The following is a 107,288-nucleotide window of genomic DNA, read 5'->3' on the forward strand; positions in this document are numbered from 1 at the left end:
CGCGATGGAGTTCTCGAGCAGTCGGAGTCCGGGGTCGGTGCTCAGCCGCTCGGCGGCGATGCCGGAGCCGACGATGACAGCGACGAGAGCGCCGGTGCCGAGGAACTCGGCCGTCGCGCGCTGAAGCGGATGCGTGTGCGTCATGTCGTGGACATCTTGACTCATCCAATCGCCTCAGTCAATATTGAGGCAATGGACACTGAGGAAAATGCTGAGCTGGTGGCACGGGCAAGACGCCACGCCGCGCTCGCCGAGCCGGTGCGCCTGCGCATCATGGACTTCCTCATGCAGGAGGACCTGTCGCCCACCGAGCTCGGCCGACGGCTGGGGCTGACGTCCAACCTTCTCGCACACCACCTGAACGTGCTGGAGGCCGAAGGGCTGATCAGGCGCGACCGCTCTGAAGGCGATCGTCGTCGCAGTTATGTGCGACTCGACGGGCGCCCGCCGCTCGAGCCGGGACCGGATCGGGCACGGACGGCGTCCCGTGTCGTCTTCGTCTGCACCGCCAACTCGGCGCGTTCCCCGCTGGCGCAGGCGCTGTGGGGAGCCGCGAGCTCGGTCCCCGCACTGAGTGCGGGCACTCACCCTGCCGACCGGGTCGCGTCGGCGGCCGTCGACGTGGCCGCTCGTCATGGGCTGGATCTCACCGGGGCAGTGCCGCGCCTCGTCGACGACCGGATCACGGCATCCGACCTGATCATCACGGTCTGCGACCGCGCGCACGAGGAGTACCCCGTGACCGCGCTGCACTGGTCGGTACCCGACCCTGTACGGGTCGGGACGGCGGCGGCGTTCGACGCGGCGTTCGACGAGCTCGAGAAGCGCGTCTCACGGCTCGCCCCGTTGGTCCGCCTCGCCGCCTGACCGTCGGGGCAGCCGTCAGCCGGCGAAGAACGCGCGCGCGACCCGGGACAGGTCGTGCAAGTCGCTGACGCCGGCGAGTTCGCGCGCGGAGTGCATCGACAGGATCGGGATGCCGACGTCGACCGTGCGGATGCCGAGGCGCGTCGCCGTGATCGGGCCGATCGTCGAACCGCAGGGCACCGCGTTGTTCGAGACGAACTCCTGGGAGCTGACGCCCGCCTGCTCGCACCAGTCCGACCAGGCTGCGGCGCCGACGGCGTCGGTCGCATACCGCTGATTGGCGTTGATCTTGAGGATCGGCCCCGAGCCCAGGATCGGCTGCACGACCGGGTCGTGCTTGTGCGCGAAGTTGGGGTGCACCGAGTGACCGACATCGCTGGAGACGTGCCACGATGCGGCGAGGGCACGACGCTGCTCGGTGGCGTCGGCGCCGAGGGAGGAATACAGGCGCACCAGCACGTCCTCGAGGAACGGGCCCGCTGCTCCGGAGCGTGAGGCGGAACCGAGCTCCTCGTGGTCGAAGGCCGCGAGCATCGGGATCACCCCCGAGGACGTCGAGGCGTCCGCGGCCTCGATCAGCGCGACGACCCCGGCGTGAACCGATGCGAGATCGTCGAGCCGAGCCGAGGCGAAGAAGGCGTCGTCCTTGCCGAAGACCGCGCCGCGCGCGGCGTCCGCCACGACCGCATCGTAGCCGCGGATCTCGGACACCTCGACGTCGGCGGCTGCGGCGAGCTCGGCGAGGATGTCGGCGGATGCCGCCTCGCCGAGCCCCCATACCGGCTGCGTTCCGGTCTGCTTGTCGAGCGCGAGGCCGTCGTTGACCCCGCGGTCCAGGTGGATCGCCAGCTGCGGCAGTCGGAGGAGCGCGCCCGTCGCCGCGAGCACCACCCGCCCGTCGGCGAGGGCGAGGCGCCCCGCCAGACGCAGTTCGCGGTCGAGCCAGGAATTCAACAGCGGGCCGCCGTAGACCTCGACAGCGGCCTGCAACCAGCCGTGCGAACCGGTGCTCGGCCGTGGCTTCAGCTTGAAGCCGGGGGAGTCGGTGTGGGCGCCCAGCACGTGCACGGGCGTGGTGGCAGCGGCCTCCGCGGGAACCACCCAGCCGATCACGGCGCCATCGCGCACGACCACGAAGCGTCCGCCGGCCTGCGTCGGCCACGCGTCGATCTCATCGAGCCGGACGAATCCGGCAGCCTGGAGCCGGCGAGCGACCTCCTCCGCCGCGTGGTAGCTCGACGGCGAGGCGGCGACGAAGTCCGCGAGATCGGAGGCGTGAGCGAGGGCGGCAGGGCTGACAGACATGTTTCCGATGGTAGTCGGGCACCTGCACCCGGCCGATCCGTCGTCAGTGGAAGTCGATGAGCCCTGCGTGAGCGGCGGTCACGAGGATCTGCACGCGATCGCGCACGTGCCATTTCGACATGATGCGCCCGAGGTGGGCCTTCACGGTTCCCTCGGAAACGATCAGGGACTGCGCGATCTCGAGGTTGGACATGCCTCTGGCGAGGCGATCGAGAACCTCGGTCTCGCGTTCCGTGAGGGGTTCCAGAGCAGCTGCCGCCCCGCTCGCCGCCTCGGTGCTGCGCACGTGCTCGACGAGCATCGACGCGATGCGCGGCGAGAGCGAGCTCGCCCCGCTGTGCACCTCGCGCACGCCTTCCAGGATGCTCTCAGCGCTGGAATCCTTCAGCAGGTATCCGGACGCTCCCGCGCTCAGCATGGGAAGCACCGTGTCACTGCCCTCGAGCGTGGTCACGGCGAGGATGCGGACCTGCGGCCAGCGCGCGGTGATGGCGGCGGTCGCCTCGATGCCGTTCATCTCGGGCATCTGCACGTCCATCATCACGACATCCGCCGTGTGGTGCTCGAGGAACGCGATCGCCTCCAGGCCGTTCTCGGCCTGCCCGACCACCTCGATCTCAGGCCCGCGGGAGACGAAATGAGACAGCGCGGACCGCACGAGGGGGTCGTCATCGACGAGGAGAACGCGGATTTCCGACATGAGGGAAAGCCTAACCGCGGCGGAGGTCGGACCTCCGCGCTATGTACTTTCGTCCAGTGAAGTCTGGTCGTAGGTCAGATGTGGTGCGTGGTGATAACCGAGAGGATCAATTAGTACTTAGACATATGACCAACGATTGGTGGTGAGCACTATGTCCTTCTGGGAGCAGATGGCACGACTCTTTGGCGCTATTCGCTGATTCTATCCGGCCGATAGGAGATACTGAAGTATGCCGTTCGGTCTTTCGACCCGGGACGACCCCGGTATTCTCCGCTTCAACCGAGGTGAGCGGCTCAACACCCTCGAGCGCATTGTTGTACTCGTCTTCTTGGCAGGGGTGGCAGCCCTCGACATCGTCGGCTTGATCTTCGGTTCCGGTATCGATGCGACCGGATCACTGATCAGCCTGGCCTCAACCGCAGTCTTCGCCCTGTATATCTGGCGGCCCTCCGTCGCCACTGTCCTACTCGGCATCGTGTTCGTCGGTTCGTTCATCGCGGGCAAGGACTCCTCGGTCCTGTTCGTCGCTGCTATCGCAGCGGGGATGGTCATGCGTCTGGGATCGACAGCGCTGGTGCTGTCGTACGCTTGCGGCTTCCTGGTAGCCGCCGCAGTCGTGGCGTACGGCGACAGCGCGGTTCCCGTGAATGTCGGCATCTACCTGGTCGTCGCCGCCGTAGCCGGAGCCATCGGCTTCGCTCTGCGCATGGCGTCCGACCGCGGGCACCGGCTCGAGAAGCAGCTCGCCGAGAGCGCCGAGCAGGAACGACAGGCGGTTCTCGCCGAGCGACGATGGATTGCCGGCGAACTGCACGACAGCATCGCTCATCATCTGACCGTCGTCGCGCTGCATGTGCAGATGCTCGACGACCCCGCGGTCGTCACCGAATCGCAGGAGGCGATCCGCGTCGCCGCGCGCAAGGCGATGGCAGACCTCCGCTTCGTCATCGAGCTCGCCGACGACGGCCCGCGCGCCGGCGGTATGCAGTCGGGTGACCTCCGCGAGGCCATCGAGGAGGCCCGCTCGGAGATCGCATCGGCCGGACATCTCGTCGACGTCGTCGGCGACCTGGACGATGAGCGGATACCGCGCGTGGCGGAGATCGCGTTCGCGCGGATCGTCCGTGAATCGGCGACCAACATCCTCAAGCATGCCGGGCCCGGCACCGTCGGCATCCGCCTGCAGGTCGAGGATGAGTTCGTGGAGCTGACCATCCGAAGTCCGCTGCCGACCACCCCCCGGCGAGATCTGCCCTCCAGCGGCACCGGGCTGAATCGCATGGCAGAGCGTGTGCTCGGCGCCAGCGGCGAGTTCAGCGCCGGGGTCGTCGACGGCGACTGGCAGGTCCTCGCCCGCCTGCCGCTGTCGTGATACGACGGAAGACTAGACGAAAGTCCATATGAGTCTCGCCATTCGGATCTATAGCGCCCGGCCGCTCCAGACATAGCCTGGAGCTCCCCAGATAAAGCGTCCCCAGCGCTGCGATCGCGGGCGCGGTATATCGGCTTTCTAGATCCGATGCGCCTGCGATCGCGTTTCTGTGTCTGGGCCAGTCTGTTTCTCTGGCAACCCGGATTCGCCGCCGGTCATGTCGGCAGCGGGTATCGACGGCGCAGCAGCGCTCGTTGCCCGAGCGTCCAGGTCACCGTGACCACCAGGTACAGTGCGGCGGCCAGCGGCACGACTGCCGCGAACGCGGCTGTCAGGTAGTGCAGGCCGTTCAGGAGGCGCCGCATCCCCGGAGCGGCAAGGGGGCCGTCCTCCGGCACCTGCGGACGGAACACCCGCCGCGTGATGTCTGCGATCACCACGATCACGATCAGCACCACAGCCCAGACGACACCGGTCGCCGGCCCGAGGCCGCCGTTGCCGAGCAGGTGCAGCAGCGAGGTGTCCAGTGGCGCACCGAACAGATCGTGCGTGAGCAGCGCGTTGGAATGTCCGGCTATCTGCGGGCGAAGGAACAGCGTGTAGAGCGTACCGACCACGGCCGCCTGCACCAGCAGCGGAAGGCATCCGGCCAGAGGAGAGGTCTGCTCGTCGCGGTACAGGGCCATCGTCTCCCGCTGCAGGCGCTCGCGGTCCTTGCCATGGCGGTTCTGCAGATCGCGCATCTTGGGGGCGAGACGCGCCCGCATCTGCTCCGCCCTGGCCTGCGAGATGCCGACGGGAATGAGCGCGGTGCGCACGAGAAGGGTCACCAGCACCACGGCGAGAGCCGAGGCGGACGCGCCCGCGAGCGGTTCGAGCACGGTGGAGAGCGAGAGCAGCGCGTTGTAAGCGCCGTCGAGAAGAAGGGTCAGTGGAGGGAAGGCGAAGATGTCCATGGGCGAATCCGTTCGCAGTGGCGGGAAGGGTCGGCGAGAAGCCGCGTTCCCGTCCTCGGCGTCGGTCGCGAGGACATCCGGGTCACGCGGCTGGCGCGACTCCCGGTGCCCTGGGGCGCGGATGACCCGCTGCATCAGGATCGCTCTGCGTGAGCCGTGCGGACGCATCGATCGCGCGCCGCGGATGCGGCGCTGAGCGGACGCCGGACAGCGGCGCCACCAGCGCAGCGGCCAGGGCGATCACAGCGACGGCGACCAGCAGGACGGCGATACCCAGCATTCCGCCGGCATCCAGGCCCGCGGGGAGAGGCACGACACCGAACGCTGTCAGCATGAGCTGCAGCAGTGTGGCGATCCACTCCGTCATCCGCTCGTCCCTTCCACGGACGAGGCTAGCATCCGGACGCCGCCGTCGGCCGTGCCCTGCGACCGCGCGCTCCGCGACGGGTGCGACCGGATGTCAACCCCCTCCGTGCTCGGGTCCGCCGGTGCGACCATCACCCCAGCCGCACGACCGAGGAGCTGACATGACGGACCCGGAGATCCACACCTGGTGGCCTGGACTGACCGCAGAGGCGAAGAACATCCTCGACGCCATGGACGGCGAGATCATCCCCGACCTGGTGCGTCGGGAGGTCGAGCTGATCACCGGAAGCCGGATGCCACGCGACGAGCGTCTCAGCATCGCAGACCGCGACTTCATCCGCACCCAGCGCGAAGCCGTCGACTGACGGCATCCGTCACCCGTCCTTGACCTCCGCGTTCTGGACGGTGTCCTCTCCTGAGTTCTCCGCAGGGTAGTCGGGGCGTTCGGGCTGCGGCGGCTGATCCGACAACTCGCCGCCCTCGCGACCGCCGAAAGGGCGTCCGTGATCGGCGTACTCCGCGCGTCCGAAGACGAGCGTCCATTCGCCGGCGGTGAAACGGGCGCCGGTGCGCAGCACCTCGGAACGCGTGCCGTCGTGGTCGGGGTCAGTGCTCGCGTTCATCTCGCCCGTGCCGTGCAGGGTGAGCACGTACTCGTCACGATCATCGTGGGTGATGGTCGCGTGCACGGCATCCGTGCCCTCCAGGACGAGGCTGCTGCCCGGTGCTGACCCGATGCTGACCTCGTCTTCGGTCAGGTCGAACACCGAGCGGTCTTCGCCGCCTCGGGACACCAGCAGGTGCGGAGAACCCGAACCCCACTCGGCGTGCGTGGTCATCGCGTTGTCGTCATCGGTCCGATCGGTCATGGAAGCTCCTCGCGTGAAATGTGTTCGACGGTGTCCCCGGTGGTGTCGCGATCGAGTCGACGCGCGATATCCGCCTGGCTGACGATGCCCACCAGGCGGTGCTCCTCGATCACCGGCACTCGGCGCACCTGATGAGCGCGCATGAGCGTCAGCACGCTTTCGATGTCGTCGTCGGCCTCCGCCGTCAGCGGGGCGCCGACGGCGAAGCGGCCCGCGTTCGTCGTATCGGGGTCATAGCCGGAAGCGATGCCCTTCACGACGATGTCCCTGTCGGTCAGCATCCCCTTCAACTCGCCGTCCTCGCCGCAGATGGGCAGCGCGCCCACATCGAGGTCGCGCATCAGCTCGGCGGCGATCGTGAGCGCATCGTTCTCGCCCACGCATTGAGCGCCCGCGGTCATGATGTCCCGTGCCTGGGTCATGGCCGTGCTCCTCTCGTCTCGTCCATATCGTCTGGTCACGACCGTAACGAGAGCGGAGCGGTCGCCTAATGGGGTTGACAGCGCGCTCCCTACACGTCAAGGCCCTTCCGGTGCGCACGGAAGAGGATCAGCATCGGCCCGATGACCCAGTCGCGTGGATTTCACGAACCGCCGGTGCGAGGAGAGGATCGCAGATGAAGCAGAATCCCCGTGGTGCCCTGGTGATGTTCTGGATCTGGATGGCTGCCGTGATCGGCGGCTTCGCAGTGATGGCCGCCGTCCTGCTGAGCGGTCGGTGAGCGATGCTGCGGCGATTCCTGCGCGACAACGCGCTCAGTCTGTTCTTCTTCACCCTCTTCGTGCTCGCCCTCCTGGGGCAGTCCGTCGCGGGCTTCCTGCGCACCAACGAGGACCTGGCGCAGCACGGCATGCCGCAGCAGGGATACCTCGCCTTCGTGTTCTCCAGCGACTTCGTCGTGGACGTGGCCGAGAACTGGCAGTCGGAGTTCCTGCAGTTCCTGCTGTTCATCGCCGCCACGGTCTGGTTCGTGCAGCGAGGATCCCCGGAATCGAAGCAGCCAGGCGACGAGGGCGTCAGCACCGATGAGGACCAGAAGGTCGGCGCGTATGCGCCCGAGAATGCCCCCGCGGCGGCGAAGGCGTCGGGGTTGCGTCGCGTCGTCTACGAGAACTCACTGGTGATCGTGATGGGCGCGATATTCCTGCTCTCCTGGCTGATGCAGTCGCTCAGCGGGACCGTCGTGATCAATCAGGAGAACGCCGAGCACGGTGCGGCGCCGCTGACCTGGCTGCAGTACGTGGCATCGCCGGAATTCTGGGATCGCACTCTGCAGAACTGGCAGAGCGAGTTCCTCGCGGTCGGCACCATGGTCGCCTTCTCGATCTTCCTGCGTCAGCGCTCGTCGGCGGAGTCGAAGCCGGTCGGTGCGCCGCACGTCGTGTCGGCGGAGTCTTCTGAGTGAGGACCTTCGCCGCTCCGGGTCACTCGGGGTCGAGGTGCTCCTCGAGCAGCATGATGCCGCCGCTGGAGTTCGCCGAATGGGCCATCGCGGTGATCCATTCCGAACTGAGTGTCGGGTTCTCCGGCTCCGCGAAGACGAAACGGAGGGGGATCGAGGGGTGCAGCCAGATCGTCGTCCGGCCGGGGGGCGCATCGACCGGGTGCTTCCACGAGAGCGTGAAGCTCTCATTGCGGCGCAGCTTGGTGGCGATCACCACTTTGAGGTGAGCGAGCGCCCGATCCTCGATGACGATCGGCTCGGGATTGTTTCCGTAGAAGAGCTGGCCCATGGCACTAAACTAATGCCTCCGCGCGGTATGTTGAGGACATCCGGGGGGCTCGACCGCATGTCGACGACATCCGCCGGGGCACGACAACAGAAAGCGCAGTCGCGACCATGGGCAAGTTCATTTACGACAGCTCGATCAAGACCGAGATCGAGGACCGGGCGCTCACTCATGTGCAGCTCGTCATCACCGCGAAGCTGCGTCGGGGGGAGCCCTTTCCGTTCAGCTGGCGCGAGGATCCGAGCGTCGGCGGCGGACGCACCACCGTCTGGCTGCACTCGGGCAGTTCCCTCGTCTTCAAGTACTTCGGCAGTCGGCAGCCGGCGATCAACAGGGCGTGGGTCGAGGCGCTCGCATTCACGGCGAACACTCCGAGCGGCCTGCACCTCGTCCCCGAGCCGCCGGAGGATCAGCTCCCGCCGGACGCCGACACGCAGCGCTCCTGACCGTCTCATCGTCTAAAGAGGCGACGGGGTGTCCCGCCGTCTGGGCACCCCGGAACTCCCCTTCCCGCGGGACGGCCGGGCCACGCTCGGCGAAGCCGAGCCGCGTCGGCGCGCGTCGCCGTCGTCGTCGTCGTCGCCGCCGCCGTCGTCAGGAGCCCGATCACCCGACGTCTCCGACGCATCCTGACTCTCGGCGTCAGCCGCCGTGTCGTCGTTGGGAGGAGCCTGTGGATTCACGTGCTCGGGCATCATTCCCTGGTCCCCGATGCCGCTCATAGTGCGCCCCCGCGCTGATCGTCGTCCGATCGCTCCTCGACAGGGCCGGAGGGGGCGTCTGTTCTCAGATCGTCCGGCGCGTCCCCGGAGTGAAGGCCTTCCGCATCGAGATCGCCCTGGCCGTCCTCTCCGAGCTCGGCCGTGAGCGGGACGTCGTCCTGGGTGTCGGGCTGCAGATCGGGTCGTCCGACGATGGCGGCATCCGGCTGGGGGACGTCCTCGGCGGAATTCGATGTATCGGTCATGATGCTCCTCTCTGGAAGACGACAGGGGTTCGTGAGTCGACTCTGCGCGCCCGCGGGACGACGCGCAGGGGCGTTGACAGCCCACGGAACGCGGGGTAGTCGGCGGAGGTCTGTCCGCTCTCGCCCCTGCCCTGGCCGGGTCATGCTGTCAACCCCCTGGTCGGCCCCGGAGGGGTGACGGATGCTATGAGCACCGGTTCCTGACATGTGAAGAGAGGCGCGATGATGACCGACGAGAACTCCGATCCCCGTCACGAACACCACGACGACGAGTTCCCTGCGCAGCAGCAGAATCAGCCTGGCGACACCGCCCGGACCAGTCCGACGCCCGATCACGGCGAGGACACGTACACCGGCCATGATCGCCTTCGCGGACGCAAGGCGCTCATCACCGGCGGGGACTCCGGGATCGGTCGGGCGGTGGCGATCGCCTTCGCCCGTGAGGGCGCCGACGTCGCGATCGTCCACATGCCGGAGGAGCAGGATGACGCCGACGACACCGTGCGGGTCATCACGGAGGCGGGCGCGACGGGGATCAGCATCCGGGGCGATCTGCGCGAGGAGTCCTTCGCGACCGACGCCGTCCGGCGGGCGCGCGAGGAGATGGGCGGTCTGGACGTCCTGGTGCTCAATGCCGGGTACCAGCACGACGTGGACGGCTTCGGGTCCCTCGCGACGGAGGACATGCGGCGAGTGTTCGACACGAACCTGTGCGGCACGATCTTCACCGCGCGAGCCGCCTACCCCGACTTGGAACCCGGCGCGAGCATCATCGTCACGGCATCGATCCAGGCGTACAACCCGTCGCCGGGACTCATCGACTACGCGATGACGAAGGCCGCGCAGGTGGCGTTCGTCAAGGCGCTCGCCGAGGAGGGCGGGGAGCGCGGCATCCGGGTGAACGCGGTCGCACCCGGCCCGATCTGGACGCCGCTGATCCCGGCCACAGGGTGGGACGACGAGCGGGTCAAGACGTTCGGCTCGGACACGCCTCTGGGTCGGGCGGGGCAGCCCGCGGAACTCGCGGGAGCGTACGTCTACCTCGCATCCACCGAATCGTCATACACGTCGGGCAGCGTCCTCGCTGTGACGGGAGGAAAGCCGCTGTGAGCACCGTACTCTCCGAACCTCCGAACGCGTCCACCCCGCATGGGGCGTGGGAGCTCAACCCCATCGGTCGCGACAGCTGGCGGATCTGCGACGTCGCCCGACGGCACGCGGATGCCGATTGCCTGATCGCGTACGTCGAGCGCAACAGCACCGGCTCGCTGGACGCGCTGTGGTTGCGCAGGCCGTGCCCCCGCACCACTCGGTTCCGCGACTTCGGGGAACTGCTCGCTGCGCTGGACGCGGCCGTCGCAGCGGCCGCGGACCGCTCCGCGCCTCCCTCTCCGATCCGCCACTTCCCACCTCGCTGACCGGCTCAAACGACACTCCCATCGCGCCCGCGCCGCATCCCCGCTCCCCTCTGCGGCGCCGGGCGCGACGGGGGCGCGGGCCGCCGGGCGTAGCGTGGAGGCATGACAGACCTGCGCGCGCTGCTCGGCATTCGGCATCCGATCGTGCTCGCGCCCTTCGGAGGGTTGTCGTCCGTGGCGCTCACCGCAGCGGTGAGCGCAGCCGGAGGGCTGGGGTCGTACGGACTGTACGGCTACGACGCCGATCGGATCCGCACGACATCGGCGGCGCTGCGGGAGGCGACCGATGCGCCGTTCTCGCTGAACATCTGGCTGCCGACCGGTGACGAGGTCGGCCCGGGGCCTGCGCACGACGACCACGCGGCCGCGCTCCTCCCGTTCTTCACGGAAATGGGCCTCGAGCCGCCGGCGCGTCCCGAGCGGTACCTGCCGCCGCTGGACGAGCAGCTCGACGCGATCTGGGAGGCGGCGCCTGCTGTGCTGAGCGTGGTCTTCGGCGCGCCCTCAGCCGTGATCGTCGACGAGGCGCATCGCCGGGGAATGCGCGTCTTGGGCACGGCGACGACGGTCGCCGAGGCTGTCGCCCTGGAAGCCGGCGGCGTCGATGCGGTCGTCGCCACGGGCGCCGAGGCGGCGGGCCATCGGGTGTCCTTCCTGAAGCCGGCGGAGGAATCGCTGGTCGGTCTGGTATCACTCGTTCCCCAGGTGGCAGATGCCGTGCGCATCCCCGTCATCGCCGCCGGCGGCATCGCCGACCGACGCGGTGTCGCGGCGGCGTTCGCGCTCGGAGCGGATGGCGTGCAGGTGGGCACGTCCTTCCTCGCGACGAAGGAGTCCGCCGCGAACGAGGCCCACCGCAGGGCGATCCGATCGACGGCGGCGGATGCCGGCGTCCTCACCCGCGCGATGAGTGGCCGCCTCGCCCGCGGAGCGCGCAATCGCGCCGTCGCCGCGATCGAGGCATCCGGAGCGATCGCGCCGTTCCCCGTGCAGAACTGGCTGACCGGGCGGTTCCGCGCGGCGGCGGCGCAGCGCGGTGTCGGGGATCTGCAGTCGCTCTGGCTGGGACAGTCCGCGCCGCTCGCGCAGTGGGATGCGGCCGCCGACGCGTTCGCCGAACTGCTGGCCGGGGTGCCCGCGGTCGACTGACCGCTAGAGGATGACGGTGGAGCGTCCGTGCACGATCACGCGGTCCTCGGTGTGCCACTTCACGGCACGCGCCAGCACGAACCGCTCGACGTCGGCGCCGCGGCGCTGCAGCTCGGCGGCGGACTCCGCGTGGGTCACGCGCGTGACGTCCTGCTCGATGATCGGGCCCTCATCGAGGTCGGCCGTCGCGTAGTGCGCGGTGGCCCCGATCAGTTTCACGCCGCGGTCCTTCGCCCGCGCGTACGGGTTGGCTCCGATGAACGCCGGGAGGAAGGAGTGATGGATATTGATCACCGGCGCTCCGATGCGCTCGATGAAGTCATCGGTGAGAATCTGCATGTAGCGGGCGAGCACCACCAGGTCGACGTTGCCCTGCAGCAGTTCCAGCTGGCGGGCCTCCATCTCGGCCTTGGCATCGGGGCCCTCCCCGCGCGGCACGTGCACGAACGGCACTCCGAAGGAGCGCACGGCGGCTGCGAGGTCGGGATGGTTGGAGACGACCATGGTCACGTCGATGTCGAGCTCGCCGCGCTGCATGCGCCACAGCAGCTCCATCAGGCAGTGGTCGTACTTCGACACGAAGATCGCCACGCGTTTGCGAGCGGCGGTGTCATGCAGCGACCACTCCATCGCGAAGCGCTCCGCGACCTCCGCCAAAGAGGCCTCCAGAGCCGGCCGCTTTGCGGCGAGCCCGTCCAAGTGGAGCACCGTGCGCTGGAAGAAGCGACCGCCGACCTCGTCGGTGGAGTGCTGGTCGAGGGAGATGATGTTCGCGCCGTGCCACGCCAGGACCCCCGCGACGGCCGCGACGATGCCGGGCTGGTCATCGCAGGCGATGAGAAGACGTGCGGTGTCGGTCTGCGGCATGGATGCTCCTGGGTTGGGCGTTCCCTCGATTCTGCCCGCATCCGCCCGGGGAGACGAATCGTTACCCTGGAGACATGGTCACGACCGTCTCGCTGCTGGCCGATGCGCGCCGTCGACTGGCCGGCGTTCCGCCAGAGGCGCTGGGACTGCTGCGCTCGTCGCGCTGGCGGGCGGATCGGATCGTGCCCGCCGGAGTGGCCTGGCATCTGGGAGTGCTCCTGCTCACGGACGATGCGGTGCTGGAGACCGGCGAGATCCTGCGGGCCGCCGAGGAGGTGCGCCGCGGGTACCCGGCGGATTCCGCACGAGCCCGCGCCGAGCGGCGTGCTCAGGCCCGGCGCGGCGGGTTCGCGGAGGGCGAGCTCGTGCACGTCGGCTGGCGGCAGCTCGACGCCGACGCAGTCGATGCGGGAGTGGCATCGGGCGCGCTCGCGCTGATCGACGGCGAGCCGGGCGTGCGCTGGTCGCCGAGCGGCGGCATCATCCCCCTGCGTGGATACCTCGACGAGAAGATCGCCCTGCTGCGGGACTGATGCGCTGCGCTGACGGGAACAGGCGACGAAGCCGGACTCAGGACAGCAGGCCGGGGAACCTGCCGAGCAGATCCGCGCCGTCGACGGATGCGGAGAGAACCATCTCCTCGGTGGCGGCGTACTCGCCCGCGTCGAAGTAGCCGGACGCCCGATAGACCGCCATGCGGTCGGCGAAGTCCTGCGGTGATGCCTCCGGGTGGAACTGCGTGGCGTACAGCCGCTCGCCCGCACGGTACGCCTGAACCGGGCATGCCTCGTTCGTGGCCAGCAGCACGGCACCGGGCGGTGTCGACGCGGCGGACTCCTTGTGAGCGGTGAACACCGACATCTCCGCTCCGTTCGGCCCGAACAGAGCATCGGTCATCCCCGCCGCGGTGAGCCGGATGCGCGCCGCCTGCACGCGCTCGGGGTGCTCCATCGTCACCTGCCCACCCAGCATCCGTGTCACCACGCCGATGCCGTAGCAGGTGAACAGGGCTGCCGCCCGGCCCTCCATCGCGCGAGCGGCTATCCGCTCGAGGTCGTGCTCGACGGCGCGCTGCTCCTCGGACTTGTCGGGATCCGTGACGTTGAACGGCGAACCGCCGATCGCGAAGCCCTCGTACTGCTCCCATTCGACCGTCTCCAGCGACGCGTGCAGCAGGTCGAGTCGATCCAGGTGCCGGATGCCGAGATCGCGGGCGAACGAGCGGTGCTCGGCGTCCGCCGCACTGCGCTCCGGCCGCACGCAGACGTAGAGCACCGAGGACATGCGACGAGTCTATTCGGCCGGTTTGACGAGCACAGGGAATACCCGTCATCATGTGACGTTGAAGTTGATAGAAGTGCACTCAAGTCTGAGAGGAAGCGAAATGCCCAACGACTTCAACCAGGTGGGTCCGGGCTCGTTCGACGAGTTCCTGGCCCGCTATCTCGCGGGTGAGCAGGCGCGGCAGGGTCGGTCGATCGATCTCAGCCGGTTCCTCACCGCGCGCACCCAGCAGATCCTGCAGAGCGCGGGCCGCTTCGCGCTCGAGCGCGGTCAGACGGAGCTCGACGCGCTGCACATCCTGCGGACGATCGTCGAGGACGACAACGTCTCCGCCGCCATCGAACGCATCGGCGCCGCCCCGGACGCGATCGTCGCGGCCGTCGAGGCCCGGCTGCCGCAGAACCGCGGCGTCGCCGACGTGAATGCTGCCACATTGACTCCCAGCGCATCGCGCGCGCTGTTCCACGCCTACCAGGTCGCCCGGTCGTCGGGCTCGACCTATATCGACCCCGACCACCTGTTCTTCGCGCTCGTGCTGGGTCAGGACGTGCCGGCCGGACAGATCCTCGCGCGCGCCGGCGTCACCGCCGAAGCGCTCACGCAGGGCCTGCGCGAACCGGTCCCGGCGGGCGCCGCCGCGCAGGAGGCCGCGCCCACCGCATCCGAGACCCCCCTGCTCGACCAGTACGGCCTCGACCTCACCGCCCGCGCCCGCGCCCGCGAGCTCGACCCGGTGATCGGCCGGTCCGACGAGATCGAGCAGACGATCGAGATCCTCAGCCGCCGCACCAAGAACAACCCGGTGCTGATCGGTGAGGCCGGTGTCGGCAAGACGGCGATCGTGGAGGGGCTGGCCCGCGCGATCGTCGACGACACCGTGCCGGCTCAGTTGAAGGACCGGCGCGTGATCGCACTCGACCTGCCCGCCATGCTCTCCGGTGCGCGCTACCGGGGCGACTTCGAGGAGCGCCTGACCAAGACCATGGACGAGATCGCCGCCCACAAGGGCGAGATCATCGTCTTCATCGACGAGGTGCACACGGTGGTCGGTGCCGGTGGTTCGGGCGACAGCGGCGGCATGGACGCCGGCAATATCCTCAAGCCGCGTCTGGCTCGCGGCGAACTGCACCTGGTCGGCGCGACGACGCTGAACGAGTACCGCCGCATCGAGAAGGACCCGGCGCTCGAGCGCCGCTTCCAGCCGGTCAAGGTCGGTGAGCCGTCCATCGAGGACGCCGTGCGCATTCTCGGTGGCCTGAAGCCCGCATACGAGGAGCACCACGCGATCACCTACACCGACGCGGCGATCCGCAGCGCGGTGGAGCTGAGCGCGCGCTACCTTCCGGACCGGGTGCTGCCAGACAAGGCGATCGACCTGATCGATCAGGCCGGTGCCCGGCTGCGCCTGCGGCTGGGGCTCGTCACCGACATCGAGGCGCTGGCTGAGCAGCTCGCCGACCTGGAGATGCAGAAGGACGCCGCCGTCAGTGCCGAGCACTACGAGGAGGCCTCGCGCATCCGTGATGAGATCACGCGGGTTCAGGCTCGGATCGATGAGGTGGACGTGCCGTCATCGACGAGCGCGGCCGCCGTGGTCGACGAGCCCCAGATCGCCGCGGTGATCTCCCGCGCCACCGGCATCCCGGTCAGCCGTCTCACTGAGAGCGAGCGCGAGCGGCTCGGTGAGCTGGAGGCCGACCTCCACGCTCGCGTGATCGGGCAGGACGACGCCGTGGCCGCCGTGGCACGCTCCGTGCGCCGCAGCCGCACCGGCATGGGTGACGCGAACCGTCCCGTGGGCTCGTTCCTGTTCCTCGGACCCACCGGCGTGGGGAAGACCGAACTCGCCAAGGCGCTCGCCGACCGCCTGTTCGACGATGAGACCGCCGTGATCCGCTTCGACATGAGTGAGTTCGGCGAGCGGCACACCGTGTCACGTCTGGTCGGTGCCCCTCCCGGATACGTCGGCTACGACGAGGCCGGCCAGCTCACCGAGCGCGTGCGTCGCAACCCGTATTCGATCGTGCTGTTCGACGAGATCGAGAAGGCGCACCCCGACGTGTTCAACCTGCTGCTGCAGGTGCTCGACGACGGACGCCTGACCGACGGTCAGGGGCGCACGGTCGACTTCCGCAACACGGTGATCGTGATGACCTCGAACATCGGTTCGGAGTTCCTCGCGTCGCGGTCCGGTGCGCTCGGCTTCGTGTCCTCGCAGGACGCCTCGGGCTTCGCCTCGCAGGAGGACCTGCGGGCCCGCGTGATGGGCAAGCTGCGCGAGGCCATGCGGCCGGAGTTCCTGAACCGGATCGATGAGATCGTCATCTTCCAGAAGCTCAGTCAGGCGGAGCTCGGCCAGATCGTGCGCCTCATGCTGCAGGCGACGACGAAGCGGCTGGCGGGTCGTGAGATCGGCTTCGAGGTGACAGAGGCCGCGGTCGCCTGGCTCGGCGAGCACGGCTACGAGCCGGAATACGGTGCCCGTCCGCTGCGTCGGCTCATCCAGCGTGAGGTGGACGACCGCATCGCGGACCTGCTCGTCTCGGGTGCGCTGACCGACGGCGGTGCGGTACGAGTGGACGTGGTGGACGACGGCATCCGTGTCGACGCCCGCGTCCAGCTGGCATCCGCCGCCTGACCCCACAGCCCGTCCACATGGCGTCATGTGCCTGACGGCACGCGTGCGAGCAGCACGGTGCGCCATGTGGACGGGCGTTCAGCGCGACGAGTTGGCGGTTCGGCCGCGCACGATGCCCACGAACATTTCCACGTCGGAGGTGGTCGCCTCGATCGGCCACGCCAATGCGACCGTGGAGGTGCGCCCGCCCAGCAGCGGCCGGAAGTCGGCATCCTTGCGGTGGTGCAGACGGGCCAGCGACATCGGAACGACCAGGATTCCCGCTCCCGACGCGGCGGTCTGCACGGCGTCCTCGGTGGTGGGGATCGTCGGAAAGCTCGGCGCGAGCGTGGGCAGATCCAACGGACCCAGCACATCGTCACCGGGGGTGATCAGCACCTGACCGACCAGATCGTCGACGGTGAGGCCGTCGGTCGCCATCAGGAACGAGTCAGCCGGTGCCACCACCACGGGCACCTCGTCGTAGAGCGGGATCACATGCAGATCCTTCGCGCGATCGATCGGCAGGCGGACGAGGGCAAGATCGAGGTCGTCGATTCGCTCGCGCTGGTCGGCGAACGAGATCGGGACGAGTTCCAGCTCGACATGCGGCATCCGCTGCTTCCAGGCATCGATCCATCTGCCCGGAGTCGTGCCGGGGACCAGACCGAGACGCAGCGTGCGGGCCTCCTCCGGAGCAGTGGAGGCCGCCGGCGTCGACGCGAGCGCCGGTTTCTTCTGCGCCGCTTTGCGGGGCGCGGCCCTCTTCTGCGCCTTCTGCGCGGCTGCACCGGGTCGCGGTTGTGCGGGGCGTCGCCGGTCATTCCTCATCGCCTCAGCGTAATGGCGACCGGGTCTCGGGACGTCCCTTCTCCTCCTGTCGGGGGTCGGGGGGCGCGGTCAGCCTGCCGAGCGGATGGCCACGCAGCACTGACCGGCGTGCGGTTCGCCGTAGGCGCGCAGATCGGTGCAGTCCATTCCCTCGAGGATTCCGCCGACGAGGGCGAGATTCGCCGAGCAGACCAGCGCCGTGTGCTCACGGGCGAGAGAGTCGAACGGACAGTTCGCCAGGATCAGCGCGTCGTCCTCGGCGCGCGGCTCGAAGCCCTGTGCGGCGAGAACGTCGGCCACGCGGTCCAGATCGTCTGCCTCCGCGTGGGGATCGGGGACGGATTCTGCGATCGCCCGCCCCTCCTCATGAGCGACCTCGGTGACCGCCGTGTCGAGAGCGGTGCCGTCTGATGCCCGCTCGATGGCGCCGGCCAGCAGATGCCCGACGAGGTCGTAGCGGCGCTCGGGCAGCGACACGGAGACGGTCCCGCTCACCCGCCGATAGAGCTTCGAGGGACGTCCTGCACCGGGTCCGGAACGGCCGGTCAGTCGGCGGAACTCCGTCTCCAGCAGTCCGGCGTCGACGAGCTTGTCCAGATGGAACCTGGCCATGTGCGGCGCGATCCCGACGGCGGCGGCTGCCGCGTCTCTGCTGACCGGCTCGGACTGCGCCGCGATGTGCTCGTACAGCGCTCGCCGGGTGTCGTCGGCGAGGCTGCCGATGCTCGATACTCGTGCGGTGATGTCCATGACGACCTTCTAAAAGAAGAATGGCTTGCATTTAGAATGCGGTGCTTCTATCTTCGATAGTAACTTCTTTTAGAAAGGACGCCCGAAGATGGGTGGTCAGAGTCAGGAGCGATCTGCGTCGATGCAGAGCGGAGATCGTCTCGCATTCCTACTGCTGCGCACGGTTTTCACCGTCGCGCCGATCCTGTTCGGACTGGACAAGTTCGTCAGGATCCTCACGTCCGACTGGGAGCGCTATCTCGCGCCCTGGATGAACGACCTCATCCCGGGAGAAGCTCGCACGGCGATGGCCATCGTGGGGGTCGTCGAGATCATCGCCGGCATCCTTGTGGCCTTCCTGCCGAGGCTGGGCGGACTCGTCGTCGCGGTCTGGCTGCTCGGGATCATCGTGAGCCTGGTCGGTGTCGGCGGCTACCTCGACGTCGCCCTGCGTGATCTCGGGCTGCTCGTCGCAGCGCTGGCATTGTCGTTCCTCGCTGCAGGGCGGGGGTACGGGTGGTTGCGGAGCCGAAGCTGAACGCAGACACCCGCGCTGGACGCGGAGTGCGAAGGCGGTGGTCCAGATGCTCTGACCTCCGCCTTCTCGTGCACTCAGCGTGCGGCTGAACCGCGTCTCTGCCCGCGGCGGATCAGGCCGACCGCGCCGGTGATCAGCACCAGCACGCCGATGAGCAGCAGAAGGAACGCAGTGATCGTGCCGGGGGTGAGCGCGGCAAGCCAATCGGCGACGTCCTCCTGACGACCCCGGCTGCTCAGCATCGCGATCCCCAACCACGCGATCGCGACGAAGCAGACGCCCCACACGATCGCCGCCCAGCGGGTACGCGGCGGGGGAGCGGATGCCGTGGGAACGGCGTCCGCGGGCGGGATGGTGACGCCGCCCGCGGACGGCTCGGATGTGCTCGGCAGCGGAGTGCTCGGCTCGGTGCTCATTGTTCGGTCTCCTTGTCGGCGGGAGCGGAATAGACGACCCTGATCCACCCGGTTTCCTGATCGATGGTCACGGGGACGACGGTCAGGGTCTGCGTCGCGCCGGGCGTGCCGGGATTCCACGGTGAGGACACCGTCTCCCGGTACACGGTGCGTTCGCCGGTCCGGTGCTGCCCGGTGAACACGTCAGTGGTGCTGCCGACGGAGTTTCCCTCGGTGTCGGTGTCCATCCGGCTCCAATCCACGCGCACGTCCCCCACGGTCGCGCTGAGCCGGAGTTCCACGCCTTCGCTGACGTAGATCTCCGTGTATCCGGTGCCCTTGTGAAGGTCGATCGGGTGAGACGAACGGTCCTGCAGGTTCTGCAGAACGATCCCTGTGTTCCCGAACGGCTGCCGCACAGTGCCGCCCCCGAGGTTGGAGATGCTGGCCTCCCCGAACCTCACGTTCCCGAGCGACGCGACCCCGCCCGTGAGCAGACCCGCCGCCAGCGTCGCCGCAGTGAGGAAGGCCAGGAATCCGCTGCGCCTACGGGCGACCCCGGCGACGATCATGCCGAAAGCCAGCACGAGCGCGGCCGTGAACAGCGCCATGCCCGCGGTCGCGGCATCCGGATCCTGCGACCAGAGCCAGACCGCTGTCGCGGCCACGAGGGCCACTCCGATCACGGTCGCGATGTAGGCCACGCTCGCGCGCGGGTTCGAGACACGACTGATGCGCCGTCGCTCGGCCGCCTCTGCTGCGAAGGCGGCGGCGGTCGCCTGCCGCTCGGCGCGTGCCTGGTCGCGCGCCGCTTTCTCGGCATCCTGCTGCTGATGCCGCCAGGCCTGATCCTGCTGCTGCCAGGCCGCGTGCTGCGCACGCCAGGCCTCCAGCGCTTCGGCATCCGCCGGCGCAGGCTCGGGCACGAGGGAGGATGCCGGCGGCGCACCCCCCGAGCCGGCATCCCCCGTTCGGCTCTCCGCATCGACGGCGGCTCCCGAAGAGCCGACCGGAGCGGAGAGACGGGGAGTCTGAGCCTCGGAAGCCGTTGGAGGCGCGTCACCCCCCGCAGTGCGGCGCGCAGCCCGCACGATCAGGACGAGCAGGATGCCGACCAGCGCCAGCCCGACGATGAACAGGAAGACGCCGAAGCCGCTGACCGCATACTCGTACGTGTAAGGGCTGAAGAGACGTTCGAAGAGGAATGCGCCGGAGAGCGGTGCGACCGTCAGCATCCCGACCAGGAGGCCGGCGAGGATACCCAGCTGCGCCGGTTCGAACCGACCGCGCAGCAGCTCGCGCAGGTGGATGCGTCCTTCAGGATCCGGCAGCAGGGCCCACGCCACCGCGTAGAGGAAGATCATCGGCAGGCCGAACAGCGTCGCGACCACCAGCACACCCCGCACGATCAGCGGGTCGATGCGCAGTCGAGCGGCGATACCGGCGGCGACGCCGCCGATCCAGCCATCGGAACGGGCGATGCCGAGTCCGGCGACCCACGCGAAGAAGCGATCAGAAGGTCGGGTTGGTGCGGGGTGTTCTGTCTCGAACGGTGGCGGGGCACTCGGAAAGCTCATGTTCCGATCCTGACGGCCGAGGGGAGGACGCCGCCATGGGGTGATCCCCTGATTCGACCCTGATCCTGCTCTCCAGACCCGCCGACTCGCGCGGGCGGGTGATTGGATGGCGTCATGTCCTCTTCCGTCCTGCATTCTCCGCCGCGTCCGAGTCCGGACCCCCCTCGGCCGGAGCTGACGCGGGTACGGGAGTGCCTGATCTCCGGCACAGCGGCGGGCTTGGCCCGGCACCTCGGCGCGCGGGTCTGGCTGGTCCGGGCGATGTTCCTCGCGCTCACCGTGCTGGGCGGAGCCGGCATCCTGCTCTATCTCTGGTGCTGGACGTTCACGCCGTGGGAACAGGGCGAGAGCGCGCCGTCGAGGCGCGCGCCCGTGGCCTGGATCCTGCTGGTCGCGGGAGGGGTGCTGGAGCTGATCGTGCTGGTCTTCGACTTCGGACTCCTGGTCATGCTGGTGCCTCTGCTGGTCGGTGCCGCACTCTGGGCAGACCTCGTCGACCGCGACGACACTTCACGAGGGCCTCGGCACGCGATCGTCGTGCGCGCCCTGGCCGTCGTGCTGATCCTGATCCTGCTCATCGCGGTGCTGGTGAGGCCGCTGAATTCGGTCCTGCTGCTGGTGCCGTTCGCGGGCCTGCTGGCCATGTTCGCCTCGTCGCTCATCCACCGCTGGCGAGAACTCGCCGGGGAGCGCATCCGCCGCATCCGCGAGGAGCAGCGCAGCGAGATGGCTGCGCACCTGCATGACTCGGTGCTGCAGACTCTCGCACTGATCCAGAACCGCGCCGGTGCCTCCAGCGAAGCCGCTCGCCTGGCCCGCGCGCAGGAACGCGAGCTGCGGGCCTGGCTGTACGACGGCGACGCACCCGCTGACAGCGACCTGGCCACCGACCTGCGCGATTACGCGGGTGCGCTCGAGCTGGACTACCCCGTGCGCATCGACGTGGTCTCCGCCGGGCTGTCGACCGAGCGAGCCAGCGGGGAGCTGGCGGCCGCCGCCCGGGAGGCGATGCTCAACGCCGCACGACACGCCGGGGGCGAGATCTCGGTGTACATCGAGGGAGCCGCGACCGGTGTGGACGTGTTCATCCGCGACCGGGGAGCGGGCTTCACCCTCGACGATGTGCCCGACGACCGCCTGGGCGTGCGGCAGTCGATCATCGGACGGATGCGGCGCGTCGGCGGGTCGGCGCGGCTGCGCAGCGATCACGGCGGGACCGAGGTGCACCTGCAGATCGCGGGCACGCACACCAGGGCGACGGAGGACGCATGAGCGATGGCATCCGTGTGGTGATCGTCGACGATCACTCGATCTTCCGCTCCGGGCTGCGCGCCGATCTCGACGACACCGTCGACGTGGTCGGCGAGGCCGCGGACGTCGCCTCCGCGATCGCGACCGTCCGCGAGACCGCGCCGGACGTCGTGCTCCTGGACGTGCATCTGCCCGGTGGCCCCGGCGGGGATGAGACCGGCGGCGAGTCCGTCATCCGCGGCAGCGCCCCCACCACGGCGCGTTTCCTCGCGCTGAGCGTGTCGGATGCCGCGGAGGATGTCGTCCGCGTGATCCGTGCGGGCGCCCGCGGGTACATCACCAAGGGATCCTCGGGCATCGAGGTCTCGCAGGCCGTGCACGCGGTGGCAGGCGGTGATGCGGTCTTCTCTCCCCGCCTCGCGGGGTTCGTGCTCGACGCGTTCGGTGCCGTGGCGGGGGAGACCGCAGCGGTGGACGACGAACTCGACCGGCTGTCGGCCCGGGAGCAGGAGGTCATGCGCCTCATCGCCCGCGGCTACGCCTACAAGGAGGTCGCGACCGAGCTGTTCATCTCGATAAAGACCGTCGAGACGCACGTGTCCGCTGTGCTGCGCAAGCTGCAGCTCTCCTCGCGCCACGAGCTCACGGCGTGGGCATCGGAGCGCCGCCTGCTCTGAGCAGGCGGCGCTCCGTTCGGACTGCGAGCGGCGTTCAGGCGGCCAGCCAGAGCCCCTTGGGGTCGGTGGCGATACGGAGTCCGGCGGCGACGGTCTCATCATCGCCGATCCGCGCCCCGCGGGCGATGCGCGCTCCAGCGCCGATATCGGTGCGGACACCGACGTGTGCGCCGGCTCCGATCACGGCGCCTTGTCCGATGTGCGCGTGTGCGTCGATGTAGGCGTTCTCGCCGACCACGGCATCCGAGTCGACCCAGGCGCCGCGCACGATCCGCGCGCCGGCTCCGATCTTGGCCCCGGGTTCGACATAGGCCCCGGCTTCGATGAGCGCCTTCGGGTTGACCTTCGCGCCGTGCGCGACGAGACCGCGACCGTTGACGTGCTTGCGATATCGCAGCGTCTCGCCTCGGTCGTCCTCGATGTCGATGTAGTTCTTACCCACTTTTCCTCCCGTGTCCGGAGACTTCCGGATATAGGTGCAACCACGAGTCACGCGAATTCATTCCCCAGACGGGATGACCCCGCCGCGGACCGGTCCGTGCAGGCGCAGCCGCCTCGCGAGCGCAGGTGCTGGCGCAACCGACTCGCGGTCAGCGCTGACAGTTCGGGCACCAGAAGGTGATGCGCTTGCGGGTCGGATCAGCGCCCAGTTCGCCCCGGCGGATCAGGGTTCCGCACCGGCGGCAGGGGCGGTTCGCCCGTCCGTACACCCAGTCCGTGAAGCCGCGGCGGGCGTCGCCGGTGAAGGTCCGGTCGACGCGGTCGCGGTTGGCGCGGATCGTGCGCACCCCGAGGGTGATGAGGGCCTCCAGATCGACGTCCGCGGCGGGAGTCTCGGGCAGGACTCCGCGCAGGAACAGCAGTTCTGCGGCGTACTCGTTGCCGAACCCGGCCACGTTGCGCTGATCGAGGAGGGCGACATGGACACTGCGGGTGTCGGCGCTGAGCCGGCGGAGGGCTTCCGTGGCGTCCCAATCGTCGGAGAGCGGATCCGGGCCGAGATGCCCGACCAGCTCCTCCTCATCGCGGGTGGCGACGACCTTCACCTCGGCGAGGTCGATGCCGACGGCCTCCCTCATCGCCGTGCCGACGATCGCGCGCACCCTGAACGCCGGGTGCCGCCATTTCTCGCCCGGACGGTAGAGGCGCCACGCGCCATCCATGCGCAGATGAGAATGCAGAGTCCGATCGCCGATGCGCATGAGGATGTGCTTGCCGCGCGGAACGACCCCGTGCACGGGTCGGCCCGTGAGGTCGACGGTGGCTGCGCGGGGGACGCGCAGGTCGAACCGGGTGACGATCTGGCCCCGCAGCGCCTGGTCGAGCCGCCGAGTCGTCTGGAAGACGGTGTCCCCCTCAGGCATGGGTGACGCCGCCAGGTGCCGGCTGATCGAGCAGGTCGCGTGCGAGCAGCGTCGCACCGGCGACCGCCGTGGGCATGATGAACACGGCGCCCAGCGGCACCATGAAGCACAGCTGCGTCGCAATGCCGAAGCCCAGCAGACGCGAGCGCCGTGCGGCGAACATCCGCGAGCGGATGTCACTGGGCACGTCCCGGGCGTTGAACGCCCGGCCGGTGAGCTCACGCGCCAGCAGACGTCCGGTGAGCAGGACGCCGACCACTGTGGCGAGCACGGCCCCGACGACCGGGATGATCCCGATCAGCAGGGCGAGGATCGCGACGAGCACACCGAGCGCGACCAGACGCACGCTCTCACCGAGTGCCACCCGCAGTCCGCCGTCGCCCTCGGGGATCTGCCCGCCGAGGTCCCTCTCGACGGCACGCCAGATGCGCTGGTAGAACGGGTCGCCGATCAGCAGGGTGAGTGCTGTGAACACCACGCTCGCCAGCACCAGGGCACCGATCGCGATGACGAGCCCCATCGCGGATCGCAGTGCGGTGGCCCAGAACGGATCCCAGCCGTCGGCGAACGGCGTCATCCATGTGGTGAGAGCGCCGAGGGAGAGGAGCAGGGGCAGGAGCGCCGCGATCAGCAGCGCCAGTGCGATGAGGCCCGGGATGAGTCCGAGGACCATCAGCCCCGGGCGCGTGCGCCAGTATCCGAAGCCGCGTCCGAGGAACCGGACGCCGGTGAAGAACTCGCTGATCACCGTCAGCCTCCTCAGGTCGCTTTCCGCAACGCGTAGCCGCGCGGGGTGGGGACGAAGCCGGCCTCCTGCAGGGCGAGCGCGAACGGCGTGCCATAGACGCCCGCGCCGTTGATCTTCTCGACGGTGAGCGTCTCCAGTCGGCGTGCCCGCGATGTGGCGGCGAGGTCGGATGCCGCAGCGCGCAGCGTGTCCGGATCGTCGTCGAAGGCGAGCACGGTGCGGCCCCCGCGTTCCAGGTACAGGACGAGCGCCCCGTCGACGAGCACCACCAGCCCGCCGGCCTTGCGGCCCGGCCGGTGTGAGACCTCATCCAGTCGCGGCCAGGCCAGCGCGGCACCGTACGGGTTCGCCGGGTCGGTCGCGGCGAGCGTGATCGCCTGCCGCGGCGGGGGGTCGGCGAGTCCGGAGAAGGTGCGCAGCCGGTCGACCGTGGTGGAGGCCGCGAACTGGGCGGCCCCGAGTCTCTCGATCACGTAGCCGCGCCGCGCATGCCCGGCATCCTCGAACCCGGCGAGGACGCGGTAGGTCTGGGCGAAGCCTCCTGGAACACCTTCGGCCTGCACGGAGCCCCTGGTCACGACCCCATAGCGGTCGAGCAGCAGACCCGCCGTCACCGTCGCGCGACGCGCGACATCCGGGTCCGTGTCGGGCAGCACCGCCCAGCGCCCGCCGAGTCCTGTCGCCGACGGACGCGCCGCGGGCCGCGCCAGGGAGATCCCTCGGTACGTGCGGGTGCGGGGTGCGCGCCGAGTGGTCTTGTGCGCCTGCGATCCGCCCGCCAGCAGCGCCCGCACCGGTGAGAACGTGTCGTTGGTGATGTGCCCCTGCCAGGTCAGCGTCCACAGGGCGTCGAGCACGGACTGCTCGTTCTCGGCGGAGGTCAGTGCCTTCAGCGCACCGGCGAACGACGCGCCGCTGAGCCGCAGCGTGTCGAGGACCCTCTCTTCGAGAGAACCGGGCGCAGGGGACTCCTCAGGAATCGGGAGCGTGAAGGGCGCGAGATCGGACGGATGCAGTGACACCCAGCCGTCCCTGCCCGGCAGCGCGCCGTGACCCGCCCAGACGACCTCGCCGGCCGCCGTCAGCTCGTCCAGAAGTGCGGGCGCGTAGTCGCGGACGCGTCCGGGCAGCACCAGCGACTCCCACGCGCTTGCCGGGATCGGGACCCCCGCGAACTGCTCGATGACGCTCAGCACCCCGTCGACCCCCTCGAGCGGCCGGGTCAGGTGCTGCCAGTCCGGCAGGAAGCGTGCGAACGCCTGCGGACCGACCGGCTCCACGCTGCCGCGGATCGCCGCGAGGGACCGCATCCGCAGGCGGCGCAGCACCTCGGCGTCGCACCACTCCTTGGCCCCGGTGGGGTCGGCGTCCGACGCCGGCAGGAAGTACCCGCTGGTCAGGCGTCCTGCGGACTCGAGTCGCTGCAGCGTGTGCCTGGCGACCGCCGTGCCGATCCCGAAGCGGGCGGCGACGGCATCCGTCGTGAAGGGGCCGTGCGTGCGGGCATGGCGTGAGACGAGGTCGCCGAGCGGGTCGGCGACGGGTTCCAGGAACGCGACGGGGACGCCGGTGGGCAGCGCCGCGCCGAGTGCATCCCGCAGCCGCCCCGCATCCTCGATCACGGCGACCCGGGCGTGACCGGCGATCGTGACCGGGATGGCCCGGCGCGCGGTGACGAGGTCGGCGAGCAGCGCCGCCGCGTGCGGTGCCTCCGCATCCTCCAGCCGCTCGGCGATCTCGCCCGCGTCCATCGGGCCGAGCATGCGCAGCAGGTCGGCGACGCCCTCGAGCCCCCGCGCACGCCGCTGCGGGTCCAGACGCTGCACCTCGCGCTCGAACTGCACGATGACATCCGGGTCGAGCAGCTCGCGCATCTCGACCGTCCCGAGCAGCTCACCGAGCAGCGAGGGATCGACAGAGAGCGCCGCTGCGCGCCGTTCGGCGAGGGGCGAGTCGCCCTCGTACATGAACGCCCCGACGTAGCCGAACAGCAGATCGCGGGCGTACGGGGAGGGCTGGGCGGGTTCGGTCTCGACCAGGCGGATGCGCCGCTCGGAGACGTCCGTGATGAGCCGCCGCAGCGACGGCAGGTCGTAGACGTCCTGCAGCACCTCGCGCAGGGTCTCCAGGATGACGGGGAACGTCGGATGACGCCTGGCGACCTCCAGCAGCTGGGCTGACCGCTGTCGCTGCTGCCACAGCGGTGTGCGCTTGTTCGGGTTCATCCGCGGCATCAGCAGGGCGCGTGCCGCGCACTCCCGAAAGCGGGAGGCGAACAGTGCCGACCCGCCGACCTCGGCCGTGACGATCTGCTCCAGCTCGTCGGCGTCGAACACGAACAGATCAGCGCCGGGCGGTTCGGCGTCCGCGTCCGGGATGCGCACGATGATGCCGTCGTCGCTGGCGACGGCGGATCCCTCGACGCCCAGGCGCTCGCGGATCCGCGCGTTGATCGCCAGCGCCCAGGGCGCATGCACCTTCATGCCGTACGGCGAATGCAGGATGACGCGCCAGTCGCCGACCTCGTCGTGACCGCGCTCGACGGTCAGCGTCCGATCGGTCGGCAGCGTGCCCGTCGCCTCGCGCTGTTCGGTCAGGTACCCCATCAGGTTGTCGCGCGCCCGCTCGTCGAGACCCGCCTCGATCAGCCGCTGCTGCGCCTTGGCAGCGCCGGCCGTGGACACTTCACGCGAGAAGCGCCCGAGCGCCTCGCCGAGCTCGAAGGGGCGGCCGATGCCGTCGCCGTGCCAGAACGGCACCTTTCCCGGCTGGCCGTACGCGGGGATCACGTTCACGCGGTCGTGGGTGATCTCCGCGATCCGCCAGCTCGTCGTGCCGAGCGTGAACACGTCGCCCACCCGCGACTCGTAGACCATCTCCTCGTCCAGCTCGCCGACCCTTGCGCCGGTGGACTCCCCGGCGACGAAGACGCCGAACAGGCCGCGATCCGGGATGGTCCCACCGCTGGTGACGGCGATGCGCTGTGCGCCCGGACGGCCGGTGAGCGTTCCGGCATCCCGATCCCACACCACCCGAGGACGCAACTCGGCGAACTCGTCCGACGGGTACTTGCCCGCCAGGAGGTCGAGGGTCGCCTCGTACGCGGAGCGCGGCAGAGTCTGGAAGGGGGCACTGCGCCGCACCGTCTCGTACCACTCCTCGACCGAGATCGCTTCGAGCGCACAGGCGGCGACGGTCTGCTGCGCGAGGATGTCGAGCGGGTTCCGCGGCACGCTGATCGCCTCGATCTGACCCTTCAGCATCCGCTCGGTGACGATCGCGGTGTGCAGCACATCGCCGCGGTGCTTCGGGAACAGCGACGCCCTGCTGATCTCGCCGACCTGGTGACCGGCACGGCCGACGCGCTGCAGGCCGGAGGCCGCCGAGGGCGGCGCCTCCACCTGGATGACGAGGTCGACGGCGCCCATGTCGATGCCGAGCTCCAGGCTGCTGGTGGCCACCACACAGCGCAGCACCCCGGACTTCAGCTCCTCCTCGACGATCGCGCGCTGTTCCTTGGAGACCGAACCGTGGTGCGCCTTCGCGAGCACCGGGTCGGCTCCCGCGGTCGCACCGGCCTGCGCCGCCCCGACCGACCCTCCAGCCGGCGCACTCGTGCCTCCCGAAGCCTCTGCTGCGGGGGCCCGTGCGGCCGGCAGCGCCGCGGAATCGGGCAGCGTGACCCCGATCCGCTCGGCGTAGATCTCGTTCAGTCGGCCGGTGAGCCGCTCAGCCAGCCGGCGGGAATTCGCGAACACGATCGTCGAGCGGTTCTCGAGGACCTTGTCGACGATCGCCTCCTCGACATGCGGCCACACGGAGCCGGTGACCTCCGTGTACTCCGCAGGCTCTCCGGGATCGACTGCCGAAGCGCCCGGCGGCGGGGGAGGGTTCCGCATGTCATCGATGGGCACGACGACGCCCAGCTCGAACGTCTTCACCGCGCGCGGCGCCACGATGTCGACCGGCGCCGAACCGCCCAGGAAGCGGGCGACCTCATCGATCGGGCGCACGGTCGCCGACAGACCGATGCGCTGGGCCGGCCGCTCGGCCCCGCGCGCCGTGCGCAAGGCGTCCAGCCGCTCGAGGCTCACGGCGAGGTGCGCACCGCGCTTGGTCGCGGCGACCGCGTGGACCTCGTCGATGATCACCGTGTGCACGCCGCGCAGCGTCTCACCGGCACGGCTGGTGAGCATCAGATAGAGCGACTCGGGCGTGGTGATGAGGATGTCGGGAGGCTCGCTCACGAGCTTGCGCCTGTCGCTCGCCGTGGTGTCGCCCGAGCGCACCCCGACGGTCACCGGGGGCACCGGCAGTCCCAAGCGGTGAGCGGATTGCCCGATGCCGATCAGGGGCGAGCGCAGGTTGCGCTCGACGTCGACGCCGAGCGCCTTCAGCGGTGAGATGTAGAGGACGCGGGTGCCCGGTTCGTCCGCGCCGGTGATCTTCTCCCGGAAAGTGCTGTCGATCGCCCACAGGAACGCGGACAGTGTCTTGCCCGACCCGGTCGGTGCGACGACGAGGGCGTTGCGATCGTCGGAGATCGCCTCCCAGGCTCCGACCTGCGCGGGGGTGGGCGCATCGAACGCCCCGCGGAACCAGTCCTGGGTCGCGGGAGTGAAGCGCTCGAGCACATCCGGCACCCCTCCATCATGCGGCAGGCCGCCGACATCCGGTTCGCCGGTTCCCGCTCGGCGCATCGGGCCCGCGCGATAGCGTGACGGGATGGACGATGCCGAGTTCCCCCGCCTCTACGGAGAATGGACGCCGCGCACCCCGCACGACGTCCGTGACTTCTTCGACGGTTACCCCGGCATCTGGTGGATCGCCGGTGGGTGGGCCTTGCAGGCGTTCACGGGCGTCGAACGTCATCATGAGGACATCGATCCCGGCATCCTGCGCGCCCAGCTCCCGCTGATCCGCGCGCACGCGCGAGGACGACTGGACCTCTGGGCGGCTTTCAGCGGTGCGCTGAAGCCGGTGGCATCCGACGACCCCGCCGACCTGCCGGACGGATGCGGCCAGCTCTGGTCCCGGCGCAGCGCCGCCGATGCGTGGGAGTACGACATCCTGCTCGGCCCCGGCGACCCGGACGAGTGGCAGTACAAGCGGGACACCGGCATCCGGATGCCGATGGTCGAGGCGCTCTGGGAACGCGACGGCATCCGCTATCTGCAGCCCGAGATCCAGCTGCTCTACAAGGCGAAGGGCCTGCGCGCGAAGGATCAGGCCGACTTCGACGCCACTCTGCCGTTCCTCGACGACCACCGTCGGTCCTGGCTCGCCGACGCGCTCGAGCGGACGATCCCGGCCCACCCGTGGCTCGGCCGGCTCACGTGATGCCGGCCGTCAATACTCGTTCGGGACGATGATCCAGAGCAGGATGTAGGCCCAGATCGACAGCCCGGCGAAGAGGACTGCGAGCACCGTGACGACGCGCACGGTCGTGGGGCTGATGTCGAAGCGTCGTGCGACGGCGGCGCAGACGCCGGCGATCACACGGTCCTGGCGGGGCCGAACGAGAGGATTCATCCCTCCATCCTGCCCCGCCGGATCGTGCGACACGACCCTCAGACGATCTCGGCGAGCTGCCCCTGCGCCGTCAGCTCGAGGGTGCGGTCGAGATCGAGACGGTGCAGGAACACATCGTCGTGACTCACCACGAGCACCGCGCCCCGGTATGCGCGCAGTGCCTCGACGAGCTGATCGACGGTGTCCAGGTCGAGGTTGTTGGTCGGCTCGTCGAGCACCACGAGGTGCGGTGCGGGATCGGCGAGCAGCAGCTTCGCCAGGGCCACCCGGAACCGCTCCCCACCGGAGAGGTCGCCGACGGGACGGTCCATCGTGGCACCGCGGATCAGGAACCGGGCGAGCCGATTGCGCAGCTCCTTGTCCGGCACATGCGGCGCAGCGGCAGCGATGTTGGCGACGACGGATGCCGACTCGTCCAGCCCGTCCACGCGCTGCGACAGATACCCGATCCGGTCGGTGTGCGGTTCAGAATTCCGGAGAATCGGCTGCAGATGGTCCAGGTCGCCGCGACCCGGCACGGACTCGCCCGGATCTCCGGAGTTGTGAACGACCTCGGCCATCAACCGGCGCAGCAGCGTCGTCTTGCCGACCCCGTTGCGTCCGATGAGCGCGACCCGCTCCGGTCCCTGGACGATCCAGGAGCGGGTGGCATCGCCGATCGTCAGGATCCGGCGCGAAGTCGACACTCCCGGGTCGGGCAGCTCGATCTTCATCGAATCGTCGTCCCGCACGCGATGCCCCGCGGCATCCAGCGCCCGCCGTGCGGCGTCCTCCTTCTCCGCCACCTCCGTGCGCAGCCTTCCGGCCGACACCTGCGCAGCCATCTTGCGTCCGTTCGCGATGATCTTCGGCACCCGTTTCTCCTCGAACGCCTTGCGCCCCACCTGCGCACGGTGCGCAAGCTTGGTCTCGGCCTCGATACGCTGCCGCTTCTCCTTCTTCAGCGCCTGAGCGGCATCGCGCTCGGCCTGTCTGGCGGCGTCCTGCTCGCCGTCCAACCACTCCCGCCACTGCGAGTACGGCCCGCCGAACACGCTCAGCGCGCTGCTGTACAGCTCCGCGGTGTCGTCCATCAGCTCGAGCAGTGCGATGTCGTGGCTGACCACGATGAGTGCGCCCTTCCACGCGCGCACCATCTCCGACAGCCGGGCCCGAGCGTCACGGTCGAGATTGTTCGTCGGCTCGTCGAGCAGGGTGACGGGCGCTCGCCGCAGGCGGATGCCGGCGATCGCGACGAGCACGGCCTCACCACCGGACAACTCGCCGACCGTGCGGTCCAGGAACGTCGGATCCAGACCCGCCTCGGCGAGCGACGCCTCGGCCCTGGCCTCGATGTCCCAGTCGTCGCCGACGGCATCGAAGTGCGCCGGATCGACGTCGCCGTCCGCGATCGCGCGCACTGCGTCGAGCGGACCCGCGATGCCGAGCAGCTCGGAGACGCGTCTGTCGGTGTCGAGGGTGAGGCGCTGCGGCAGGTACGCCACGTCTCCCGACGCCGTGATGCCGCCCGAAATGGGCGCGAGTTCGCCCGCGATCAGGCGCAGCAGGGTGGACTTGCCGGCGCCGTTGCGGCCGACCAGTCCCGTGCGGCCCGAGCCGAACGCGCCCGAGACCGCATCGAGCGCGACCGAGCCGTCGGGCCAGGTGAAGGTGAGGCGGTCGAGAATGACGGCGGGTGAAAGAGAAGGTGTCGACATGAGCGACTCCCGAAGTGTGCGGGTGCGCGGATGCCGACGGTCACGTCACGTCGCGAAAGACATGGAAAGACAGATGCCGGAGCGGAAGGATCGTCGGATCAGCGCGTGGATGATGACGCGGAGAGCGGACGATTCAGATCAAAGGACTTCCAGACACGGCGGACAGGACTCTGAGACTGTAGCCGGTGCCGTCCGGCGCGCGCAACCCGGGCGTGTCGCCCTGCCGGCCCGCACGATCCGCTGAGGCTGTCCCGATCCGCCGACGAATTCGGCGGTGACGTCCGCGGATCGGGCAAGGGTCCGCGGATCGGGGCGGTGGCAGGTGGGCCCGGCCGCTCAGCCGATCGAGTCCTTCCACTGCGTCAGGAAGATGCGCACGTCGGCGAGCTCCTGCTCGGAGATGGAGTGGGTGAGACCGGCGTAGACCCGGCCGGACAGCTCGGAATGCGCGGGCAGCCACTGCGCGGTGTGGTCGACCAGGTTCGGCGGGATGACGTCGTCGCGGCTGCCGCGGCCCCAGAACACCGGGGGCTTCTGCTCCTGGAGCACCGCGTCGTTCGGCAGGTCACCGGGGGCGGCGTAACCGCTCAGCGCGACGACCGCACCGATCCGCTCGGGGGCGAGGCGCAGGGCCTGCAGTGACACCGCAGCACCCTGCGAGAAGCCCAGCAGGGCGACCGACGGTGCAGCCTCGCTGGCCGTGGCGAGCCAGCGCAGCAGCGCTTCGGCGGCGCCGGTGACGCCCGCCGCATCGCGCGTGGTCAGCGAGTCGATCGCGTACCAGGAACGCCCCGGCATGGGCCACGGCGGTGCCAGCGGTGCGGCCACGGATGCCACGGCCAGCCCGTCCGGGAGGTACGGGACGAGCCCGAACAGGTCGTTCTCGTCGGCGCCGTAGCCGTGCAGAAGCACGAGCAGGGGCATCCCATCGCGCTCCTGAGGAGACCAGAGCGTCAGACCGTCATCGAGCGTCAGCACAGCATCCATGTCCCCATCCTGCCTGCTCGCGCCGAGCTTCGAGCGGTGGGATGCACCATCGACTGGTAGAACAGACACATGGCGGTGCGCACACCTGATCCCGACCCCGACGACGACTTCGGGTTCGACGAGGTGCCCGCGGCCGACGACAACCCGGGCTGGCTGTCCGACGTCGAACTGGAAGAGGCCCGTCGGCGTCTGCCGATGCTGTACGTCGAGGCGATTCCCGTCGTCACGGACGGAGCGGGCCAGGTCACCTCGATCGGGGTGCTGCTGCGCTCGACGCCGCTGGGCGAGATGACCCGCACCATCGTGTCGGGGCGGGTGCGCTACGGCGAGACGGTGCGCGACGCGCTGTTCCGCCACATCGAGAACGACCTCGGGCCGATGGCCTTCCCCCTGCTGCCGGTGTCGCCCACGCCGTTCACGGTCGCGGAGTACTTCCCGATCCCCGGCGTCAGCGCGTTCGATGACGACCGGCAGCATGCGGTCTCCCTGGTGTTCGTCGTACCCGTCACCGGCACCTGCGAACCCCGCCAGGACGCGCTCGAAGTCACGTGGTTCTCTCCCGAGGAGGCGGCGTCCGATGCGCTGGCCGCCGAGCTGGAGGGTGGGCGCGGCACGCTGATCCGCATGGCCCTGGCGCACCTCGGCCTGCTGCGCTGACAGCCGCCGCGGGACGCGCCGAAACGGCGCGTAGGCTCATCGGGTGACCGACAGCATCGTCTTCCCCTCAGCCTCCGGCGATTGGCTCGCCTTCGTCGCCGCCCGCGTCTCGGATCGGCTCGACGTCGTCCGCTCGCTGGCAGAGCAGCTCAAGGACGGCGCGTCGCGCACGACGCTCGAGACGCTCTCCCTGTGGAACGATCTGCAGATCGCCCTGCGCCGGGCGCGCAATGAGTCCGATCTGCTCTGCGAGGTGCATCCCGATCCCGAGGTGCGCGCCGCCGCGGAGAAGGGCGTCGCCGCCGCGCAGGCCGTCGACGCCGCATTGATGGCGGACGCCGCGCTCGCGGCCGTGTTCGCCGGGACCGATCCTCAGGGTCTGGACGCGGACGCCGCACGAGTGCGGGAGCATCTGCTGCGGAACTTCCGCCGGGGTGGTGCAGACCGCGACGAGGCCACGCGCACCCGCGCGCAGGAGCTCGCCGCCCGCGACAGCGATCTCAGTCTCGCCTTCGCGCGGAACATCCGCGAGGGTCGGCGCGAGATCCGGGTGGCGCCGGAGGCGCTGGCCGGTCTGCCCGAGGATTACATCCAGCAGCATCCCGTGGGCGACGACGGCCTGGTCGGGCTGAGCACGGATGCCCTCGATGTGACGGCCGTGATGAGCTACGCCCACGACCGCGACACCCGCATCGCACTGCGGGTCGCCCGCGCCGACCTCGCCTGGCCGGCGAACGACCCCGTGCTCGCCGAGCTGCTCGAGGTGCGCCAGCAGCGGGCGGATCTGCTCGGGTATGCGACCTGGTCCGACTACGAGACGGAGAACCGCATGGCCGGCTCCGCGGCGCGTGTCGCCGCGTTCCTGGACGAGGTGGACGAAGCCTCCCGCGCGGCGTCCGACGCCGAGTACGGGCTGCTGCTCGAGCGGCTCCGCCAGGACATCCCCGAGGCCGAGGCCGTCACCTCGGCCGATCAGGCCTACCTCCTCACCCGGCTGCACGAGGAGCGCTTCGCCGTCGACGCGCAGGAGGTGCGCCGGCATCTCGATTTCGAGCGCGTGCTCGCCGGTCTGCTCGACACCACCGGGCGGCTGTTCGACATCGAGTACGTGGTCGCCGCCGAGCCCTCCTGGCACGAGGACGTGCGCTCGTACGACCTGATCCGCGCAGGAGCGCGAGTCGGTCGCATCCATCTCGACCTGCATCCCCGCGACGGCAAGTTCAATCACGCCGCCTGCTTCCCGCTGGCGCCGGGAGTGCGCGGGCGGGTGCTGCCCGAGGCGGCGCTGGTGTGCAACTTCTCCCGCGGGCTGATGGAGCATCGGCAGGTGCAGACGTTCTTCCACGAGTTCGGCCACCTGGTGCACGAGATCCTCGGCGGCGACCAGGAGTGGGTCGCGTTCGCGGGCGTCGCCACCGAGTGGGACTTCGTCGAAGCGCCCAGCCAGATGCTGGAGGAATGGGTCTGGGATGCCGATGTGCTGGCCTCCTTCGCGACCGATGACTCGGGGGCGGCCATCCCGCCCGAGCTGGTGGAGCGGATGCGGAGGGCGGACGCCTTCGGACGGGCGCTGCTCGTGCGCACCCAACTCGGCCACGCACGCGTCTCGTACCACCTGCACAAGGACCGTCCCGCCGATCTGGCCGCCGCGACCGACCACTGGTACGCCGTGTCGACGCCCGTCGAGCAGCTCGCGGGCACGCACTCCTATGCGGCGTTCGGCCACCTGACCGAGTACGGGTCCTGCTACTACACGTACCAATGGAGCCTCGTGATCGCCCGTGACCTGCTCACGGGCTTCCAGGGTCTGATGGATCCGTCATCCGCCTCCCGCTACCGGCGCGAGATCCTCGAACGCGGCGGACGTCGGGATGCTGCCGACCTGGTGGAGGCGTTCCTCGGACGCCCCTTCGCTGTCGACGCGTACCGGGAGTTCCTGGGGGCGCACAGCTCTTGACGAGTGCGGGTGCGCATCGATCCAATTTCCTATAGGATAAGCGGACCAGGTAACACCACAAGGCGCCCCGAGCGCACGGAGGAGACCGCGATGACGCGCTTGTACAACGACCCGGGCGACTTCGCCAAGGAAGCTGCGGAGGGCCTGGCGCTGGCCTCCGCCCGATGGGTGCGCCCCGTCTTCGGCGGAGTGGTGCGTTCGACCCGAGGGCCGGAGCCGACCGTCGCCGTCGTGATCGGCGGCGGAAGCGGCCACTATCCGGCTTTCGCCGGCCTGGTCGGACCCGGACTCGCCCACGGCGCGGCGATGGGGAACCTCTTCGCCTCGCCGTCGGCGCACCAGGTCCACTCGGTCGCCACTGCGGCGCACGAAGGCCGGGGGGTGCTGCTCAGCTACGGGAACTACGCCGGCGACGTGCTGCACTTCACTCAGGCACAGGAGCGCATGCGAGCCGCCGGCGTCGACTGCCGCACCGTCACGGTCACCGATGACATCTCCAGCGCTCCCGCGCACGAGATCGAGAAGCGTCGCGGCATCGCGGGCGATCTCGTGGTGTTCAAGGTCGCCGGAGCGGCCGCCGAGGCCGGCGCGGATCTCGACGAGGTGGAGCGCCTCGCGATCCTCGCCAATGCGCGCACACGGACGCTGGGCGTCGCCTTCGCCGGCTGCACGCTGCCCGGAGCCTCGGAGCCGCTGTTCACCGTCCCGGAGGGGCGGATGGCGGTGGGCCTCGGCATCCACGGCGAGCCCGGCATCGACGAGGTCGACGTCCCCTCGGCGCAGGGTCTCGCCGAGCTCTTCGTCTCCTCGCTCTTGGAGGAGATCCCCGATGGCGTCTCCCGCGAGGGCGCCCGCGTCGTGCCCATCCTCAACGGTCTCGGCAACGTCAAGTACGAGGAGCTGTACGTCGTCTACGCCAGCGTGCACCGATTGCTCCAGGAGGCCGGTCTCACCGTCGTCTCTCCGGAGGTCGGGGAGTTCTGCACGAGCTTCGACATGGCGGGCGCCTCGTTGACGCTGCTGTGGCTCGACGACGAGCTCGAGCGGCTCTGGCTCGCCCCGTGCGACACTCCCGCGTTCCGGCGGGGAGCCGTCGAGGGGCGCGTCGAGGTCGAGCGGACCGAGGTCGCCGAGGAGCAGCGGGTCGTCGGCGAGGCGAGTGCCGAGTCGCGCGACGCCGGAGTCGCCCTCGCGCGCGCCTTCCAGGCCGTCGCGGGGATGCTGGATGCCGAAGCCGACGAGCTCGGTCGCATCGACCGCATCGCCGGCGACGGGGATCACGGCATCGGGATGCAGCGGGGCAGCCGGGCGGCTGCGGCGGCAGCACAGGAGGCGGCTGAACTCGGTGGCGGTGCGCGCGGCGTGCTGCAATGGGCGGCCGATGCGTGGGCGGACGAGGGCGGCGGCACCTCGGGCGCGATCTGGGGTGAGATGCTGGCGGCCCTGGGCGCGTCCTTCGGCGATTCCGCGCCGATCGACGCCGAGCAGGTGCGTATCGGTGTGCTGCGCATGAGGGACGCCGTGATGTCCTTCGGCAAGGCCAAGCCCGGCGACAAGACGATGATCGACGCGATCGTGCCGTTCGCCGATCATCTCGACGAGCAGGTGCGCGGCGGAGCAGACCTCGTGCAGGCGTGGACGGATGCCGTCGCCGTCGCCGCGGAGGCCGCCGAGGCGACGGCCTCCCTCACCGCCAAGCTCGGCCGTGCCCGCTCGCACGGCGACAAGAGCCTCGGCACCCCAGACCCGGGCGCGGTGTCCTTCGCGCTCATCACCCGCACTGTTCTCGACATCCTGAAAGGGGATGACTGACATGGGACTTCGACTCGTGATCGGCTCCGACGACGCCGGCTTCGACTACAAGGAGCGCATCAAGGCCGACCTGCTGGAGAATCCGCTGGTGTCCGACGTCGTCGACGTCGGCGTCGACGCGGACGGCCACACCAACTATCCGACCGTGGCGACCACCGCGGCGGAGAAGGTCGCGGCCGGTGACGCCGACCGCGCCGTCCTCATCTGCGGCACCGGACTGGGTGTCGCGATCGCCGCGAACAAGGTCGCCGGCATCCGTGCGGTCACCGCCCACGACTCGTACAGCGTGGAGCGCTCCGTGCTCTCCAATGACGCGCAGGTGCTGTGCATGGGGCAGCGGGTCGTCGGCATCGAGCTGGCGCGGCGCCTGGCCGCCGAGTGGCTGACCTACACGTTCGACCCGCAGAGCGCATCCGCGGAGAAGGTCCGCGAGATCTGCGCCTACGAGGGCGTCTGACGACGCGATCATGGCGAAGCGGATGCTGATCGGCGCGAGCCTGAAGATGTACTTCTCGCACGCGCGGACGATCACGTGGACCACCGAGGTCGCCGACCTGCTCGCGCGGCACCCCGCGCGCGAGCAGGTGGAGATGTTCGTGGTCCCGCAGTATCCGTCGATCCCCGGCTGCCTCGATGTGGCGGGGGGCCTCGCCGTCGGGGCGCAGGACGTCTCCGAGCACGATTCGGGTGCGTTCACGGGCGAGGTCTCGGCGGGGGTCCTGGCGGAGCTCGGATGCCGATACGTCGAGGTCGGGCACGCGGAGCGGCGCCGGATGTTCGGCGACACCGACGAGGTCGTCGCGGCGAAGACCGCGGCGGCGATGCGCGCGGGGCTGGTACCGATCCTGTGCGTCGGTGAGGCGGAGTACGTCGACGACGAAACCGCGGCACGGGTCTGCAGCTCCCAGGTGGAGTCGGCGCTGGCTGTCGCGGAAGCGTCGGCAGAAGTGAGCGAGATCATCATCGCCTACGAGCCGCTCTGGGCGATCGGCGCCCCCACTCCCGCGCCCGCAGCGCATATCCGGGGGGTCTGCGATCGGCTTCGCGCTCACGCGGATCTCCGCGGTCTGAGGGCCCGTGTGATCTACGGTGGTAGTGCAGGACCGGGAACCATTGCGGAGGTCGCGGACAGCGTCGACGGCCTCTTCCTGGGCCGCTTCGCCCACGACCCGCGGGCGGTGCGGTCGATCCTGGATGAGGTCGCCGCGCTGTGACGGGCGACGAAGGACCGAGACGACGACGGAGAGCAGATGGCAGGTGAGGGCACAGGGCCCGGGTGGGATTCGACGATCGAGCGTCGGGGTCTTCGCGACCGCGTCTACGAGCGCATCCTGCAGCTGCTGCTGAGCGGTGAGGTCGCGCCCGGTGCGCGCCTCTCGATCGACACCCTCGCCCGCCAGCTGGATGTGTCGCCCACCCCCGTCCGCGAGGCCATGGTGCACCTGGAGCGCACCGGGCTGGTCACCCGAGAAGCGCTCAAGGGCTACCGCGTCGCGCCTCCGCTGGGTGCGGGACAGCTGCGTGAGCTGTTCGATGCGCGCATCATGCTCGAGGTCGAGGCGGCCAGGATGGCGACGCCCGCCGGGAGCGGGATGCTCGAGGAGCTGCGCGAGGCGGAGGACCAGCATCGACTCAGCGGCGAGCGGGTGATCGAGGCGATCCACGCCGGCATCAACGATGTCGAGCTCACCACCGCCTACTTCGCGGCAGACGCCGCGTTCCACGAGGTGGTCTTCCGTCACTGCGGCAACCGGTATCTGCGGCAGATGTCGGAGTCGCTCGGGGCGCAGCTGCACCGGATGCGGCAGAGCATGGTGCACGGCGTGACGGACGTCAGCGAGGCCATCGCCGAGCACGAAGCGATCCGCGACGCTTTCCTCGGGGACGACGCCGAGGAACCGGCCCGGATGATGCGTCTGCACATCGAAGGGGTGCGGGCGCGCTCCCTCGATCTCGAGAAGGGCTGACCGCACTTCTCGAGCCGGACGAGCGCCGCGTGCACGACCCCTCGGGGGATGCCGTCGCCCGGCGCCGAGAGGGTCGGGATGACGGCTCCGGGACCTTCGTTTCGGAATCTCCTCTTGCGTCTTTCGCTATTTCCTATAGGATCTAGGAAGATTCGAGATTCAGACGAATCCTTCCCGTCGATGGAGCCGCAATGACCGCAACGCCCGAACTCACCGCCGACACGTGGCCGATCGCCACCTGCATGCACGGCTTCGCATCGGTCGCCGCAGACGGCACTCGTCTGCACGACGCGCCGCCGGAGCGGTGGGACGAGGTGTTCCGTCAGGTGGCGCGTCTCGGGTTCGACGCGATCGAGATCGCCGACAGTCACATCCGTCCCTCCGACCTGACGCCCACGCGACGCGCCGAGCTGAAGTCGATCGCCGACAGTCACGGAGTGCGGCTGCTGTCGGTGCACGTGCAGCGTCAGAGCGTCATCGAGCCCGGCAGAGGCGAGCAGAACCTCGCATACGCCCACCAGGCCATCGATGCGGCGGCCGAGCTCGGCATGCAGGTCTTCTCGACAGGTCTGCACCAGCCCTTCAACGAGGCCCAGCGCAAGGCGCTGTGGTTCTGGACCGTGCAGGGTCCGGTCGACCCCGACGACGCGGAGACCCGCGCCCTCGCCGTCCGTCGGCTGCGCGAGCTCGGAGAGCATGCGGCATCCGTCGGTCTGCCGATGGCGCTGGAGATGTACGAGGACACCTACCTCGGCACAGCGGACAGCGCGGTACAGCTGGTCGAGGAGATCGGTCTGGACAATGTCGGGCTCAACCCCGACATCGCCAACCTCATCCGGCTGCACCGTCCGATCGAGGACTGGCGCGAGATGCACGCGAAGACCCTGCCCTACGCCAACTACTGGCACGTGAAGAACTACACCCGCGACGAGGCCGGCGACGGCAGCTGGGCGACCTCGGTGCCGACCAGCATGCAGCTCGGTCTGATCGACTACCGCGCCATGGTCGCGGAGGCGGTGCGAGTCGGATTCCGCGGGCCGTTCCTCATGGAGCAGTACGGCGGCGACAGCCTGGGCGTCTGCGCGACCAACCGCGACTACCTGCGCACGCTGCTTCCCGAAGAGCCCGTGTCGGCAGAAGGCAACCGCACCCCGCGGGCCGCCGCCGCGTCCGAGACCGTCAGCGCCTGAGCGCTCAGAACAGGAGACAGAAATGACTCAGCAGGAACGCCCCGTCTACGCCGTCGTGGGCAGCGGATACATGGGTGGCGGCATCGCCCAGTCCCTCGCCCTGTCCGGTGCGGACGTGCGCATCGCCGACGTCGACATCGACATCGCCCGCAGCAACCTCGAGCGGATCATCGCCGAGGCGGAGCAGTTCACCGCCGACGGCCTCTTCCCGGAGGGCGCGTCCGCGACGATCGCCGAACGCGTGACGGCGGCGACCATCGAGGACGCCGTGGCCGGCGCCGCATTCATCGAGGAGGCGGTGCCCGAGAAGATCGAGATCAAGCACGCCACGCTGCGTCGCATCTCGGAGGCCGCGGCACCCGATGCGGTCATCGGCAGCAACACCTCCACCATCCTCATCGAGAAGCTCGCCGAGGCGGTCACCAACCCCGGCCGGTTCCTCGGGGTGCACTTCTCGAACCCTGCGCCGTTCATTCCGGGCGTCGAGCTGATCCCGCACGCCGGGACCGACGAGGCGGTCCTTCCGGTCGTCGAGAAGATCGTCGCGGCGACTGGCAAGGAGACCGCGCGCGTCAAGGACGCCACGGGCTTCGTGCTCAACCGTCTGCAGTACGCGCTGTTCCACGAGGCGACGCAGTTGGTCGAGGCCGGAGTCGCGACGGCGGAGGACATCGACACGATCGTGCGGACGACGTTCGGCTTCCGCCTGCCCTTCTTCGGACCGTTCGCGATCGCCGACATGGCAGGGCTCGACGTGTACGCGTTCTGCTACGCGTCGCTGCAGACCGAGTTCCCCGAGCGCTTCGCGACACCGAAGGCGCTCTCCGATCTCGTCGATGCGGGCAAGCTCGGCACCAAGACCGGGGCCGGCTTCCTCGACGTCCCCGCCGAGCGCACTCCCGAGCTCATCGCCTACCGCAACAAGGCGTACGTGGCGATGAAGAAACTCATCGACGAGCTCGGTCCCGCCCCCATCCACCCGGCAGCGGGCTGAAGGACATCGCTGTGGCGACTCCGTTCCCGGCCGGGCGGACGGTCATCCTGACCGGTGCCGCGAGCCCTCGCGGCATCGGTCGAGGCACCGCCTTCCACCTCGCTGAGCGCGGGTGGAACGTCGGCATCATCGACGTCGATGCGGACGCTGCGGCCCGCACCGCCGCAGAGGTCGCCGACGCCCACGGCGTGCAGGCTCTGGGGGTCGGCGCGAACGTCGCCGATCGCGACCAGGCCGTCGCCGCCGTCGACGCACTCGAGGCCGCCCTCCCGCAGATCGTGGCCCTGGTCACCTTCGCCGGCGTCTCGTCGCCGGTGCCCTACCTCGAGGTCACCCCCGAGGAATGGCACCGTGTCGAGTCCATCAACCTCGACGGCGTGCACTGGGTAACCCAGCGTGTCGCGAGGACGCTCGCCGGGAACGGCGTCGGGCGACTGGTCGGCATCTCCTCGGTGTCGGCTCAACGCGGCGGCGGCACGTACTCCAAGACGCCCTACTCGGCGTCGAAGGCCGCCGTCATCGGTCTCATGCGCTCGATCGCCCGGGAACTGGGTCCGCTCGGCGTCACGGCCAATGTGATCTCGCCCGGCCCGATCGACACGGACATCATGGGCGGCACGCTGTCCGAGGAGCGCAAGGCCGCGATGGCGGCGGACGGTGTGGTTCCCCGGATCGGCACGCCGATCGACATCGCTGCCGCCGTCGCCTACCTGATCAGCGAGGACGCCGGATTCGTGACGGGCCAGACCCTGAACGTCGACGGCGGACTCTACATGCACTGACGAGGAGACCCACATGTCCCGTTCCTGGTCCAAGAGCCGCCTGATCTTCTTGGGCATCGGGGTGGTCTGCGTGGCCGTCGGCCTGGCGCTGATCATCCCGGCGCTGGGCGGCTGAGATCCCGCTCCGGCCCGCCGTTCCCCCTGTCCACCTTCGACCCCGCTCCACCCGCGTCTCCTGATTCGCACCATCCCTGCCCATCCCGATTCGCATCGGCCCCCTGCCCTTCCCGATTCGCACACTCTGCCCTTCCCGATTCGCACCGGCCTTGTTCCATCACCTCCACCCCTGCTCAAAGGAGAGTCATGTCACAACCGAAGTTCGGCGCGACAACACGTGCAAACATCACAGCGGCCCAGGGGCTGCTGACCGATCCGCACCTCACCAGCGGTATCCGCAAGGCCACATTCCGGCTGATGCCGATGCTGATCATCCTGTACTTCATCGCCTTCCTCGACCGCACGAACGTGGGCTTCGCCGAGGCCGCGATGGAGGTGGACCGCGGCATCACCGCCGGCGCCTACGCGCTCGGCGCAGGCATCTTCTTCATCGGGTACGCCCTGTTCGAGATTCCCTCCAACCTCCTGTTGGACAAGTTCGGCGCCCGCTTCTGGCTGGCCCGCATCGCCATCACCTGGGGGATCGTGGCGGCGGCGTTCTCGTTCGTCAACGGCGAGACGATGTTCATCGCCCTGCGCTTCCTGCTCGGCGTGACCGAGGCCGGACTGTTCCCGGGCGTGATCATGTTCCTCGCGCAGTGGTTCCCCAACAAGCGACGCGTGCAGATGTTCGCTCTGTTCTACCTGGCCCAGCCGTTCTCGCAGATGCTCGGCGCGCCGCTGTCCGGCGGTCTGGTCAGCTTCGGCGACCAGGTCACCCCCTGGGGCGGCTGGCAGGTGATGTTCTTCGTGGAGGGCATGCTGGCCGTCCTCGCCGGCATCGCCGCACTGTTCTTCCTCGTCGACTCGCCTCAGAAGGCCAAGTTCCTCACGAAAGAGGAGAAGGCCGCGATGAAGAAGGTCATGGACCACGAGGACTCCATCAAGAAGTCCGACGGTCCCACCGGCATCGGCGCCGCACTGGTGAGCTGGAAGGTGTGGTACTTCACCATCATCTACTTCTGCCTGCAGATCGCCGTCTACGGCACCACCTTCTATCTGCCGCAGCAGGTCTCGGCGCTCATCGGCGAGGAGGTCGGCTGGCAGGTCGGTCTGGTCTCCGCGATCCCGTGGGCCGTCGGGCTGTTCGCCTGCTATTACGTGGGCAAGCACGCCACCACCATCCGCCGCCGCCGCATCTGGGGTGCGCTGTTCTTCATCGTCACGGGGCTCGCGATCTTCGTCTCCGCCTGGGCAGGGGCGAACACGCAAGGGCTTCTGGGCATCGTCGCGATCACGGTCGCCGTGGCCGCATTCCTGTCGGTCGGACCGATCACCTGGTCGTTCCCGACCTCGTTCCTCACCGGCGCGGCGGCCGCGACCGGCATCGGTCTGATCAACTCCCTGGGCAACCTCGGCGGGTTCGTCGCGCCGATCATGCGCAACGGGTTCAACGAGGCCGTCCCGACCGAGAGCGGCGCCTGGGGCGTCGTCTCGCTGGGGGTGTTCGCCTTCCTCGCCGCGATCATGATGTGGGCCACGCGGTTCTTCAGCGCCAAGGCCGACGCCCTGCTGGTGGACGACGAGGCGGTTCTCGCTCACTGACGTCTCAGGAGAAGGGGCGCGTGCGACCGCACGCCCCCCTTCTCCCACGTCGCCCCGTGCTCTCCACGGGAATGGGGTGAGAGGGAGGGCCGGGACAGGGTCAGGTGGTCGTCAGGCGGGCCAGCTCGGCGACGAAGGCGTCCACATCGGACTCCTCGGTGTCGAAGCTGCACATCCAGCGGACCTCATTGCGCGATGCATCCCAGTCGTAGAAGCGGAAGCTCTCGCGCAACCGGTCGGCGACACCGTCGGGAAGCGTCGCGAAGACTCCGTTGGACTGGGTGGGCTGCGTGAACCCGACCCCGCGGATGCTGCCGTCGGCGAGACCCGTCTCGACCGCGCTGCGCAGCCGCTGGGCCATCGCATTCGAGTGGCGCGCGTTGCGCAGCCACAGATCGCCTTCGAGCAGCGCGATCAGCTGAGCCGAGACGAACCGCATCTTCGACGACAGCTGCATGTTGTACTTGCGGCTGTAGATCAGCCCGTCCGAGGCTTCCGGGTTCAGCACGACGATCGCCTCGCCGAGCATGGCGCCGTTCTTCGTACCGCCGAAGCTGAGCACGTCCACGCCCGCGTCGCGGGTGAAGGCGCGCAGCGGCGCATCGAGCGCGGCGGCGGCGTTGGAGATGCGCGCTCCGTCCATGTGCAGCTTCATGCCGCGCTCGTGCGCGTGGTCGGCGAGAGCTCTGATCTCCTCGACCGTGTAGAGGGTGCCGAGCTCGGTGGACTGCGTGATCGAGACGACAAGCGGCTGGGCGCGGTGCTCGTCACCCCAGCCCCACGCCTCGCGGTCGACCAGCTCGGGGGTCAACTTGCCGTCGCGGGTGTCGACGGTCAGCAGCTTGAACCCGCCGATGCGCTCGGGCGCGCCGCCCTCGTCGACGTTGATGTGCGCAGTGGATGCCGAGATCACCGCACCCCAGCGCGGCAGCATCGACTGCAGGGCGGTGACGTTCGCGCCGGTGCCGTTGAACACGGGGAACGCCCGCACCGCCTCGCCGAAGTGCCGGGTGAAGACCTCCTGCAGCCGCTGGGTGTACAGATCCTCGCCGTACGCCACCTGGTGGCCCTCGTTCGCGGCCGAGATGGCCGCAAGCACCTCGGGGTGGATGCCGGAGTAGTTGTCGGATGCGAAGCCGCGCACGGCGGTGTCATGCAGAGTGCTCACTTCACAACTCTACGGGGGAGCATCCGTCGTGAAATCCTGGCAGCTCTGTCGGATGTCGGCGGCGCCGCCTACCCTCTCCTCATGCGCACGTTCCTGCAGGTGCTCGCGAACACGATGGTGGCCAATGTCACCACCAGTTTCCTGTGGTTCGCGCTGACGTTCTGGGTCTATCTCGAGACGAAGAACGTGATGGCCACCGGCATCATCGGCGGCGCGTACATGCTGCTCATCGCGATCTTCTCGATCCTGTTCGGCACCCTTGTCGACCGCCATCGCAAGCGGGCCGTGTTCGTGTTCTCCAGCGCCGTCACGGCGGTGGCGTTCCTGGCTTCCTGGCTGCTCTTCCTGTCGCAGCCGGTGCGCGCGCTGCTGGACTTGGGAGGACCGTGGTTCTGGCTGTTCGCGGGAATCATCCTGCTCGGCGCGGTGGTCGAGCAGATGCGCAACATCGCACTCTCCACCACGGTCACCCTGCTGGTGCCGGTCGAACGGCATGCCAACGCCAATGGCATGGTGGGCACCGTGCAGGGCCTGGCGTTCCTCGTCACGAGTGTGTTCAGCGGGCTGTCGGTGGGATTCTTGGGGATGGGTGGCACGCTGATGATCGCGGTGGCGCTCACGCTGGTCTCGCTGGTGCACATCCTGTTCGTCCGCATCCCCGAGGAGCGCCCCCAGCGGGATCCTCATGCGCCCTCCGCCATGGACCTGGGCGGCAGCATCCGCGCGATCCGTGCGGTGCCGGCGTTGTTCGCACTGCTGTTCTTCTCGATGTTCAACAACCTCATCGGCGGCGTCTACATGGCCCTGATGGATCCGTACGGGCTCGAGCTCATGTCGGTGCAGCTGTGGGGGATCGCGCTGGGAGTGGCGTCCACGGGGTTCCTCATCGGGGGGATCGTCGTGTCCTCGCGCGGGTTGGGGCGCAATCCGCTGCGCACCATGCTGCTGCTCGTGGTGGGGATGGGGCTGGTGGGCACGTTCTTCGCCATCCGGGACTGGTGGCCGCTGTTCGTCGCCGGTATGTGGCTGTACATGGCATTCGTGCCTGCGATCGAAGCGGCCGAGCAGACCGTCATCCAGAAGGTGGTGCCCTACCGCAGGCAGGGCCGGGTGTTCGGTTTCGCGTCTGCGATGGAGGCGTCGGCCGCGCCCATCACGGCATTCCTGATCGCGCCGCTGGCGCAGTACCTGATCATTCCCTACGCGGAGTCCGCCGACGGACGAGCGACGTGGGGCTGGCTGGTCGGTGGCGGTCAGGCCCGCGGCATCGCGCTGATCTTCGTCTTCGCCGGGCTCGCCGTCATCGCCCTCGCTCTGGTCGCCTTCACGACGAGCGCCTATCGCCGACTGAGTACGACATATGCGCAGATCACACCGGAGGAAGGCGCGCAGGCCCAACCCGTCGAGGAATCCGGCTCGTCGGCGCTGGCACTGGCGGCTGATGAGACACCGCTGACGGCTCGCGGCGGCCTGATCGACGGGCCGGCGCCCTCCGGAGGCGACGAGCGGGAGCCGGACCGCTGAGGCAGGTCAGAGCACCATGATCCGGTCGTTCAGCTCCGCGGCATCCGAGTCCCAGAGCGACACGACCGCCCGGGCGAGGGCCTCGGCGTCGAGGGCGCCATCCGCGCGGAAGACGACGGATGCCGCCAGCAGCGGTGCGTCGGCGCTCCGGGCGGCCTTGGCGTAGCCCTGGGCCACGGCGCGCGCCCACGCCTCACTGGCGGCCTTCATGCTGGCGTAGTTCGCGCCTCCGGCGAGCGGCCGGAGGACGGCGGTCGATGACACGATCGCGAAGCGACCGGCATCCGATGCCCTGATCGCCGCGTCGAAGGCACGGCTCGTCGCCCGCACGGCCTGGAAGGCCGGCAACAGGGCCTGGAGGTCCTCGTCGCTCTGCCCGGCGAGCCCGCCGCCGCCGCGCCATCCGCCGACGAGCGGGATCACCGCGTCGACCGCGCCGATCCGATCGGCGAGGGCTGACATCTCCGCCAAGGAGGTGGCGTCCGCCACCGCCGTCTGCGCGCCGGCATCCGCCAGTGCTGCCAGCCGATCGGCGGACCGGCCGGTCGCGATCACGCGGGAACCGGCGCCGATGAGGGCGCGCGCCGTGGCCAGACCGGCGGCGCTGGTCGCCCCGGCGAGGAGGACGGTGCGTCCGGATGTCGTCATGATCTCTCCATTCTCCACACTGACCCTCCACACTGACCCGATCAGCCGATGAAGTCCCGATCCGCGGACGAACCGGCACGGAAGGTCCGCGGATCGGGACGGAGTCAGCAGATCGGGTCCGCCGGGCCGTCGCCGGCGCCGGCTACACGTCGGAGCCGCGGATGCCGACCGTGGACTCGATGACCGGCTTCATCTTCTTGTGCAGCGTCTCGAAGAACATCGACAGCGGGAACTCGTCGTCCATCACGGCGTCGGTATAGCCCTTCGGGGCGCCGGCGAGGATCTCATCCGACAGGCCGCGCGCCCACTGCGAGGCGGGGTGCGGGGTGAGAGTGCCGCGGACCAGCTCGTACGCGGCGAGCCAGTGCGCGACCTTGGGGCGGTCGATCGAATGCCAGTACAGGTCGTCGATGGCGTCGCCGAGCGCCACGACGGCATCCGGCACGTTGTCCCAGTCGAAGGCGAGCGCCGTGTCGGTCCAGTGCAGCACGCCGCGCTGGTGCAGCCACGCGAACAGCAGCTGACCCCCGACGGCGTCGTAGTTGCGCGTGCGGGTGCCGGTGATCGCGAAGCGGAAGATGCGGTCGAAGATCACCGCGTACTGCACCAGATGCGCGTACTCGTGCATCTCCTGCTCGGTCTGGGTGAGCTGCTCACCGGCGGCGATGCGTGCGTCGAAGGCGCGCTCGATCTTCACCGACTCGCGGAACGCCGTCATGTCGCACCGCATCTCCTCGAGGGAGTACAGGAAGAACGGCATCCGCTGCTTGATCATGAACGGGTCGAAGGGCAGGTCGCCGCGCATGTGGGTGCGGTCGTGGATGATGTCCCACATCACGAACGTCTTCTCGGTGACGCTCTGGTCGTCGAGCATGTTCGCGGCGCGCTCGGGCAGCTCGAGGTTGGTGATCTCGGATGCGGCGCGCACGACGCGGCGGTAGCGGGCGGCCTCGCGGTCCTGGAAGATCGCGCCCCAGGTGAACGAGGGGATCTCGCGCATCGCGACGGTCTCGGGGAACAGCACCGCCGAGTTCGTGTCGTAGCCGGGCGTGAAGTCGACCAGGCGCAGCGAGACGAACAGCTTGTTGCCGTAGTCGCCGGCCTCGAGCTCGGCGATGAACTCCGGCCAGATCGTCTCGACGATGAGGGCCTCGACCAGGCGCTCACTGGAGCCGTTCTGGGTGTACATCGGGAACACGACGAGGTGACGGATGCCGTCGACGCGGTGCTGTTGGGGCTGGAAAGCCATCAGCGAGTCGAGGAAGTCGGGCTCGGCGAAACCGCCGTCGGCCCAGCGCTGGAAGTCGACCACGAGTGCGTCGAGGTACTCCGCGTCGTGCGGGAAGGCGGGGGAGAGGGCGCGGATGCCGGCGATGATCGCGGCGACATGCTGCGAGGCCGCCTCGCGGTCGGCCTCCTCGGGGACGGAGCCGTCCTTGACCTGCAGCGGGCGCAGCGCGATCGCGGCGTTCTTCAGCTGCATCCATGCGGCACTCGTCTCGACGCCCTTCGACAGGCTCAGGGGCCGGGCATCCTCGACGACCTCCGGCTCGCCGATGATGGCAGGGGCGTGGGTGGTGATGCTGGACATCGGAACCTCCGATCGCGAGGAAGAGTGGAAATAATCCGGTCAAATACGGATTCAGCCGATATTCTTCCATGTATGGATGACTCTGTCGACCACACGCTTCTCGCCGAGATCGCTCGAGACGGCCGGGCGACCCTCGCGCAGCTCTCCGAGATGGTCGGGCTGTCGACGTCCGCCGTCCAGTCGAGACTGAAGCGACTCGAGAGTCGCGGCGTCATCACCGGATACCAGGCGGTGCTGGATCCGGAGGAGGTCGGCGTGCCCCTGTCGGCGTTCGTCGAGATCACGCCGCTGGACCCCGCCCAGCCCGACAACGCCCCGGAGCTGCTCGAGCACCTCAGTGCGATCGAGGCCTGCCATTCGATCGCCGGGGAGGCCGCCTACATGCTGTTCGTCCGCGTCGCGACGCCGCGGGCGCTGGAGCAGCTGGTGAACGACATCCGCCTGACGGCGAATGTCCGCACCCACACCACCGTCGTCCTGCAGACCTACTACGAGCGTCGTCCGATCATCTGAACGGACACGGGCGTGCCGTCGCGCTCAGGCGAGCAGTGCGCGCACGGCGGAGGCAGCCGCAGTGACGGCATCGGTCACCGCCGCGCCGCGACGCAGCGCCGCCAGCAGGGCACCGGCGAACGCATCTCCGGTGCCTTTCACGGTGGTCGGGATGAGCGGATGCTCCAGCCGGACGACCCGCTCGGCGGTGACGACCAGATCGACGAGCGTCGGCCCGCCGGACACCGCGCCGCCGCTGACCACGAGCCATTCCGTGCGCGGCCCGAACAGCGCACGCGCTGCGGCCTCCGCATCCGCCGAGGCCTCGCCGCTGAGCAGCCCGAGCTCGAAGCCGTTCGGCACGACGCCGGTCGCCAGCGGCAGCATCCGCTCGCGCAGCGCCGGGGCGACGGCGGGGTCGGTGTACAGCCCGACGTCGGAGTCGCCGAGCGTCGGATCGACCAGCACGCGAAGGTCCGGCCGGCGCGTGATCAGCGGTTCGAGGGCGTCTGCCACAGCCGTCACCTGGTCGGGCGAGGCGAAGTACCCGGTGCACACGCTGTCGATCTCGTCGAGCGCGCCGAGCGATTCGAGGTCGCGGATGCTGCCGGCCAGCCACTCGGCGGGCATCGGGTTCGCGTGCGCGCTCGGGTAGTGCGGCAGATTGCTCAGCACGATGGTGGGCAGAGGGATGACGCGGGTGTCTGTCAGCATGGGCAGCACGCCGTTCATGCCGACCGAACCGAAGGCGACCTGCGATCCGATCAGCAGCACTCGCGCCGGGCGCCGGTCCAGCTCCCAGCGTGCGCGTCCCTCCGCCCAGCCCGGTGTGTGCGCGGGGCTCATCTCGCGAAGCCCGGCCAGTACTCGGAATCGGGTGTGCGCCGGGCGCCGAAGATGGCCTGACCGACGCGGACGACCGTCGCGCCCTCTTCGATGGCTGCCTGATAATCCCCGGACATGCCCATCGACAGCTCGCCCGGTCCGACCAGGTCCCGCTCGCGCGCCTGATCGCGCAACTCGCGCAGAATGCGGAAGCACTCCCGCACGCGGTCGGTGTCGCTGGTGAACAGCGCGAGGGTCATCAGGCCACGCACGCGCAGGCTGTCACGGTGCTGCAGCTCGTCGAGGAACGCCAGCGCGTCGCCGGGCTCCAGGCCGAACTTCGACTCCTCCGCCGAGGTGTTCACCTGCACGAACACATCGAGCGGGCGGCCGGCGGCCTGAAGGCGCTTGTCGAGGGCGTCGGCGAGGCGGATGCTGTCCAGTGCCTGGAACTCGTCCGCGAACGCGACGACATCCTTGGCCTTGTTGGTCTGCAGGTGCCCGATCACCGACCAGCGGACGTCCTGGTCGGCCAGGTTCTCGGCCTTGCGCTGGGCCTCCTGCACCTTGTTCTCGCCCAGATCGACGGCGCCCGCCTGGATCGCCAGCAGCAGGCGCTCCTCAGGAACCGTCTTGCTCACCGACAGCAGCCGGATGTCACCACCGTCGCGCCCGGAGCGCTCCGCTGCGGCGGAGATGTTCGCCCGCACGTCGGCGAGATTGTGGGCGAAGTCCTCGACGGAGTTCGCCTGTGGGTAGAGGGCGCGGGCAGGCTGATCGGTCACACTTCGAGAGTACTCGGCGGCGTGTCCCGCACCGGTGCGGCCAGTAGGCTTCCGAGCGTGGCATCCCGAACCAAGAAGAAGCAGACCAGCGGCAACCCGGCCAGACGTCCCGTGATCGAGGCGGGCCCGGTGACCATCGGGGACTGGATCGGCGCCGCGCGTCTGCGGACGCTGCCGCTCGCCGTCGCGCCGGTCATCCTCGGAACCGGGGCCGCTCAGGTGACGGACCGCGAACTGCACTGGGTCATCGCGCTCGCCTGCCTCGCCGTGGCGGTGCTGCTGCAGGTGGGCGTGAACTTCGCCAACGACTACAGCGACGGCATCCGCGGCACCGACGCCGTCCGCGTCGGGCCCGCACGCCTGACCGCTTCCGGACGCGTCTCGCCCCGGCGGGTGCTGATCGCCGCTCTGATCTTCTTCGCGTTCGCCGCCGTCGCGGGCCTCGCGATCGTGATCCGCACCCAGCAGTGGTGGATGCTGGCCGTCGGCGCGCTGAGCATCGTGGCCGCCTGGTTCTACACCGGCGGGAAGCGCCCCTACGGGTACAACGCCATGGGTGAGCTGTTCGTCTTCGTCTTCTTCGGACTGGTCGCCGTGCTCGGCACCACGTGGGTTCAGTCGTTCGCACTGCCCCTGGAGGCCTGGCTCGCCGCCATCGCTGCCGGACTGTTCGCGTGCGCCGTGCTGCTTGCGAACAACCTGCGCGACATCGACCAGGACCGCACGGTCGGCAAGCGCACCCTCACGGTGCTGATCGGCAAGCGCGCGACGCAGGTCGTGTACACCCTGTTCGCCCTCGCGCCGTTCGGCATCGCCGTGCTGTTCGCGCTGCTGCTGTACCCCGTCGCGTGGCTGTCGCTGCTCGTACTGCTGGCGGCCCTCCCCGCGATCCTCATCGTCTGGACGTATCGGGAACCGCGCGAGCTGGTGATCGCGCTCAGCCTCACTTCGCTGGCGTCGGTCGGCTACGCCGCGTTCATCCTCTGGGCGCTCGTGGCTTAGAGCCTCGCGGGCGATCCGGCTCACCTGTCAGAGCCTCGCCCCCACCAGCGCCTCGCCGAGGGGAGTGCGCAGATGCAGCATCCGATTCCCCTCCCGCGTGCTCGCGACCAGCCCGGCGCCGCGCAGCACGGTCAGATGATGGGATGCCGTGGACACGGCGATCCCGGCATCCGCCGCCACCTGCGACGTCGTGCGCGCGAGGTGGGCGCGCAGCAGGATGCCGGAGCGCACCGGCCCGAGCAGCGCGCCGAGTGCCCCCTCGAGCTCCGCGCTGTCCCGCGCCCACCCTGCCGTGACACCGCGCGCCGGGTAGAACACGGTGGGTTGGGCAGGCGGCTCGGTGATCACCATGCAGCCCCAGGACGACATGACCGAAGGCACCAGGACGAGGCCGGAGCCCCGACAGTCGACGTCTTCGCTGTGCCGGCGCAGCTGCACCCGCACCGCTCCGTCACTCCACTGCACGGTGCGGTGCAGGCCGCCCGCCATCCCGGCGATCCCGTCGGTGGTGATCGTGCGAGCTCGCACGGCGATGTCGGCGCGCAGCATTCGTTCCAGCTGCGGCCACACCGGGTCCAGCACGGCATCCCACACCCGCTCCCACGCCCGCGCGACCAGCGCGCGTGTGCGTTCGGGCTCCTCGCGCATTCGCTGCAATGCGGCCCGATGCGCGCCGCTGGAGCGCGCGATGCGCTTGTCCAGGTCGATCAGGATGCCGGGGATCGGCGCGGCGAGCAGCGCGGCGAGCTCGTCGGCGGGCGTCAGGTCCCACCGCGCGTCGGTGGTCAGGAAATCCGGCAGGTAGCCGTCCGCGCCGATCACCTGCGCGAGCAGTGCCAGCGGTTCGCGCGGCACACGGTCGCGCACCTGCCGCAGCCAGCCCCACTGCAGCGGATGCTGTGCGGGACGAAGCAGGATGCGGACGGCGTGTGCGAGCTCGTGGCCCGGTGAGATGCCGAAACGCACAGCCTGGATGTCGCCGGGACTGAGGTGGAAGTCGACGCGGTGATCGGGATGGTCGACGTCTTCGACCGGCGGTCGCGACCCCTTGATGTTTCGATCCACATCGAAACTCTATGGTGTCGCGCCACGCGGCGAAAGGGTGGGAGCAGGCACCGAGCGGAAAGGCAACCACGATGAGGACACTCGCTGAACCGACCCGGGTGAGCTCCGCCGAGATCGCGCTGGGAACCGGGTCGAGCAGACGGTTCGAAGGACGCGACCACGGGGCCGCCGTGTCGTACTTCTACATCGACAACCAGCCGGGACAGGGATCGGGGTTGCACTGGCATCCCTATCCGGAGACCTGGGTGCTGCTCGAAGGCGTGGCGACCTTCCAGGTCGGCGAGCAGCGGATCAGTGCCACGGCGGGCGACACCGTCACCGGGCCGGCGTTCGTTCCGCACCGATTCACGAACTCCGGCGCCGGCACGATGCGCCTGATCTGCATCCACGCCTCGTCCGTGATGATCCAGACAGACCTCGACTGAAGCTCGACTGAACTTCCAGAGAACGGAGAACCTCATGTCCTTCCAGGCATACCTCGACAACATCGAGACGAAGACCGGCTTGACGCCTCGCCAGTTCATCGAGCTGGCTACGGAGAGAGGATTCGGTCCCGGCACGAAGGCCGCTCCGATCCTGGAGTGGTTGAAGGCCGACCATGATCTGTCGCGCGGTCACGGGATGGCACTCGTGCACGTGATCACCAAGGGCCCGCAGATCAGCACGAAGCATGTCGGATCCGATGGCACCCACGGCGACCCCTCTGACATGCTGTGGCTGGACGGCAAGGCGAGCAACCCCGACAACGCCTGAGGAGGCGCTCATGGCAGTGAAAGTCGATCTGAACATCTCCCTGGACGGCTTCGCCACGACGACCGATCAGACCCCCGAGAATCCCTTCGGCGATGACTGGCAGCGTCTGGTCGCCGCGTACACCGCGACCCGCACGTTCCGCGAGCGCGTGATGGGAGAGACCTCGGGCGAGGGAACGACCGGTATCGACGAGAAGTACGCGAGCGCATACTTCGAGGGCACCGGCGCCGAGATCATGGGCGCCGGCATGTTCGGGCTCACGCTCAACGCCGACGACCCCGACTGGCGCGGCTGGTGGGGTGAGGAACCGCCGTTCCGGATCCCCGTCTTCGTGCTCACCCACACGCCGCGGGAATCGATCGAATTCGACAACGGCACGGTGTTCCATTTCGTCGACGCCTCCCCTGAAGATGCGCTGGCGCGGGCACTCGACGCGGCGCAGGGCGCGGATGTGCGGGTGGGCGGGGGAATCGATGTCGTGCGGCAGTTCCTCTCCGCGCGGCTCGTCGACAGGATCCACCTCGCGGTCGCACCCCTCGTGCTGGGGCGCGGAGAGCGGATCTGGGACGGCCTGCGAGGGCTGGAAGCCGACTACGAGGTGACCAGTGAGGTGGCCGAGAGCGGAACGACGCACGTGAGCTTCCGTCGCTGACCGGTACCTCTCGATCGGGAGATCCCGGACCGGATGCCGTCACTCGACCGCGTCGTCCTCCACGTTCTCGTCGGAGATCCTCCGCTGGCGGCGGTCGTAGATCTCTCGCGAGGTCTGCGACAGCGGGGTGCGCAGGAAGAGCAGAGAGATGCTCATGCCGATGAGGGCGGCGAACAGGGCGGCGAGCCACCAGAACTCGCGGAAGATCGGGAAGAAGACCCACATGATCGCCAGAGGCACGAGAAACGCCAGTAACCGCAGAACGGTGTAGACGAGGAGGGGTGGCAACTTCTTCACGGCCCCCAGTCTAGAAGCGGCGGTTAGGCGCCGGCTGTGCGGAAGGGGCTGGGCGAGGGGGCAGAAGCGGTACCCAGGCCGTTCATCGAAGGCGGATCTACACTGGAAGCATGGCTCGTGTCCTGATCGTCGGCGGATTCCTCGCCGTCGTGTTCTGGGTGTTCAGCATCGTCGACTGCGCCGCGCAGCCGGCGACGCGGCATCGGGGTGTCTCGAAGACCGTCTGGGTGCTCATCGTCATCCTCCTCCCCGTGATCGGCGGCATCCTCTGGTTCGCTCTCGGCCGCCTGCGCCGCGGCGAGGTCGACACCGGGTACGTCGTCCCGCCGGATGACGATCCGCAGGTGCTCCGTCGCATGGGCAATGCCGAACAGGATGCGCGCATCCGTGAGCTGGAAGCGGAGCTCGCCCGACTGGACGACGACTCCGACGGTGCGGATCCTCGCTCGTGACGAGCTCGCCGGCGAGTGACGCGGCGGCACGGCTCCTCACCGAGCTGATCGAGAACGGCGTGCGCGATCTCGTGCTCTCGCCGGGGTCTCGGTCGCAGGCGATCGCGCTGGCCGCCATGGAGCTGTCGCGCAGGGAGTTTCTGCGCGTGCACGTGCGCATCGACGAGCGGGTCGCCGGCTTCACAGCACTGGGGATCGCCCGCGAAAGCGGACGGCCTGTGCCCGTCGTGTGCACCTCGGGCACAGCAGCCGCCAATCTGCTGCCGGCCACGATGGAGGCCTTCCACGCCGGGGTGCCGCTGCTGCTGCTGACCGCCGATCGTCCGCTGGAACTGCGCGGCGTCGGCGCCAACCAGGCCACCGTGCAGCCGGGGCTGTTCGGCGCCTTCGTGCGGATGGCTGTGGATGCCCCCGTCCCGGGCCAAGATCCCGACCCGGCCCCTGACGTCGTCCCGTCCCGTCGCCCGGAGCGCCCGGATGCCGCACGGCGTGTCGCGAGCGGACACGCCGCGGATCCGACGACGGCTCCGGGATCGGAGACGGTCTCGGGCGCACAGCCGGTCTCGGGCACTCAGCCGGTCTGGGCGGGTCTCGGCGAGCGGGCGGTGCGTGCATCGCTGGGCCTGTCGGGCACCGGAGTCGCGGGGGTTGCCGGTCCGGTGCACCTGAACCTGCCGGCGCGGGAGCCGCTCTCCGGTGCGGTCACCGTTCCCGCGGAACCCGGGCCTCTGCCGTCGCGGGTACCAGCCGACTCCCTGGTGCTGGAGCGCGGTCCGCGCACGATCGTGATCGCGGGCGCGGATGCCGGTGCGGATGCCGAGGAGCTGTCGCACGCCGGTGGCTGGCCGCTCGTCGCCGAGATCGTCAGCGGAGCCCGGTTCGGTCGGCTGGTCGTGCACGGGTACCGCGAGCTGCTGCGCGACGACTTGCTCGGCGGACGGATCGAGCGCGTGGTGGTCTTCGGACACCCCACCCTCAGCCGTGAGGTGACGGGCCTGCTGGGGCGTGCGGATCTGGACGTGGTGGCGGTGCGTCGCGGCGGCGAGGAGCTGAACCTGAACGGGCGCACGCGGGCGGCGGACGCCGTCGCGGTGGCCGACGGGCCCGCAGATCGTCAGTGGCTCGGCTCGTGGATGAATGCGTCCGCGGCCGCCGCCATGGATCTCAGTGCCCCCGCTCCGGATCAGGACGGGCTGTACTCCGCGGACAAGAACGCGCGGCTGAGCGCCGTGCGGGCCGAGCTCGACGCGGTGCGGCAGAGGGTGGATCGGCCGCTGCTGGCGGATGCCGTGTGGCGCGCGACCTGGCCGCATGACCGGCTGGTGTTCGGATCATCACGCCTGGTGCGCGTGGCCGACCAGGTGCTCGGCGGCAAGAAGGTGCCGGTGCACGCGAATCGCGGCCTCGCGGGGATCGACGGCACCATCGGGACCGCGATCGGCATCGCGACGGCCAGCCAGGCGGCGGGCGCCGCGGGCGTCACCCGGGTTCTGCTCGGCGATCTGGCGTTCCTGCACGACGCCGGCGCCCTGCTGCTGCCCGGGGATGAGACCCGTCCACGCATCCAGGTGATCGTCGGCAACGACGGCGGCGGCACGATCTTCGACGGCCTCGAAGTGGCGGCATCCGCCCCTGCCGAGGACCTGGACCGCGCCTTCTACACCCCGCAATCCGTGGCGCTGCGGGAGCTCGCCGCCGCCTACGGGTGGGAGTTCACGCAGGTGACGACCCGCTCCGCGTTGGATCAGGCTCTGACATCGCCCGCGCCGGGTCCGCAGATCATCGAGGTGCCGCTGGAGCGCTGAGTCCGGCGCGCGCGAAATGCTCGGCTCGCTCCGCGCGCTCGCTGTGCGGTCACTCCAGACGGTGCGTGATCTCACCGACGTCGGCACGGGCGTACCGCTCGTCCTCGTGTGGGTCTGCACCCTGCTCGAGCTCGTACAGGTCCGCCTTCTGCGGCGCGATCGCCAACGCTTCCACGGGGGACGTGTCCGTGAGCACCTCGTCCAGCCCCTGAAGCGCGCTGAACCGGCGGGCCTGCGTCACGACGTTGCGGTCCAGTGATCCGGCGAACCGGTTGTACGCGTCGACCGTGGTGTTCAGGCTGCGCCCCAGCTTCGCCAGATGCTGTCCCAGCGTGCCCAGCCGCTTGTGCAACTCCTTGCCGACCGCGAAGATCTGCTGTGCCTCCTGCGCGAGCTGATCCTGACGCCAGGCATGGCCGACGGTTCGCAGCAGGGCGATCAGCGTCGACGGGGTGGCGATCACGACATTGCGCTCGAACGCGTACTCATACAGGGTCGAATCCTGGTCCAGCGCCGCAGCGAGGAACGGCTCCGCCGGCACGAACATCACCACGAACTCGGGCGAACCGGCGACGACGTCCCAGTACTCCTTCGCGCCGAGGTCGTCGATGTGCTTGCGCAGGTGTCGGGCGTGGGCCTCCAGCCGTTGGGCGCGCACGGTGTCGTCCGTGGCCTCCATCGCCTCCAGATACCCGCTGAAGGCGACCTTGGCGTCGACGACGACGCGCTTGTCGCCGGCGAGGTGCACGACCAGGTCCGGACGCAGCGCACCCTCATCGGTGGAGTGGTGCAGCTGCTCGTCGAAGTCGACGTGGTTGACCATGCCCGACGCCTCGACCACGCGCCGCAGCTGCAGCTCCCCCCAGCGGCCGCGCACCTGCGGAGCCCGCAGCGCGTTGACCAGCTTGCGCGTCTCCGAGCCCAGCGTCTCGGAGGACTGCCGCATGAACTGCAGCTGTTCGGCGAGCGCCGCGTTGGCCTCCAGTCGCGCCTTCTCGGCGGTCGTCATCTCGGACTTGACCGTGTCGAGGGTCTTCTGGATCGGCTCGATCAGCTGCTGCACGGCATCCTGACGCTTCTGCAGCTCGGCGGCGCCCTCGCTCTGACTGCGCTTGAGGCGCTCCTCGGCCTGTTGCAGGAAGACCTTCGAGTTCGCCTCCAGTGCACGTCTGCTCAGCGCGTCGAACTCGTCAGCGAGCCGCTTCTGGTCGGCCTTCAGCTCCTCCAGGCGCTCGGCGGCGCGGGCGCGCTCGGCGGCGACATCGGCATCCGCCTCTTCGCGCACCTCGGCGAGTCGACGCACGTGGTCGCCGCGCACCTCGTTCAGGCGCGCGGCCGCCTCTTCCTTCGTCCGCGCCACCGCCTGCTCTGCGGCGGCTCGGGCTTCGGCGAGGCGACGCTCACCGATCGTGCGCTCATCCTGCACCCGCGCGGTGATCTCGGCGCGCAGCGCCTCGGCTTCCCGCTCGAGCGACTCCGTACGCAGGCGGGCCGACTGCACCTCGGCCCGCGCTGCGGCGTCCGACGACCTCCCGCGCAGCATCCCGAGCACGAAACCGAGGCCACCGGCGAGTGCTGCGGCGATCACCGCCACGACGATGACGAGAAGGGAAGTGTCCATGAGGCGATTGTGCCCGGGGCATCGGACATCCGGCGGAAGCCGGGCATGATGTCTGCATGAGCGAGAACGTCTGGACGGCCCGGCCGAGCGACCTACTGCGGGTCGGAGCCGGATTCCGATACGAGGACGTCGATCCGGAGAGCACGCCGGGATTCAGCAGAGGCAAGCACGAGGGCCACAGAGAGCTCGAGGTGCGACGCACGGTGCTCAGCGAACTGCAGGAGCGGCTGTTCGCGGGTTCGCGCGCCGGCGAGGCGACGGATGCCGTCCTGCTGGTGCTGCAGGCGATGGACACCGCGGGCAAGGGCGGCATCGTCCGTCACGTGGTCGGCGGAGTCGACCCGCAGGGCGTCGAGCTCGCCGCCTTCAAGGCGCCCACCCCCGAAGAGCTCGACCACGACTTCCTCTGGCGCATCGAGAAGCGACTGCCGCAGCCCGGTTTCATCGGGGTCTTCGACCGCTCGCACTACGAGGATGTGCTCATCGGCAGGGTGCGCGGACTCGCCGCACCCGCTGAGATCGAACGCCGCTACGACGCGATCGTCGCATTCGAGCGTCGCGTCGCGGCATCCGGCATCCGCATCATCAAGGTCATGCTGCACATCTCGAGCGACGAGCAGAAGAAGCGTCTCGCCGAGAGGCTCGAACGGCCGGACAAGCACTGGAAGTACAACCCGGGCGACATCGATGAGCGGATGCGCTGGGACGCGTACATGGCCGCCTACCGGACGGTGTTCGAGCGCACATCCGCACCGGAGGCGCCCTGGTACGTCGTGCCCGCGAATCACAAGTGGTACGCGCGGCTCGCCGTGCAGGAGCTGCTGATCGCAGCGCTCGAGGACATCGACCCGCAGTGGCCGGCAGCCGACTTCGACATCGAGGCGGAGAAGAAGCGGCTCGAGGCGAGCTGACGGCCCGACGCGTCAGGTTGCAGACCGGGCTCAGGCGGCCGGTTTGCGCCCCCTGTGCAGCGCCACGATCCCGAACGAGAGGTTGCGGTACTCGACGTCGGTCCAGCCCGCCTCACGGATCCAGCCCGCGAGCGTGCGCTGATCCGGCCAGTCGCGGATCGACTCGTTGAGGTAGTCGTACGCGTCGCCGTTCGTGCCCGCCAGGCGCGCGACCCGCGGGAGCACCTGTGCGTTGTAGAAGCGGTACAGGCCGCGGAACAGCCTGCCCGGAGGGGTGGAGAACTCGTTGATCACCAGGCGACCGCCCGGCTTGGCGACCCGGTACAGCTCGGAGAGCGCCTTCTTCGGCTGCTGCACGTTGCGCAGGCCGTACGACATGGTGACGGCATCGAACTCGCCGTCCTCGAAGGGCAGCGCCGTGGCATCCGCCTCGACGAACGTGATGTTGGGCAGGTGCCCATGGCGACGTCGGCCCTCCGCCAGCATCCCGGGCGAGAAATCCGCGGCGACGACCTGCGCGCCGGTGCCCGCCAGCGAGGCCGAGGAGGAGGCCGTGCCGGCCGCCAGGTCCAGGATGCGCTCGCCGCGTCTCGGCGCGACGGCTCTGGTGGTCGCGGCCCGCCACAGCGCATCGTTCCCGAAGGTCATGAGGGTGTTGGTGCGGTCGTAGCCGGCGGCCACCTGATCGAACATGCCGCTGACGTGCGACGGGTCTCTGCCGAGGTCGGCGCGGTTCGGCTCCATGCCTACGATCCTACGGCGGCGCACCCGGTCGTAGACTCGGCCCGTGAGTGCGAACCGCCCCGGACCGGGCACACCGATGATCTTCCAGTGGCGCAAATGGGACGGCTCACCGCACTGGGCCAATGAGGAGATCTATCTGGGCGCCGATGTATGGGGCGACTGGATCGGGCAGCCCGCCGGATGGCGCAGCAGTCGGCCCGGCCGCGAGTTCATCGCCTCTTCGTCCGACGTCACCCTGATCCCGCGATCGGACGCCGCGCAGGGCGCCGACCATGCGGTGACCGTGCACCGGCGGCATGAGAAGGGCATGCGCATCTACATCGATATCGCCTGGGACATCCGCTGGACGGATGCCGGCGGCGTCGACCCCACGACCGGCTGGCCGATCCTCGCGACCGGCATCGACATGGACCTCGACGTCGTGCGCGTCGCGGGGCAGCGGGGCACGTGGGTCGACGACCGTGACGAGTGGGCGGAGCACAGCATCCGCTACGGGTATCCGGCCGACGTGATGACGCATCTCGAGTCCCTGGCCCTTGATCTGGAGGATCGGGTCCGTGCGCAGGTGCCGCCCTTCGACGACGCCACCGCGGATGCCTGGCTCGACCGCCTCGAGGCCCTGGGCCTGAACCGATGAGTGTCGTCGTTCGGAGCCTCGGACGCCGGCGCGGCGTGTCGGCCTCCTCGCGGGTGGGGACACACCATGTGCGCAGCGGATGCTCCGGGCGACGGCACAGAGAACGATCACGCGTCCGCGCACAAGTAGGCTGAAGGGGTGAGCAGCATCCGCCTGGTCGCGCAGACCCGCGAGATCCCCCCCGTCGATGACCTGCTGTCGCACACCTCCGCTTCGCAGCCGATCGCCTGGCTGCGCCGCGGCGAGGGGATCGTGGCAGCCGGCGACGGGATCGTCGCCTCCGTGCGCATCCTCGCGGGCGGGGGCCGCAAGCGCAGCGAGGTCATCGCCGACGCGTGGCGCGAGATCACGGCGGCAGCCGAGATCGACGACCCCGTCGGACTGCACGGCACGGGACTCGTCGCGTTCGGTGCGCTGACCTTCGACGAGGCCTCGTCCTCCGACAGCGTCCTCGTCGTGCCGGAGGCGGTGATCGGCCGACGCGACGGGCGCAGCTGGATCACCCGCATCCGCCACGCCGACCAGGACTTCGCGCCGGTTCCCGAGCCCGTCGCCTACGCACCGCACTGGGCCGGCCGCGTCGGCCCCGGCGCGCAGACGCCGTCGGGATACCAGGATGCTGTGCGCCTGGCGCTCGCCGAGATCGCCGACGGCGTGTACAGCAAGGTCGTGCTGGCCCGTGATCTCACCGGAACGGTGCCCGGTGACGCCGATCTGCGCCGCCTGGTGCGCGCCCTGTCGACGGGATACCCCGACACCTGGACCTTCGCCGTGGACGGCCTCATCGGCGCGAGCCCGGAGACCCTCGTCACTGCGCACGCGCGCACGGTCACGGCTCGCGTGCTCGCCGGGACGACCGGTCGCGGCGCCGACCCGAAGGAGGATGCCGAAGCATCCGCCGCGCTCGCCGCCAGCGCCAAGGATCTCGACGAGCACAGTTACGCCGTGCGCAGCGTGCTGGCCACCCTGCAGCCGCACACCCGCACCCTGACGGCCAGCCCCGACCCCTTCATCCTCGAGCTGCCGAACCTGTTCCATCTCGCCACGGACGTCGCAGGCGAACTCGACGACGGGGCGTCCGCGCTCGACCTGGTCGGTGCGATGCATCCCACGGCCGCTGTCGCGGGCGCACCGACGGATGCCGCTGTCGCCGCGATCCGCCGTATCGAGCCCTTCGACCGCGGGCGCTATGCGGGTCCCGTGGGCTGGATCGACGCCTCCGGCGACGGTGAGTGGGCGATCGCGCTGCGCTGCGCCCAGTTCGCGCCGGCGGCGCACGATGCCGCGGGCGCACGCCGCGTCACCGCCTACGCGGGTGCCGGCATCGTCGCGGGCAGCGATCCCGAGTCCGAGCTGCTCGAGACGCGAGTGAAGTTCCGGCCTCTCGTCGACGCGCTCGCCTGACGGCGGCTGCATGCCCAGCGGACTTCGACACAGGCGCGCGCAGGTAGGCTGGTGGGCGTGACTTCGAGCCCCGCTTCCCCGGGCACGCGACTTGCGAGCCGACTCGGCTTCAGCGACCGCGTCTTCCTCGGGCCCGCAGCGCGACGCGTCGCCGCGCGCATCGAGGAAGGTCTCGAACTCGTCGAAACCGGTCTCGCGGACGAGCTGAGGATCGCGGACCCGGTGGCGGACGCCGCGGCCCGCTACCTGTACGAGGCCGGCGGCAAGCGCATCCGTCCCGTGCTCACGCTGCTGGCCGCTCAGCTGGGCGAGGGGAACGTCCCCGCGGTGATCGACATCGCCAAGGCACTGGAGCTCACGCACCTCGGCTCGCTGTACCACGACGACGTCATGGACGGTGCCGACACGCGCCGTGGCGTGCCCGCGGCGCACGGCGTGTGGGGCAACAACGTGGCCATCCTCACCGGCGACATCCTCTTCTCCCGCGCCAGCCAGATCATGTCGCGCTACGGAGAGCGTGCCATGCGCCTGCAGGCCGACACCTTCGAGCGGCTCGTGCTCGGACAGATGCATGAGACCGTGGGCGCCCAGCCGGGTGATGACCCGATCGAGTTCTACATCCAGGTGCTCGCCGACAAGACCGGCTCGCTGATCGCCGCAGCCACCCAGGGCGGCGTCATCTTCTCCGACGCCCCGGTGGAGTTCGAGGAGCCCATGCGCGTGTACGGCGAGAAGGTCGGCGTCGCGTTCCAGTTGCTCGACGACGTGATCGACCTGTCCGCGGATGCCGAGGAGACCGGCAAGGTGCCGGGCACGGATCTGCGCGCCGGCGTGCCGACGATGCCCTCGCTGCTGCTGAAGACGGGAACGGATCGGTCGGACATCGACCTGGCCCAGCGCATCGACGACGGCGTCGCGCGCATCGGCGAGGGCGCGGATCCCGCGATCCTCGACGGGCCGCTCGCGCAGCTGCGCGACCACGCCGCCACCGAGCGGACCCTCGACCTCGCGCGCGCCTGGACCGCCGATGCGGTCGCCGCCCTCGAGCCGTTGCCCAAGGGCACGGTGCGCGAGGCGCTGACCCGGTTCGCGCTGACTCTCGCTGATCGCAGCAGCTGACGGAAGGAACCCCATGACGAAGCTCAAGCTGGCCATCGTCGGGGCGGGACCGGCAGGCATCTACGCCGCCGACATCCTGCTCAAGGCCGAGCGCAAGTTCGACGTGTCCATCGACCTCTTCGAGCAGCTCCCCGCGCCCTATGGGCTGGTGCGCTACGGCGTCGCCCCCGATCACCCTCGCATCAAGGGCATCATCACGGCCCTGCGCAATGTGCTCGACCGCGGCGACATCCGGCTGTTCGGCAACGTGCGCTTCGGCACCGACATCACCCTGGAGGACCTGAAGCGGCACTACAACGCCGTGATCTTCGCCACCGGCTCGGTGCGCGATTCCGCGCTGGACATCCCGGGGATCGATGCCGACCATTCGTTCGGTGCCGCGGAGTTCGTCAGCTGGTTCGACGGGCACCCCGACGTGCCGCGGGACTGGACCCTGGACGCCACCTCGGTCGGCGTCATCGGCAACGGCAACGTCGCGCTGGACGTGTCGCGGATGCTCGCCAAGCACGCCGACGACCTGCTGGTCACCGAGGTGCCGGACAACGTGTACCAGGGGCTGAAGGCCAGCCGCGTCACCGACGTGCACGTGTTCGGACGCCGCGGGCCCGCGCAGGTGAAGTTCACGCCGCTCGAGCTGCGCGAGCTCGGCGAGCTGCGCGATGTCGACATGGTCGTCTACGACGAGGACTTCGACTACGACGAGGCATCGCAGCAGGCGGTCGCCAGCAACAAGCAGGTCATGGTCATGGACCGCATCATGCAGTCCTGGCGCAGACTGGAGTCGGCCAACAACGCCGGCGGCACGGCATCCCGCCGTCTGCACCTGCACTTCTGGGCGCGCCCGGTCGAGGTCAAGAAGGACGAGAACGGCCGCGTCGCGGCCCTCGTGTACGAGCGCACGAAGTCCGACGGCGCCGGCGGCGTGGTCGGCACGGGCGAGCTGCGCGAGATCGCCATGCAGGGCCTGTACCGCGCGATCGGGTACTTCGGATCACCGCTGCCCGGTGTGCCCTTCGACAAGAAGCACGGCGTCGTTCCGAACCGCGAGGGTCAGGTGCTGGAGACCAAGTCGAACCAGCGAGTGCCGGGCATCTACGCCACCGGCTGGATCAAGCGCGGTCCGGTCGGGCTGATCGGCCACACCAAGTCGGATGCCATGGAGACCGTCCGCCACCTGATCAACGATCAGGGCTCCTGGTGGGTGCCCGAGGATCCGTCCGATGAGGCGATCCCCGCGCTGCTCGCGCAGCGCGGCGTGCAGTGGACCGATCTCGACGGCTGGCACCGCCTCGACGCGCACGAGATCGCTCTGGGTGCTCCGCAGAGCCGTGAGCGTGTGAAGCTGGTGCCGCGCGACGAGATGCTGCGCGTCTCCCGCGGAGAGTGACGCCGGCCCGGATACCCTGACGCCATGTGGGTCGCGGACGTACTCGGCGACGAGTTCGAGCAGTTGACGCTGCCCCTCGGAGAGGACTCCGAGGGCGAGATCGTGGCCACTCTGGTGCGGGCGCTGCCCGATGCCGCGCCGTGGTGGCTGCTGGGCGGGGACCGGCGACCGCTCGCAGGTGTCGACGTGCTGTATGTGCACGGCTGGTCGGACTACTTCTTCCAGAAGCGCCTGGCGCGGTTCTGGACCGCGCGCGGTGCGCGCTTCTTCGCTCTCGATCTGCGCAAGTACGGGCGCAGCCTGCGACCCGGTCAGACCCCGGGATTCATCACCGACCTGGCCGAGTACGACGCGGACATCGAGGCCGCACTGGCCGCGCGAGGGAGCACCGCCGGTCGCCGCCTGGTGCTGCTCGGTCACTCGACGGGCGGACTGATCCTCAGCCTGTGGGCTGCGCGGCATCCTCGTCAGGTCGACGCCCTCATCCTCAACTCGCCCTGGCTCGAGTTCCAGCTCGGGGCCGCGCGCGCGGCGATCGCACCCATGGTGGGGCTGCAGGCGCGGCTGTGGCCGATGGATGCCGCACCGCAGGTGGATCTCGGCTTCTACAGCCGCGCGCAGAGAGAGGTCGCCGACCCCGACGACCCGATGGAGACGGATCCCGCCTGGCGACCCGAGCAGAGCATGACCGTGCACGTCGCCTGGCTGCACGCGATCCTGCAGGGGCACCGACGGGTCTCCGAAGGGCTCGGCATCGTGGCACCGGTGTGCGTCCTGCTCTCGGCGCGCACCGCGCTGCCGACCCGCTGGTCCGACGAGCTCACCCGCGCCGACACCGTCCTGGTCGTCGACGACGTGGCACGAGCAGCGCTCAGGCTCGGGTCATCCGTGACGATCGAGCGCATCGAGGGTGCACTGCACGACGTGTTCCTATCCGCACGCGAACCCCGCACGGACGCCTACGGACGCCTGGAGCGCTGGGTCAGCGGGTGGGTCGCCTCCCGGGCGGCCGTATCCCGATGAGCCGTGCCCCGAGGCGCCGTGCCCCGAAGCGCCGTGCGAGCGCTCAGTCGACGCCGTAGATGGCCCGGCACGCCCGCTCGGCGGCATCCGCGTCCCCGACATGGAACGCGTCGTCCAGTTCCGCGCAGCCGGCGATCAGGCGCACGCGGTGCTCGGCCGTGATCTCGAAGCCGCGCAGGGCCCGCGCCAGGGCCATGCTGGCCTCGTCCACCAGGGACTGCTGCAGGGCGTTCCCGCACCGCGCGGAGAGGTAGCCGATGACCTCCTCGCGGGCCCGCGAGCAGGCCGCGGAGTCGTCCACGGTGTCAGCGATGCGGGCGATCATCGTCGACAGCGTCGCGAGATCGGTCTCGGTCAGTCGGGGGCACGCGAGCCGGGCGAGAATGCCCGCCTGGTAACCCGCGAAGGCGTGCGCGGCTTCGGACGCCTGTGGTGTGAGTGAGGTGACCTCGGTGTAACGGCTCGGGTACATGGTCACCAGACCGACGCGCTCCAATCGCTGCAGGGCCTCGCGGACCGGCGTGCGCGACACCGCCAGCTCGTCGGCGAGGTCGGCATCCCGGATGCGTGTTCCGGGTGCCAGCACACCGCTGGCGATCCGTTCCCCGATCAGACGGAAGACCCCCTCCGCCAGCAGATGCTTCTTCGTATCGTTCTCGTGGATTTCCATCCGCGGTCGCCCGACGTCCACCATCATCCCCACCATTCCCCAGACAGTCCCAGCTCGGGGCGCCCCTAACGCCCCGCATGGGAGCACTCTAGCCGGTCGTCGGACACCGCTGGTGGGTGAGTGGTGTGCGGGCGCTGCGGGGGAGTGGTGTGCCGGCGGTGCCGGGTGAGCGGTGCGCACCGCCTCGGCGTCGCTTTCCGGGCGTCGCACAGACGTGCCCGGTAGCGTGCTGGCCACCTCGAAGTCCGGACTGGGGTACGCCTCGCGAGGCACCACGATCAGTGGGGGGCGGGGTCCAGGGTCGAAGCCCCTCACCCTCTCCGCTTGAGCGGGGTGGGTGAGGGGCTTCCTGTCGTGCTCCCCAGCGAACGACCCAGATATCGCGAGTACCTGTGGAGGGCGATGCTACGCCCCGAACGCCCTCACCGGAAGCAGGAACGTCGAACTGGACTGACCATCGTCGTCCGCGGAATGCGAGGATGCGCGGAAGACCCCGCCCTCCTCGCAACTTCGCGGGCGGACGGGGTCCTCGCGAACCGCGTCGGAATGCGTTTACACACACCGGCTGGGGAAAGCACGGACAGTCCGAGAAAGAGGCTGGGGACATCTCCTCGGGTTCACCGTCTGGGGATTCCGGATTCCGTCCACTATCCCTGCTCTAGATGTACCGCATCCGCGTGACTCTGCGCAACGATCGGCAGACCCTGGGGCATCCTTCCAGTACTCTCGGAACCACCACGAGGCATGGAGGTGGTCGCCATGACGACGCCCGGCTCAGATCTGGATCCCGACACCGAAGCCGCGATCGACCGAGCGCTCGACGCGGCGCAGCTTCGCACAGGTGACACGACCGCTGTCGTGATCCACCCCGAACCGTTCGACGTCACCGTCGACGACGGCGGCGACGGCGACTAGGGAACGCCTACTGGCGCTCGGCCCGGAGGGCGAACGCGATCCGGTGCATCACGTGCCGGCATCCGCGCGCCACGGGACACGAAACCCCGGTCGGGGCCGGCCTCACCGGTAGTTGATGAACTGCAGGTCCACATCCAGATCGCTGCCCTTCAGCAGCGCGATGACGGCCTGGAGGTCATCGCGGCTCTTGGACTGCACGCGCAGCTCGTCGCCCTGGATCTGGCTCTTCACGCCCTTGGGGCCCTCGTCGCGGATGATCTTGCTGATCTTCTTCGCGTTCTCGCTGGAGATGCCGTCCTTGAGCGTCGAGACGATGCGGTACTCCTTGCCGCTCGCGAACGGTTCACCCGACTCGAGGCTCTTCAGTGAGATCCCGCGCTTGATGAGCTTGGATTGGAACACGTCGAGCACCGCCTTGGCGCGCTCCTCGGAGTTCGCCTTGATGAGGATCTGCTCGCCGCTCCACGCGACGGAGGCGTCGGTGCCCTTGAAGTCGTAGCGCTGCTCGACTTCCTTGCGGGCCTGGTTGAGTGCGTTTTCGGCCTCCTGGTGGTCAACCTTGGAGACGATGTCGAACGAGGAGTCAGCCATGTCGGCAGTCTATCCAGGATGTCGATCGGTGATGCCCCCGACCGCACACCGTCGTCCCTCCCTCCCTCCCCCTCCCGCTCCCTCTCGACTCTTCCCCCGCGAGAATTCTGCTGCCGGGTGAGGATGCTGCTGCTGCGGGCATTCTCACTCGGCAGAGCAATTCTCGGGGCAGGCGCATGCGCGGCCGCACCGCGGCATCCTGAGCATCCGTCCCGACCCCCCAACCGTTCGCGTTGCTGATTCCTGCTCGTGCTGCGCATATTCGCGCAACGCGGGCAGGAAAGAGCAGCGCGGGCGGATTCGGATGCTGAGAACAGCAGCGCGGGCGGATAACAGCAGCGTGGGCGGAGAAGAGCAGCGCGGGCGGAGAACAGCAGCGCGGACAGAAAGGCGCAGACTCGCGCGACACGGCATCCACGATCCTCCGACCGTTCCGCCCCGGGCGTACGGTGAGCGCATGACGACGCGTGTGGGAGGGCGAAGCCCGGCGGCGAGCTGGATCGTGGGAATCCTGTGCGCCGCGGTGGTCGGCGCTCTGCTGTGGATCTCGCTCCCCGCCGGCCCCGGGCTGCTGACCGTGGTCGGCGTTCTGCTCGACGGCACCGTGCCCGGCTGAACCGGCCGACACGCCCGGCCGGGTCGTGTCGGCGACCCCCGGCCCGGCGACACGTCGGCACGCCTCCGGCACGCGGGTTTGCGCGGGAGTTACCCTCGCTGTGCACCTATCCACGAGAGGCGAAGCCATGAGCGACCCCGAGGTTCCCCAGAACGACCAGCCGAAAGACATCGATGAGGTCGTCGGCAGCGCCAATGAGGGACTCGACGCCGCCGCTGCGGCCCGTGCCGATGTGCCGGGCGACGCCAGCGATGCGGATGCCGTCGACCCCGACCTCGCCGCATTCGAGGCGGCGGAACGAGACCACCCCGGCGTCTTCGCGGACACCGAGCAGAGCGGGCAGGAAGACGTGGCCGACGGGCGTGCGGCTGACGCCGCGGACGTCCCCGCCTCCGATGTCCCGGCCGCGGATCAGCCCAGGCTGTTCGCTTCGGATGCAGCCGACTCCGAGTCCTCTGCGCGCGACACCGCGGGCGACGATTCGGGATACGACCTCTCGTACATCCGCGCCGTCGACGACGACACGGCCGTGCAGGACGTCGACTCCCGCGCCGCCGACGATGCGACGGCGGTGCACGAGAGCACGCACAGTGTCGCCGACGACGCGTACGCCGCAGGCGCCGCTTCCGGAGCCTCGACCGAGACGCAGGTGATGCCGGCCGAGCCGATCGCACCGCCGGCCGCGCCCCAGCCGATCTTCGTGCAGGCTCCCGAGCCGCCCAGGGAGCTCGGCAACCGCGGCACCGCCGGCGCGATCGGACTGGTCGCGACGATCGCGTTCGCCATCCTGTATCTCGGTGCGATCCTCGGACTCGGCGCCCTCGCCGGCGACGTCACGGGTGAGAACATCGGCACCGAAGCGCTGGCGGCGCTGATGACATGGGCGTTCTGGGTTCCCGTCGTCGTCTTCTTCCTCGCGTTCTGGCTGCTCGGCGCTTTCATCAACCGGGGTCGCTGGGGCAAGTGGGTCATCCTCGGGCTGCTCGTCGCCGCAGCCACGTACGGCGGGCACCTTCTCGGGCAGCTCTTCCAGGCGCCGTTCTGGCGCATCACCGCCAGCGAATCGTCCGAGCTGGTCGACGAGCAGCTGCTGGCACCGCTGGCGATCGCCGCGTTCGTCTTCGCCCGCGAGCTCACGATCTGGTTCGGCGCCTGGGTCGCCCGGGCGGGGGCCCGTAAGAAGGAGCTGAACGCCGAGGCGCAGGCCGAGTACGAGCGGACTCTCGAAGCCGGACCCGCGGCTCTGCGCTGATCACGGCCGGGCTCATCGACGAGGCGCTCGGTCGAGCGTAGGGTGACGCCATGACCACCACCCGAGACCCCCGCGGCGAAACGCCGGCGGGGGTCTCGGCGTTCCTGGCGCTGGTGATCGGCTTCGTCGGGTTCGCGACGCTGTCGATCCTCGGGCTGGGGATGCTGAGCTACTTCGCCGACATCGACATCCTCTCCATACCGGGGCTGGACTGGTGGCCCGCGATCGTCGCGATGGTCTTCGCGATCCTCGCCTTCTGCTGGATGCTGTGGCCGGCGCTCAGACGGGACCGTCCGTCGTTCCTCGCGGTCCCCGCCGCCGCGCTCGTCACCACCGTGGCACATCTCATCGCGCTGGCGCTGGCTGCACTGCTCAGCGGTGTCGGGGCCGCAGCCGCGCTCGCCGCGGCATCGCAGCTGATCCTGCGAGGCTCCAGCCTTGTGGTGCTGCTCGCCGCAGCGGTGGGCGCCTGGGTGGCGATCGCGCTGCGGCGGACGCGCGCTCACGCCCCGCAGTGGCCCTGGGAGGAGCGCGACGCGGAGTGACACGCGCGCAAGCCGCGCCGATCCGCGCCCGCCCACGTACTCTGTATCCGTGGAGAGGTCTCTGGAATCCCAGGTGGACCAGGCCGTCGAGGCCTGGCTGCGCTGGGTGCCGCGATGGGCGCCGGCCACCCACAAGGGACGCGTCGCTCCGTGCCGTCGCTGCCTGGGCTCGCCGATCCTCTCGGCCGCCGGGATCGGCTCCAACGTGCCGCACGGCGTTCAGCACGGGCTGTCCACGCGCATCAAGGCGATCATCGATCGCGCCGTCGCGGAGTACACCGCGCGCAACCTCCCGGTGCTCCAGGCCGAGCTCGACCATCAGGCCGATCGGAACCGTGCGCGCGCGTACCGTCCGGCCGAGGGGCTCGACCCGGAGTACGAGGGGATGCCGCTGGATCCTGACCCGGTCCCCGGCGCTCCCTTCCTGTTCACGGTGGCAGGGCTCGCCGATGAGGCGGCGGCCGATCTCGCCCCGCTGCCTCCGCTGACCGAGGAGGCGAAGGCGGCGCTGCGTCAGGAGGTCGCCCTGGCGGACGACTACGCGAACATGGTCGGCCGAGAGATCTGCGGCATCCTGCTGCGCCACCGGCTGCAGGTGCAGGCGGCGATCTCGCAGCACGTCGAGCCGCAGATCGAAGCGATGCTGGCCGAGCTCGGCGACGAGCTGGATTCGCCGTTCGATCCTGATTTCCCGTAACGCGCTCGCTGGGAATCGTCTGCATCCGGTTGCCGGATGTCTGCGCCGCTGGCTATCGTTTCTCGATAGATAGCTGTCGTCTTTCGATAGGAGCGCCATGCAGCCTCTCGCCACTCTCGCGTTGAAGTCGATGATCGTCGTCCTGCTGGCGCTGCTGGTGATCGCGCAGGTGTTCCTGATCCCCGCGGTGGCCGCGGCCACGGCGTGGCGCAACCCCGAGCTCGCGTACCTGGAGGTGCCGGGGATCATCGGCGCCGTGCTGTTCCTCGTGCTCGTCCAGGTCGTGCTGGTCTGCGTGTTCGCCCTGCTCTCGCTGGTGCGTGCCGACCGCATCTTCAGCCCGCACGCCTTCCGCTACATCGACATCATCATCGGCGCCATGCTGGCTGCCGGCGTCGTCATCGTCGTGTCGTACCTCGTGCTCTTCATGGCTCAGGCGGCCGACCCCGGCATTCTGATACTGGCCCTGCTGGGCACGACCGTCAGCATCTCGCTCGCCCTGCTCGTCGGTGTGATGCGGGGTCTGCTCCGCAAGGCGCTGCAGCTCGAGCAGGACCTCTCCGAGGTGGTCTGATGCCCATCGTGATCGACATCGATGTGATGCTGGCGCGGCGCAAGATGAGCGTGCAGGAGTTCGCGGATGCCATCGGCATCACCCCCGCCAACGTCGCGGTGCTCAAGAACGGGCGCGCCAAGGCGGTGCGCTTCACCACGCTCGATGCGATCTGCCGGGTGCTGGACTGCCAGCCGGGAGACATCCTGCGTCGCGTCCCCGACAGCGCGCAGCCGAAGGGGGAGTCATGACGAGTTTGTGGATGCAGGAGAGCATCGCGCGGTTGAGTGACGCGCAGACGTGCCCGGTGTGCGAGCTCGCGCCGCTGCGGGACGGATGCTGTGTGCGGTGCGGTGCCGACCTGCGGGGTCCGCAGGGGGCGCAGCTGTGGAACGCATCGCTGGCCGCCGTCGCGGCGCTGAACGCCCGTGCGGCCCTCCTCACCGGTGTTCCGCGTACGGCGTTCGCGCCCCCGCGCGCGACGACCGGGGCTCCGGCAAGACAGCCGCGCCCCGGCTCGGAGCCGACCCAGCCGGCTCCTGCGCGACCCGCATCCGAGTCCGCACCGGCGACCGACGGCGCCAGCCTGCAATCCGTGCTCGCCACGGCGGGAGCCGCGCTCTTCGCCGTCGCGGCGATCGTGTTCACCTTCTTCAACCCCGAGCTCGCCGACCGTGCCGTGCGGAGCGCCATCATCGGCCTGGTGACCCTGGCGTTCCTCGGCGGGGCGTGGCTGCTCGCCCGCCGACGTCTGCAGTCCTCCGCCGAGGCGGTGGGCGGACTGGGGCTGGTCTTCGTCGGCCTCGACGTGCAGGCGGTCGCCGGCTCGTTCGCCGACGACACGATCTCCTGGATCTCTGCGGCCATCGCGACCGGTGTCGCCGCTGCCATGCTGCTGGCTGCGGCGCTCAGAACCCGGATCCGCATCTGGTTGTGGGCGTCGTTGCCGGCGCTCGCGGCCGTCCCTGCGATGCTCGGGTTCGCTGCGCAGAGCGCTCTGCCTGCGGCGCTGCTGATCGCCGCATCGGCGTTCGCGGCGACCGGACTGATGACCTTGCTTCCCCGGATCGCGCCCCGCTTTCCCTCTCGCGCGGCATCGGCGTCCACACAGGCGGACGCGGATGCGCCCGTCGCGGAGTCCGCTCCGCGTCGTGCGCTGGCGGCCGAGTCCGTGGTTCTGACGGTCCTGCAGGTCGTCGTGACGGCGCTCGCCGTGGCGCGCATCGTCCTCGGCGAGGGGATCGCCGTCGCCGCCGTCCTGGCCGTGCTGGCGGTGAGCGCGGTGCTCGCCTCGGTGCGGATGATGCCGCGGACCTGGGCTTCCGCAGCCGGTGTGCTCGTCGTGGGCGCGGGCGCTGTCGCGTCGTCGAGCCTGCTCGACGGGGCCGACCGGGGACTCGAGTGGAGCACCGCTCTGGAACCGGCGGGCGCCGTGCTCGTGCTCCTGGCCTGCGCGATCATCCCGCTGCCCGCACGCACCCCGCGCATCGCTCTCGCGTTCGGCGCGGGCTTGGCCGCGGGCGCGACCAGCGCTCCGGCGGTGATCTCGGCGATGTTCATCGGAGCCTCCCTCCTGCCCCTCACCGAGACGGGCATCGCCGTCACCGGAGCCGCGACGGCCTCGGGGCCGCTGGTCGGGTCCGCCACCTGGCCGATCATCGTCGCACTCGCAGTCATCGCCGCCGGATTCGCGGTGTTCGCACGTCTCGCTCGCGTCCGAGCCGACATCCGCCCCCTGCGGGTCGCGGCCCTCATCGTCGCGGCCCTGTACGCGACCACCACGGTGCTGGCGGTCGCGAGCGGTCGCGTGCTCCCGTCTGCTGTCAGCCTCAGCCTGCTTCTGGTGGCAGCCGCAGCCACCGCGGCCGTGCTGCCCCGGCGTACAGGAGGTGGCGCGGCATCCGCCCGGGTCGTCCTCGTCGTGGGAGTCCACGTCGCCCTGCTCGTGTCGGTGCTGCTGGCATGGCAGGACCGCGCGATGGTGCCGCTCGCAGGCGCCGGCACCCTGGCCGTCCTCGCCGTGGCGGCGCGCACGATCATCCCGTCGTGGCGGTTCCTGCATGTGGGCGTCGGGTACGGCTACGCACTGGTGCTGGTGGCCACAGGTCTGTCGCTGGCGGGTGTCGACGGTGTCGCGCTGTTGTGTCTGACAGCATCGGCGGGCCTGGTGGGTGCGATCATCGCGACGTTCGTGCCTGCCGTCCCGGCGCGCAGCTGGCAGGCCGTCCTCGTGGTCGCGGCCGCGCCGTTCGCCCTGGCGATCGTGCAGGTGGTGTTCGAGCGGAGCGGATGGACGGCGCTGTCGACCGGTCTGATGTTCGTGCTCGCGCTGTCGCTGCTGCTGACCAGGCGCGCGGGGCTCACGGTCGTGATCCGCACGCTGTCCGCGGGCATGCTGGTGCCGTCGGTGGCCGTCGTGATCCTCTGCCTCGGTGCGCAGCTGCTCGTGCAGAGCGGCTCGCCCGTGGTGCTGCCGGTCATCGCCCTGCTGGTCGCGCTCGCGCTGTCCTCGGGCGGGATGATCCGCGAGGCACTCCTCGGACGTGGTCTGCTCGCGGGGACGGCCGGTGCGGCTCGTGTCGCGATCGAGTCGTCCGCTCTGCTCACGGGCGCGATCGCCGTGCTGCTCTCGCTCTCCCGCACGGCGGCGGGATTCGCCACGGCCTGCCTGGTGCTCCTCATCATCGGCGCGGGCGCGGTGGTCACCGCGGTGGTCGCGGGTAGCCGCTACGGATGGTGGGTGGCGGCGGCGTCGTTCACCGGCGCGCTCTGGTCGCTCTGGGCACTCAACGGCGTGACAGTGCCCGAGGCGTACCTTCTGCCACCGGCACTCGGCGCGGTGCTCGTGGCGCTGATCCTCGCTCTGCGCGGCACGCGCTCGGTACCGCTTTTCGCGGCCGGCCTCGCGGGTGCGGTGGTGCCGGTGCTCGCCCTGCTCGTCACCGCAGGCGCCACCGAGGCGACCGTATGGCGCGCATACGGGCTGCTGTCCGCCGGATGGCTGCTGATCGGGGCGGTGTGGCTTGTCGGAGGCGCGGCCGGCCCGCGGCTGCGTCGTCTTCGCCCGCTGCGCACGGCGACGGCCGTGCTGGCCTCCGTCGCCGCCGTCGGCGGCACCGCACAGGCGGTGCGGTGGGGGAGCGGTGCGGATGCGCCTGCGGTCACCGACAGTGCCGCGGGGGTGTTCCTCCTCTGCGTCGCGATCAGCGCGCTGGCGGCCCTCGTCCCGGCGCTCGCCGCACGGATGCTGCGCGACGACGCGGACGTCCCTCAGGGCGCCGAGGGACGGCCCGCGCTGCTCGCGCGCATACCCGCCCGCTGGCTCGGTGCGCCGGCGGCGCTCGCCTTCGCGATCGGCGTCTGGCCGTCGATCGCGAGGGACTGGTTCGTGATCTGGGGCATGTGGACCCTGATGGTGTGCTGGCTCATCGTCATGCTGCGTGCCGCCGCACCGACGGCATCCGAAGGCGGGTCGCGCTCCGGCCGTCGCACGGCATCCGTGCTCCCGCCGGTCTGGCTGCTGTTCGCGATCGCGTTCGTCACCGCCGTGGTCGCGTGGAGCCCGCGGGAGCTGAGGGTCGAGATGTTCTCCCTCCCGCTGGGCGTGTTCCTGCTCGCCGCGGGCGCGCCCGCACTGCGCAGGAGGACGGATGCGGTCTCCGGCCTGAACCTGGACGACTGGCCGCACGGCCGGCGGGGATCCTGGCCGCTGCTCGCCCCCGGCCTGATCGTGATGATGTCCGCTTCCATCGTCTCCACCTTCACCGATCCGCTCACCTGGCGCGCGATCCTCGTCATGGGTCTCGCGCTGGCGGCGATCGTGCTCGGAGCGGCGCGACGCCTCGCGGCCCCGTTCCTCATCGGACTCATCGTGCTGCCGGTCGAGAACGTCTTCGTGTTCTCGGTGCAGCTCGGGCGAGGGATCGAGTCGATGCCGTGGTGGATCACCCTGGCGACCGTCGGTGCGGTGCTGCTGGTCATCGCCGTCGCCGGTGAGCGGCGGGAGGGCGCGGAGCGAGGCGTGGTCGCCCGCGTGCGCGATCTGCGATGACCGGCGCGCATTTGACCACGAAGGTTGCGCGGGATTACACTTGATCGGGTGTGCGCACAGCTGTGCGCGCATGCAGGGCGTCGGCACCGCCGATTCGCCTCCACGGCATACCCATCACATCAAAAGCAGGGCGGTTCCGCTCTGCCGGTGGGTCATGATGTGACACCCATCACGCTGTCACCGTGCAGCACTATTAGGAGAGAACGTGCCAACTATTCAGCAGTTGGTTCGCAAGGGACGTTCGCCCAAGGTCTCGAAGACCAAGGCGCCCGCTCTGAAGTCGAACCCGCAGCAGGCCGGCGTGTGCACCCGCGTGTACACCACCACCCCGAAGAAGCCGAACTCGGCGATGCGCAAGGTCGCTCGTGTGAAGCTCCGCAACGGCACCGAGGTGACCGCTTACATCCCGGGTGAGGGCCACAACCTGCAGGAGCACTCGCTCGTGCTGGTGCGCGGTGGTCGTGTGAAGGACCTTCCCGGTGTCCGTTACAAGATCGTCCGTGGTGCACTCGACACCCAGGCCGTGAAGAACCGTAAGCAGGCTCGTTCCCGCTACGGCGCGAAGAAGGGTTGAGTTAGATGCCTCGCAAGGGACCCGCACCCAAGCGCCCCGTCGTCAACGACCCGGTATACGGCGCGCCCATCGTCACCTCGCTGGTGAACAAGATCCTCGTCGACGGCAAGAAGTCGCTGGCCGAGTCCATCGTGTACGGCGCCCTCCGCGGCGTCGAGGCGAAGAACAACCAGGACGCTGTCGCCACCCTCAAGAAGGCGCTCGACAACGTGCGCCCGACCCTCGAGGTCCGCAGCCGCCGCGTCGGTGGCTCGACCTACCAGGTTCCCGTCGAAGTCAAGCCGCACCGCGCGAACACGCTGGCGCTGCGCTGGCTGGTCAGCTACGCGAAGGGCCGTCGTGAGAAGACGATGACCGAGCGTCTGCAGAACGAGATCCTCGACGCATCGAACGGCCTGGGTGCCGCGGTCAAGCGCCGCGAAGACACTCACAAGATGGCCGAGTCGAACCGCGCATTCGCTCACTACCGCTGGTAACGAGCTGAGCGGATGCCGCAACCGCGGCATCCGCTCCCACTCTCTGTTCGTTCCTGAACCATCCCGGAGGAACCCCCGTGGCACAAGAAGTGCTCACAGACCTGAGCAAGGTCCGCAACATCGGCATCATGGCCCACATCGATGCCGGCAAGACCACCACCACCGAGCGCATCCTGTTCTACACGGGTGTGAACCACAAGCTCGGCGAGACCCACGACGGCGCTTCGACGACCGACTGGATGGAGCAGGAGAAGGAACGCGGCATCACGATCACGTCTGCCGCCGTGACCTGCTTCTGGAACAACAACCAGATCAACATCATCGACACACCCGGTCACGTCGACTTCACCGTCGAGGTGGAGCGCTCGCTCCGCGTCCTCGATGGAGCCGTCGCCGTCTTCGACGGCAAGGAGGGCGTCGAGCCCCAGTCCGAGACCGTGTGGCGTCAGGCCGACAAGTACGACGTGCCGCGCATCTGCTTCGTCAACAAGATGGACAAGCTGGGCGCCGACTTCTATTACACCGTCGACACCATCGTGAACCGCCTCGGAGCCAAGCCGCTGGTCATCCAGCTGCCGATCGGCGCCGAGAACGACTTCGTGGGCGTCATCGACCTCGTCGAGATGCGCGCGCTGGTCTGGCCCGGTGACTCCAAGGGTGACGTGACCATGGGAGCCTCGTACGAGGTCCAGGAGATCCCGGCCGATCTGAAGGACAAGGCCGACGAGTACCGTCAGCAGCTGCTCGAGACGGTCGCCGAGACCGACGACGCGCTGCTCGAGAAGTTCTTCGGTGGCGAGGAGCTCACGGTCGCCGAGATCAAGGGCGCCATCCGCAAGCTGGTCGTCGCGAACGAGATCTACCCGGTCCTCTGTGGCTCGGCGTTCAAGAACCGCGGCGTGCAGCCGATGCTGGACGCGGTCGTCGACTACCTCCCGAACCCTCTCGACGTGGGTGCCATCGAGGCGCACGACCCGAAGGACGAGGAGAAGGTCATCGAGCGTCACCCCGACGCGAACGACCCGTTCTCGGCTCTCGCGTTCAAGGTCGCCGTGCACCCGTTCTTCGGTCGCCTCACCTACGTGCGCGTCTACTCCGGTCACCTGGACTCCGGCTCCGCGGTCACCAACTCGACCAAGGGCAAGAAGGAGCGCATCGGGAAGATCTTCCAGATGCACGCCAACAAGGAGAACCCGGTCGAGTCGCTCACCGCGGGCAACATCTACGCCGTCATCGGCCTGAAGGACACCACCACCGGTGACACCCTGGCCGACCCGGCGAACCCGGTGGTCCTCGAGTCGATGACCTTCCCGGAGCCCGTGATCGAGGTCGCGATCGAGCCGAAGACCAAGGCTGACCAGGAGAAGCTGGGTCTTGCGATCCAGAAGCTCGCGGAGGAGGACCCGACCTTCCGCACCGAGCTCAACCCCGAGACCGGTCAGACGACCATCAAGGGCATGGGCGAGCTGCACCTCGACATCCTCGTGGACCGCATGAAGCGCGAGTTCCGCGTCGAGGCCAACGTCGGCAAGCCGCAGGTGGCGTACCGCGAGACGATCAAGAAGACCGTCGAGAAGCACGACTACACCCACAAGAAGCAGACGGGTGGATCGGGTCAGTTCGCCAAGATCCAGTTCAACATCGAGCCTCTCGATCTGGACGGCGAGAAGACGTACGAGTTCGTGAACGCCGTCACCGGTGGCCGCATCCCGCGCGAGTACATCGGTTCGATCGATGCCGGCTTCCAGGACGCGATGAATGTCGGCGTCCTGGCGGGCTACCCGATGGTGGGCGTCAAGGCAACCATCGTCGACGGTGCTGCTCACGACGTCGACTCCTCGGAGATGGCGTTCAAGATCGCCGGCTCCATGGGCTTCAAGGAAGCCGCACGTCGCGCCAACCCGGTGCTGCTCGAGCCGCTCATGGCGGTCGAGGTGCGTACTCCTGAGGAGTACATGGGCGACGTGATCGGCGACCTGAACTCGCGTCGCGGCCAGATCCAGTCGATGGAGGACGCCCAGGGCGTCAAGGTCGTGCGTGCGTCGGTGCCCCTGTCGGAGATGTTCGGCTACATCGGCGACCTGCGCTCGAAGACCTCGGGTCGCGCGGTCTACTCGATGGAGTTCGACAGCTACGCCGAGGTTCCGCGCGCGGTTGCGGATGAGATCATCCAGAAGACCAAGGGCGAGTAAGCCCTTCTGCTCTCCCGGGTTCCCGCGTGGAGCCCGGGGGAGTACCCCACAACTTCACATTCACTCTCCACTAAACTGAGAAACCGAAACCAGTAGGGAACCGGTCACAATCCAGTGCCCGGCAATCTCTACACGAACGTCCTGAGGAGGACCCAGTGGCCAAGGCCAAGTTCGAGCGGACCAAGCCGCACGTCAACATCGGAACGATCGGTCACGTCGACCACGGCAAGACCACTCTGTCTGCCGCCATCTCGAAGGTGCTCGCTGACAAGTACCCGTCGGACACGAACGTCCAGCGTGACTTCGCGACGATCGACTCGGCTCCCGAGGAGCGTCAGCGCGGTATCACCATCAACATCTCGCACATCGAGTACGAGACCCCGAAGCGCCACTACGCGCACGTCGACGCTCCCGGCCACGCCGACTACGTCAAGAACATGATCACCGGTGCCGCGCAGATGGACGGCGCGATCCTCGTGGTCGCCGCCACCGACGGTCCGATGGCTCAGACTCGTGAGCACGTGCTGCTCGCCAAGCAGGTCGGCGTGCCGTACCTGCTGGTCGCCCTGAACAAGAGCGACATGGTCGACGACGAGGAGATCCTGGAGCTCGTCGAGCTCGAGGTGCGTGAGCTGCTCTCCTCGCAGGGCTTCGACGGCGACAACGCTCCCGTCATCCAGGTCTCCGCTCTGGGGGCCCTCAACGGCGAGCAGAAGTGGGTCGACTCGATCCTCGAGCTCATGCAGGCCGTCGACGACAGTGTTCCGGACCCGGAGCGCGACCGTGACAAGCCGTTCCTGATGCCGATCGAGGACGTCTTCACGATCACCGGTCGTGGCACGGTCGTCACGGGTCGCGCCGAGCGCGGCACCCTGAAGATCAACTCCGAGGTCGAGATCGTCGGCATCCGCCCGACGCAGAAGACCACGGTCACCGGTATCGAGATGTTCCACAAGCAGCTCGACGAGGCATGGGCCGGCGAGAACTGCGGTCTGCTGCTCCGCGGCACCAAGCGTGAGGACGTCGAGCGCGGCCAGGTCGTCGTGCAGCCGGGCTCGATCACCCCGCACACCAACTTCGAGGGCACCGCGTACATCCTCTCGAAGGACGAGGGTGGCCGTCACAACCCGTTCTACACGAACTACCGTCCGCAGTTCTACTTCCGCACCACCGACGTCACCGGCGTCATCACGCTGCCCGAGGGCACCGAGATGGTCATGCCCGGCGACACCACCGACATGTCGGTCGAGCTGATCCAGCCGATCGCCATGGAGGACGGTCTCGGCTTCGCGATCCGTGAGGGTGGCCGCACCGTCGGCGCCGGCACGGTGACCAAGGTCGTCTCCTAAGCACCTGCATCGCACGATGGGGTCGGACCAGACGGTCCGGCCCCATTGTCGTACCCGGCCGACTCGCGTAGAACTGTAATGCGCAGACGACTGCGTCAACCGACAGGGGAGGAAACCCATGGGGATCGATGACATGGTGAACAGGGGCAAGGACCTGTACGCGCAGAACAAGGACAAGGTGGATGAGGCCCTCCGCAGCCAGCAGGCCGAGGATATCAGCGACAAGGTGCTCGACGGCGTCGCCGACTTCGCCAAGAAGCTCGCTCCGGACGCGGCCGAGAAGATCGACGAGATCCGCGATGCCGCGGACAAGTCGCTCGGGAACGAGTGAGGACGACCCGCACCACCACGAGGCGACGCATCCGGAGGGTGCGTCGCCTTCTGTTTCGGCCGTGGCTATGTCCTAGGGGAGGAATCTCCCCTAGACTGTGAACGCCGCCTGGGGATCTGTGCGGCACGGGCGCTGTGGGGGCACAGCGTCCAGAACGACTGGGGATTCATCATGGGGAACACCGTGCCGTGCGCGTGGACCGACCACCGATGCGTCGCCCTGTCTGCGCGGGCTTCGATCCGTGCTCTCGATCGAGGCAGTCGGCATCCCTTCTCGTCGGCTCCTCCCGCCCGGTGCGTCCCCTCCCACCGGGCCTCCCATGGCGCTGGGCGGAGCATGGGGATGCTCCGCCCAGCGTCCTGAGCATCCGTTTCGGACGGCGCGACACGCCCGGGTTTGCAGTACGCGAATCCGTCGTGGCAGAATAGACAGGTTCCACATTCCTGCGCTCTTCGCGATGCGCGGGATCACTGCCACGACAGTGCATAGACGGTGCCCTCCTCGCGAGCCGGCACAGGGTTCTAGGCCACGGGCAGCAGAACACCTCCCACAACAAGACGCAGGCACGCAGTGTCGGCGCCTTCAGTGTGAAAAAAGAACAGCGGTGCGCAAGTGCCGAGGCGCGAACAGCGCCGACGCGCGTCCAATGCCCCAGGACCACCCGGCCCTGGACGGTAAGACGCTTATGGAGAGAGAGCAGACAATGGCGGGACAGAAGATCCGCATTCGCCTGAAGTCGTATGACCACGAGGTCATCGACACGTCGGCGCGCAAGATCGTCGACACCGTGACCCGTGCGGGCGCGACTGTCGTCGGCCCGGTGCCGCTTCCGACGGAGAAGAACGTGATCGCAGTGATCCGTTCGCCGCACAAGTACAAGGACAGCCGCGAGCACTTCGAGATGCGCACCCACAAGCGCCTGATCGACATCGTCGACCCGACGCCCAAGGCCGTCGACTCGCTGATGCGTCTCGACCTGCCTGCGGACGTCAACATCGAGATCAAGCTGTAAGGATCGACATGGTTGACATCAACGCAAAGATTTCCAAGGGCATGCTCGGCACCAAGCTCGGCATGACTCAGGTGTGGACGGAGAGCGGCCAGCTCGTTCCCGTCACCGTGATCGAACTGGCACCCAACGTGGTGACCCAGCTCCGCACGCCCGAGACGGACGGCTACAACGCCGTCCAGATCGCCTACGGCCAGATCGACCCCCGCAAGGTCAACAAGCCCCTGACCGCTCACTTCGAGGCCGCCGGCGTCACGCCGCGCCGTCACGTCACCGAGATCCGCACCGCGGACGCCGGTGACTACGCCCTGGGCCAGGAGCTCACGGTCGACGGCACCTTCGAGGCGGGCCAGCTGGTCGACGTCGTCGGCACCAGCAAGGGCAAGGGCACCGCGGGTGTCATGAAGCGCCACAACTTCAAGGGCGTCTCGGCATCTCACGGTGCGCACCGCAACCACCGCAAGCCTGGCTCCATCGGCGCATCGTCGACCCCGAGCCGCGTCTTCAAGGGCATGCGCATGGCCGGCCGTATGGGCGGCGAGCGCGTGACCGTCCTCAACCTCACGGTGCACGCCATCGACGCCGAGAAGGGACTCATGCTCGTCAAGGGCGCAGTCCCCGGCGCGCGTGGCCGCATCGTCTTCGTCCGCAACGCAGTGAAGGGTGCCTGAACATGGCTGACTCGACTCTCGCGCTCGAGGTCTTCGCGGTCGACGGCAAGAAGGCCGGCTCCATCGAGCTGCCCGCCGCGATCTTCGACGTCAAGACCAACGTTCCGCTGATCCATCAGGTCGTGGTCGCGCAGCTCGCTGCCGCACGCCAGGGCACGCACGCCACCAAGACTCGCGGCGAGGTGTCCGGCTCCGGCAGCAAGCCCTTCAAGCAGAAGGGCACCGGCAACGCACGTCAGGGCTCGATCCGCATGCCGCAGCACCGCGGCGGCGGTACCGTCCACGGCCCGAAGCCGCGCGACTACTCGCAGCGCACTCCCAAGAAGATGATCGCCGCCGCCCTCCGGGGTGCGCTCAGCGACCGCTTCCGCGGTGAGCGCCTGCACGCAGTCGAGGCGTTCGTCGCCGACAGCACCCCTTCGACCAAGACCGCTGCGAGCCTGCTCGCCGCTGTCGCCGGCCCGAAGAATGTGCTCGTCGTCATCGAGCGCAACGACGAGCTGACCGTGAAGAGCGTCCGCAACCTGCCGAACGTGCACGTGCTCAGCTTCGACCAGCTGAACGCCTACGACGTGATCGTCTCCGACGACATCGTCTTCACCAAGCCCGCACTCGAGGCCTTCATCGCCTCGAAGACCGGCGCAACCGAGGAGGTCTCGGCATGACCGAGCAGAACAACCTCGCAACGGCACTGAACAAGGACCCGCGCGACATCATCCTGGGCCCGGTCGTCTCCGAGAAGAGCTACGGACTGATCGACGAGGGCAAGTACACGTTCCTCGTCGACCCTCGCGCTTCGAAGACCGAGATCAAGCTCGCCATCGAGAAGATCTTCGGCGTCAAGGTGGCTTCGGTCAACACGATCAACCGCGTCGGCAAGGCCCGCCGCACCCGTTTCGGCACCGGCAAGCGCAAGGACACCAAGCGCGCCATCGTCGCGCTGAAGTCGGGTTCCATCGACATCTTCACGGCAGTCGGCTGACCGGGGGATAAGGACAGATAATGGCTATTCGCAAGTACAAGCCCACGACCCCGGGTCGCCGCGGCTCGTCGGTGGCCGACTTCGCTGAGATCACTCGATCGACGCCGGAGAAGTCGCTGCTGCGTCCGCTCTCGAAGACCGGTGGTCGCAACAACCAGGGTCGCATCACCACCCGCCACATCGGTGGTGGCCACAAGCGCCAGTACCGCGTCATCGACTTCCGTCGCAATGACAAGGACGGCATCGACGCCAAGGTCGCTCACATCGAGTACGACCCCAACCGCACCGCGCGCATCGCGCTGCTGCACTACTTCGACGGCGAGAAGCGCTATATCCTCGCGCCCAACAAGCTGAAGCAGGGCGACGTCGTCGAGTCGGGCGCCAGCGCCGACATCAAGCCGGGCAACAACCTGCCGCTGAAGAACATCCCCACCGGTACCGTGATCCACGCGATCGAGCTGCGTCCCGGTGGCGGGGCGAAGATGGCCCGTTCGGCCGGTGCCTCGGTGCGCCTGGTCGCGAAGGACGGCCCTTACGCCCAGCTGCGTCTGCCCTCGGGCGAGATCCGCAACGTCGACGCGCGCTGCCGTGCGACGATCGGCGAGGTCGGCAACGCCGAGCAGTCGAACATCAACTGGGGCAAGGCCGGCCGCAACCGCTGGAAGGGCATCCGCCCGACCGTCCGCGGTGTCGCCATGAACCCGGTCGACCACCCGCACGGTGGTGGCGAGGGCAAGACGTCCGGTGGACGTCACCCCGTCTCCCCCTGGGGCCAGGCTGAGGGTCGTACCCGTCACGCCAACAAGGAAAGCGACAAGTACATCGTGCGTCGCCGCAACGCCGGCAAGAAGCGCAAGTAGGAGTAGAGGAAGATGCCACGCAGTCTTAAGAAGGGCCCCTTCGTCGACGAGCACCTGCTTCGCAAGGTGGTCGGTCAGAACGAGGCCGGTTCCAAGAACGTCATCAAGACCTGGTCCCGCCGGTCGATGATCATCCCGTCCATGCTGGGTCACACGATCGCCGTCCACGACGGTCGCAAGCACATCCCCGTGTTCGTGACGGAGGCCATGGTCGGCCACAAACTGGGCGAGTTCGCGCCCACCCGCACCTTCCGCGGCCATGTGAAGGACGACAAGAAGGGCCGTCGCCGCTGACGCGGTGACGCTCTGGAGAGAAACAGAGGAGGAGAACAATGGTGGATTCCATCGCACGCGTCAAGCACATTCGCGTGACCCCTCAGAAGGCTCGTCGTGTCGTCGCGCTCATCAAGGGCAAGCAGGCGCAGGAAGCACTGGCCATTCTGAAGTTCGCCCCGCAGGGCGCAAGCGAGCCGATCTACAAGCTCGTGCACGCTGCGATCGCGAACGCACAGGTGAAGGCCGATCGCGACGGCGAGTTCCTGGACGAGCAGGACCTGTACGTGAAGAACGCGTACGTCGACGAGGGCACGACGCTCAAGCGTTTCCAGCCCCGTGCTCAGGGTCGCGCGTTCCAGATCAAGAAGCGCACGAGCCACATCACGGTCGTGCTGGGCACGCCCGAGGTCGCTGAGGCGACCACGGCGGCCAAGACGAAGAAGGCGAGCAAGTAATGGGCCAGAAGGTCAACCCGTACGGCTTCCGCCTCGGCATCACCACGGACCACGTGTCTCGTTGGTTCTCGGACTCGACCAAGCCGGGCCAGCGCTACGCCGACTACGTCGCCGAGGACATCAAGATCCGTCGTCTGCTGCAGACGCAGCTGGACCGCGCCGGTGTTTCGAACATCGAGATCGAGCGCACCCGCGACCGCGTCCGCGTCGACATTCACACCGCCCGCCCGGGCATCGTGATCGGTCGTCGTGGCGCCGAGGCCGAGCGCATCCGCGGCGACCTCGAGAAGCTCTCGGGCAAGCAGATCCAGTTGAACATCCTCGAGGTCAAGAACCCCGAGGCTGACGCTCAGCTGGTCGCACAGGGCATCGCCGAGCAGCTCTCTGCTCGTGTGGCGTTCCGTCGTGCGATGCGCAAGGGTCTGCAGGGCGCTCAGCGCGCCGGCGCCAAGGGCATCCGCATCCAGGTCTCCGGTCGCCTCGGCGGCGCGGAGATGAGCCGCTCGGAGTTCTACCGCGAGGGTCGTGTGCCGCTGCACACGCTGCGCGCGAACATCGACTACGGCTTCTACGAGGCCAAGACCACCTTCGGCCGCATCGGCGTGAAGGTCTGGATCTACAAGGGCGACCTCACCAACAAGGAACTCGCACGCGAGCAGGCCAACATGAAGCCGCAGCGTGAGCGTGGCGACCGCCGTCGCGCTCCGCGCAGCGAGGCGCCTGTCGCAGAAGGAGCGTCGGCATAATGCTCATCCCTCGCAAGGTCAAGTACCGCAAGCAGCACCACCCGAAGCGTACGGGCCAGGCCACCGGCGGCACCAAGGTGTCCTTCGGTGACTACGGGATCCAGGCGCTGACCCCCGCGTACGTGACGAACCGTCAGATCGAGTCCGCTCGTATCGCGATGACCCGTCACATCAAGCGCGGTGGAAAGGTGTGGATCAACATCTACCCGGACCGTCCGCTCACGAAGAAGCCCGCCGAGACCCGCATGGGATCCGGTAAGGGTTCCCCGGAGTGGTGGGTCGCGAACGTCAAGCCGGGCCGTGTCCTCTTCGAGGTCGCGGGCGTCACTGAGGAGCTCGCTCGCGAGGCACTCACCCGGGCCATTCACAAGCTGCCGCTCAAGGCACGCATCATCAAGCGCGAGGAGGGCGACGCGTAATGGCGATCGGCACCAAGGAGCTCGCACCCGCCGAGCTCGACACGTTCGAAGACCAGCGCCTCGTCGAGGAGCTGCGTAAGGCCAAGGAGGAGCTTTTCAACCTCCGGTTCCAGTCGGCCACCGGCCAGCTGGAGAGCCACGGCCGCATCCGCGCCGTCAAGCGCGACATCGCGCGCCTGTACACCGTGATCCGCGAGCGCGAGCTGGGCATCCGTGCCACGCCCGCCCCCGTCGAGGTTCCGGCCAAGAAGGCGTCCAAGACGAAGGCGAAGAAGGCCGCTGAGGCCGACGCGCCCAAGGAGGAGGCCGAGTAATGGCTGAGAAGAACGTTGAGCACGCCGAGCACGACGTGCGCGACGGTGCCGCCCGCGGCTACCGCAAGACGCAGCGCGGCTACGTCGTCAGCGACAAGATGGACAAGACCATCGTCGTCGAGGTCGAGGACCGCGTGAAGCACCCGCTGTACGGCAAGGTCATCCGCCGCACCGAGAAGCGCAAGGTGCACGACGAGACCAACTCGGCGGGCATCGGCGACCTCGTTGTGATCAGTGAGACTCGTCCGCTGAGCGCCACGAAGCGCTGGCGCCTGGTCGAGATCGTCGAAAAGGCCAAGTAAGCCTCCGGCTTACTTCAAGGAGTAATTGTGATTCAGCAGGAATCCCGCCTCAAGGTCGCCGACAACACCGGCGCGAAGGAGCTGCTCACCATCCGTGTTCTCGGTGGTTCGCGCCGCCGTTACGCCGGTCTGGGCGACACCATCGTGGCTACGGTCAAGGATGCGATCCCGGGCGGAAACGTCAAGAAGGGCGATGTGGTCAAGGCCGTCATCGTCCGCACGAAGAAGTCTGTCCGTCGTCCGGATGGCTCATACATCAAGTTCGACGAGAACGCCGCCGTGCTCCTGAAGAGCGACGGGGAGCCCAGGGGCACCCGCATCTTCGGACCGGTCGGTCGCGAGCTTCGTGACAAGAAGTTCATGAAGATCGTCTCGCTCGCCCCGGAGGTCATTTGATCATGGCGAACATCAAGAAGGGTGACCTGGTTCAGGTCATCACCGGCCGCAAGCAGGACAAGGGCGGCGACCGCGGCAAGCAGGGCAAGGTCCTCGAGATCCTCGTCGAGCAGAACCGCGTGGTCGTGGAGGGCGTGAACTACGTCACCAAGCACACCCGCGTCGGTCAGAGCCAGCGCGGCACGAAGACCGGTGGGATCGAGACCGTCGAGGCCCCGATCCACATCTCCAACGTCGCCGTCGTCGACCCCTCGAGCAAGAAGCCGACCCGTGTCGGCCACCGCGTCGAGGAGCAGGTCAAGGACGGCGTGAAGCGCACGGTCCGCGTGCGCTACGCGAAGAAGTCAGGTAAGGACCTCTGATGGCAGCGACTGACGCCGCGGTGGCTGGCAAGACCCAGCCCCGCCTGAAGGCGAAGTACAACACCGAGATCAAGAAGGCTCTGCAGGAGCAGTTCGGCTACGCGAACGTCATGCAGATCCCCGGTCTGGTCAAGGTGGTCGTCAACACCGGTGTCGGCGAGGCGGCTCGTGACAGCAAGGTGATCGAGGGTGCGGTCGCAGACCTCATCAAGATCACCGGTCAGAAGCCCATCGTCACCAAGGCTCGCAAGTCCATCGCGCAGTTCAAGCTGCGCGAGGGTCAGGCCATCGGCGCGCACGTCACCCTCCGCGGCGACCGTGCGTGGGAGTTCGTCGACCGACTGGTGAACCTCGCACTGCCCCGCATCCGCGACTTCCGCGGACTGTCGGGCGAGCAGTTCGACGGCAACGGCAACTACACCTTCGGTCTCCAGGAGCAGAGCGTGTTCCACGAGATCGATCAGGACAAGATCGACCGCGTCCGCGGATTCGACATCACCGTGGTGACCACGGCCAAGACGGATGACGAGGGTCGCGCTCTTCTGCGTGCGATCGGCTTCCCGTTCAAGGCCGCTGACGCCCCCGCATGATCTGTTCGGCTGGGACCGCCCGTCATCGGCGGTCCCAGCCGTAAGGCATAATTGAAGATTGTGTGTTCACGCAGGTCGGCGTCCGTGTAACGGGCGTCGAAACCTCATGATCGAAAGTAGACATCCATGACAATGACAGACCCGGTCGCAGATATGCTGACCCGTCTGCGCAACGCGAACTCGGCGCATCACGACACCGTGACCATGCCGTCGAGCAAGCTCAAGACGAACATCGCCCAGATCCTCCAGCAGGAGGGCTACATCGCCGGCTACGAGGTCGTCGACGCTCGCGTCGGCAGCAACCTGACTCTCTCGCTCAAGTACGGCCCGAGCCGTGAGCGCTCCATCGCGGGCATCAAGCGCGTGTCCAAGCCCGGTCTCCGCGTCTACGCGAAGTCGACTGAGCTGCCCAAGGTCCTCGGTGGCCTCGGCGTTGCCATCCTGTCCACCTCCTCCGGTCTTCTCACGGACCGTCAGGCTGAGCAGAAGGGCGTGGGCGGGGAAGTCATCGCCTACGTGTGGTGATCTGACATGTCGCGTATTGGAAGACTTCCCATCGATGTTCCCGCGGGCGTGACCGTTTCGGTCGACGGCCGTGAGGTCACGGTGAAGGGCCCCAAGGGTGAGCTCGCACTGACGATCGCCGACCCCATCGAGGTCGAGGTTCAGGACGGCCAGGTTCTGGTCTCCCGCCCCGACGACGAGCGTGAGTCGCGGTCGCTCCACGGCCTGACCCGCACGCTCATCAGCAACGACATCATCGGCGTGACCCAGGGCTACACCAAGGGCCTCGAGGTCGTCGGAACCGGTTACCGCGTGCAGCAGAAGGGCAGCTCCATCGAGTTCGCCCTCGGCTTCTCGCACCCGGTTCTCGTGGACCCGCCCGCCGGGATCACCCTGACGGTCGAGGGCACCAACAAGGTCACCGTCAGTGGGATCAGCAAGCAGGCTGTCGGTGAGGCAGCTGCGAACATCCGCAAGATCCGCAAGCCCGAGCCCTACAAGGGCAAGGGCGTGCGCTACGCCGGCGAGGTCGTGCGTCGCAAGGCCGGAAAGGCTGGTAAGTAACCATGGCTGTCAAGTCCAAGTCCGCCGCCCGCGCTCGTCGCCACACCCGTCTTCGCAAGAAGATCGTCGGCACCGAGACCCGGCCGCGTCTGGTCGTCAACCGTTCTGCACGTCACGTGTTCGTGCAGCTCGTCGACGACAGCACCGGCCACACCGTGGCATCCGCTTCCACGCTCGAGACCGACCTGCGCACCTTCGATGGTGACAAGACCGCCAAGGCCCGCAAGGTCGGCGAGCTCGTCGCATCGCGTGCGAAGGCCGCAGGCTTTACCGAGGCAGTGTTCGACCGCGGCGGCAACCGCTACGCCGGTCGTGTCGCAGCCATCGCCGACGGCGCCCGCGAAGGGGGTCTGGCACTGTGAGTGACAACAAGGAGAACGAAGTGACCGAAACCGCTCCTGCCGAGGCTACGGCTCAGGCCGAGCCGCAGCGCGAGCAGCGCGACGGCCGTCGTGGTGGACGCGACCGCGGTCAGAGCCGCGACCGCAACTCCCGCGACCGTGGCGACAACCAGTTCCTGGAGCGCGTCGTCACCATCAACCGCGTCTCGAAGGTCGTGAAGGGCGGTCGTCGCTTCAGCTTCACCGCTCTCGTGGTCGTCGGTGACGGCAACGGCCTGGTCGGGGTCGGCTACGGCAAGGCCCGCGAGGTCCCCCTGGCGATCTCGAAGGGTGTCGAAGAGGCCAAGCGCAACTTCTTCCGCGTGCCCCGCGTCGGCTCGACCATCCCGCACCCCGTGCAGGGTGAGGCCGCCGCCGGTGTGGTGCTGCTGCGTCCGGCTGCTGCCGGTACCGGTGTCATCGCCGGTGGTCCGGTCCGCGCCGTGCTCGAGTGCGCCGGTATCCACGACGTCCTGTCGAAGTCCCTCGGCTCATCGAACACGATCAACATCGTGCACGCGACCGTCGAGGCGCTGCAGAGCCTCGAGGAGCCGCGCGCCGTCGCCGCTCGCCGTGGCCTCGACTACGACGCCGTCGTGCCGGACATCATCATCCGTAACGAGGCGAAGGCCGCCGCCGCCGCCGCGCAGAAGGCAGGTGCCTGATGGCCGAGCGCCTCAAGGTCACACAGATCAAGTCCAAGGTGAGTGAGAAGCAGAACCAGCGCGACACGCTGCGTTCGCTCGGTCTCAAGCGGATCGGCGACTCGGTCGTCCGTCCGGACGACGCGCAGACGCGCGGCTACGTCCGCGCCGTCGCTCACCTCGTCAAGGTTGAGGAGATCGACTAATGGCTGAGAAGAACGAAGCCGTCGAGGCCGAGAAGGCCCCGAAGAAGACGGCTGCCAAGAAGCCGGCCGCTGCCAAGGCGCCGGCGGCTGCCAAGGCGCCGGCGAAGACGAGCGCAGCGAAGGCTGCGTCGTCGAAGACCGCTGCCAAGAAGGCTCCGGCGAACAAGGAAGCGGATGCTGTCGCATCCCGTCCCGCCGTGCTGAAGGTCCACCACCTGCGTCCGGTTCCCGGCGCCAACACCGCGAAGACCCGTGTCGGTCGCGGTGAGGGCTCCAAGGGCAAGACCGCCGGTCGCGGCACCAAGGGCACCAAGGCCCGCAACACCGTGCGGGTCGGCTTCGAGGGTGGGCAGATGCCGCTGCACATGCGCACCCCGAAGCTGCGCGGGTTCAAGAACCCGTTCCGCGTCGAGTACCAGGTCGTGAACCTGGCCAAGCTCGCAGAGCTCTACCCCCAGGGCGGCGACGTGACCGTCGGCGACCTGGTGGCCAAGGGTGCGGTCCGCAAGAACGAGAAGGTCAAGGTCCTCGGCGACGGCGACATCTCGGTCAAGCTGTCGGTCTCGGTCGACAAGGTGTCCGGCAGTGCAGAGCAGAAGATCGTCGCCGCTGGCGGTTCGGTCAACTGACACGCAGGTGACCAACGCGGGGAGGGGTCGGAGAATCTCCGGCCCCTCCCGTGCGTTACCCTGGACTTTCGGCCGTCCTTCGACGTTCGGCAATCCCTTCAGGAGGAACGCCCTTGTTTAGCGCCATCGCGCGAATCTTCCGAACGCCAGATCTGCGTTCGAAGATCCTGTTCACCATCGGCATCATCGCCCTGTATCGCCTGGGCTCGAATGTTCCGGCTCCGTTCGTCCACTTCCCGAACGTCGAGCAGTGCCTCGCGGCCACCGCCGGCACCGATGGGCTTCTGGGTCTGGTCAACCTGTTCTCCGGCGGCGCACTGCTACAGCTGTCGATCTTCGCCCTGGGCGTCATGCCCTACATCACGGCGACGATCATCACTCAGCTGCTGCGCGTGGTCATCCCACACTTCGAGTCGCTCCATCAGGAGGGTCAGGCGGGCCAGAGCAAGCTGACGCAGTACACCCGCTACCTGACGATCGCCCTCGCGCTGCTGCAGTCCAGCACCGTCGTCACGGTGGCCCGCAGCGGCCAGCTGTTCGGCCAGACCGACATCGCCGCCTGCCAGAACCTTCTCACCAACGATGTGTGGTGGGCGCAGCTGCTCATCATCATCGCCATGACCGCCGGCACCGGCCTGATCATGTGGATGGCAGAGCTCGTCACCGAGAAGGGCATCGGCAACGGCATGTCGCTGCTGATCTTCACCTCGATCGCCGCCACCTTCCCGAGCGCCATGTGGAGCATCTGGGAGGCTCGTGGCTTCGAGACCTTCCTCCTCGTCATGGTGGTCGGCCTCGTCGTGATGACGCTGATCGTCTTCGTCGAGCAGTCCCAGCGCCGTGTGCCCGTGCAGTACGCCAAGCGCATGGTGGGACGCCGCACCTACGGCGGCACCAACACCTACATCCCGATCAAGGTCAACATGGCGGGTGTGATCCCGATCATCTTCGCCTCGTCTCTGCTTTACCTGCCGATGCTGGTGGCGCAGTTCAACACGCCCACCGACGGCAGCGAGCCGCCGGCCTGGGTCGCGTGGGTGTCGACCTACCTCGTCTCGGGCGATCAGCCGCTGTACATGCTCGTGTACTTCCTGTTGAACATCGCCTTCACGTTCTTCTACGTGGCGATCACGTTCAACCCCGTCGAGATCTCGGACAACATGAAGAAGTACGGCGGGTTCATCCCCGGCATCCGTGCTGGTCGTCCGACGGCCGAGTACCTCGACTACGTGATCACCCGGATCACGTTCCCCGGCTCGTTGTACCTGGGCATCGTCGCGCTGATCCCGCTGATCGCGCTGGCGACCGTGCAGGCGAACCAGAACTTCCCGTTCGGTGGCGCGTCCATCCTCATCATCGTGGGTGTCGGACTCGAGACCGTGAAGCAGATCGACGCGCAGCTGCAGCAGCGCCATTACGAAGGGCTCCTCCGATGACCTCCGTCCACACGGCTCCCGAGTCTGTCGAAGGGCAGCACCCCACAGCGCGACTGCTGATCGTCGGACCGCAGGGTTCGGGCAAGGGCACCCAGGGCGTCCGGATCGCCGAAGCGCTCGGGATCCCCGTCGTCTCCACCGGCGACATCTTCCGCGCCAACATCAAGGAGGGCACGGAGCTCGGCCAGAAGGTCACCGCGATCCTCGATGCCGGTGACCTCGTGCCCGACGAGCTGACGAGCGAGATCGTGCGCGACCGGCTGTCACAGGAGGACGCGGCCGCGGGCTTCCTGCTCGACGGGTACCCCCGCAACACCGCTCAGGTCGCGCACCTCGACGCCTTCCTGGCCGAGAGCGGCGCGGCGCTGGACGCGGTCATCCTGCTCGATGTCCCTCGTGCCGAGAGCATGGCCCGACTGAGCCTGCGCGCGGTGGAGCAGGGCCGTTCGGACGACAACGAGGCCGCCATCGCCCACCGCCTGGACATCTACGAGAACGAGACGGCGCCCATCATCTCGGTCTATGAGCCCCGCGGCATCGTGGATCGGATCGACGGCGTCGGCTCGCTCGACGACATCACCGCGCGCATCTCCTCCGCTCTCGGCGCGCGCGGCATCGGCCAGCTCGTCTGAGCTCGTCGGATGTTCCGAAAGTCGATCTACAAGTCTCCCGCGCAGCTGCGCTCCATGGTGGAGCCCGGCCTGATCACCGCCGCCGCACTGGATGCGGTGCGTCCGCTGGTGCGGGCGGGGGTCACGACGGCTGAGCTGGATGCCGCGGCCGATCGCCTCATCGCGGCGCGCGGCGCGGAGTCGAACTTCAAGCTCGTCCGCGGCTACCGCCACACCACGTGCATCTCCGTGAACGCGCAGGTCGTGCACGGCATCCCCGGCGAGCTGGTCCTGCAGCCGGGGGACATCGTCTCGGTCGATTGCGGCGCGCAGTATCAGGGCTGGAACGGTGACAGCGCCGTGACGTTCGTCGTTCCGGACGCCGACCGGCCGGAGCTGGTCGCACGCCGCGAAGAGCTCTCCCGCGTCACCGAGGGGTCGATGTGGGCCGGTATCGCCGCCATGGCGACCGCGACGTACGTCGGAGAGCTCGGGGCCGCGATCGAGGACTACATCGAGGCTCAGGGGCGCTCGCGCCCTTCGACCGGCTCAGGGGCCCAGGCCCAGCCGTACGGCATCCTGCGGGAGTACGTCGGGCACGGCATCGGGCGGAAGATGCATGAGGCGCCGAGCGTCTTCAACTACCGTACCCCGGATGCCGGTGCCGAGATCCGCCCCGGACTGGTGCTCGCCATCGAGCCGATGGTGACCGCCGGGGGAGAGGCGACCTTCGTCGAGGACGACGACTGGACCGTCACCACGGTGGACGGATCGGACGGCTCGCACTGGGAGCACAGCGTCGCACGCCACGATGGGGGCATCTGGGTGCTGACCGCTGCCGACGGCGGCGCCGCCGGCCTTGCGCCCTTCGGTGTGACCCCGGTCCCGATCCCCTAGCCGGTCGGGCGACGCCCGCCGTCCCTCGCGTGTCGCACCTTTGCCGCGAGAATTGCCTTGCCGCGTGAGACGGCTGCTGCTAGCGCCATTCTCGACGCGTAAAGCAATTCTCGAGGGGGCGCCGACGCGCGCCGGTTCTGCCTCCACAATCGCCGGATACGCCGCGGGGCTGTGGAAAGCGGCACAACGGATGCGCGAGCGCGCAAGCTGGGCGGATGCCACTTCTCCTGTCCCAGCGCGCATTCACGTCGTCCCCAGCGCCGCTGTACCGCTTCGACGAACTCAGGACGCTCGGCATCGATCCGCGATCGGGCGAATGGATCCGGCTGCGCAAGGGCGTCTATGTCGAGCGGGCCCCGTTCGCGAAGCTCGAACCGTGGCGGCGATACGCGGTCCGGGTGCACGCGTTCGTGAGGACGAATCCCGACGCGATCCTCTGCCTGGAATCCGCAGCCGTGATCCACGGCATCCCCTTGTTCGGAGAGGCCAGGGACATTCACGTCTTCGAACCCGCCACGACGAGCACGACCCGCAACAATGACGTGTGCTTTCACACCAGTGCGGATGCTCGGATGGTCGAAGTCATCGACGGGATCCGCGTGACGTCGATACCCGATACCGTCTCGGACCTCGCGCGGGTCCTGCCACCGGCAAAGGCGCTGGCTGCCGCGGATGCTGCGATCTCCGCCGTGCAGGGCGGACGCTTCACCATCGATGATCTGCGGGCGCGGGGCGCGCACCAGCAGAGTCGACGAGGCGTGCGGCTCCGGGAATGGGTCTGGGAGCATGCTGATGGGCGCTCCGAGTCGCCGGGGGAGAGCGTGAGCCGGGCGGTCATCCGATGGTCAGGGTTCGAGGCGCCGGTGCTCCAACGCGAGTTCGGCTACGAGAGCGCCGTCGACCGGACAGACTTCTTCTTCGAGTCGTGCGGCGTCGTGGGGGAGTCAGACGGGTGGGGAAAGTACGACCTGTCCGATCCCGAAGCCGCCGAGGCGCATCTGCGCCATGAGAAACGTCGCGAGGACCGGCTGCGGCGCAATGGGCATCCGATGGCCCGCTGGACCGTGAGCGACGCATGGAAGGTCGACCCGCTGTGCCGTGCGCTCTTCCAGGCGGGCGTGCGCCGCGTGCAGCACCCTCACGCCGCGTTCCTGGCCACGCTTCACCGCAGCCCTCGAGAGCTGCGCCGCCCGCACTGATCGAGAATTGCCTTGCCTGGTGAGACGGATGCTGGCGGCAGCCGTCTCGCGCGGCAAGGCAATTCTCGCGGGGGAGGAGGGGGGTACCTGCGGAGCAGGCTCACATGCGAGGCATAGCGTGCGCACGGCAGAATGGGGTGACCTTTTTCTGCAGAAGATCGGACTGTCATGGCCCAGGCCCAGAGCAAGCGCAATTGGTTCGCCATCGGGATCTCCATCGCGGTCGTCGTCGTGCTCGTGGCACTCGGCGCTCTCGTGGTCTGGATGAACAACCAGGCGAATGATGCCGGGCCCGCGCCGTCGAGCAGCAAGTCGTTCGACGCGGAGACCGGAGCCATCACGTTCGGCGAGGGTGAGGATGTCGTCGACGTCTTCGTGGACTTCCAGTGTCCTGTCTGCAAGAGCTTCGAGGATCAGTTCGGACCCCAGCTGGAGAAGGCGGCCGAGGACGGAAAGATCACCCTCGCCTACCACCCGATCGCGATCCTGGACCGTTTCTCGCAGGGCACCGAGTACTCGTCCCGCTCGGCGAACGCCGCCGTGTGCGTCGCGGAGTCCGCCCCCGAGAAGTACCTCGACTTCGCGCAGGCGCTGTTCGACAACCAGCCGCAGGAGAACACCTCTGGCCTGGACAACGCGCAGCTCGCCGAGTTCGCGAAGCAGGTCGGTGCAGACGAGGCCGCGTCCTGCATCACGGATGAGACGTACAAGAAGTTCGGCGTCGCGCAGGCCAAGAAGCACGACATCAAGGGCACGCCGACCGTCGACATCAACGGCACGCGTCTGGACATGACCAACAACGCCGATCTGCAGAAGCTCGTCCAGCTCATCAGCTGACCTCGAGTTGCCGGACACGCCCGGACGGTCTAACATAGACCCTTGGTGCCTTGCGCCTTATCTCGGCGTGTCCGCCTAAGGCAGGCATCACCCATCACCCATCCACGCAGATCGACCGATCTGCAGAAGCGTCAGCGAGGCTATGGCTAAGAAAGACGGTGTCATCGAGATCGAGGGCGTGATCTCCGAGGCTCTTCCCAACGCGATGTTCCGCGTTGAACTGAGCAACGGGCACAAGGTCCTGGCGACGATCTCCGGAAAGATGCGGCAGAACTACATCCGCATCATCCCCGAGGACCGCGTGGTCGTGGAGCTCTCGCCCTACGACCTGACGCGCGGCCGGATCGTCTACCGCTACCGCTGATCGGTCGAGAAGTAACACCTCGGGCCCTCCGGCCCGCTCGGTGAAGACAGCGAACAGGAAAAATCATGAAGGTCAAGCCCAGCGTCAAGCCCATCTGCGACCACTGCCGCGTGATCCGTCGTCACGGTCGCGTCATGGTGATCTGCAAGAGCAACCCGCGTCACAAGCAGCGTCAGGGCTGAGCCGGGACCGGATCGGCGGCCTCACCGCATCCGATCCGGACCTGAACAACTCAATATCGCACACAGGCAGCATCGGATGCTTCGGCAGGCTCAGCACCCCAACGGGTGGAGTCTGCGGGAGCGGACACCTCGGGTAGGAGGCCCGGGAACGGATGCTGCTCCACACCTCCACAACACTCCAGGAGAACCGCATGGCACGTCTTGCCGGCGTTGACATCCCGCGTGACAAGCGCGTGGTGATCGCCCTCACCTACATCTACGGCATCGGCCGTACCCGCTCCGTCGAGATCCTCAAGGCGACCGAGATCGACGAGTCGATCCGCGTCAAGGATCTGACCGACGACCAGCTCATCGCACTCCGCGATCACATCGAAGGCACATACAAGGTGGAGGGTGACCTGCGCCGCGAGGTTGCCGCAGACATCCGCCGCAAGGTCGAGATCGGCTCCTACGAGGGCATTCGCCACCGTCGTGGTCTCCCGGTCCGCGGTCAGCGCACCAAGACCAACGCCCGTACCCGCAAGGGCCCGAAGCGCACCGTCGCCGGCAAGAAGAAGGCCCGCTAAGCGGCCAGGGAATAGGAGAACACTTTCATGGCTGCACCCAAGGCCGCCGCGCGCAAGCCGCGCCGCAAGGAAAAGAAGAACATCGCGCTGGGCCAGGCCCACATCAAGTCGACGTTCAACAACACCATCGTCTCGATCACCGACCCGTCCGGCGCTGTCATCAGCTGGGCATCGTCGGGTGGCGTGGGCTTCAAGGGCTCCCGCAAGTCGACCCCGTACGCCGCCGGCATGGCGGCCGAGTCCGCCGCCCGTCAGGCTTCGGAGCACGGTGTCAAGAAGGTCGACGTCTTCGTGAAGGGTCCGGGTTCGGGCCGCGAGACCGCGATCCGCTCGCTGCAGGCCGCCGGCCTCGAGGTGGGGTCCATCCAGGACGTCACCCCGCAGGCGCACAACGGCTGCCGGCCGCCGAAGCGTCGCCGCGTCTGATTTCGCGTGACTGTGCCGGTCTCCGCTGAGGGGACCGGCACAGTCGCCCGCAGATTTCCAAAACTGAAGACCTCATCCCACACATGTCATATAGCGGGCATGTGATCGAAAGGAACACATAGTGCTGATTGCACAGCGTCCCACTCTCAACGAGGAAAAGATCTCCGAGAACCGCAGCCGGTTCATCATCGAGCCCTTGGAGCCCGGTTTCGGATACACGATCGGCAACGCCCTGCGTCGCAGCCTTCTCTCGTCGATCCCCGGCGCATCGGTCACCACCATTCGCATCGACGGCGTGCTGCACGAGTTCAGCACGATCCCCGGTGTGAAGGAGGACGTCACCGAGATCATCCTCAACATCAAGCAGCTGGTCGTCTCCAGCGAGCGCGACGAGCCCATCACGGCGTACCTGCGCAAGACCGGTGCCGGCGAGGTCACGGCGGCGGACATCTCCGCTCCCGCGGGTGTCGAGGTGCACAACCCCGAGCTCGTGATCGCGACGCTCAACGACACCGCGCGCTTCGAGCTCGAGCTCACCATCGAGCGCGGCCGCGGCTACGTGTCGGCCTCGCAGAACCGCAACGAGTACGCCGAAGCCGGTCAGATCCCGGTCGACTCGATCTACTCGCCGGTCCTCAAGGTCAGCTACCGCGTCGACGCCACTCGTGCCGGTGAGCGCACCGACTTCGACAAGCTCGTCCTCGACGTCGAGACGAAGTCGGCGATCAGCCCCCGCGACGCCGTCGCATCGGCAGCCAAGACCCTCACCGAGCTGTTCGGTCTCGCCCGCGAGCTGAACGTCGAGGCCGAGGGCATCGAGATCGGCCCCGCGCCGGTCGAGGCCGTCCTCTCCAGCGAGCTCTCCATGCCGATCGAGGACCTCGATCTGTCGGTGCGCTCCTACAACTGCCTCAAGCGCGAGGGCATCAACACCGTTTCGGAGCTGGTCGCCCTTTCCGAGACGCAGCTGATGAACATCCGCAATTTCGGACAGAAGTCGGTCGACGAGGTGCGCGACAAGCTCGTCTCGCTCGGTCTGTCGCTGAAGGATTCGGTGCCCGGTTTCGACGGCGCCCACTTCTACAGCGGCACCGAAGACGAGTCCTTCTGAAACCCTCTTTCTGACCAGGAGCTAGATTATGCCCAAGCCCACCAAGGGACCCCGCCTCGGAGGCGGCCCCGCCCACGAGCGCCTTCTTCTCGCGAACCTCGCCGCTGCGCTCTTCGTCCACAAGTCGATCAAGACGACCGAGACCAAGGCGAAGCGCCTGCGTCCGCTGGCGGAGCGCCTCATCACGCTCGGCAAGCGCGGCGACCTGCACGCCCGTCGTCGCGCGCTGACCGTGCTGCGTTCCAACAAGGAAGCCGCGCACGTCCTGTTCAACGAGATCGCGCCGCTCGTCGCCGAGCGTGAGGGCGGCTACACCCGCATCACGAAGGTCGGCAACCGCAAGGGCGACAACGCGCCGATGGCCGTGATCGAGCTCGTCCTCGAGCCTGTCACCCCGAAGAAGAAGGCCGCCAAGGCTGCGCCGAAGGCCGAGAAGGCTCCCGAGGCGGAGAAGCCGGTCGAGGAGACCGCTGCGCCCGCCGAGGAGACTGTCGAAGCGCCCGCTGACGAGGCCACCGAGACGCCGGTCGAGGAGACCGCCGCCGAGGAGAAGGCCGAGTAAGGCACCGATTTCCTGAGAAGCCCGCCGTCCCGTCAGGGGCGGCGGGCTTCTCGCCTGTCCGCCCTGGACCTCACGAGGGATGGCGCTGCGCAGAGCGGGGAGAGGGGATGCCGTGAATGCGCGCGTCCGTCACCGACGGCGTCACCCGTGGGCCGTCATCCTCGCACCGGTCGGGACGCGGTTCCCGGTGCGCCGATGGTCTCGTGCAGGCGATAGCGCGTGCCCGGACGCCCCTTCGTGGAGTAGTCCAGCGAGCGGATGGCCTGGCCGGTGCTCGCCAGGTGCTCCAGGTAGCGTCGGGCGCTGACCCGTGACACCGACAGCACCTCGCCGATCTCGGCGGCGGAGGAGTCCGGATGATCGGTGAGCGCGCCTGTGACGCGGGACAGGGTCTCGGCGCTGAGCCCTTTCGGCAGCCCCGCGCGCTGACGGAATGCGATGATCGCATCGGCTGCCTCGACGCGCCGCACCACATCGTGCAGCTCGGTGTGATCGCGCAGCAGCAGACTGGCCTGCACCTCGGCTCCGTCCACGTGGGAGCCGGTGCTGCGGGCGACGAGCACTCTGCTGCCGACGATCACCGGACGTCCGGCGTCCTCGCCGTCGTGCAGCGCCGACAGCAGCTCGGTGCTGAGCACCTCATCGGCGGGGAAGCCGGTCAGCGCCGCGGCATCCGTGTCCAGCAGCCGTGCGGCGGCATCGTTCGCGAGAGTGATCACGCCCTGCTCGTCGACGGTGATCACGCCCTCGCTCAACCCGTGCATGGTGGTCTCCTGGTTGCGCACCAGAGCGGTGATCTCGTGCGGTTCGAGCCGGTGGATGCGGCGGCGGATGACGGCGGTGACCCACGCCGAGCCGAACACGCCGATGACGACCGCAGCCAGCATCGCACCGATGATCCAGGCGAGGTTGCCGGCGAACTCGCCGTCGCCCTGAGACTCCAGGATGCCGACCGAGACGGTGCCGATCACCTGGGAGTCGTCGGCGAAGATCGGCACCTTGACTCGCCACGATGGACCGAGAGTGCCGGTCTGGGTGCCCATGTATATCTGTCCGGACAGCGGAACGGACGGGTCGGTGGAGACCCGCTCGCCGATGCGGGCGGGTGTCGGGTGCGAATAGCGGATGCCGTCGGCGTTGGCGATCACGACATAGGTGAGGTCCGACGCCTTGCGGATCGTCTCGGCGAGCGGCTGGATGGTCGTCGAGGGGTCGGAGTCGTGGAACGCGCTGCGGATGACCGGCATCGACGCGATGGATTGCGCGACCGCCAGCATCCGGTCCTCATAGGAGTCGCGCACCGTATGCGCCTGGATGACCCCGGCCGTCACCCCGGCGATGAGGGTGACGGCTGCGACGATGAGCGCCTGCAGCAGGATCAGCTGCACGCGCAGCGTCATCCTGCCGTCATGCGTCTCTGCCGGCGCGCGCTTCATCATCGAGGCCACACGACCATTCTCCCCGCACCCGCGAGAGCGGGGAACCGGCTCGGGGGCGCATCCGCGACCAATACTTACGGAACCTCGACCAATGATTTCGGAAGCAGAGGAGGCGCTGCGAGCGCTCGTACGGTTGCGAGCATTCCCCAACGCTCGAGGAGGAGCGCATGAAGATCCAGCGCACGAAGCAGTCACGCACAGCACTCATCGCGATCGCGGCCGTCACCGCCCTCGCCTTCACCGGATGTTCGGCGCAAGCCGGTGGAGGCGACGGTGTGACCGGAGGAGGCGACGCGGAGCCCAGCTTCTCGGACGTCTCGATCGTCGTCCCCGCCGATCCCGGCGGCGGATGGGATCAGACCGGCCGCACCATCGCGAAGGTGCTCACCGAGCAGGACATCGTCAAGAGCGCCCCGGTGACCAATGTCGGCGGAGCCGGCGGCACGATCGGCCTCGCTCAGCTGGCCAACGTCAAGGAGCCGGCGACCCTCATGGTCAACGGACTCGTCATGGTCGGCGCCATCGAGACCAATGCCTCGACAGTGCGCCTGGAGGACACCACACCCATCGCCCGTCTCACGGACGAGGCGCTCGTGGTCGTCGTCCCGGCCGACTCGAAGTACGACGACCTCGAGGACCTCGTGGAAGACATCGTCGACGAGGGCCAGGCGGTCACGGTCACCGGCGGGTCCGCCGGCGGAGCCGACCACATCCTCGCCGGTCTCCTGCTCGAGGCGGCAGGGCTGAAGAGCGCGGAGATCCCCGCCAAGCTGAACTACACGCCCAACGCCGGCGGGGGCGAGGCCGTCTCGCTGATCCTCGGCGGCAAGGTCGCAGCGGGCATCTCGGGCGTCGCCGAGTTCCAACAGCACATCGAGGCGGGCACCATGCGCGCCCTGGCCGTCTCCGGTGCCGAGCAGGTGCCGCAGCTGCCCGACGTGCCCACGATCACCGAAGCCGGCTACGACGTCGTGCTCACCAACTGGCGCGGCGTGATCGCCCCCGGAGGCATCTCCGGCGCCGACCGCGCGGAGCTGGAGCGCATCGTCACCGCGATGCACGACACTCCGGAGTGGAAGAAGGAGCTGGAGACCAAGGGCTGGGCGGATGCCTTCCTCACCGGCGCCGACCTGGACGAGTTCGTGTCGCAGAACATCACCGACGTCACCGGCACGCTGAAGAACATCGGACTGATCTGACATGACTGCCCGGCTCGCCCGAGCGCGAGAGCAGATCACCGGGGCGAAGCGCAGGGTCGGTGACACCCGACCCGCCGCACGGGTTCCCGTGGGGGAGCTGGTCTTCGCCCTGCTCATGCTCGTCCTCGGTGTGCTCGCGCTGATCGGCGCGTTCAGCATCCACGTTCCCGTCGGCATCCAGGTCGGGCCCACCGTGTTCCCGATCGCCGTCTCGCTGCTGCTGGTCGGCACCGCCGCTGCCGTGGTCGTCGGCGCTCTGCGCGGCGACCGCGCGCAGCCCGATGAGGGCGAGGACATCGATCCGAACGCCCGCACCGATTGGCTCACGCTCGCCAAGATCGTCGCCGCGCTGATCGCGCACCTGCTGTTGATCGAGGCGATCGGATGGGCGCCCGCCGCGGCGGTGCTGTTCGGCATCGTCGCCTGGACCCTCGGCGCGAAGCGCTGGTGGCTCGGGTTTCTCATCGGGCTCGTCGTCGCCCTGGCCGTGCAGGTCGTCTTCGGTGGTCTGCTGGGGCTGTCGCTGCCCTGGGGGCCGGCGTTCGGCTGGCTGGGAGGGATGTTCTGATGGACAGCTGGACACTGCTCCTGGAGGGCTTCGCCACGGCCCTGCAGCCCCAGTACCTGATGTGGGCGTTCATCGGCGTCTTCATCGGCACCGCGGTCGGCGTGCTGCCCGGCATCGGGCCCGCCATGACCGTCGCGCTGCTGCTGCCGCTGACCTACACGCTCGACGCCACCGCGGCGATCATCACCTTCGCCGGCATCTACTACGGCGGCATGTACGGCGGTTCGACCACCAGCATCCTGCTCAACACACCGGGCGAGTCGGCCTCGATAGTCACGGCGATCGAGGGCAACAGGATGGCCAAGCTCGGTCGGGGAGCAGCAGCGCTCGCGACCGCGGCCATCGGCTCGTTCGTCGCCGGCACCATCGCCACGATCGGGCTGACCCTGCTGGCGCCCATCCTGGCGGACTTCGCGGTCTCGCTCGGTCCTGCCGACAAGCTCGCGCTCATCGTCGTCGCCTTCATCACGGTCGGCGCTCTGATGGGCAGGTCGGTCTCGCGCGGTGTGCTGTCGCTGGCGATCGGTCTGTTCATCGGTCTCATCGGCACCGACGCGCTCTCCGGTCAGCAGCGGTACACGCTCGGGATGCCGGTGCTCGGCGAGGGGATCAGCGTGGTGCTCGTCGCCGTCGGCCTCTTCGCCGTCGGCGAGACGCTGTACGTCGCCGCGAAGCTGCGTCACGGCGGCGTCGACGTCATCCCGGTCACCAAGGGCTGGCGCAACTGGATGACGAGGGACGATTGGAAGCGGTCCTGGAAGCCCTGGCTGCGCGGCACCGCGATCGGGTTCCCGATCGGCACCATCCCGGCCGGTGGAGCCGACGTCGCCACGTTCCTGTCCTATGCCGCCGAGCGCAGGCTCTCCACGCGCAAGGACGAGTTCGGGCGGGGAGCCATCGAGGGAGTGGCCGGACCGGAGGCGGCCAACAACGCGGCCGCAGCCGGCGTGCTCGTTCCGCTGCTGACCCTCGGCCTGCCGACCACGGCGACCGCGGCGATCATCCTGTTCGCGTTCCAGTCATACGGCATCCAGCCGGGGCCGCAGCTGTTCACCAATCAGCCCGCGCTGGTGTGGGCCCTGGTGGCGAGCCTGTACCTGGGCAATCTGATCCTGATCGTGCTGAACCTGCCGCTGGTGGGCATGTGGGTCAAGCTGCTGCAGATCCCGCGGCCGTACCTCTACGCCGGCATCCTCATGTTCGCCGCGTTCGGCGCGTACGCGATCCGCTTCGCCATCGCCGACGTGGTGATCCTGCTGATCATCGGCGTGCTGGGATACTTCATGCGCCGCTTCGGCATCCCGGTCGCGCCGCTCGTGGTCGGGATGATCCTCGGACCGATGGGCGAGGCGGAGCTGCGCAAGGCGCTGCAGCTGAGTCAAGGGGATCCCGCCACGCTGATCATGCAGCCCTTCGCGGCCGCCGCCTACGGGTTGCTCGTCGTGCTGGTGCTCGGCGCGCTGTGGCTGCGGCGGCGTCAGGCCCGCTACGAGCAGCATCTGACCGAGACGATCGCGGTGCCCATCACCGCCGATCAGGAGGTGTGACGGCGTCATCCGCGCGCGAGGTCCCGGGATAGTCTGGTCCGGTGCGCGACGACCAGGCCATCACCCGGGGTCCTCGCGCGTATCTCGCCTTCGTCGTCATCGGCCTGACCGCCGGCCTGCTGTCGGGGCTGTTCGGCGTCGGAGGCGGCACGGTGATCGTGCCGCTGCTGGTGCTGATGCTGCGCTTCGATCAGCGTCTGGCGGCGGGGACGTCGCTCACCGCGATCGTGCCGACCGCAGGCGTGGGCGTGATCTCGTACGCCCTGTCGGGATCAGTGGAGTGGTTCGCCGCGCTGATCCTGGCTGCGGGAGCCGTCGTGGGAGCGCAGATCGGGTCGAGACTGATGCCGAGGATCCCCCAGACGGCGCTGCGCTGGGGCTTCGTGGCGTTCATCGTGATCGTGATGGTGAGCCTGTTCGTCGTGGTCCCCTCGCGAGGTGCGGTCTTCGAGCTGTCGTGGCTGAACGGCGTCGGACTGATGATCGTCGGCATGTTCACCGGGACCGTCGCCGGGCTCATCGGCGTCGGAGGAGGGGTGATCATCGTCCCCGCCCTCATGTTCGTCTTCGGCACCAGCGATCTGGTCGCCAAGGGCACGTCCCTGCTGATGATGATCCCCACTGCCGTCTCCGGCACGATCGGAAATCTGCGTCACGGCAATGTGGACCTGCTCGCCGCGGCCATCGTCGGTGTCTCCGCGTGCACGACGACGGCGCTCGGCGCTTGGCTGGCCACCCTGATCGATCCGCTGACGGGGAACATGCTCTTCGCCGCGTATCTGGTCGTCGTCGCCGTGCAGATGGCGATCAAGGCCGCCCGCAGCCGCGGCCGCTGATCAGCCGGATCGGCCGGGTGCGCGTGCCCGACGGGTGCGGCGAAGGCCTTCCCCCGGAGCCCGGTTAGGATCGAGGGGTGCCCGTGAACAACGAACTGGTCGGCCGGGAGTTCCCGCCGACAGCCCCCTACCTGGTCGGTCGTGAGAAGGTGCGCGAGTTCGCCCGCGCCGTCTTCGCCGACGCCCCGCAGCACACCGATGTCGCGGCAGCGCAGGCCGCCGGGTACGCCGACGTGGTCGCACCGCCGACGTTCGCGATGGTGATCCAGGACCTCACGCTGCAGCAGCTGCTCGCCGAGCCGGACTCCGGCATCGTGCTGGCGCGCACCATCCACGCCGAGCAGCGCTTCACCTACTCGCGGCCCATCGTCGCCGGCGACGAGCTCGTCGCGACGCTGGCCGTCACCGGCATCCGCACGCTCGGCGGCAACGCCATGATCACGAGCGACGCGACCATCACCGATGCCGCGGGCGAACACGTCGTGACCGCCACCAGCGTGCTGCTGGTCGGCCAGGATGCCGAGGAGGCGAAGTGATGGCTGACCTCACCGCGGGGCTCACCGTGGGCGACGTGATCGCCGAGCGCACCGTGCACCTGACCCGCGAGTCCCTGGTGCGCTACGCCGGGGCATCCGGCGACTTCAACCCGATCCACTACCGCGACGACGTCGCCGCCTCGGTCGGGCTGCCCGGCGTGCTCGCACACGGGATGCTCACCATGGGCATCGCCTCATCGGTCGTTCTCGCCGCGCTCCCCGCGGATGTGCGTCTGATCGACTACGGGGTGCGCTTCACCAAGCCGGTCGTCGTCGACGCGGCGACCGGCGCCGACGTGCACGTCATCGCCAAGGTCGGCATGGTCGACGAGGAGTCCGCGCGCATCGACCTGACCGTGAAGTCCGCCGAGACCACCGTGCTGGTCAAGGCGCAGCTGCGGGTCGCGCTCTGAGATGACGTCACTCGAAGTCACCCCGACCCCGTTGCGCGGGCTGACGACGCTGCGCACGGGCGCCGCCCCCGAGCGGATGCTGGATGCGACCACCCGCACGGAGCTCATCGACGCGCTGCACGAAGTGTGGGCCGGCGGCGATGACTGGTTCGTGCTCGGCGGTGGATCGAACCTCTTCGTCGGCGACGAGCCGTTCGAGGGCGCGGTGGTCCGCATCCTCACCAGCGGCATCGAAGAGTTGCCGTCCCCGCACGAGGGTCGCATCCGCCTGCGTGTGCAGGCGGGACACGGCTGGGACGCGCTGGTCGGATACGCGGTCGAGCGGGGTTACGCCGGCATCGAGGCGATGAGCGGCATCCCCGGCACCGTGGGCGCCGCGCCCGTGCAGAACGTGGGTGCCTACGGGCAGGAGATCCAGGAGACCCTCGTCGAGGTGGAGCTGATCGACGAGGGCGCCGCGGACGCGGTCGTCGTGCCCGCCGCCGAACTCGGGCTGGGCTTTCGCACGTCCGTGCTCAAGCACCACTACGGCGAGGCGCAGCAGCGACGTGCCGTGATCGTGTCCGTCACGTTGGACCTGGCGGTCACCGGTGGTGCGGGTCGGGTGATCCGCGGCGAGCAGCTGCGTCGCGCCCTGGGCCTGGAGGATTTCGAGCCGGTCCCGCTGGAGTGGGTGCGCACCCGCATCCTCCAGACCCGCGCGGCCAAGGGAATGCTGCTGGACGAGCATGACCCCGACACGCACAGCGCCGGCTCGTTCTTCCAGAACGCGATCGTGCCCGAGCGCATCGCCCGCGCGCTGCCGCCGGAGTGCCCGCGCTGGCCGGTCGAACCGGACCTCGACACCATGACCGTCATCCCGCTGGAGAACTACTTCGGTCTCGCCCCGCGCGCGGAGGCGCCCGAGCGTCTGGTCAAGGTCAGCTCCGCCTGGCTGATCGAGCACTCCGGTATCCGCAAGGGCTTCAAGCTGCCGCGCTCGCGTGCCGCCATCTCGACCAAGCACGCTCTCGCGCTGACGAACCGGGGCGGGGCGAATGCCGCCGAGCTCGGTGAGCTGGCGCGTTTCATCCAGAACCGCGTGCACGCCGAGTTCGGCCTGCTGCTGCAGCCCGAGCCGGTGTTGGTGGGTGTGGAGCTCTAGCTCGACTCTCTGCGGTTGAGAGCACGGGGCGTCACCGAGTGCACGGCGACGCGACATGAACGTGCCGTGCCCTCGAGAGCATGAGGTGCCCTCGGCCCGTAAGAGCCCGTGCGCTCGGCGCGCGAAGGCGGGTACGCTCGCGGGATGAGCGGATTGGTTCCCTACCTGCTGTTCCCGGGCGATGCGGCAGACGCGTTGCAGCGGTATGCCGCGATCTTCGGCGGCGAAGCGCGGCTGTTCACCTACGCGCAGGCGGGCCGTACCGACGGCCCCGAACACGCCATCGCGCACGGGATGCTCGTGGACGGCCCCGTCGAGCTGGCCGGCGCCGACGCCGCCACGGGGGAGGACTCCGTCGCGATGAGCGGGATGTTCCTGTCCCTGCTCGGCACGGCGGATGCCGAGACTCTGACCGGCTGGTTCGATGCGCTCGCCGTGGGCGGGACCGTCATCGATCCGTTGCAGAAGCGGCCGTGGGGCGACCACGACGGCACGCTCGTCGACCGGCACGGCGTGCGCTGGTTGATCGGCTACCA

124 protein-coding genes (2 of these 124 running past the window's edge) are annotated in these 107,288 nt (G+C 68.8%); 90 read left to right on the top strand and 34 right to left on the bottom strand.

Annotated features, from left to right (window positions below; all coding sequences use genetic code 11):
* Window positions 1-165, bottom strand: partial view of an aquaporin gene (locus ACFQY2_RS07465; protein WP_378745104.1) — the start only. The gene continues 555 nt to the left of window position 1, outside the view; 165 of the gene's 720 nt are visible here — the first part of the coding sequence; its start codon is at window positions 163-165; its stop codon lies off the left edge, out of view.
* Window positions 166-192: 27 nt separating this feature from the next.
* On the opposite strand from ACFQY2_RS07465, the gene ACFQY2_RS07470 reads away from it, so the two are divergent.
* Window positions 193-867, top strand: coding sequence for a MarR family transcriptional regulator (locus ACFQY2_RS07470; protein WP_378745105.1), 675 nt, complete (start codon window positions 193-195; stop codon window positions 865-867).
* 15 nt (window positions 868-882) lie between these two features.
* On the opposite strand, the gene ACFQY2_RS07475 is transcribed toward ACFQY2_RS07470, so the two are convergent.
* Window positions 883-2,172 carry a M18 family aminopeptidase gene (locus ACFQY2_RS07475; RefSeq protein ID WP_378745106.1) on the bottom strand — a complete coding sequence of 430 codons (1,290 nt, stop codon included), beginning with the start codon at window positions 2,170-2,172 and terminating at the stop codon, window positions 883-885.
* A 43-nt stretch (window positions 2,173-2,215) separates the two neighbouring features.
* A complete protein-coding gene (locus ACFQY2_RS07480) occupies window positions 2,216-2,872 on the bottom strand; it encodes a response regulator (RefSeq protein WP_378745107.1) in 657 nt (218 codons plus the stop codon).
* 229 nt (window positions 2,873-3,101) lie between these two features.
* Here ACFQY2_RS07480 and ACFQY2_RS07485 point away from each other — a divergent pair, with 229 nt between their 5' ends.
* On the top strand, window positions 3,102-4,244 hold the full coding sequence (locus ACFQY2_RS07485) for a sensor histidine kinase (RefSeq protein ID WP_378745108.1): 1,143 nt from the start codon (window positions 3,102-3,104) through the stop codon (window positions 4,242-4,244).
* A gap of 215 nt (window positions 4,245-4,459) precedes the next feature.
* Here ACFQY2_RS07485 and ACFQY2_RS07490 read toward each other — a convergent pair whose 3' ends face one another.
* On the bottom strand, window positions 4,460-5,200 hold the full coding sequence (locus ACFQY2_RS07490; RefSeq protein ID WP_378745109.1) for a YidC/Oxa1 family membrane protein insertase: 741 nt from the start codon (window positions 5,198-5,200) through the stop codon (window positions 4,460-4,462).
* A gap of 82 nt (window positions 5,201-5,282) precedes the next feature.
* On the bottom strand, window positions 5,283-5,567 hold the full coding sequence (locus ACFQY2_RS07495; protein WP_378745110.1) for a DUF6412 domain-containing protein: 285 nt from the start codon (window positions 5,565-5,567) through the stop codon (window positions 5,283-5,285).
* Between the two features lie 160 nt (window positions 5,568-5,727).
* On the opposite strand from ACFQY2_RS07495, the gene ACFQY2_RS07500 reads away from it, so the two are divergent.
* Window positions 5,728-5,931, top strand: coding sequence for a hypothetical protein (locus ACFQY2_RS07500; RefSeq protein WP_378745111.1), 204 nt, complete (start codon window positions 5,728-5,730; stop codon window positions 5,929-5,931).
* A 9-nt stretch (window positions 5,932-5,940) separates the two neighbouring features.
* Here ACFQY2_RS07500 and ACFQY2_RS07505 read toward each other — a convergent pair whose 3' ends face one another.
* A complete protein-coding gene (locus ACFQY2_RS07505) occupies window positions 5,941-6,435 on the bottom strand; it encodes a hypothetical protein (protein WP_378745112.1) in 495 nt (164 codons plus the stop codon).
* Entirely contained in the window at window positions 6,432-6,857 is a 426-nt protein-coding gene (locus tag ACFQY2_RS07510) for a CBS domain-containing protein (RefSeq protein ID WP_378745113.1), read from the bottom strand. The genes ACFQY2_RS07505 and ACFQY2_RS07510 overlap by 4 nt, the downstream gene beginning before the upstream one ends.
* 302 nt (window positions 6,858-7,159) lie before the next feature.
* Between ACFQY2_RS07510 and ACFQY2_RS07515 the strand changes: the two genes are divergently transcribed.
* A complete protein-coding gene (locus tag ACFQY2_RS07515; protein WP_378745114.1) occupies window positions 7,160-7,840 on the top strand; it encodes a DUF6766 family protein in 681 nt (226 codons plus the stop codon).
* Between the two features lie 19 nt (window positions 7,841-7,859).
* Here the strand turns inward: ACFQY2_RS07515 and ACFQY2_RS07520 are convergent, their stop codons facing one another.
* Window positions 7,860-8,168, bottom strand: a complete 309-nt coding sequence (locus tag ACFQY2_RS07520) for a hypothetical protein (RefSeq protein WP_378745115.1) — start codon at window positions 8,166-8,168, stop codon at window positions 7,860-7,862.
* A 107-nt stretch (window positions 8,169-8,275) separates the two neighbouring features.
* Here ACFQY2_RS07520 and ACFQY2_RS07525 point away from each other — a divergent pair, with 107 nt between their 5' ends.
* Window positions 8,276-8,611, top strand: coding sequence for an ATP-dependent DNA ligase (locus tag ACFQY2_RS07525; RefSeq protein ID WP_378745116.1), 336 nt, complete (start codon window positions 8,276-8,278; stop codon window positions 8,609-8,611).
* 272 nt (window positions 8,612-8,883) lie between these two features.
* On the opposite strand, the gene ACFQY2_RS07530 is transcribed toward ACFQY2_RS07525, so the two are convergent.
* Window positions 8,884-9,132: a hypothetical protein gene (locus ACFQY2_RS07530; protein WP_378745117.1), complete on the bottom strand. Its 249-nt coding sequence runs from the start codon at window positions 9,130-9,132 to the stop codon at window positions 8,884-8,886.
* A 225-nt stretch (window positions 9,133-9,357) separates the two neighbouring features.
* Here ACFQY2_RS07530 and ACFQY2_RS07535 point away from each other — a divergent pair, with 225 nt between their 5' ends.
* The 3 genes from ACFQY2_RS07535 to ACFQY2_RS07545 all read left to right on the top strand — a co-directional run bounded on the left by ACFQY2_RS07535 (window position 9,358) and on the right by ACFQY2_RS07545 (window position 11,699).
* Window positions 9,358-10,242: an SDR family oxidoreductase gene (locus ACFQY2_RS07535; protein ID WP_378746139.1), complete on the top strand. Its 885-nt coding sequence runs from the start codon at window positions 9,358-9,360 to the stop codon at window positions 10,240-10,242.
* On the top strand, window positions 10,239-10,550 hold the full coding sequence (locus tag ACFQY2_RS07540) for a hypothetical protein (protein ID WP_378745118.1): 312 nt from the start codon (window positions 10,239-10,241) through the stop codon (window positions 10,548-10,550). The genes ACFQY2_RS07535 and ACFQY2_RS07540 overlap by 4 nt, the downstream gene beginning before the upstream one ends.
* 102 nt (window positions 10,551-10,652) lie before the next feature.
* Window positions 10,653-11,699 (top strand): NAD(P)H-dependent flavin oxidoreductase, encoded by a 1,047-nt coding sequence (locus tag ACFQY2_RS07545; protein ID WP_378745119.1) that lies wholly within the window; start codon window positions 10,653-10,655, stop codon window positions 11,697-11,699.
* Window positions 11,700-11,702: 3 nt separating this feature from the next.
* On the opposite strand, the gene purU is transcribed toward ACFQY2_RS07545, so the two are convergent.
* Window positions 11,703-12,566: a formyltetrahydrofolate deformylase gene (gene purU, locus ACFQY2_RS07550; RefSeq protein ID WP_378745120.1), complete on the bottom strand. Its 864-nt coding sequence runs from the start codon at window positions 12,564-12,566 to the stop codon at window positions 11,703-11,705.
* A 74-nt stretch (window positions 12,567-12,640) separates the two neighbouring features.
* On the opposite strand from purU, the gene ACFQY2_RS07555 reads away from it, so the two are divergent.
* Complete coding sequence (locus ACFQY2_RS07555; RefSeq protein WP_378745121.1) at window positions 12,641-13,099, top strand: glutaminase; 459 nt, start codon at window positions 12,641-12,643, stop codon at window positions 13,097-13,099.
* A 37-nt stretch (window positions 13,100-13,136) separates the two neighbouring features.
* Here the strand turns inward: ACFQY2_RS07555 and ACFQY2_RS07560 are convergent, their stop codons facing one another.
* Entirely contained in the window at window positions 13,137-13,850 is a 714-nt protein-coding gene (locus ACFQY2_RS07560) for a GMP synthase (protein ID WP_378745122.1), read from the bottom strand.
* Window positions 13,851-13,950: 100 nt separating this feature from the next.
* On the opposite strand from ACFQY2_RS07560, the gene ACFQY2_RS07565 reads away from it, so the two are divergent.
* On the top strand, window positions 13,951-16,488 hold the full coding sequence (locus tag ACFQY2_RS07565; protein WP_378745123.1) for an ATP-dependent Clp protease ATP-binding subunit: 2,538 nt from the start codon (window positions 13,951-13,953) through the stop codon (window positions 16,486-16,488).
* Between the two features lie 78 nt (window positions 16,489-16,566).
* Here ACFQY2_RS07565 and ACFQY2_RS07570 read toward each other — a convergent pair whose 3' ends face one another.
* Together ACFQY2_RS07570 and ACFQY2_RS07575 are read right to left on the bottom strand one after the other, a co-directional pair.
* Window positions 16,567-17,298, bottom strand: a complete 732-nt coding sequence (locus tag ACFQY2_RS07570; protein ID WP_378745124.1) for a LysR substrate-binding domain-containing protein — start codon at window positions 17,296-17,298, stop codon at window positions 16,567-16,569.
* A gap of 69 nt (window positions 17,299-17,367) precedes the next feature.
* Window positions 17,368-18,048, bottom strand: a complete 681-nt coding sequence (locus ACFQY2_RS07575; protein WP_378745125.1) for a helix-turn-helix transcriptional regulator — start codon at window positions 18,046-18,048, stop codon at window positions 17,368-17,370.
* Between the two features lie 121 nt (window positions 18,049-18,169).
* On the opposite strand from ACFQY2_RS07575, the gene ACFQY2_RS07580 reads away from it, so the two are divergent.
* Complete coding sequence (locus tag ACFQY2_RS07580; protein ID WP_378745126.1) at window positions 18,170-18,565, top strand: hypothetical protein; 396 nt, start codon at window positions 18,170-18,172, stop codon at window positions 18,563-18,565.
* A 74-nt stretch (window positions 18,566-18,639) separates the two neighbouring features.
* Here the strand turns inward: ACFQY2_RS07580 and ACFQY2_RS07585 are convergent, their stop codons facing one another.
* Together ACFQY2_RS07585 and ACFQY2_RS07590 are read right to left on the bottom strand one after the other, a co-directional pair.
* Window positions 18,640-18,981, bottom strand: coding sequence for a hypothetical protein (locus ACFQY2_RS07585; protein ID WP_378745127.1), 342 nt, complete (start codon window positions 18,979-18,981; stop codon window positions 18,640-18,642).
* Window positions 18,978-20,537, bottom strand: coding sequence for a PspC domain-containing protein (locus tag ACFQY2_RS07590; protein ID WP_378745128.1), 1,560 nt, complete (start codon window positions 20,535-20,537; stop codon window positions 18,978-18,980). The genes ACFQY2_RS07585 and ACFQY2_RS07590 overlap by 4 nt, the downstream gene beginning before the upstream one ends.
* A gap of 114 nt (window positions 20,538-20,651) precedes the next feature.
* Between ACFQY2_RS07590 and ACFQY2_RS07595 the strand changes: the two genes are divergently transcribed.
* Together ACFQY2_RS07595 and ACFQY2_RS07600 are read left to right on the top strand one after the other, a co-directional pair.
* Window positions 20,652-21,809 carry a PspC domain-containing protein gene (locus ACFQY2_RS07595; protein WP_378745129.1) on the top strand — a complete coding sequence of 386 codons (1,158 nt, stop codon included), beginning with the start codon at window positions 20,652-20,654 and terminating at the stop codon, window positions 21,807-21,809.
* Window positions 21,806-22,465, top strand: coding sequence for a LuxR C-terminal-related transcriptional regulator (locus tag ACFQY2_RS07600; protein ID WP_378745130.1), 660 nt, complete (start codon window positions 21,806-21,808; stop codon window positions 22,463-22,465). Before ACFQY2_RS07595 ends, ACFQY2_RS07600 begins: the two co-directional genes overlap by 4 nt.
* Before the next feature lie 34 nt (window positions 22,466-22,499).
* Here ACFQY2_RS07600 and ACFQY2_RS07605 read toward each other — a convergent pair whose 3' ends face one another.
* From ACFQY2_RS07605 to ACFQY2_RS07620, 4 genes are all read right to left on the bottom strand, one after another.
* Window positions 22,500-22,907, bottom strand: a complete 408-nt coding sequence (locus ACFQY2_RS07605; protein WP_378745131.1) for a transferase — start codon at window positions 22,905-22,907, stop codon at window positions 22,500-22,502.
* Between the two features lie 148 nt (window positions 22,908-23,055).
* A complete protein-coding gene (locus ACFQY2_RS07610; RefSeq protein ID WP_378745132.1) occupies window positions 23,056-23,829 on the bottom strand; it encodes a DNA-formamidopyrimidine glycosylase family protein in 774 nt (257 codons plus the stop codon).
* On the bottom strand, window positions 23,822-24,577 hold the full coding sequence (locus ACFQY2_RS07615) for an EI24 domain-containing protein (protein WP_378745133.1): 756 nt from the start codon (window positions 24,575-24,577) through the stop codon (window positions 23,822-23,824). The genes ACFQY2_RS07610 and ACFQY2_RS07615 overlap by 8 nt, the downstream gene beginning before the upstream one ends.
* Window positions 24,578-24,588: 11 nt before the next feature.
* The gene (locus ACFQY2_RS07620) at window positions 24,589-29,220 is read right to left on the bottom strand and encodes an ATP-dependent helicase (protein ID WP_378745134.1); all 4,632 of its coding nucleotides are present in this window, start codon (window positions 29,218-29,220) and stop codon (window positions 24,589-24,591) included.
* Window positions 29,221-29,302: 82 nt separating this feature from the next.
* On the opposite strand from ACFQY2_RS07620, the gene ACFQY2_RS07625 reads away from it, so the two are divergent.
* Window positions 29,303-29,917, top strand: a complete 615-nt coding sequence (locus ACFQY2_RS07625; protein WP_378745135.1) for a hypothetical protein — start codon at window positions 29,303-29,305, stop codon at window positions 29,915-29,917.
* 9 nt (window positions 29,918-29,926) lie between these two features.
* Here the strand turns inward: ACFQY2_RS07625 and ACFQY2_RS07630 are convergent, their stop codons facing one another.
* From ACFQY2_RS07630 to ACFQY2_RS07640, 3 genes are all read right to left on the bottom strand, one after another.
* Window positions 29,927-30,109 (bottom strand): PspC domain-containing protein, encoded by a 183-nt coding sequence (locus ACFQY2_RS07630; protein WP_378745136.1) that lies wholly within the window; start codon window positions 30,107-30,109, stop codon window positions 29,927-29,929.
* 38 nt (window positions 30,110-30,147) lie between these two features.
* Entirely contained in the window at window positions 30,148-31,806 is a 1,659-nt protein-coding gene (locus ACFQY2_RS07635; RefSeq protein WP_378745137.1) for an ABC-F family ATP-binding cassette domain-containing protein, read from the bottom strand.
* 336 nt (window positions 31,807-32,142) lie between these two features.
* Complete coding sequence (locus tag ACFQY2_RS07640) at window positions 32,143-32,793, bottom strand: alpha/beta hydrolase (RefSeq protein WP_378745138.1); 651 nt, start codon at window positions 32,791-32,793, stop codon at window positions 32,143-32,145.
* Window positions 32,794-32,862: 69 nt separating this feature from the next.
* Between ACFQY2_RS07640 and ACFQY2_RS07645 the strand changes: the two genes are divergently transcribed.
* The 10 genes from ACFQY2_RS07645 (at window position 32,863) to ACFQY2_RS07690 (ending at window position 43,853) form a co-directional block, all read left to right on the top strand.
* Complete coding sequence (locus tag ACFQY2_RS07645) at window positions 32,863-33,450, top strand: NUDIX hydrolase family protein (protein ID WP_378745139.1); 588 nt, start codon at window positions 32,863-32,865, stop codon at window positions 33,448-33,450.
* A gap of 43 nt (window positions 33,451-33,493) precedes the next feature.
* Window positions 33,494-35,407 carry a M3 family metallopeptidase gene (locus ACFQY2_RS07650; protein WP_378745140.1) on the top strand — a complete coding sequence of 638 codons (1,914 nt, stop codon included), beginning with the start codon at window positions 33,494-33,496 and terminating at the stop codon, window positions 35,405-35,407.
* Between the two features lie 90 nt (window positions 35,408-35,497).
* Entirely contained in the window at window positions 35,498-37,219 is a 1,722-nt protein-coding gene (locus ACFQY2_RS07655; RefSeq protein WP_378745141.1) for a dihydroxyacetone kinase family protein, read from the top strand.
* A gap of 1 nt (window position 37,220) precedes the next feature.
* The gene (locus tag ACFQY2_RS07660; RefSeq protein WP_378745142.1) at window positions 37,221-37,676 is read left to right on the top strand and encodes a ribose-5-phosphate isomerase; all 456 of its coding nucleotides are present in this window, start codon (window positions 37,221-37,223) and stop codon (window positions 37,674-37,676) included.
* Between the two features lie 10 nt (window positions 37,677-37,686).
* Window positions 37,687-38,433: a triose-phosphate isomerase family protein gene (locus tag ACFQY2_RS07665; RefSeq protein WP_378745143.1), complete on the top strand. Its 747-nt coding sequence runs from the start codon at window positions 37,687-37,689 to the stop codon at window positions 38,431-38,433.
* A gap of 36 nt (window positions 38,434-38,469) precedes the next feature.
* A complete protein-coding gene (locus ACFQY2_RS07670; protein WP_378745144.1) occupies window positions 38,470-39,186 on the top strand; it encodes a GntR family transcriptional regulator in 717 nt (238 codons plus the stop codon).
* Between the two features lie 191 nt (window positions 39,187-39,377).
* Complete coding sequence (locus tag ACFQY2_RS07675; RefSeq protein ID WP_378745145.1) at window positions 39,378-40,376, top strand: sugar phosphate isomerase/epimerase family protein; 999 nt, start codon at window positions 39,378-39,380, stop codon at window positions 40,374-40,376.
* A gap of 22 nt (window positions 40,377-40,398) precedes the next feature.
* Window positions 40,399-41,370 (top strand): 3-hydroxyacyl-CoA dehydrogenase family protein, encoded by a 972-nt coding sequence (locus tag ACFQY2_RS07680; protein ID WP_378745146.1) that lies wholly within the window; start codon window positions 40,399-40,401, stop codon window positions 41,368-41,370.
* Window positions 41,371-41,381: 11 nt separating this feature from the next.
* Window positions 41,382-42,152, top strand: coding sequence for an SDR family NAD(P)-dependent oxidoreductase (locus ACFQY2_RS07685; RefSeq protein WP_378745147.1), 771 nt, complete (start codon window positions 41,382-41,384; stop codon window positions 42,150-42,152).
* Window positions 42,153-42,455: 303 nt separating this feature from the next.
* Window positions 42,456-43,853, top strand: coding sequence for an MFS transporter (locus ACFQY2_RS07690; protein ID WP_378745148.1), 1,398 nt, complete (start codon window positions 42,456-42,458; stop codon window positions 43,851-43,853).
* 100 nt (window positions 43,854-43,953) lie between these two features.
* Here ACFQY2_RS07690 and ACFQY2_RS07695 read toward each other — a convergent pair whose 3' ends face one another.
* Complete coding sequence (locus tag ACFQY2_RS07695; RefSeq protein WP_378745149.1) at window positions 43,954-45,021, bottom strand: threonine aldolase family protein; 1,068 nt, start codon at window positions 45,019-45,021, stop codon at window positions 43,954-43,956.
* Window positions 45,022-45,102: 81 nt separating this feature from the next.
* Between ACFQY2_RS07695 and ACFQY2_RS07700 the strand changes: the two genes are divergently transcribed.
* Window positions 45,103-46,545: an MFS transporter gene (locus ACFQY2_RS07700; RefSeq protein ID WP_378745150.1), complete on the top strand. Its 1,443-nt coding sequence runs from the start codon at window positions 45,103-45,105 to the stop codon at window positions 46,543-46,545.
* A 6-nt stretch (window positions 46,546-46,551) separates the two neighbouring features.
* Here the strand turns inward: ACFQY2_RS07700 and ACFQY2_RS07705 are convergent, their stop codons facing one another.
* Entirely contained in the window at window positions 46,552-47,193 is a 642-nt protein-coding gene (locus tag ACFQY2_RS07705; RefSeq protein ID WP_378745151.1) for an SDR family NAD(P)-dependent oxidoreductase, read from the bottom strand.
* Window positions 47,194-47,335: 142 nt separating this feature from the next.
* Window positions 47,336-48,784 carry a DUF6421 family protein gene (locus tag ACFQY2_RS07710; RefSeq protein ID WP_378745152.1) on the bottom strand — a complete coding sequence of 483 codons (1,449 nt, stop codon included), beginning with the start codon at window positions 48,782-48,784 and terminating at the stop codon, window positions 47,336-47,338.
* 72 nt (window positions 48,785-48,856) lie between these two features.
* On the opposite strand from ACFQY2_RS07710, the gene ACFQY2_RS07715 reads away from it, so the two are divergent.
* Window positions 48,857-49,297 (top strand): Lrp/AsnC family transcriptional regulator, encoded by a 441-nt coding sequence (locus ACFQY2_RS07715; RefSeq protein WP_378745153.1) that lies wholly within the window; start codon window positions 48,857-48,859, stop codon window positions 49,295-49,297.
* Window positions 49,298-49,321: 24 nt separating this feature from the next.
* Here the strand turns inward: ACFQY2_RS07715 and ACFQY2_RS07720 are convergent, their stop codons facing one another.
* The gene (locus ACFQY2_RS07720) at window positions 49,322-50,122 is read right to left on the bottom strand and encodes a PfkB family carbohydrate kinase (RefSeq protein ID WP_378745154.1); all 801 of its coding nucleotides are present in this window, start codon (window positions 50,120-50,122) and stop codon (window positions 49,322-49,324) included.
* On the bottom strand, window positions 50,119-50,886 hold the full coding sequence (locus tag ACFQY2_RS07725) for a YggS family pyridoxal phosphate-dependent enzyme (RefSeq protein ID WP_378745155.1): 768 nt from the start codon (window positions 50,884-50,886) through the stop codon (window positions 50,119-50,121). Before ACFQY2_RS07725 ends, ACFQY2_RS07720 begins: the two co-directional genes overlap by 4 nt.
* Before the next feature lie 57 nt (window positions 50,887-50,943).
* Here ACFQY2_RS07725 and ACFQY2_RS07730 point away from each other — a divergent pair, with 57 nt between their 5' ends.
* Window positions 50,944-51,888: a 1,4-dihydroxy-2-naphthoate polyprenyltransferase gene (locus ACFQY2_RS07730; protein ID WP_378745156.1), complete on the top strand. Its 945-nt coding sequence runs from the start codon at window positions 50,944-50,946 to the stop codon at window positions 51,886-51,888.
* A 27-nt stretch (window positions 51,889-51,915) separates the two neighbouring features.
* Here ACFQY2_RS07730 and ACFQY2_RS07735 read toward each other — a convergent pair whose 3' ends face one another.
* Window positions 51,916-52,953: a DUF5937 family protein gene (locus tag ACFQY2_RS07735; RefSeq protein ID WP_378745157.1), complete on the bottom strand. Its 1,038-nt coding sequence runs from the start codon at window positions 52,951-52,953 to the stop codon at window positions 51,916-51,918.
* 71 nt (window positions 52,954-53,024) lie between these two features.
* Between ACFQY2_RS07735 and ACFQY2_RS07740 the strand changes: the two genes are divergently transcribed.
* Genes ACFQY2_RS07740 through ACFQY2_RS07750 form a run of 3 tightly spaced genes read left to right on the top strand, consistent with a single transcriptional unit; the run spans window position 53,025 to window position 54,358 of the window.
* Window positions 53,025-53,378 (top strand): cupin domain-containing protein, encoded by a 354-nt coding sequence (locus ACFQY2_RS07740; RefSeq protein WP_378745158.1) that lies wholly within the window; start codon window positions 53,025-53,027, stop codon window positions 53,376-53,378.
* A 34-nt stretch (window positions 53,379-53,412) separates the two neighbouring features.
* Complete coding sequence (locus ACFQY2_RS07745; protein ID WP_378745159.1) at window positions 53,413-53,706, top strand: DUF4287 domain-containing protein; 294 nt, start codon at window positions 53,413-53,415, stop codon at window positions 53,704-53,706.
* A gap of 10 nt (window positions 53,707-53,716) precedes the next feature.
* Complete coding sequence (locus ACFQY2_RS07750) at window positions 53,717-54,358, top strand: dihydrofolate reductase family protein (protein ID WP_378745160.1); 642 nt, start codon at window positions 53,717-53,719, stop codon at window positions 54,356-54,358.
* A gap of 39 nt (window positions 54,359-54,397) precedes the next feature.
* Here the strand turns inward: ACFQY2_RS07750 and ACFQY2_RS07755 are convergent, their stop codons facing one another.
* Window positions 54,398-54,655, bottom strand: a complete 258-nt coding sequence (locus ACFQY2_RS07755; RefSeq protein ID WP_378745161.1) for a DUF4229 domain-containing protein — start codon at window positions 54,653-54,655, stop codon at window positions 54,398-54,400.
* Between the two features lie 110 nt (window positions 54,656-54,765).
* Between ACFQY2_RS07755 and ACFQY2_RS07760 the strand changes: the two genes are divergently transcribed.
* Both ACFQY2_RS07760 and ACFQY2_RS07765 read left to right on the top strand, forming a co-directional pair.
* The gene (locus ACFQY2_RS07760) at window positions 54,766-55,107 is read left to right on the top strand and encodes a PLD nuclease N-terminal domain-containing protein (protein WP_378745162.1); all 342 of its coding nucleotides are present in this window, start codon (window positions 54,766-54,768) and stop codon (window positions 55,105-55,107) included.
* Entirely contained in the window at window positions 55,104-56,912 is a 1,809-nt protein-coding gene (locus ACFQY2_RS07765; protein WP_378745163.1) for a thiamine pyrophosphate-binding protein, read from the top strand. Before ACFQY2_RS07760 ends, ACFQY2_RS07765 begins: the two co-directional genes overlap by 4 nt.
* A gap of 49 nt (window positions 56,913-56,961) precedes the next feature.
* Here the strand turns inward: ACFQY2_RS07765 and rmuC are convergent, their stop codons facing one another.
* A complete protein-coding gene (gene rmuC / locus ACFQY2_RS07770) occupies window positions 56,962-58,533 on the bottom strand; it encodes a DNA recombination protein RmuC (RefSeq protein WP_378745164.1) in 1,572 nt (523 codons plus the stop codon).
* A 56-nt stretch (window positions 58,534-58,589) separates the two neighbouring features.
* Here rmuC and ACFQY2_RS07775 point away from each other — a divergent pair, with 56 nt between their 5' ends.
* The gene (locus tag ACFQY2_RS07775; RefSeq protein WP_378745165.1) at window positions 58,590-59,444 is read left to right on the top strand and encodes a PPK2 family polyphosphate kinase; all 855 of its coding nucleotides are present in this window, start codon (window positions 58,590-58,592) and stop codon (window positions 59,442-59,444) included.
* A gap of 30 nt (window positions 59,445-59,474) precedes the next feature.
* Here ACFQY2_RS07775 and ACFQY2_RS07780 read toward each other — a convergent pair whose 3' ends face one another.
* Window positions 59,475-60,188, bottom strand: a complete 714-nt coding sequence (locus ACFQY2_RS07780; RefSeq protein ID WP_378745166.1) for a class I SAM-dependent methyltransferase — start codon at window positions 60,186-60,188, stop codon at window positions 59,475-59,477.
* Between the two features lie 43 nt (window positions 60,189-60,231).
* Between ACFQY2_RS07780 and ACFQY2_RS07785 the strand changes: the two genes are divergently transcribed.
* From ACFQY2_RS07785 to ACFQY2_RS07805, 5 genes are all read left to right on the top strand, one after another.
* A complete protein-coding gene (locus ACFQY2_RS07785) occupies window positions 60,232-60,825 on the top strand; it encodes a hypothetical protein (RefSeq protein WP_378745167.1) in 594 nt (197 codons plus the stop codon).
* A gap of 138 nt (window positions 60,826-60,963) precedes the next feature.
* Window positions 60,964-62,229, top strand: coding sequence for an isochorismate synthase MenF (locus tag ACFQY2_RS07790; protein ID WP_378745168.1), 1,266 nt, complete (start codon window positions 60,964-60,966; stop codon window positions 62,227-62,229).
* Window positions 62,230-62,286: 57 nt separating this feature from the next.
* Entirely contained in the window at window positions 62,287-63,348 is a 1,062-nt protein-coding gene (locus tag ACFQY2_RS07795) for a polyprenyl synthetase family protein (protein ID WP_378745169.1), read from the top strand.
* 13 nt (window positions 63,349-63,361) lie between these two features.
* The gene (locus ACFQY2_RS07800) at window positions 63,362-64,735 is read left to right on the top strand and encodes an FAD-dependent oxidoreductase (protein WP_378745170.1); all 1,374 of its coding nucleotides are present in this window, start codon (window positions 63,362-63,364) and stop codon (window positions 64,733-64,735) included.
* Window positions 64,736-64,759: 24 nt separating this feature from the next.
* A complete protein-coding gene (locus ACFQY2_RS07805) occupies window positions 64,760-65,758 on the top strand; it encodes an alpha/beta hydrolase (RefSeq protein WP_378745171.1) in 999 nt (332 codons plus the stop codon).
* Window positions 65,759-65,801: 43 nt separating this feature from the next.
* On the opposite strand, the gene ACFQY2_RS07810 is transcribed toward ACFQY2_RS07805, so the two are convergent.
* The gene (locus ACFQY2_RS07810) at window positions 65,802-66,428 is read right to left on the bottom strand and encodes a GntR family transcriptional regulator (RefSeq protein WP_378745172.1); all 627 of its coding nucleotides are present in this window, start codon (window positions 66,426-66,428) and stop codon (window positions 65,802-65,804) included.
* Window positions 66,429-67,187: 759 nt separating this feature from the next.
* On the opposite strand from ACFQY2_RS07810, the gene ACFQY2_RS07815 reads away from it, so the two are divergent.
* A complete protein-coding gene (locus ACFQY2_RS07815; RefSeq protein ID WP_378745173.1) occupies window positions 67,188-67,343 on the top strand; it encodes a hypothetical protein in 156 nt (51 codons plus the stop codon).
* Window positions 67,344-67,445: 102 nt separating this feature from the next.
* Here the strand turns inward: ACFQY2_RS07815 and ACFQY2_RS07820 are convergent, their stop codons facing one another.
* Window positions 67,446-67,934: a YajQ family cyclic di-GMP-binding protein gene (locus ACFQY2_RS07820; RefSeq protein WP_378745174.1), complete on the bottom strand. Its 489-nt coding sequence runs from the start codon at window positions 67,932-67,934 to the stop codon at window positions 67,446-67,448.
* Between the two features lie 457 nt (window positions 67,935-68,391).
* Here ACFQY2_RS07820 and ACFQY2_RS07825 point away from each other — a divergent pair, with 457 nt between their 5' ends.
* From ACFQY2_RS07825 to rplQ, 43 genes are all read left to right on the top strand, one after another.
* Window positions 68,392-68,550, top strand: a complete 159-nt coding sequence (locus ACFQY2_RS07825; RefSeq protein WP_378745175.1) for a hypothetical protein — start codon at window positions 68,392-68,394, stop codon at window positions 68,548-68,550.
* Window positions 68,551-68,677: 127 nt separating this feature from the next.
* On the top strand, window positions 68,678-69,802 hold the full coding sequence (locus ACFQY2_RS07830; protein WP_378745176.1) for an ABC transporter: 1,125 nt from the start codon (window positions 68,678-68,680) through the stop codon (window positions 69,800-69,802).
* Between the two features lie 50 nt (window positions 69,803-69,852).
* Entirely contained in the window at window positions 69,853-70,347 is a 495-nt protein-coding gene (locus ACFQY2_RS07835) for a hypothetical protein (RefSeq protein ID WP_378745178.1), read from the top strand.
* 49 nt (window positions 70,348-70,396) lie between these two features.
* Window positions 70,397-71,044 carry a spermidine/putrescine ABC transporter substrate-binding protein gene (locus tag ACFQY2_RS07840; protein ID WP_378745179.1) on the top strand — a complete coding sequence of 216 codons (648 nt, stop codon included), beginning with the start codon at window positions 70,397-70,399 and terminating at the stop codon, window positions 71,042-71,044.
* A gap of 97 nt (window positions 71,045-71,141) precedes the next feature.
* A complete protein-coding gene (locus ACFQY2_RS07845) occupies window positions 71,142-71,618 on the top strand; it encodes a DUF2975 domain-containing protein (RefSeq protein ID WP_378745180.1) in 477 nt (158 codons plus the stop codon).
* Entirely contained in the window at window positions 71,618-71,848 is a 231-nt protein-coding gene (locus tag ACFQY2_RS07850) for a helix-turn-helix domain-containing protein (RefSeq protein WP_378745181.1), read from the top strand. Before ACFQY2_RS07845 ends, ACFQY2_RS07850 begins: the two co-directional genes overlap by 1 nt.
* On the top strand, window positions 71,845-75,648 hold the full coding sequence (locus ACFQY2_RS07855) for an SCO7613 C-terminal domain-containing membrane protein (RefSeq protein WP_378745182.1): 3,804 nt from the start codon (window positions 71,845-71,847) through the stop codon (window positions 75,646-75,648). The genes ACFQY2_RS07850 and ACFQY2_RS07855 overlap by 4 nt, the downstream gene beginning before the upstream one ends.
* Before the next feature lie 205 nt (window positions 75,649-75,853).
* Window positions 75,854-76,222: a 30S ribosomal protein S12 gene (gene rpsL, locus ACFQY2_RS07860; RefSeq protein WP_013584051.1), complete on the top strand. Its 369-nt coding sequence runs from the start codon at window positions 75,854-75,856 to the stop codon at window positions 76,220-76,222.
* 5 nt (window positions 76,223-76,227) lie between these two features.
* Window positions 76,228-76,698 (top strand): 30S ribosomal protein S7, encoded by a 471-nt coding sequence (gene rpsG, locus ACFQY2_RS07865; protein ID WP_378745183.1) that lies wholly within the window; start codon window positions 76,228-76,230, stop codon window positions 76,696-76,698.
* A gap of 77 nt (window positions 76,699-76,775) precedes the next feature.
* Window positions 76,776-78,890, top strand: a complete 2,115-nt coding sequence (gene fusA / locus ACFQY2_RS07870; protein WP_378745184.1) for an elongation factor G — start codon at window positions 76,776-76,778, stop codon at window positions 78,888-78,890.
* 155 nt (window positions 78,891-79,045) lie between these two features.
* Window positions 79,046-80,239 carry an elongation factor Tu gene (gene tuf, locus ACFQY2_RS07875; protein ID WP_378745186.1) on the top strand — a complete coding sequence of 398 codons (1,194 nt, stop codon included), beginning with the start codon at window positions 79,046-79,048 and terminating at the stop codon, window positions 80,237-80,239.
* Window positions 80,240-80,357: 118 nt separating this feature from the next.
* Window positions 80,358-80,570, top strand: a complete 213-nt coding sequence (locus ACFQY2_RS07880; RefSeq protein WP_378745187.1) for a hypothetical protein — start codon at window positions 80,358-80,360, stop codon at window positions 80,568-80,570.
* 703 nt (window positions 80,571-81,273) lie between these two features.
* Window positions 81,274-81,582, top strand: coding sequence for a 30S ribosomal protein S10 (gene rpsJ / locus ACFQY2_RS07885; protein ID WP_193596815.1), 309 nt, complete (start codon window positions 81,274-81,276; stop codon window positions 81,580-81,582).
* An 8-nt stretch (window positions 81,583-81,590) separates the two neighbouring features.
* A complete protein-coding gene (gene rplC / locus ACFQY2_RS07890) occupies window positions 81,591-82,250 on the top strand; it encodes a 50S ribosomal protein L3 (protein ID WP_378745188.1) in 660 nt (219 codons plus the stop codon).
* A gap of 2 nt (window positions 82,251-82,252) precedes the next feature.
* Window positions 82,253-82,915 carry a 50S ribosomal protein L4 gene (gene rplD, locus ACFQY2_RS07895; RefSeq protein ID WP_378745190.1) on the top strand — a complete coding sequence of 221 codons (663 nt, stop codon included), beginning with the start codon at window positions 82,253-82,255 and terminating at the stop codon, window positions 82,913-82,915.
* Window positions 82,912-83,232, top strand: coding sequence for a 50S ribosomal protein L23 (gene rplW, locus ACFQY2_RS07900; protein ID WP_378745191.1), 321 nt, complete (start codon window positions 82,912-82,914; stop codon window positions 83,230-83,232). The genes rplD and rplW overlap by 4 nt, the downstream gene beginning before the upstream one ends.
* A gap of 20 nt (window positions 83,233-83,252) precedes the next feature.
* Complete coding sequence (rplB, locus tag ACFQY2_RS07905) at window positions 83,253-84,092, top strand: 50S ribosomal protein L2 (RefSeq protein ID WP_378745192.1); 840 nt, start codon at window positions 83,253-83,255, stop codon at window positions 84,090-84,092.
* Window positions 84,093-84,104: 12 nt separating this feature from the next.
* On the top strand, window positions 84,105-84,386 hold the full coding sequence (rpsS, locus tag ACFQY2_RS07910; RefSeq protein WP_307371712.1) for a 30S ribosomal protein S19: 282 nt from the start codon (window positions 84,105-84,107) through the stop codon (window positions 84,384-84,386).
* A 38-nt stretch (window positions 84,387-84,424) separates the two neighbouring features.
* Window positions 84,425-84,823, top strand: coding sequence for a 50S ribosomal protein L22 (gene rplV, locus ACFQY2_RS07915; RefSeq protein WP_378745193.1), 399 nt, complete (start codon window positions 84,425-84,427; stop codon window positions 84,821-84,823).
* Entirely contained in the window at window positions 84,823-85,569 is a 747-nt protein-coding gene (gene rpsC, locus ACFQY2_RS07920) for a 30S ribosomal protein S3 (protein ID WP_378745194.1), read from the top strand. The genes rplV and rpsC overlap by 1 nt, the downstream gene beginning before the upstream one ends.
* Complete coding sequence (gene rplP / locus ACFQY2_RS07925) at window positions 85,569-85,988, top strand: 50S ribosomal protein L16 (protein ID WP_378745195.1); 420 nt, start codon at window positions 85,569-85,571, stop codon at window positions 85,986-85,988. Before rpsC ends, rplP begins: the two co-directional genes overlap by 1 nt.
* Window positions 85,988-86,302: a 50S ribosomal protein L29 gene (gene rpmC / locus ACFQY2_RS07930; RefSeq protein ID WP_378745196.1), complete on the top strand. Its 315-nt coding sequence runs from the start codon at window positions 85,988-85,990 to the stop codon at window positions 86,300-86,302. The genes rplP and rpmC overlap by 1 nt, the downstream gene beginning before the upstream one ends.
* Window positions 86,302-86,604, top strand: coding sequence for a 30S ribosomal protein S17 (gene rpsQ / locus ACFQY2_RS07935; RefSeq protein WP_378745197.1), 303 nt, complete (start codon window positions 86,302-86,304; stop codon window positions 86,602-86,604). The genes rpmC and rpsQ overlap by 1 nt, the downstream gene beginning before the upstream one ends.
* Before the next feature lie 27 nt (window positions 86,605-86,631).
* Window positions 86,632-87,000, top strand: coding sequence for a 50S ribosomal protein L14 (rplN, locus tag ACFQY2_RS07940; protein ID WP_378745198.1), 369 nt, complete (start codon window positions 86,632-86,634; stop codon window positions 86,998-87,000).
* Window positions 87,001-87,002: 2 nt separating this feature from the next.
* Window positions 87,003-87,362, top strand: a complete 360-nt coding sequence (gene rplX / locus ACFQY2_RS07945) for a 50S ribosomal protein L24 (RefSeq protein WP_307371727.1) — start codon at window positions 87,003-87,005, stop codon at window positions 87,360-87,362.
* The gene (gene rplE / locus ACFQY2_RS07950) at window positions 87,362-87,952 is read left to right on the top strand and encodes a 50S ribosomal protein L5 (RefSeq protein WP_378745199.1); all 591 of its coding nucleotides are present in this window, start codon (window positions 87,362-87,364) and stop codon (window positions 87,950-87,952) included. Before rplX ends, rplE begins: the two co-directional genes overlap by 1 nt.
* Before the next feature lie 126 nt (window positions 87,953-88,078).
* The gene (gene rpsH / locus ACFQY2_RS07955; protein ID WP_378745200.1) at window positions 88,079-88,477 is read left to right on the top strand and encodes a 30S ribosomal protein S8; all 399 of its coding nucleotides are present in this window, start codon (window positions 88,079-88,081) and stop codon (window positions 88,475-88,477) included.
* 6 nt (window positions 88,478-88,483) lie between these two features.
* A complete protein-coding gene (gene rplF / locus ACFQY2_RS07960; RefSeq protein WP_378745201.1) occupies window positions 88,484-89,020 on the top strand; it encodes a 50S ribosomal protein L6 in 537 nt (178 codons plus the stop codon).
* 2 nt (window positions 89,021-89,022) lie between these two features.
* Window positions 89,023-89,382 (top strand): 50S ribosomal protein L18, encoded by a 360-nt coding sequence (rplR, locus tag ACFQY2_RS07965; protein WP_378745203.1) that lies wholly within the window; start codon window positions 89,023-89,025, stop codon window positions 89,380-89,382.
* Complete coding sequence (gene rpsE / locus ACFQY2_RS07970; RefSeq protein WP_378745204.1) at window positions 89,379-90,065, top strand: 30S ribosomal protein S5; 687 nt, start codon at window positions 89,379-89,381, stop codon at window positions 90,063-90,065. The genes rplR and rpsE overlap by 4 nt, the downstream gene beginning before the upstream one ends.
* Window positions 90,065-90,250: a 50S ribosomal protein L30 gene (gene rpmD / locus ACFQY2_RS07975; protein ID WP_071640253.1), complete on the top strand. Its 186-nt coding sequence runs from the start codon at window positions 90,065-90,067 to the stop codon at window positions 90,248-90,250. Before rpsE ends, rpmD begins: the two co-directional genes overlap by 1 nt.
* Complete coding sequence (rplO, locus tag ACFQY2_RS07980; RefSeq protein WP_378745205.1) at window positions 90,250-90,879, top strand: 50S ribosomal protein L15; 630 nt, start codon at window positions 90,250-90,252, stop codon at window positions 90,877-90,879. The genes rpmD and rplO overlap by 1 nt, the downstream gene beginning before the upstream one ends.
* Before the next feature lie 113 nt (window positions 90,880-90,992).
* Window positions 90,993-92,315, top strand: coding sequence for a preprotein translocase subunit SecY (gene secY / locus ACFQY2_RS07985; protein WP_378745206.1), 1,323 nt, complete (start codon window positions 90,993-90,995; stop codon window positions 92,313-92,315).
* Entirely contained in the window at window positions 92,312-92,947 is a 636-nt protein-coding gene (locus tag ACFQY2_RS07990) for an adenylate kinase (protein ID WP_378745208.1), read from the top strand. The genes secY and ACFQY2_RS07990 overlap by 4 nt, the downstream gene beginning before the upstream one ends.
* Before the next feature lie 9 nt (window positions 92,948-92,956).
* A complete protein-coding gene (gene map / locus ACFQY2_RS07995; RefSeq protein WP_378745209.1) occupies window positions 92,957-93,823 on the top strand; it encodes a type I methionyl aminopeptidase in 867 nt (288 codons plus the stop codon).
* Window positions 93,824-94,038: 215 nt separating this feature from the next.
* Entirely contained in the window at window positions 94,039-95,022 is a 984-nt protein-coding gene (locus ACFQY2_RS08000; protein ID WP_378745210.1) for a hypothetical protein, read from the top strand.
* A 168-nt stretch (window positions 95,023-95,190) separates the two neighbouring features.
* Window positions 95,191-95,859, top strand: a complete 669-nt coding sequence (locus tag ACFQY2_RS08005) for a DsbA family protein (protein WP_378745211.1) — start codon at window positions 95,191-95,193, stop codon at window positions 95,857-95,859.
* A 142-nt stretch (window positions 95,860-96,001) separates the two neighbouring features.
* Window positions 96,002-96,223, top strand: coding sequence for a translation initiation factor IF-1 (gene infA, locus ACFQY2_RS08010; protein WP_017201569.1), 222 nt, complete (start codon window positions 96,002-96,004; stop codon window positions 96,221-96,223).
* Window positions 96,224-96,288: 65 nt separating this feature from the next.
* Window positions 96,289-96,405, top strand: coding sequence for a 50S ribosomal protein L36 (gene rpmJ / locus ACFQY2_RS08015; RefSeq protein WP_132201997.1), 117 nt, complete (start codon window positions 96,289-96,291; stop codon window positions 96,403-96,405).
* A 191-nt stretch (window positions 96,406-96,596) separates the two neighbouring features.
* Complete coding sequence (gene rpsM / locus ACFQY2_RS08020) at window positions 96,597-96,971, top strand: 30S ribosomal protein S13 (protein ID WP_307371758.1); 375 nt, start codon at window positions 96,597-96,599, stop codon at window positions 96,969-96,971.
* A 27-nt stretch (window positions 96,972-96,998) separates the two neighbouring features.
* The gene (gene rpsK, locus ACFQY2_RS08025; protein WP_307371760.1) at window positions 96,999-97,397 is read left to right on the top strand and encodes a 30S ribosomal protein S11; all 399 of its coding nucleotides are present in this window, start codon (window positions 96,999-97,001) and stop codon (window positions 97,395-97,397) included.
* Window positions 97,398-97,518: 121 nt separating this feature from the next.
* A complete protein-coding gene (locus ACFQY2_RS08030; RefSeq protein ID WP_378745212.1) occupies window positions 97,519-98,508 on the top strand; it encodes a DNA-directed RNA polymerase subunit alpha in 990 nt (329 codons plus the stop codon).
* A 28-nt stretch (window positions 98,509-98,536) separates the two neighbouring features.
* Window positions 98,537-99,070, top strand: coding sequence for a 50S ribosomal protein L17 (gene rplQ, locus ACFQY2_RS08035; RefSeq protein ID WP_378745214.1), 534 nt, complete (start codon window positions 98,537-98,539; stop codon window positions 99,068-99,070).
* Between the two features lie 155 nt (window positions 99,071-99,225).
* Here rplQ and ACFQY2_RS08040 read toward each other — a convergent pair whose 3' ends face one another.
* On the bottom strand, window positions 99,226-100,509 hold the full coding sequence (locus tag ACFQY2_RS08040) for a PAS domain-containing protein (RefSeq protein WP_378746140.1): 1,284 nt from the start codon (window positions 100,507-100,509) through the stop codon (window positions 99,226-99,228).
* 167 nt (window positions 100,510-100,676) lie between these two features.
* On the opposite strand from ACFQY2_RS08040, the gene ACFQY2_RS08045 reads away from it, so the two are divergent.
* From ACFQY2_RS08045 to ACFQY2_RS08080, 8 genes are all read left to right on the top strand, one after another.
* Complete coding sequence (locus tag ACFQY2_RS08045; protein ID WP_378745215.1) at window positions 100,677-101,708, top strand: Bug family tripartite tricarboxylate transporter substrate binding protein; 1,032 nt, start codon at window positions 100,677-100,679, stop codon at window positions 101,706-101,708.
* A 1-nt stretch (window position 101,709) separates the two neighbouring features.
* The gene (locus ACFQY2_RS08050) at window positions 101,710-102,276 is read left to right on the top strand and encodes a tripartite tricarboxylate transporter TctB family protein (RefSeq protein WP_378745216.1); all 567 of its coding nucleotides are present in this window, start codon (window positions 101,710-101,712) and stop codon (window positions 102,274-102,276) included.
* Window positions 102,276-103,823 (top strand): tripartite tricarboxylate transporter permease, encoded by a 1,548-nt coding sequence (locus tag ACFQY2_RS08055; protein ID WP_378745217.1) that lies wholly within the window; start codon window positions 102,276-102,278, stop codon window positions 103,821-103,823. Before ACFQY2_RS08050 ends, ACFQY2_RS08055 begins: the two co-directional genes overlap by 1 nt.
* A gap of 41 nt (window positions 103,824-103,864) precedes the next feature.
* Complete coding sequence (locus ACFQY2_RS08060) at window positions 103,865-104,659, top strand: sulfite exporter TauE/SafE family protein (protein ID WP_378745218.1); 795 nt, start codon at window positions 103,865-103,867, stop codon at window positions 104,657-104,659.
* Between the two features lie 77 nt (window positions 104,660-104,736).
* Window positions 104,737-105,195 (top strand): MaoC family dehydratase N-terminal domain-containing protein, encoded by a 459-nt coding sequence (locus ACFQY2_RS08065; RefSeq protein ID WP_378745219.1) that lies wholly within the window; start codon window positions 104,737-104,739, stop codon window positions 105,193-105,195.
* Window positions 105,195-105,608, top strand: coding sequence for a MaoC/PaaZ C-terminal domain-containing protein (locus ACFQY2_RS08070; protein WP_378745221.1), 414 nt, complete (start codon window positions 105,195-105,197; stop codon window positions 105,606-105,608). Before ACFQY2_RS08065 ends, ACFQY2_RS08070 begins: the two co-directional genes overlap by 1 nt.
* Window position 105,609: 1 nt before the next feature.
* Window positions 105,610-106,752 (top strand): UDP-N-acetylmuramate dehydrogenase, encoded by a 1,143-nt coding sequence (locus tag ACFQY2_RS08075; protein ID WP_378745222.1) that lies wholly within the window; start codon window positions 105,610-105,612, stop codon window positions 106,750-106,752.
* Between the two features lie 144 nt (window positions 106,753-106,896).
* On the top strand, window positions 106,897-107,288 hold the 5' portion of the coding sequence (locus ACFQY2_RS08080; protein WP_378745223.1) for a VOC family protein. 7 nt of this gene lie beyond the right edge of the window; only the first 392 of its 399 coding nucleotides appear in the window; it begins with the start codon at window positions 106,897-106,899; its stop codon lies off the right edge, out of view.

The sequence above is a fragment of the Microbacterium sp. GCM10027623 genome, assembly GCF_042666935.1.
Lineage (GTDB): Bacteria > Actinomycetota > Actinomycetes > Actinomycetales > Microbacteriaceae > Microbacterium.

Excerpts from the sequence above, each read along its gene's own strand:
- ACFQY2_RS07825 (WP_378745175.1), top strand. The coding sequence starts at position 68,392 with ATGACGACGCGTGTGGGAGGGCGAAGCCCGGCGGCGAGCTGGATCGTG.
- ACFQY2_RS07760 (WP_378745162.1), top strand. The coding sequence starts at position 54,766 with ATGGCTCGTGTCCTGATCGTCGGCGGATTCCTCGCCGTCGTGTTCTGG.
- ACFQY2_RS07775 (WP_378745165.1), top strand. The coding sequence starts at position 58,590 with ATGAGCGAGAACGTCTGGACGGCCCGGCCGAGCGACCTACTGCGGGTC.
- rpsS (WP_307371712.1), top strand. The coding sequence starts at position 84,105 with ATGCCACGCAGTCTTAAGAAGGGCCCCTTCGTCGACGAGCACCTGCTT.
- ACFQY2_RS08040 (WP_378746140.1), bottom strand. The coding sequence starts at position 100,509 with ATGATGAAGCGCGCGCCGGCAGAGACGCATGACGGCAGGATGACGCTG.
- ACFQY2_RS07815 (WP_378745173.1), top strand. The coding sequence starts at position 67,188 with ATGACGACGCCCGGCTCAGATCTGGATCCCGACACCGAAGCCGCGATC.
- ACFQY2_RS07715 (WP_378745153.1), top strand. The coding sequence starts at position 48,857 with ATGGATGACTCTGTCGACCACACGCTTCTCGCCGAGATCGCTCGAGAC.
- ACFQY2_RS07600 (WP_378745130.1), top strand. The coding sequence starts at position 21,806 with ATGAGCGATGGCATCCGTGTGGTGATCGTCGACGATCACTCGATCTTC.
- rpsG (WP_378745183.1), top strand. The coding sequence starts at position 76,228 with ATGCCTCGCAAGGGACCCGCACCCAAGCGCCCCGTCGTCAACGACCCG.
- ACFQY2_RS07640 (WP_378745138.1), bottom strand. The coding sequence starts at position 32,793 with ATGGATGCTGTGCTGACGCTCGATGACGGTCTGACGCTCTGGTCTCCT.
- ACFQY2_RS07510 (WP_378745113.1), bottom strand. The coding sequence starts at position 6,857 with ATGACCCAGGCACGGGACATCATGACCGCGGGCGCTCAATGCGTGGGC.
- rplC (WP_378745188.1), top strand. The coding sequence starts at position 81,591 with ATGGTTGACATCAACGCAAAGATTTCCAAGGGCATGCTCGGCACCAAG.
- ACFQY2_RS07665 (WP_378745143.1), top strand. The coding sequence starts at position 37,687 with ATGGCGAAGCGGATGCTGATCGGCGCGAGCCTGAAGATGTACTTCTCG.
- rpsC (WP_378745194.1), top strand. The coding sequence starts at position 84,823 with ATGGGCCAGAAGGTCAACCCGTACGGCTTCCGCCTCGGCATCACCACG.
- ACFQY2_RS08070 (WP_378745221.1), top strand. The coding sequence starts at position 105,195 with ATGGCTGACCTCACCGCGGGGCTCACCGTGGGCGACGTGATCGCCGAG.
- ACFQY2_RS07555 (WP_378745121.1), top strand. The coding sequence starts at position 12,641 with ATGGTCACGACCGTCTCGCTGCTGGCCGATGCGCGCCGTCGACTGGCC.
- ACFQY2_RS07990 (WP_378745208.1), top strand. The coding sequence starts at position 92,312 with ATGACCTCCGTCCACACGGCTCCCGAGTCTGTCGAAGGGCAGCACCCC.
- ACFQY2_RS07635 (WP_378745137.1), bottom strand. The coding sequence starts at position 31,806 with ATGTCGACACCTTCTCTTTCACCCGCCGTCATTCTCGACCGCCTCACC.
- ACFQY2_RS07490 (WP_378745109.1), bottom strand. The coding sequence starts at position 5,200 with ATGGACATCTTCGCCTTCCCTCCACTGACCCTTCTTCTCGACGGCGCT.
- rpsH (WP_378745200.1), top strand. The coding sequence starts at position 88,079 with ATGACAATGACAGACCCGGTCGCAGATATGCTGACCCGTCTGCGCAAC.
- ACFQY2_RS07690 (WP_378745148.1), top strand. The coding sequence starts at position 42,456 with ATGTCACAACCGAAGTTCGGCGCGACAACACGTGCAAACATCACAGCG.
- infA (WP_017201569.1), top strand. The coding sequence starts at position 96,002 with ATGGCTAAGAAAGACGGTGTCATCGAGATCGAGGGCGTGATCTCCGAG.
- rpmJ (WP_132201997.1), top strand. The coding sequence starts at position 96,289 with ATGAAGGTCAAGCCCAGCGTCAAGCCCATCTGCGACCACTGCCGCGTG.
- ACFQY2_RS07515 (WP_378745114.1), top strand. The coding sequence starts at position 7,160 with ATGCTGCGGCGATTCCTGCGCGACAACGCGCTCAGTCTGTTCTTCTTC.
- ACFQY2_RS07505 (WP_378745112.1), bottom strand. The coding sequence starts at position 6,435 with ATGACCGATCGGACCGATGACGACAACGCGATGACCACGCACGCCGAG.
- ACFQY2_RS08045 (WP_378745215.1), top strand. The coding sequence starts at position 100,677 with ATGAAGATCCAGCGCACGAAGCAGTCACGCACAGCACTCATCGCGATC.
- ACFQY2_RS07660 (WP_378745142.1), top strand. The coding sequence starts at position 37,221 with ATGGGACTTCGACTCGTGATCGGCTCCGACGACGCCGGCTTCGACTAC.
- ACFQY2_RS07520 (WP_378745115.1), bottom strand. The coding sequence starts at position 8,168 with ATGGGCCAGCTCTTCTACGGAAACAATCCCGAGCCGATCGTCATCGAG.
- rplE (WP_378745199.1), top strand. The coding sequence starts at position 87,362 with ATGGCAGCGACTGACGCCGCGGTGGCTGGCAAGACCCAGCCCCGCCTG.
- ACFQY2_RS07780 (WP_378745166.1), bottom strand. The coding sequence starts at position 60,188 with ATGGAGCCGAACCGCGCCGACCTCGGCAGAGACCCGTCGCACGTCAGC.
- ACFQY2_RS07745 (WP_378745159.1), top strand. The coding sequence starts at position 53,413 with ATGTCCTTCCAGGCATACCTCGACAACATCGAGACGAAGACCGGCTTG.
- ACFQY2_RS07710 (WP_378745152.1), bottom strand. The coding sequence starts at position 48,784 with ATGTCCAGCATCACCACCCACGCCCCTGCCATCATCGGCGAGCCGGAG.
- ACFQY2_RS07750 (WP_378745160.1), top strand. The coding sequence starts at position 53,717 with ATGGCAGTGAAAGTCGATCTGAACATCTCCCTGGACGGCTTCGCCACG.
- ACFQY2_RS07645 (WP_378745139.1), top strand. The coding sequence starts at position 32,863 with ATGGCGGTGCGCACACCTGATCCCGACCCCGACGACGACTTCGGGTTC.
- ACFQY2_RS08005 (WP_378745211.1), top strand. The coding sequence starts at position 95,191 with ATGGCCCAGGCCCAGAGCAAGCGCAATTGGTTCGCCATCGGGATCTCC.
- ACFQY2_RS07830 (WP_378745176.1), top strand. The coding sequence starts at position 68,678 with ATGAGCGACCCCGAGGTTCCCCAGAACGACCAGCCGAAAGACATCGAT.
- rplB (WP_378745192.1), top strand. The coding sequence starts at position 83,253 with ATGGCTATTCGCAAGTACAAGCCCACGACCCCGGGTCGCCGCGGCTCG.
- ACFQY2_RS07700 (WP_378745150.1), top strand. The coding sequence starts at position 45,103 with ATGCGCACGTTCCTGCAGGTGCTCGCGAACACGATGGTGGCCAATGTC.
- rplX (WP_307371727.1), top strand. The coding sequence starts at position 87,003 with ATGGCGAACATCAAGAAGGGTGACCTGGTTCAGGTCATCACCGGCCGC.
- map (WP_378745209.1), top strand. The coding sequence starts at position 92,957 with ATGTTCCGAAAGTCGATCTACAAGTCTCCCGCGCAGCTGCGCTCCATG.
- ACFQY2_RS07610 (WP_378745132.1), bottom strand. The coding sequence starts at position 23,829 with ATGCCTGAGGGGGACACCGTCTTCCAGACGACTCGGCGGCTCGACCAG.
- rpmC (WP_378745196.1), top strand. The coding sequence starts at position 85,988 with ATGGCGATCGGCACCAAGGAGCTCGCACCCGCCGAGCTCGACACGTTC.
- rplP (WP_378745195.1), top strand. The coding sequence starts at position 85,569 with ATGCTCATCCCTCGCAAGGTCAAGTACCGCAAGCAGCACCACCCGAAG.
- ACFQY2_RS07855 (WP_378745182.1), top strand. The coding sequence starts at position 71,845 with ATGACGAGTTTGTGGATGCAGGAGAGCATCGCGCGGTTGAGTGACGCG.
- rmuC (WP_378745164.1), bottom strand. The coding sequence starts at position 58,533 with ATGGACACTTCCCTTCTCGTCATCGTCGTGGCGGTGATCGCCGCAGCA.
- rplV (WP_378745193.1), top strand. The coding sequence starts at position 84,425 with ATGGTGGATTCCATCGCACGCGTCAAGCACATTCGCGTGACCCCTCAG.
- rpmD (WP_071640253.1), top strand. The coding sequence starts at position 90,065 with ATGGCCGAGCGCCTCAAGGTCACACAGATCAAGTCCAAGGTGAGTGAG.
- ACFQY2_RS07545 (WP_378745119.1), top strand. The coding sequence starts at position 10,653 with ATGACAGACCTGCGCGCGCTGCTCGGCATTCGGCATCCGATCGTGCTC.
- ACFQY2_RS07740 (WP_378745158.1), top strand. The coding sequence starts at position 53,025 with ATGAGGACACTCGCTGAACCGACCCGGGTGAGCTCCGCCGAGATCGCG.
- ACFQY2_RS07475 (WP_378745106.1), bottom strand. The coding sequence starts at position 2,172 with ATGTCTGTCAGCCCTGCCGCCCTCGCTCACGCCTCCGATCTCGCGGAC.
- ACFQY2_RS07580 (WP_378745126.1), top strand. The coding sequence starts at position 18,170 with ATGCAGAGCGGAGATCGTCTCGCATTCCTACTGCTGCGCACGGTTTTC.
- ACFQY2_RS07480 (WP_378745107.1), bottom strand. The coding sequence starts at position 2,872 with ATGTCGGAAATCCGCGTTCTCCTCGTCGATGACGACCCCCTCGTGCGG.
- ACFQY2_RS07630 (WP_378745136.1), bottom strand. The coding sequence starts at position 30,109 with ATGAATCCTCTCGTTCGGCCCCGCCAGGACCGTGTGATCGCCGGCGTC.
- ACFQY2_RS07575 (WP_378745125.1), bottom strand. The coding sequence starts at position 18,048 with ATGGACATCACCGCACGAGTATCGAGCATCGGCAGCCTCGCCGACGAC.
- ACFQY2_RS07525 (WP_378745116.1), top strand. The coding sequence starts at position 8,276 with ATGGGCAAGTTCATTTACGACAGCTCGATCAAGACCGAGATCGAGGAC.
- ACFQY2_RS07705 (WP_378745151.1), bottom strand. The coding sequence starts at position 47,193 with ATGACGACATCCGGACGCACCGTCCTCCTCGCCGGGGCGACCAGCGCC.
- ACFQY2_RS07565 (WP_378745123.1), top strand. The coding sequence starts at position 13,951 with ATGCCCAACGACTTCAACCAGGTGGGTCCGGGCTCGTTCGACGAGTTC.
- ACFQY2_RS08000 (WP_378745210.1), top strand. The coding sequence starts at position 94,039 with ATGCCACTTCTCCTGTCCCAGCGCGCATTCACGTCGTCCCCAGCGCCG.
- ACFQY2_RS07880 (WP_378745187.1), top strand. The coding sequence starts at position 80,358 with ATGGGGATCGATGACATGGTGAACAGGGGCAAGGACCTGTACGCGCAG.
- ACFQY2_RS07720 (WP_378745154.1), bottom strand. The coding sequence starts at position 50,122 with ATGAGCCCCGCGCACACACCGGGCTGGGCGGAGGGACGCGCACGCTGG.
- rplF (WP_378745201.1), top strand. The coding sequence starts at position 88,484 with ATGTCGCGTATTGGAAGACTTCCCATCGATGTTCCCGCGGGCGTGACC.
- ACFQY2_RS07810 (WP_378745172.1), bottom strand. The coding sequence starts at position 66,428 with ATGGAAATCCACGAGAACGATACGAAGAAGCATCTGCTGGCGGAGGGG.
- ACFQY2_RS07845 (WP_378745180.1), top strand. The coding sequence starts at position 71,142 with ATGCAGCCTCTCGCCACTCTCGCGTTGAAGTCGATGATCGTCGTCCTG.
- ACFQY2_RS07800 (WP_378745170.1), top strand. The coding sequence starts at position 63,362 with ATGACGAAGCTCAAGCTGGCCATCGTCGGGGCGGGACCGGCAGGCATC.
- ACFQY2_RS07590 (WP_378745128.1), bottom strand. The coding sequence starts at position 20,537 with ATGAGCTTTCCGAGTGCCCCGCCACCGTTCGAGACAGAACACCCCGCA.
- ACFQY2_RS07625 (WP_378745135.1), top strand. The coding sequence starts at position 29,303 with ATGGACGATGCCGAGTTCCCCCGCCTCTACGGAGAATGGACGCCGCGC.
- ACFQY2_RS07485 (WP_378745108.1), top strand. The coding sequence starts at position 3,102 with ATGCCGTTCGGTCTTTCGACCCGGGACGACCCCGGTATTCTCCGCTTC.
- ACFQY2_RS07535 (WP_378746139.1), top strand. The coding sequence starts at position 9,358 with ATGACCGACGAGAACTCCGATCCCCGTCACGAACACCACGACGACGAG.
- ACFQY2_RS08075 (WP_378745222.1), top strand. The coding sequence starts at position 105,610 with ATGACGTCACTCGAAGTCACCCCGACCCCGTTGCGCGGGCTGACGACG.
- rplO (WP_378745205.1), top strand. The coding sequence starts at position 90,250 with ATGGCTGAGAAGAACGAAGCCGTCGAGGCCGAGAAGGCCCCGAAGAAG.
- rplR (WP_378745203.1), top strand. The coding sequence starts at position 89,023 with ATGGCTGTCAAGTCCAAGTCCGCCGCCCGCGCTCGTCGCCACACCCGT.
- ACFQY2_RS07530 (WP_378745117.1), bottom strand. The coding sequence starts at position 9,132 with ATGACCGATACATCGAATTCCGCCGAGGACGTCCCCCAGCCGGATGCC.
- ACFQY2_RS07835 (WP_378745178.1), top strand. The coding sequence starts at position 69,853 with ATGACCACCACCCGAGACCCCCGCGGCGAAACGCCGGCGGGGGTCTCG.
- rplQ (WP_378745214.1), top strand. The coding sequence starts at position 98,537 with ATGCCCAAGCCCACCAAGGGACCCCGCCTCGGAGGCGGCCCCGCCCAC.
- rplD (WP_378745190.1), top strand. The coding sequence starts at position 82,253 with ATGGCTGACTCGACTCTCGCGCTCGAGGTCTTCGCGGTCGACGGCAAG.
- ACFQY2_RS07850 (WP_378745181.1), top strand. The coding sequence starts at position 71,618 with ATGCCCATCGTGATCGACATCGATGTGATGCTGGCGCGGCGCAAGATG.
- rpsJ (WP_193596815.1), top strand. The coding sequence starts at position 81,274 with ATGGCGGGACAGAAGATCCGCATTCGCCTGAAGTCGTATGACCACGAG.
- ACFQY2_RS07820 (WP_378745174.1), bottom strand. The coding sequence starts at position 67,934 with ATGGCTGACTCCTCGTTCGACATCGTCTCCAAGGTTGACCACCAGGAG.
- ACFQY2_RS07670 (WP_378745144.1), top strand. The coding sequence starts at position 38,470 with ATGGCAGGTGAGGGCACAGGGCCCGGGTGGGATTCGACGATCGAGCGT.
- ACFQY2_RS07585 (WP_378745127.1), bottom strand. The coding sequence starts at position 18,981 with ATGAGCACCGAGCCGAGCACTCCGCTGCCGAGCACATCCGAGCCGTCC.
- ACFQY2_RS08050 (WP_378745216.1), top strand. The coding sequence starts at position 101,710 with ATGACTGCCCGGCTCGCCCGAGCGCGAGAGCAGATCACCGGGGCGAAG.
- ACFQY2_RS07470 (WP_378745105.1), top strand. The coding sequence starts at position 193 with ATGGACACTGAGGAAAATGCTGAGCTGGTGGCACGGGCAAGACGCCAC.
- ACFQY2_RS07805 (WP_378745171.1), top strand. The coding sequence starts at position 64,760 with ATGTGGGTCGCGGACGTACTCGGCGACGAGTTCGAGCAGTTGACGCTG.
- ACFQY2_RS07655 (WP_378745141.1), top strand. The coding sequence starts at position 35,498 with ATGACGCGCTTGTACAACGACCCGGGCGACTTCGCCAAGGAAGCTGCG.
- ACFQY2_RS08055 (WP_378745217.1), top strand. The coding sequence starts at position 102,276 with ATGGACAGCTGGACACTGCTCCTGGAGGGCTTCGCCACGGCCCTGCAG.
- ACFQY2_RS07495 (WP_378745110.1), bottom strand. The coding sequence starts at position 5,567 with ATGACGGAGTGGATCGCCACACTGCTGCAGCTCATGCTGACAGCGTTC.
- ACFQY2_RS07680 (WP_378745146.1), top strand. The coding sequence starts at position 40,399 with ATGACTCAGCAGGAACGCCCCGTCTACGCCGTCGTGGGCAGCGGATAC.
- ACFQY2_RS07595 (WP_378745129.1), top strand. The coding sequence starts at position 20,652 with ATGTCCTCTTCCGTCCTGCATTCTCCGCCGCGTCCGAGTCCGGACCCC.
- ACFQY2_RS07500 (WP_378745111.1), top strand. The coding sequence starts at position 5,728 with ATGACGGACCCGGAGATCCACACCTGGTGGCCTGGACTGACCGCAGAG.
- rplW (WP_378745191.1), top strand. The coding sequence starts at position 82,912 with ATGACCGAGCAGAACAACCTCGCAACGGCACTGAACAAGGACCCGCGC.
- rpsM (WP_307371758.1), top strand. The coding sequence starts at position 96,597 with ATGGCACGTCTTGCCGGCGTTGACATCCCGCGTGACAAGCGCGTGGTG.
- rpsQ (WP_378745197.1), top strand. The coding sequence starts at position 86,302 with ATGGCTGAGAAGAACGTTGAGCACGCCGAGCACGACGTGCGCGACGGT.
- ACFQY2_RS07560 (WP_378745122.1), bottom strand. The coding sequence starts at position 13,850 with ATGTCCTCGGTGCTCTACGTCTGCGTGCGGCCGGAGCGCAGTGCGGCG.
- purU (WP_378745120.1), bottom strand. The coding sequence starts at position 12,566 with ATGCCGCAGACCGACACCGCACGTCTTCTCATCGCCTGCGATGACCAG.
- ACFQY2_RS07675 (WP_378745145.1), top strand. The coding sequence starts at position 39,378 with ATGACCGCAACGCCCGAACTCACCGCCGACACGTGGCCGATCGCCACC.
- ACFQY2_RS07570 (WP_378745124.1), bottom strand. The coding sequence starts at position 17,298 with ATGAGGAATGACCGGCGACGCCCCGCACAACCGCGACCCGGTGCAGCC.
- rpsK (WP_307371760.1), top strand. The coding sequence starts at position 96,999 with ATGGCTGCACCCAAGGCCGCCGCGCGCAAGCCGCGCCGCAAGGAAAAG.